Raw genomic sequence first — 115,343 nt, forward strand, 5'->3', positions numbered from 1 at the left:
TAAGTGTGATTCTTATCACTATTTTGGTACTAACCTTTATATCAAATTTCATCATTGCCGATAACCCAATTCCGGCCGAAGCGGTTAAGTTTGATACGGGAGATACAGCCTGGATGATCGTTGCCACTGCTTTTGTATTGTTAATGACACCGGGATTAGGATTTTTCTACGGAGGAATGGTAGGTAAGAAAAACGTAATTAGTACTATGCTGCAAAGTTTTATGGCAATGGTAATTGTTACAATTTTATGGGTTGTTGTTGCTTTCGGACTGGCTTTTGGACCTACAATTGGAGGAATCATCGGAAATCCGTCAACTAATTTATTCTTTGAAGGTGTTGGAACCAGTACAGCATGGAGCCTTGCCCCAACAATTCCTTTTATGTTATTCGCATTATTTCAGGCCAAATTTGCCATCATTACGCCTGCCCTAATCACAGGTGCTTTTGCAGAACGCGTACGTTTCTGGGCTTATTTGTTATTCATGGTTTTATTTATATTATTGATATATGCTCCACTTGCTCACATGACATGGCATCCTGACGGAGTTTTCTTTAAAATGGGAGTATTAGACTTCGCCGGAGGAACAGTGGTACACATGAGTGCCGGATGGGCTGCATTAGCAGGAGCTATCTTCTTAGGAAAAAGAAAAGTACAAAAAGTTAACCCTGCCAGAATCACTTATGTATTATTAGGTACAGGTTTACTTTGGTTTGGATGGTTTGGTTTCAACGCAGGTTCTGCTTTAGGAGCTAACGGTCTTGCTGTTCAGGCTTTAGGAACAACTACAGTTGCTGCTGCCGCTGCTGCAATGGCATGGGTATTCCTTGACAAAATTTTAGGACATAAATTATCTGCTCTTGGAGCTTGTATCGGAGCTGTTGTAGGTCTTGTTGCTATTACACCTGCTGCCGGTTTCGTAAGCATCCCTCACGCTATCTTTATCGGTTTATTCTCTGCTATTGTAAGTAACTTAGTAGTAAGCAAATTCCCTAAAGGAAAAATCGACGATGCTCTTGATGTATTTGCCTGTCACGGTGTTGGTGGTATGGTAGGTATGTTGTTAACAGGAGTTTTTGCTTCAAAAGCAATCAACCCTGCTGTAGGTGATAACCAAGGTTTAATCTTCGGAACACCAACTTTGTTCATCAATCAATTGACTGCTTTGGTAGTGGTATCTATCTTCGCTTTCGTTGCTTCTTATGTATTGTTCTTCATCGTGAACAAAATCACTCCTCTAAGAGTTACTGAAGAAAAAGAAGAATTAGGATTAGACATCTCTCAGCACGGAGAATTCTTATAAGACATTAATTTTCACTTTCGTTACTTGATAAAAAAAGCACTCTAAGTTATCTTAGAGTGCTTTTTGTTTTGAATTAAATTCAACCGTTTAAATAAATATTTTAGATATGGATTTTAGACTTCAGATATATTCAAGAAAATCAAAAGTCTTTAAAGCAACTCCTAACTCTCAACTCTTAACTCTCAACTCCTAACTCTCAACTCTTAACTCTCAACTCTTAACTCTCAACCCCTAACTCTTAAGCGACTATTTAAAATTAGAAATCCCCTGTTTCAGCCATTTTAAATATTCATCAGCACTTACATAGCTGATCGTTGGTTTAGAAGCATTTAGATTATTTCCTTCTAAATCTGTAATTACATATAATGGCTGTGTATTGGTTTTATATTTTGAGATCATAAAATCAGTCCATTTATCTCCCGCTGTAATAATTCTATCACCTGCCTCGGTAACAAACTGCTCTTCTTTTGGCAGCTCGCGTTTATCATCAACATAAAGTGAAATCAAAACCACGTCATTTTTCAAAATTGGTAATATTTCAGGTTCAGACCATACATTATTCTCCATTTTTCTGCAGTTTACACAGGCATAACCTGTAAAATCAAGCATAATAGGTTTCTTGATTTCTTTGGCATAAGCCAGACCATCCTCGTAATCATGGAAAACCATAATGCCGTGAGGTCCTAATTCTGCCCCTATTGGCATGCCTTTAATATCAGTATTTATATTTGACTGACCAGATCCTCCTACTCCAAACGGGCTTTCACTGTAATGCGGCGGCGGCGGAAATGCACTGATCAGTTTTAAAGGTGCTCCCCAAAGTCCCGGAATTAAATATAATGTAAATACCAGTGTAAGAAGTCCTAAATATAATCTTCCTACTGAAATATGATTCGTTGGGCTATCATGCGGTAGTGTAATTTTCCCGAATAAATACAGCGCCAAAGCTCCAAAAATTGCGATCCAGATCGCGATAAAAACTTCTCTTTCCAGAAAATGTAATTGTAAAACCAAATCGGCATTTGATAAAAACTTGAAAGCCAGTGCTAATTCTAAAAACCCTAAAACCACTTTCACCGTATTTAACCAGCCTCCTGATCTTGGCAGTGAATTTAAAAAGCCCGGGAACATAGCAAAAAACATAAATGGCAATGCTAATGCAGAAGAGAATCCTAACATTCCAACGATTGGTGCAATACCTCCGTTTGAAGCTGCTTCAACCAATAACGTCCCAACAATTGGTCCGGTACACGAAAAAGATACAATTGCTAAGGCTAAAGCCATAAACAGTATTCCGATTATTCCGCCTTTGTCTGCCTGCTGATCGGCTTTATTTGCCCAGGAATTAGGCAACATAATTTCAAAAGCTCCCAGGAATGAAGTAGCAAAAATGATTAAAATCACAAAGAAAATCAGATTAAACCAAACATCTGTAGACAAAGCATTTAAAGCATCGGCACCGAATATTTTAGTCACGATAAGTCCTAAAATTACATAAATTGCGATAATAGAAAGACCGTAAAAAATAGCATTTCTAATTCCTTTTGCCCTGCTTTTACTCTGCTTGGTAAAGAAACTTACCGTCATTGGAATCATTGGAAACACACAAGGCGTTAACAAGGCGGCAAAACCTGATAAAAAAGCAATAAAAAAGATCGACCATAAGCTTCTTGAAGGTGCCGGAGCCGGAATTTCTGCTTTAGCTGCAGTGTCATCTGCTTTTACCGTCTGTTCTTTAGCCGTTTCTAAAGCCGCTTCTTTTTTAATAGTATCAACTGCAAGCCCCACTCTTTTGGTTTCATCCAGCTTAGCTTCTGCTACCACCGGAACTTCGTCCATTTTAAAAGTAGAAGGCACTGCAACAGAGAACTTTTTACTCGAATTGATACAAACTTCTTTACAAACCTGAAAATCAAAATCTACATCAACTGTTTTTAAATTAGGATTAATGATTTTTATTTCCTGTTCTACATGTGCTTTCCCTTCAAAATAGGTTTCATCTACACCAAATACATCATTAAAGGATGTTTTTGTTTTTCCTTCTTTTGCTTTTCCAACCAGTTCGTAATTTCCTTTTTGGTTTTTAAATGTTATTTCCAGTGCCAGCGGACCGCCTTCAGGTGTGAACTGCGAATACATATGCCAGTCTTTTTCAATCACGGCATCAAAAATCAATAAGGCGTTGTTTCCTTTTTTTTCAATTTTAGAAGTCCATTTAACTGGTTCCAGAATTTGAGCATTGCCTGCCAGAGTAAAAAAGAATAACAGTAAAAGGGCGGTTATTTTATTCCAGATACTTACCGAAAGTATCGCTCGATGGTTTTGATTGATGTTCATTATTGCAATTCTATTTTAAGTATTTTACGGGTTGTGTTTTCAACTTTAAAACGTTCGTCCTGTCTGATTCCAACTACCCAGACTATCTGGCCGTTTGAATCTAAAATCCATGTTTTTTCCTTTTCGATAAGGGATAACTTTTCATCTTTAAAAAGCTTGCTCACTTTTTTAGATTTTCCGTTCATCCCAAAAGGCTGAAAAACATCTCCTTCATTCCATTTACGCAGGGTTAAAGGAAAGCGGATTTTTTCAGTGTCCACAAATATAACTTTATTTGAACCTATAGTTATGTGACCTGTGTTACAAAGTATTATTTTTAAGGGAAAATTAACTACTGTATCGTTTTCCTGAATTTGATATTCTTCTTTTTCTGGCGGTTCTGAAACTGGACTCAAAATCAGGGTTTCTCGATTTTTCAATAGTCTGAATTCCTCGCAAAGAACCTGTTTTCCTGACTGTCCGTCCACTAAATCATAAATATCATTCCAGGCCGAAAAACCAAATTCATTCAGCCATTGGTATAAATATGATCTATAATTAGGAAGCTTTTTTAATTGATTCAAATCAAAATGAATGTCCTCTCCGGCTTCTTTTGCCACCTGCTGATACACCATAATCGAAGCATCTTCGACCATTTCTTTGGATTCCTGAAGAAAAGACTGTGTTTTCTGAAAGGCATTTAAAAAATTCGGATTAAGCTCTTTTAAAACCGGAACGAGATCATGGCGGATTTTATTACGCAGGTATTTATTAGAAGCATTACTGCTGTCTTCCCTCCAGCTGATATTATTTTCTTCCGCATATTGTTCAATTTCTTCTCTTGAAAAAGGCAGCAGTGGCCGAATAATTTTATCGTTCTGCTCCGGAATCCCGGTTAATCCGTCTAATCCTGTTCCTCGGGTCAGGTTGATCATAAAAGTTTCGAGATTGTCGTCGGCATGATGTGCTGTCAGAATATAATCGAAGTTTTTTTCTTCCAGAAGTTCGTAAAACCAGCTGTAACGAAGTTCTCTTGCTGCAACCTGTGTCGACAGCTTGTAATCTTTTGCAAAAGCCTCTGTATCAAACTGGGTTACAAAAACCGGAATAGCATTTTGATCACAATACTGCTGAATAAACTCCTGATCTCCAAAACTTTCCAATCCCCGAAGCTGAAAATTACAATGCAAAACGGCAATTTCACAGGAAAGCCGCTGTAACAAATGCAGTAAAACCATACTGTCTATCCCGCCGCTGACCGCCAGAAAAAGCTTCTTTTGAGTCAGGAAAGGAAACCTGGATTCGATATGGTTTTGAAATTTTGAAAACATCCGATAAAAGTAAAAAATTAAATTCTATCTATTTTTAAATGAAATGTTAAGCGGGTATTTTTTCTGCCGTTAATTTCGAAGCTAAAAAATTACTGCAGGACTTCGTGCATTGCCTTAGCTTTCAACAGGCATTCTTCGTACTCTTTTTCGGGAATCGAAAGTGATGTAATGGCACTTCCTACTGAAAATGAAACATATTGCTTTTCCTGATTATACAATATGCTGCGAATTACAACATTAAAATCAAAATCGCCCTCAGGAGAAAAGTAACCAACAGCACCACTGTAAAGTCCTCTTTTGGTTTCTTCAAGGTTTTCGATAATCTTCATTACCGAAATTTTAGGAGCTCCCGTCATACTTCCCATTGGAAAAGTAGTTTTTAAAACATCAACAGCCGAGTATTGCGGATCTAATTTTGAAGTGATTGTCGAAATCATCTGATGAACCTGCAGAAAAGAATAGATTTTACAAAGCTCGGCAACTTTCACAGTACCTTTTTGAGCGGTATGCGACAAATCATTTCGAACCAAGTCCGTAATCATGATATTCTCGGCGCGTTCTTTCGCATCTGATTCTAAAAACTCCTTTGATTTTTGATCTTCGGCCGGGTCTGCAAATCGTTTGGAAGTTCCTTTAATAGGTTGTGAAATAACCGTATCTCCTTCTTTTTTCAGATACCGTTCCGGTGAAGCCGAAAGTAAAAACTGTTTGTGATTTTTAAAGAAAACTGAAAACGGCGCTTTTGAAATTTCATTTAATTTCCAAAACTTTTCGAGTGGATCAATCACCACATTTTCAGCAAAAAACTCCATACAAAAATTCGCTTCATACATATCCCCTTTATGAATATGTTCCAGCATGGTATTTACTTTTTCAACGTATACATTTTTAGGAATACGCTGCTGAATTATAATCTCACTTATTGTTTCAAATGCTTTAAAATCGCTCTGAATAATCTCATTGAAATCATCTTCAACTTCATCATCACAAAGAAACAAATACTGCATTTCAAGCTGATTTCCTTTTAACGTCAATATCTTTTTAGGCTGAAAGAAAAACAAATCCGGAAATTCCAGTCCATCGTAATTATCAGACTCTAACTCTTCAGTATCGTTTTTGAGATCGTACGACAAATACCCGAAAAGCCAGTCTTTTGTGGTTTGCTGATACTGTTTTAAATCTTCAAAAGCATTCTCATAATCGGTTTTTAAAGACGTAAAAGCGTCTGCCGCCAGTATACAGTCAAAACTCGAATAAGGTTCCGGATAAGAATTACTGTCTAAAAAAGCGACTTCCCGAAATTGCTGTGCCCAGTTTAAAAGCTGCTGTTTAAACTGCTCCGGGTTGGATATAGGTTTAGTAACGGATACTCTCAAAAATGAATGGATTTTTAAATTTCAAAATTACAACAAAAAAATCCTTCGATAAATGAATGCTTAAAAATTATTGGCACACTTTTTAGTATATCGAATTTGTATTAATTCACGTGCATTTTAACAATACAGCCATTTTATTCAAATCAAAAAATCAATTTATTAATCAATTTTCTAAATCTTTATGAAAACATTTGCCAAATTAGGTTTGACCGCCCTGGTCCTTATTACTCTTTTATTTTCCTGCAAAAAAGCGGATTATGATGCTGCCGAGAGTGCCGATATGAAAATGGCAGCCGACAGTACTGCGATTTCTTCTTCGGCAGCCGTAGAACCACAGGGAAGCAAACAGAAATTTATCCGGACTGCGGACATTAAATTCAAAGTCAAAAATGTTGTGAAATCGACTTACGCCATCGAAAATGCGGTTCAGAGATTCGGCGGTTTTGTTACGTATACGAATCTGCAAAGCAATATCCATGAACAAATTAAAACCAAAATAAGTCTGGACAGCACGCTTGAAACCACCAAATATTCTGTCGAAAATAATATCACCATTCGTGTTCCCAACACCAGACTTGATACCGTAATTAAAACCATTGCCAAACAAATTGATTTCTTGGATTACCGAATTATAAAAGCCGATGATGTGTCTTTAAAAATGCTGGCCAATCAGCTTTCGCAAAAGAGAGCAGCTGTAAATCAAAAAAGAGTTGAACAGGCTATTGATTCCAAGGGCAAAAAAATAAATGATATTATGGAAGCCGAAAATACACTGGCGAACCAGAAAGAAGAAAATGACAACCGAACTATTGAAAATTTATCTATTGAAGACCAGGTCAATTTTAGTACGGTAACTTTACAGCTTTATCAAAATGAAACGATCAGACAGGAAGTAGCAGCAGGAGAAAAAGATCGCTCTTCTTATCAGCCCAATTTAGGAATTCAGGTTATCGATGCTTTAAAAAACGGCTGGTACATTTTACAGGCCATTCTAGTTTTCATACTGAATTTATGGCCCGTTATTTTATTAGCAGCCGGAGGATGGTTTCTTTACAAAAAATACATTAAGAAATAAGAAAACTGTTAACAAAACAGCAATTTTGTAATAAAAAAATCACTATATTTGATAGAGCTTTAAACTAATCCCAAAACAGAATACTATTGATTGTTGAATTCTCAATAAAATGATATTAAAAATAGTTTTTCATTTTATCAGAGCATTATAGATTTTGCATTTTCACCCATTAATTATATTGTTTTAACCTATTAAAATTCTAAGTATTATGAAAATTGCTACTATTATTGTCCGCGTTTTGATTGGTCTTTTGTTACTCTTTGCTTCTATTTCTTTTTTCTTCAAATTAGCCCCGGAACCAGAAACAACAGGAAATTTTAAGGCTTTTAATATGGGGTTAGTTGCTTCAACTTACTTGCTGCCGTTAGCCAAAACAGTTGAATTACTTTGTGGAGTTTCTTTTATTACGGGTCGTTTTGTAACCTTAGCTAACATTTTAATTTTACCAATTACAATCAACATCCTGTTCATTAATTACTTTTTACAACCAGAAGGTCTGCCTATTGCAGGATTACTTTTTCTTGGTAATTTGTTTTTAATTTACAGATATTGGGATAACTATAAAACCGTTTTCACTCCGTGATAACCTTTTTAGTCAAAAAAAAGAAACCCGGCACATATTCATGCCGGGTTTCTTTTTAACTTACTTTATCATGTTTTACCCAGATCAGGTCTGATACCTCATAACCTATTTCACGGGCTTTGATAAGAAAATCTGCTTTTACACTCTCCGGCATAGTAGTTTCTCTGGAAAGGATCCACAGATATTTTAAACTTTCACCGGCAACGAGTGCATATTTATAATCGCTGTCTACTGCTATCACATTATATCCGGAATAAAAAGGACCAAAAAATGAGACCTTAAGCATACCAACATTGTCTTTTTTGACAAATCTGGCTTTCCCGATGCTCTCTTCCCACTTGTCTTTTTTGACATCATAGCCCTTATTATCGACTTTTATGGTTCCATTCCCGTTAAGGGAATATTCAGCAGTAACATTATCTAAGTTTTTCTCCCATTTGTAATCTAACCTGGCAATCTCATACCATTTTCCTAAATATTTTTCTTTTTGAAAGTTGGCAACAGCTGCTGCTTTTTTGGGAATAGCAGAACGACTGCGGGAATAAAGAACAAATGCAATTCCTGTTCCTAACAAAACAGGCGCTATATATTTATTTTTCATAACGTATCTTTTTTATAATCATAAAGATAGCATCAGAATCATACATCTAATTTACAAAATTTTTCTTCAGGTTTATATTTTTCGGCTATTAAATTTAATCCCAAATAAAAAACCCGCCAGAATCGGATTCTAACGGGTTTTCAAAATTATTGTTTAACGTAAATTATACGTGTAAAGCTCTGTTTTCTGTTGCTGCCAATGCTGCTTCTTTTACCGCTTCAGCAAAAGTTGGGTGTGCATGGCTCATTCTTGAAATATCTTCAGCAGAAGCTTTGAATTCCATTGCTGTCACCGCTTCAGCAATTAAATCTGCTGTACGGGCTCCAATCATGTGAACTCCTAAAACCTCATCGGTTTTCTCATCAGCCAGGATTTTTACAAATCCGTCTAAGTCAGCACTTGCTCTTGCACGTCCTAATGCTTTGAATGGAAAACTTCCTGATTTGTATTTCACTCCGGCTGCTTTCAACTGCTCTTCCGTTTGTCCAACTGCTGCTACTTCCGGCCAGGTATACACTACACCAGGAATTAAATTATAATCGATATGTGGTTTTTGACCTGCTAAAATTTCAGCAACCATAACTCCTTCTTCCTCTGCTTTGTGTGCCAACATCGCTCCACGAACAACGTCTCCAATAGCATAGATATTTGGAACATTAGTTTGTAAATGATCATTTACTTCAACTTGTCCTCTGTCAGAGATTTTAACTCCAGCTTTGTCAGCGTTTAATCCGTCTGTGTATGGACGACGACCAACAGAAACTAATGAATAATCTCCCTCAAGAGTGATTGTTTCTCCTTTGGCATTTTCAGCCTGAACTACAACAACATCACCGTTTCTTTCAACTGATTTTACTTTGTGAGAAACGTAGAATTTCATTCCTTGTTTTTTCAATACTTTAGTCAATTCTTTAGAAAGAGCTCCGTCCATTCCTGGAATGATTCTATCCATGAATTCAACTACAGAAACCTGAGCACCAAGACGAAGGTAAACTTGTCCAAGCTCGATTCCGATAACTCCACCACCAATGATTACTAAGTGTTTTGGAACTTCTTTTAAAGCCAAAGCTTCAGTAGAAGTGATGATTCTTTCTTTATCAATTTTGATGAATGGTAAAGAAGATGGTTTTGATCCTGTAGCAATTACAGTATATTTTGCTTCGATAGTTTCTGATGTTCCGTCAGCTTTTGCAACCGCGATGTGAGTAGCATCAACAAATGAACCTAAACCATTGAAAACCGTGATTTTGTTTTTATCCATTAAATAATTGATTCCGCCTACAGTCTGATCAACAACAGCTTGTTTACGGGCAATCATTTTCTCTAAATTAATTTTTACATCACCGGAAACTTCGATTCCGTGATCTGCAAAATGAGCGATTTCTGAATAATGATGTGAAGAAGATAATAATGCTTTTGAAGGAATACAACCTACGTTAAGGCAGGTTCCGCCTAATGAATTATATTTTTCTACAATGGCAGTTTTGAAACCTAATTGTGCGCAACGAATTGCTGATACATATCCTCCGGGACCTGAACCTATAATGACTACGTCAAATGAACTCATAGTATTTTGTTTTTATTTTAGCGGTTACAAAATTAAGCAATAAAGTTTTGTTTAAAGTTTAATTTTCAATGTTTTTTGCGTGAAATTTTGGGTTGGGATTTTCTGCCACGAAGGCTCTAAGACGCAAAGTTTTTTTTGATTTTTTAATCTCGCAATCCCGATAGTAATCGGGAGCAGAGTCGCAAAGTATTCTCTCAAAGTATGTCATTTTTATTGAAAGGAGACTCAAACGATAACGAAATGACAAACATTGTGTTAGACGCACTGCAGTGCGTCTCTACAGAAAACCTTTGTCCCTTTGCATCTTTATCTCTTTGTACCTCTTAAAAAGAAATCACCGTCGAATTCTTAACTTCACTAATCATAAACATACTTTGCGTACTGCCGATGTGCTGCAATGAAGTCAGTTTGGTTACTAAGAACTCTCTATAGGCTTCCATATCTTTTACTAAAACTTTCAGAATATAATCATAATCACCACTTACGTGATGACATTCCAGAACTTCATTAAGTTTGATGACTTCGCTTTCGAATTTGGTTAGAAATTCTTTGGTATGCTGAATGAGTTTTAAATGACAGAAAACCACAAATCCTTTTTCGATTTTGGATTTGTCAACCAAAGCTGCGTAGTTTTTTATTATGCCTTCTCGTTCGAGTTTTTTGATTCGTTCGTAAACTGCTGTCACGGACAAATTGAGTTTCAAAGACAATTCTTTGTTTGTCTTTTTACTGTCGGTTTGAAGCAGAACCAGAAGTTTTTTATCTATTTCGTCAAGAATCATTTTGTTGATGGTTTTTAGTTGATTGTTGGTAGTTTCTTTTCAGATGAAAGAAAATCTATTTCGTTATACTTTTTGAATCAAATTTAGATTAAAAATCAAAACAAACACATTTTTATAGTTTTAAAATCTAAATTACAAACTAATAATTGATTATTTTTCTGATTCATTCTTACTTTGAATAAAATTTATTTTGAAAATGACTGCCCTAGCCCTGATAGAAGCGACATCCTTTTATGGTCTCGTTTTTTTCTAACGAGACCATAAAAGATATAGCGGATAGCAGGAAACAGCTTCTAAAAATTTATATGAAAACACAGGTTCATGGTCAAACAACTTGAAACCTGAAACTTGAAACAAAAAAACTAACTACTATGAAAAATTTCAACCCAGCAGACAAAATTCAGGATTTACAATACTTTGGCGAATTTGGCGGTGTGAATCCGTCGATCTCTGATTCTTCGACCTATACTTTTCTTTCGGCGAAAACCATGTTTGACACTTTTGAGGGCAATATGGAAGGCTGTTATTTGTATTCCCGTCATTCTTCGCCTAGTAATTTGTATTTAGATCAGGCTTTGGCGGCGATGGAAGGAACAGAAACAGCAAATGTTTCGGCTTCAGGGATGGGCGCGATTACACCTACTCTATTGCAATTGTGCGGTGCGGGAGATCATATTGTTTCGAGCAGAACTATTTACGGCGGCACTTATGCATTCCTGAAAAATTTCACACCAAGATTCGGTATTGAAACGACTTTTGTAGATATTACAAAACTGGATATTGTGGAGTCTGCAATTACGCCTAAAACAAAAGTTTTGTATTGCGAAACGGTTAGTAATCCACTTTTAGAAGTAGCTGATATTGCCGGCCTGGCTAAAATTGCTAAAAAGCATAATTTGAAACTGGTTGTCGACAATACTTTTTCGCCTCTGTCGGTTTCTCCAGCAAAACTGGGCGCTGATATTGTAATCCACAGTTTGACGAAATACATTAACGGGAGCAGCGATACTGTTGGCGGTGTGACTTGTGCTTCGAAAGAATTTATTAATTCGCTAAAAAACGTCAATTCAGGCGCCAGCATGCTTTTAGGACCAACAATGGACAGTTTACGTTCTGCAAGCGTAATGAAAAACCTCAGAACACTTCATATCCGAATTAAACAACACAGTCATAATGCGCATTTTCTGGCGGATATGTTTGAACAGGACGGCTTAAAAACGGTTTATCCGGGATTAAAAAGTCACCCGAGTCACGAATTGTACAAAACGATGATTAATCCTGAATATGGTTTTGGAGGAATGCTGACAATTGATGTGGGTTCTTTGGAAAAAGCAAATGAATTAATGGAATTAATGCAGGAACGAAATCTGGGGTATCTGGCGGTAAGTTTAGGTTTTTATAAAACACTTTTCAGCGCACCGGGAACTTCGACTTCTAGTGAGATTCCGCTAGAAGAACAAAAAGAAATGGGACTGACTGATGGTTTGATTCGTTTTTCTATCGGACTGGACAATGATATCCAGCGAACTTATGAAATGATGAAACAGTGTATGATTGAAGTTGGTGTTTTAAATTCCACACAGATTCGTAAGGAAGTTTATACAGAGATACACTAAATTTTTGTTTGCCGCGAATTCACGAATTAAATAATAAAAATTCGTGAATTCGCGGCCTATAAAACTACCTCGGCTCAAAATGCCGGAACGTCTGCCAGTATTTGTCTTTGTAGATTTCGTAGCTTATATCAAAAACACCGCTGTATTTTTTTATTAATTCGTCAGCTGCTTTCGTTGGTTTTCTAAAATCTTTACAGGTAAAAAATAATTCTCTTTTATTATCTGCCGTTTCTCTCCCCAGATTTAAAAATCCTTCAAAGTCTGGTAAAACACTTATTAGTTCTTCTTCGATTTCATCGAGCAGTTTATACATTTTTTCATCCGGAAGCCCGCCATTATCACAGTCATCAAAAGGAATTGCTACAATAAAAACCCAGGGATGTGATGCTTTTTTATCCCAATTCAAAAGTGTAGTATTCATTAAAGATAAAACTAAAGCTCCATCTTTTCTTTTTCCCTCATAATTAGCATAACCATCGTTTTCGGTGTTATGCCTTGTACCTTCGTATTTCTCAACAAACTCTTTTTCTCTCCAGATTAAATAGTCTTTTAATTTTTCTATCGGAATTAATTCTTCTTCGTTATTTTCTTTTCCTGTAACGGTAAGGTTATCGATCAGGGTAACAGAATGAAGTTCTCCTAAATAGTTATCCAAAAAGATATAAACTCCATTTGTTATTAAAGCCTTTTTTTCTTCTGTAAAATCATCATAAACAATGGTCAGGTCAATTTCGTCAGGATAGCTTTTATGTATTTTAGAATAAAACGTTACATTGTCTTTATTAAAATCAAAGTTCTCATAGCTAATACTTACATCTTTAATATCTGAAGCCGGTTTAAGAGCAGTAAATTTCCAGCCGTTAATTTGAGGCGCTCCCTTCACCAATTCTTCTATCGCATAAATGTTTTTAATTACTCCGTCTGGTGTAAGAATTAATTCAGCAGTCTGATCATCAAACATTCCGGTTAGAAAATAAATTCCTTCATGAATTTCATCCAGTTTTGGTGCCAATTTATCGAAAAAATCTTTATGGATAGTATCTCCTGTCTGAACCGTTTTAAAAAACTCTTTTTCATGTTTTAGAAACCAATTCCAGAAATCATTACACGATTGTATTGGCGTCTCTTTTTTACCCAGTATTTTATCCAGAAAACTCATGTATTGTTTATTAATTTTAATTTATTACCGGGAGCAAACTTAAGGAAAATGATTTTAAAAATATAAGAATAATTTTATAAAAAAATCAAAAATACAAAAAGCCGTTCTGAGTACTTCAGAACGGCTTTTCGGTATCATTTATAGCTCTTAATTTATAACTAAACTACATTAAGCTTACTATTTTTTCTACTGTAAGTAAAATAAATTATCAATCCGATTATCAGCCAAATCGTAAAATAAATCCAGTTCCATACACTTAATTCGGCCATCATATACAAACAGCAGATTAATCCTAAAAGCGGAATTAAAGAAAGATTTTTTCTAAATGCCCAAACGGCTAATCCAACCAAAACGAATAAGAAAATCCACATAGGTATTTTGTGTTTAAATAAACCAAAACCCGACTCATATTTGGCAGATTCGGCAATTGGAAGGCCTTTTACAACCTCAGCATATTTGGCATCGTCGTCCTGATATTGTCCTAATAAATGTTCTAGATCTGAAGTTTCAGCAGTTTTATTATTTACTTCGATACTTTCTAAATACTTGAAAACTTTTTCAGATTCTGACTTATCTAAAGAAGTAACAATCGAAGTAGCATCATAAATCTGCGGTTCGTTATTGATAAATGCCATGGTAGCTTTACTGTTGAAGGCAAATGCATAATACAATCCGGCAATCATTAATACTGGCAGAATGAATTTTGAATTGATATAAGGTGTCTTGAATTTTCCTCTTGGAATTTCAGGTTTGTTCTGTAATACCAAAACTCCGGCGCAAACCAGGACAAAGGCAAATAAAGTTCCGATACTGCATAAATCAGTTACCATGGTCAGGTTCAGAAACAAAGCCGGAACTGCTACCACAAAACCGGTTACAATAGTGGCAAATGAAGGCGTTTTGAATTTTGGGTGTACGGTAGAGAATTTCTTTGGCAGTAAACCGTCACGGCTCATACTCATCCAGATACGAGGCTGTCCCATCTGGAAAACCAGTAAAACACTTGCCATTGCTACTACGGCACTCACAGCAATAATACCTGACATCCATTTTAAGTCTAATTTATCAAAAACAAAGGCAAGAGGATCTCCCACATTTAATTCGTGATATTGTACCATTCCGGTTAAAACCAACGCTATGGCGATATATAAAAGTGTACAGATAATAATCGCCCACATCATTCCTCTTGGTAAATCACGCTGCGGATTTTTACATTCTTCGGCTGTTGTCGAAATGGCGTCAAAACCAATATAAGCGAAGAAAACTGCAGAAACTCCTTTTAAAACGCCTCCTACTCCATTTGGCGCAAAAGGATTCCAGTTCGCTGTATCTACATAAAATATACCTACCGCAATTACCAAAAGCACCACACAAAGTTTTACCACTACCATTAAGTTACTGGCATTTCGGGATTCTTTCATTCCTCTGTATACCAAAGCTGTAATCAGGATAATAATAAACAATGCCGGTAAATCGGTTACAAAGTGAAAAGAACCAAAAGTAGGTGCTGTTGTCCAGGCCGTATGTGCCTGCTGTAAAGCCACACTTAGGTTTTCGAAAGATTTCCCTCCTCGCATTAAAGCTTCGGCATCTTTAAATCCGTTAGAAGCAGTTAAATAATCCATCTGAATCCATTGCGGTAAATGAATGCCGCCGCTCTGGAGCAGTCCGGTAAAATAATCACTCCACGATATGGCAACCGTTATGTTCCCTACGGCATATTCCATAATCAAAGCCCAGCCAATAATCCAGGCAATTAATTCTCCAAAAGCTACATACGAATACGTATACGCACTTCCCGAAACCGGAACCATCGACGCAAATTCAGCATAAGCAAAGGCTGCAAAACTACAGGCCAGAGCCGTAAATAAGAATAAGAAAATAACAGCGGGCCCTCCGTCTGCACTGGCTTTTCCAATCGTACTAAAGATCCCTGCCCCAACAATAGCTGCTATTCCGAAAGCCGTTAAATCTCTGGTCGTTAAATGTTTTCCTAATGCATTATGACCGTCTGTTTCGTTCTGTGCCACCTGCTTCAGGATATCCTGTACTGTTTTCTTTCGGAATAAACTTGAAAATGCCATATATGTTTTACTGTTATAAATTAATTTAATTCAGTTCTTTTTGTTTTATTTTGCAAATAATGCAAATTTTATCGTTAAATCAAATTTATAAAACGATTTTGTTTCTTCGATAATTTTTATCATCAAAAATTAGAGAATAAAGTATATCAAAACTGCAGTCAAATTCACTCTTTTTTTTAAGAGAACAGAATAAAAACTATAAAATAAAAGCAGTCAGTAATTCCAAAAAAAGATAATATACGTTTACTTCATGGTAATATAAACGCACCCAAAAACCTCCGTCTCTATTATTTTTATAAAATTCTATTTCGTCTTTGATGGCAAAAAACCTGTGTTTCAGGGATAAAATCTTTTACATATAAAAACAGCAATAAAATACAGATAATTCTTAGATTTACCATTCTAACCGCAATGCTTAATTATGATCAAAACCTTTATATTATGAAGAAACTCCTTTTACTATTTTTATTAATCTCTTCCAGCATTTTTGCCCAGGAAAGCATTGACATTACGCAGTTAAACTGGCTGCCGGACTCACATCTGTTTTGGGTTAATGATCAGGGCAGTATTGTGGTATATGATGCCGATAAACTAACTCAAAAAAATACTATCCTGACAGCAGATCAATTAAAAAATTCCGGTTTTTCAGGAGAAATAGAACAATTGGTCTGGAACGAAAATAAAACCAAAGTACTGGTTTATACCAATTCTAAAAAAGTATGGAGAGCCAATACTAAAGGAGATTACTGGTATTTCGATTTAAAAACCGGAAAAGGAAGACAATTAGGAAACAATCTCCAAAAATCATCTTTAATGTTTGCCAAGTTTTCAAACGATAATGAAAATGTGGCTTACGTTTCTAAACACAATATTTATCTGGAAAATCTAAATTCCGGAAAAATAACGCCTTTAACCACAGACGGGACCGATAAAATTATCAACGGAACTTTTGACTGGGTGTACGAAGAGGAACTTGCTGCACGTGACGGTTTCAGATGGAGCCCTGACGGGAAAAGCATTGCATTCTGGCGTGTAGATGCATCAAACACAAAATTCCATTTAATGATCAATAATACAGATGCACTTTATCCTTTTACTATTCCGGTTGAATATCCTAAAGCCGGAGAAAAACCTTCCTCTGTAAAAATCGGCGTAATTGATATTGCTTCCTTACAAACCAACTGGCTGAATATTCCGGGAGAACCAGACAATAATTATTTAGTCCGAATGCAATGGACTAACAATCAAAATGTGATGGTTGTGCAATTAAACAGAAACCAAAATCAGGTTTCCTTCTATAAATGCGACACCAAATCCGGAAAAGCCGATTTATTGTACCAGGAAAAATCAGATGCCTGGATCGATGTATTTGATATTTCCTCAGGAGAATATGATACTTTTCCCTGCCAGTTTGTAGATAACGGAAAAGCTTTTTTATGGAGTTCAGATGCTGATGGCTGGATGCACGTTTACAAAATCAGCAGTGATGGAAAAAAGAAAGAATTAATTACAACCGAAAATTTTGATGCTTATTACAAAGCTTATAATCCGGACACAAAATCGATTTATTTTATAGCAAGTCCAAAAGATGCAACACAGCGCTATTTGTACGAAACCAATCTGAATACCAAAAAAACAAAACGGGTTACCCCAAAAGAATTTGAAGGCACAAATGAATACCGTTTTTCTCCAGACGGAAAATATGCTATGCATACTAATTCTAATATCAATCGTGATTATAACAATCGTTTAGTCGCACTCTCAGGTCATAAAAAAATATACCCGGCTGCTCCCGATTCTTTTACTGCTCCAACACGTAATTATACCCTGGAGAAATTTAAAGTTAAAACGGTTGACGGCATAGAAGTAGACGGAATCATGGCTAAACCTTTGAATTTTGATCCTTCAAAAAAATATCCTGTCTTTTTTTATGTGTACGGAGAACCTGTTGCATCTGTAGCCAATGATGAGCCGGTTTTTCATCCTGTGATTACCGCACTTGTTCCAGAAGGTTACATTGGAATAGCCATGGATAATCGCGGAACTCCTCTAATGAAAGGTACAAAATGGAGAAAATCGATTTATAAAAACATCGGGATTATCAATACACATGATCAGGCTATGGCAGCTAAAGAGGTTTTAAAATGGAACTTTATAGATGCTGACAGAGTAGCTGTTCATGGCTGGAGCGGTGGAGGTGCTGTAACCTTAAATTTAATGTTTCAGCATCCGGAAATTTACAAAACCGGAATAGCGGTTGCCGCTGTTAGCGACCAGCATTTTTATGACAATATTTACACAGAAAGATACATGGGATTACCAGACGAAAACGAAGCTGCTTATGAAAAGGCTTCTCCGGTAACTCATGCCAAAAATCTGAAAGGGAATTTGTTATACATTCACGGAACCGGCGACGATAATGTACATTACAAAAACGCAGAAGTTTTAATTAATGAATTAGTCAAATACGATAAAATGTTTGATTTAATGATTTATCCAAATCGTTCTCACAGTATTTCTGAAGGCGAAGGAACCAGAAAACATCTTTTTGATACTTTTATCAAATACATAAAAGAGAAATCTCCTCCGGGAGCTAAATAATCGAGAGCCTTTATTCTGTAAGCCTTATTGTATAAAAACGATAAGGCTTACTTATTTTAGCCACAGATTAAAATGATTAACAGCTATTTTTTTATTTCTATCTAAAATTAAAATCTGCCTAAATCCGCAGAATCTGCGTAAAATAATAAATCTTGTTTATATGTTTCTCCCGCAGATTTGGCAGATTGAACAGATTCTTATTGCAGCCAAATGATTGACACAGATCTTTTATATTAAAATCTTAAAAATCTGCTGAATTTGGATAAAACAAAAAACATCTATTCTGCCACGGATTAAAATGATTAACACAGATTATTCAATATTTATTTCACGCCGATTTAAAAAGATTTAAGCAGATAAACGCAGATTTTTTTATTTCTAATCTAAAATAAAATCTGCCTAAATGTGCAAAATCTGCGTGAAATAATAAATCTTGTTTATATATTTCTCTCGCAGATTTGGCAGATCAGGCGGATTCTTACCGCACAAAAAAATTGACACAGATCTTTTATTAAAATCTTAAAAATATGCTCAATCTGTAGAATCTGCGAGAAACAAAAAGTATCTATTCTGCCACGGATTAAAATGATTAACACAGATTATTAAATATTTATTTCACGCTGATTTAAAAGATTTAAGCAGATAAGCGCAGATTTTTTTATTTCTAATCTAAAATAAAATCTGTCTAAATCTGCCAAATCTGCGTGAAATAATAAATCTTGTTTATATATTTCTCCCGCAGATTTGGCAGATTGAACAGATTCTTATTGCTGCCAAACGATTGAAGCAGATCTTTTATATTAAAATTTTAAAAATTTGCTGAATTTAGGAAAAACAAAAGACCTCTACTCTGCCACAGATTAACTGATTAACACAGATTAAAAAACGTAATACATTCTTCAAAAATCCTAATAATCCTTTTAATCTGCGGCAAACCTTTTTTTATCTTTGCGAACTTTGCGTAAACCTTTGTGAACTTTGCGGTTAAATCTTACTCCTGCCAGTTTCTAAAAATACTAAGCAAATGCACAACGTTAAATCACATCTTATTAAATTAGTGTAATCAGCGCAAAGTATAGTTCGTGTAATCCGTGTAATTCGCGGCTAACTTTTTAAACAGCTTCTCAAAATACTCACGGGATGCTGGGCTTCCCGTTTGGTTCCATCGTAAATCTGGTGGCGGCAGCTCGTTCCTGCTGCGGCAATTTTTACGTTTTGGGCGGTGTTTCGCACTTTTGGAAAAAGCGTGTCCTCTCCCATCTGCATACTCACTTTATAATGTTCTTTTTCATAACCAAAAGATCCTGCCATTCCGCAGCAGCCCGAATTGTAAATCGTAACCGTAGTATTTTTAGGAAGGTTCAGCATGGCAAAAGTTGCTTCAACAGAACTCAGTGATTTTTGATGACAGTGTCCGTGGATTTTAATTTCTTTGGTTTCTTCAGAGAATGAATCCGGTGTTATTTTTCCGTCGATGATTTCTTTTTTAAAGAATTCTTCAATCGTGAATGCATTTTGAGATAGTTTTTCTGCAGCTTCTTTATCATCGGCTAAACGAAGATATTCATCCCTGAAAGTCAGAATCGCCGAAGGTTCAATTCCAACTAATGGTGCATTCGCCAGGACCAAATCTTTAAAAACAGTTACGTTGTGATTCGCTATCTTTTTTGCTTCTTCCAAAAATCCTTTCGAAAGATAGGTTCTGCCGCTTTCTTCATGATCAACCACCAAAACCTGATAACCTAATTTAGTCAGTAATTCAAAAGCATCAATTCCGATATTTACATCATAATAATTCGTGAATTCATCTACAAACAAATACAATCTTCCATTTGGAAAATCTGTTTCAGCAGGTTTATGATGGGCATGCCATTTTCTAAACGTCTTTTTTGCCAGTAACGGAACCTGTCTTTCGGGAGCAATTCCCATTGATTTTTTAACCAGGGACTGATTCGAAATAAAATTCGTAACCGACGGGAATATACTTCCCATTTTATTCAGTCTGGCGTTATTGGCAAAAATCTTGTTTCGGGTCGAAAATCCGTTCGCTTTTTGGTATTGGTATAAAAATTCTGCTTTTAGAGTGGCAACGTCTACGTTACTGGGACATTCGCTCGCACAGGCTTTACAGCTTACGCACAACTCAAAAACTTCGTATAATTCTTTCTGGTCAAACTTGTTTTCTTTTTCAGAATACGTCAAATATTCCCGTAATGCATTCGCTCTCGCACGGGTCGTTTCTTTCTCATTTCTCGTTGCACGATAACTCGGACACATCGCTCCGCCTGCTGATGGCATTTTTCGGCAGTCACCGGAACCGTTGCATTTTTCGGCAGCGCGCAAAATGCCTAAACTATCTGAAAAATCCTGAAACGTTTTAATATCCGGTTCTATCCTTCCTGAAATTACACGATGGTTTTCGTCCATTTTCAGGGCATTGACAATCTTCCCGATATTGAGAACCGAATTAGGGTCAAATGCCAGTTTAATTCGTTTGAGCAGTTCATAATTTTTCTCACCAATCATAAACGGAATAAACTCGCCTCGTACAATTCCGTCACCGTGTTCACCACTTAACGACCCTCTGTATTTTTTTACCAGATGCGCTACTTCGGTCGCAATGGTCCTGAATAATTTTAAATCAGATGTTTTCTTCAGATTCAAAACCGGACGCAGGTGCAGCTCTCCCGCACCGGCATGTGCGTAATAAATCGCTTCCTGTCCGTGGCTTAACATCATGGCCGAAAATTCTGCAATGTAAGCCGGTAAATCGCTTAATTCAACTGCTGTATCTTCAATAGAATCAGCTGCTTTATCATCGCCTACAATACTTCCTAAAAGTCCCAGTCCGGCTTTTCGCAGTTCGTTGGCTTTATCAATATCCGGTCCGTAAATTTTAACGCTCGCATATCCAAAATGATGTTTTTCCAAATCGGCGATTAAAGCATCGGCTTGTTTTTCGGCATCTTCCAGTGTATGCGATGCGACTTCAAAAAGCATAATGGCTTTGGGTTCGCCCACCAGAAAGAAACGGTTTTTAATATGTTCCCTATTGGTTTTGGTACAATCCAAAATCGTGTCATCGATCATTTCACAGGTGTACAAATGGTGTTTCATCGCCACTACAACAGATTCCAGCGATTCCTGAATCGTATGATAATGTGCCACAACCATAATGTTATGTACCGGCGGTAAATCATCGACTTTTAAAGTAATCTCGGTTGTAAAAGCCAGGGTTCCTTCGCTTCCGCAAAGCAGTTTCCCAAGATTGATTGTGGGTTCTGTTCCGCCAAATAATTCTGATTTTAACAGAATATCAACGGCGTAACCCGTATTTCGTCTGTGAATTTCCGGTTTCGGAAACTCTTTTATAATTTCTTCCTGGTTTTCTTTTACCGAAAGTTCATCGTAAACGCTTTTGTAGATTTTATTTTCCAGCGAATCACCCTTTGTTTTTTCGATAAATTCTGCTGATGTGAGTTCGCCAAAAGCTACTTCGGTTCCGTCACTTAAAATCGCTTTTACTTCCACAATTTTATCACGGGTCACGCCATAACGAATCGAAGTCGTTCCGGATGAATTATTGCCCACCATTCCACCAATCATGGCACGATTTGAAGTCGATGTCACGGGAGAGAAAAATACGCCGTAAGGTTTTAAAAATAAATTCAGTTCGTCTCGAATCACACCCGGCTGAACTGTAACCGTTTTTTTCCCGGCATCATAACCTATTATTTTGGTAAAATGTTTGGAAACATCTACCACCAGTCCGTCGCCAACGGCTTGTCCGGCCAGCGAAGTTCCCGCTGTTCTGGGCGTAACCGAAATATGATGCTGAGCCGCAAAACGAATTAATCTGCTGATATCTTCCTTTGTTTTAGGCAAAGCGACTGCATTCGGACGAATCCGGTACACCGATGCATCTGTCGAATAAAGTGTTTTATGAAGATCATCATATAAAAGTGTGCCTTCTAATGATGCTGATAATTCCTGCAGCTCTTTGAGTATTGACATTCCAGACTAAATTTATTGCCTACAAAAATAGTTTTTTTTAAGCTACAGCCATTCAAAGAAACAAAGGTTCTGAGGTTTTCTTTTTGGGATCCGGGATTTAAAAAAACCGAAATTTTAATTGGGGCAATCTACTTCTATACCGTAATATCTTATACAATTCATTTCTTTTTCCTTCTTTTTTTGAAAAATAACTATTTATATTTAGCCTTAAATTCTTTTAAAAATATAAAATGGCTACAGACGGAGTAAAAATAATCGATGGCGATTTAGCACGTGACACTTACGGACAAATAATGGATTTGTATGATAGTGAAGCCAGTATCGAAACGATTCAAAAAGAACTGCCTTTTATAAAAGAAGATTACGGAGAAGAATCTGATTTCTATCACGAAATTTTTGTCACTGCCTACGCCCTTGCTTTTTGGGAAATTGGAGAAATGACAGAGAAAATTCTGGAAGAAGTAAAACGGGTTATCGATTTGAAGGCCGGAGTTAATCTCTGGACAAATGAATGCGATGTTAACGAAGGAAAGAAACGCCAGAAAGAACTTGATAAACTTTTAAAAAAAATAAGCCAGCCTAATTTAAAAATCAGAAAAAGAAAGAAATTCAGAATCATTAAAAATCTTTATTTCCAACCCGATGACTTACTGGCTTTTCAACTTTCAGACCAAAATTATTATGCTGTAATTTGTGCCAAAGTAACGCAGCAGCGCGGACAATGCACTTACGATCTGGTTGCTACAACTTATAAAGGAAAAGATAAACCAACGGTAGAAACCTTAAAGTCCTGTTTTATTGCCGGGCGAAAAATTGGATCAGGTTTTGACTGGAGAATAACTCTGGAACAGCAGCCCAATGTTGATGAAATATGGGAATATGTTAATCAGGATAATTTTTTCTTTGGGCTTCCCTATCATTTGGTTACACATAAAAATATTATTTCCTTTAAAGAAAAATTTGAAGTTGTGGGAAAACTAAAAATTAAAGAAAGTTTTAAAAAAGACGGAGGTTATGGCTATGAGTCTTCATTTGATCGATTTGAAAGCATCTTTAGTGACCTTGATAATCATTTTAATACATTTCGAGTGCAAAAATATCCTGTAACTTTACTTTGTGAATTTTAAAAACATATTATTTTTCTTATTTTAAAATCGTTATTTACTATATTTGTTTTTCTTAAACTACGACATTAAGGATTTTATAAAACTGCTTTTGTTATAAATAGCAAGGGCTTAATTCATCAAACTGTCTAGTTATGAGCACTAACAAACTCTCCAAAGAAGCCGAAAACAGGCTAATTACTTTCTTTAATCAAACCGTACCTCCGGAACAAATGGCAAAAGCCATACGACAGGTCAATTTTGTACTGGCTTTAAGTCTTATTCGGGAACACGAAACCCCGCAGCAGGAAATAACCAAATTAGAAAAAAGCTTTTACTGGCTCAATGAACTGGCTGAAATTTTAAATCCTTATTTGGAGTTGGAGTAGAATTTTAAAAGCAAACCCTTGGTTTTTGAAATCGAGGGTTCTCTTTTAGTAAATGATAAACTTTGTGGGCTATGAGTTTGATTTCTCGTTCCTCGAAAGGACAAACAGTACTAATAATTATCCACGTTCTTCTAAAAAACGTTCAAAACTTAATTCTTTATAAGGAGCTTCAATTTTAAACCAATGTAATTTCTCTTCGTTTTGTATCCATTCGTTAAAAACTTCATTTGCATTATCATCTCTATACCAATGAACTCCTTTTTTTAAAATAAAATCATCAAATAGTATTTCATCAATGCGATAAATATCACTATCAAAATTCATTAATTCGAGAATGTTTTTTTCAAAATTTAGAACTCTTTCATAATAAATCTTATGATTTAAAAATTGACTATATTTAATAGACAGCCAAATGAAATTAACTTTTCCTTCAAAATAAATTGTAATCCCTTCGTTTGCTATATTCCCTTCAAAAACGTTAAATTCAAATCCTTCATCTGAATCCATTTTATAAAAGATAGAACCCCTAAATTTTTCAATATTATGCTTAATAATATCATATAATTCAGAATCATTTCTATTTATTTTATACAATATTAAATGCATAATTCAGATTTAAAATAAGTTCCCATTCCTTTATTTTGAAAATAAATTAATAATGTACGGACAAACTATTGTTATTTCTCATAAAAATAAAAAACGCCACAATCAAAAGCACACAAAAAACAAGCGATCCGGATCGTAAAAGTTTGTTCATTTGGTTTGGAATTTCAAAAGTGAGTGCAAACAAATAGAAGAAAAGGCCAACAATAAAGAGGACAAAAGTGGTGACGATCATATAAATTTTGCCTTCGCCAATAAGACTTTGGTTAAGCCTGAAAATCTCATCAATCATGAAAAAGAAAAAAATAACAAACCAAAGCCAGTATAAAAACTGGAAAATATACGCTAATGTTGATTTCATACTTTATTTGAATAAGATTTAGGGAGAAAATCAGGAAATAATAGGCAATATTTACTCTACAATGATTTTGTCGATTTTAGCTCCAAAAACAGAATTTTTAATTATGGATAAAGATTCGTTTATATACTCTTTGGCTATTTGAACACTATTTTCAGAATGGGCCTGAAAATCAAGTACAATACTATTGTCTTTAAAGTCTGAAACATAAACGTTTTTGTCTCTTTTAAAAATGGTTAGTATTTCAGTTTCTTCTTCAGGATTCCATTTTTCTTTTCCTTCAAATGTAATGACCAGATCTGGAAAATTAGTGTAGTTAATTTCCAGTTCAAACGAATTATTTAAATTGTCCGTTTTTTTAGGCTTTTTATATTTTATGTACTGTTTTAATTCTTCAGTTGGAAAATCGGAGCAAAAATAAAAATCAATTTTTCCTTCGACATTCTGTTTATGCATTTCAAGCTTGTTTTCAAAAAAATCAGACTTCCAGCAAATGGTTATTTGTCTTGAACGGGAATCAGGACTGATAATTTCAGCATTACCAAAAACATAATTATCCTTTTCCCTAATTTCTATTTCCTGCATTCCCAGAAATAAATTGTAAAAATATTTATCAAAAAGATTCTCATATTCCAGTTTCTTTATAAGTCGTTCTCCTAATTGTTTCGCTAACTCTTTTTTAAAACTTTCTGAAAACCCATACTCCTCTTGATTATAATAAGAAACCCAATCTTCCATCCAATATTTTTTAAATTAATCTTTAAATCGTTACTTTTTTCCAAAAATCCTGGTATTCAAATCCTGTTCATTCACCATATCATTCATGAACTGAGTGATCAAAAGATCATCAGTAAATAAGTAATTGCATGGCAAATGGCTATGGTTCGAAATTTAATTCGGTCTGGAAACAAATATATAAAAACAGCGGTAAGTTTTATTGATAGTCTATTCTTTTGTTGAAACACCTGTAAACACAGTCTTTAAAGCCGAATTAAAACAAACAGGAACTATAGCTTTTAAAATGGAATAACGCTTAAAACAAAATCAAGATTTTACACACAGCATCTATTTGCTGAAACGAGTACACACCAAAAACGATACTTCTATACGTTTGGAACCACTTAAGCGTAAATAATTTTTAAGGTTTACTTATATTTACATACAAAATAATCCCATTTTAGCGTTAACAAAGCATTTTTTTAAGATCAGGATAATAAATGAATAAAAACATAAGCGCCCTTTACAAAATCGCTCAAAAAGACACCCGAAAAATACTGGGTTTAATGTCCGGTACTTCGCTGGACGGACTCGATTTGGCACTTTGTGAAATTACAGGCGAAGGCAGTGATACAGTTGTAAAAATCGAACAATTTGAAACGATCGATTATAACGACGATATTAAAACGGAAATACGAAAAGTGTTTGCACAGAAAACCATCGATTTTCAACATTTGGTTGTTTTAAACGAATGGATTGCAGATTTACATGCCGGAATGATAAACGATTGTCTTGCAAAATGGAATATTCCGGCTGCCGAAGTGGATTTAATCGCTTCGCATGGACAAACGGTTCTGCATGCACCCAAATTTTTACATCAGCAGGAAAAATTCCCAAATGCCACTTTACAGATTGGCGACGGCGATCATATTGCGGTAAAAACCGGAATTATCACTTTATCCGATTTCAGACAGAAACATGTTGCTGCCGGCGGCGAAGGCGCACCTTTGGCCGTTTATGGCGATTATTTATTGTTCAGTAAAAATGGCGAAAACCGAATCATGCTGAACATGGGCGGCATAGCCAATTTTACCTACTTACCTGCTTCACAAAACGCCGGCGACGTTTTTGTAACCGATACGGGAACTGCCAATACGCTGATTGATATTTTTACCAAACAGTTTTTCCCTGAAAAAAGCTTCGATAAAGATGCCGAAATCGCTAAAAAAGGAACTGTAAATCCAGCACTTTTAAACGAACTGAAAAGCAATCCCTTCTTTAAAAAAAGCTTCCCAAAAACGATTGGACAGGAATTGTTCAATCATGAATTTGTGAATTCGGCTTTGGTTAAATTGGGTTTACAGAACATTTCGGCACCAGATTTGCTGGCGACTTTAACACGCCTGAGCGCCGAAACGATTGCCGAAGCGGTTTTGTTTGTCGTAGAAAATACTAAAACGCCAATCGAAGAGTTTACAGTGTATATGTCCGGCGGCGGCGCACGAAACCCATTATTGGTGAACTGGTTACAGGAATTACTATCGTGTAAGTTTGAAAAAAGTGACGTTCTGGGAATATCAGGCGATGCAAAAGAAGCCGTTTTGTTTGCGGTTTTAGCCAATGAAACTGTAGCAGGAGGAAATTATAATTTTGGTTCCCAAAAAGGAATTCCGTCTGTAACCATGGGGAAAATTTCGTTTCCGGATTAAAAAATCAGCCACAAATTCACAAATTTATTGATAATCTCTGCGAATAATATAGTATTAAACGAATTATACGGATTGATTATGTTCAAACATTAAAAAAATAATTCGTGAATTCGTGGCAGAAAAAAAATTAAACCTATTTTTGGTTCTTGTTAAAATAAACATTTGAAATGCATAAAAATCAGCACTTACTATACTCTTTCATACTTTTATTCTGCTTTGGATGGAAATCTCTGTCACAGGAAAAAATAATGCATCCCAAAAATGAATTTAGAGGAGTGTGGATTGCGACCGTAGTAAATATCGACTGGCCAAAAACTGCCGCAGATATTGTCGAAAAAGAAAAAGCAGATTATTTAGAGATTTTAAATGCCTATAAAAAATTAAACTACAACGCGGTTATCGTTCAGATCAGAACTGCCGGTGATGCTTTTTATCCGTCAGAATTGGCGCCCTGGTCCCGTTTCCTGACAGGAAAAGAAGGCGTGGCCCCGAATCCGTATTACGATGCACTGGCCTGGATGATCGAAGAAGCCCATAACAGAGGTTTTGAATTTCATGCGTGGCTGAACCCATATCGCGCCACTTTTGATTTAAATAAAAACCTTTTAAATCCAAATCATGATATTTTCAAACATCCGGAATGGATGATTGAATACGGCGGCAAATATTATTATGATCCTGCCTTACCTGAGGTACAGTCCCATTTAACCAAAGTGGTAAAAGAAGTCGTTGATAAATATGATATTGATGCCATTCATTTTGATGATTATTTTTATCCCTATGCCGTTCCCGGAAAAGTATTTAACGACACGGCTTCTTACAGAAAATACGGAACAGGTTTAAGTCTTGCCGACTGGCGCCGGGCGAACGTAAGCAACTTTGTACACAAAATCTCAACTACTATAAAAGCCAGTAAACCCTGGGTACAGTTCGGAATTAGTCCGTTTGGGGTTTGGCGGAATAAATCGCAGGATTCGAGAGGTTCTGAAACACAATCGACTTCTAATTACGACGATTTATATGCCGATCCGGTTTTATGGATGGACCAAAAATGGATCGATTATATCCTGCCGCAATTGTACTGGAGTATGAACAATCCTAGAGCTTCTTATTCGAAACTGGTAAAATGGTGGTCAGAGAACTCTAACAATACTGCTATTTATATTGGTCATGCTTCTTATAAAATCAGGGGCGACGGCGATAAAAGCTGGAATTTTGCCATGGAAATCCCAAATCAGGTAGATTTTGCCAGAAGTTTCAAAAATGTTTCCGGAAGTGCTTATTTCAGCGCCAAATGGTTTATGGATAAAAATTTCGATGTGGTGCGCCTTTTACAGGATAATCAATATAAATATCCGGCCATTCCGGCAGCAGTTCCGAATTTAAAACGTATTATAATCGATAATCCGGTTTTTACTGAATTTGAAAAAGACAGTTTAAAATATACTTTTAGTATTAAAAGCCCGCTTAATACCAAAGTACGTTATATCGTGATTTACGGCGGCGAACATGTTTCAAAAGTGAATACGAATGATGCGACGAAAATAATTGACAAGGTAAGGGCTGTTGAAAAAGACGGTGTCATTTCATTTTCGATTCCGGCCGAAAAAATCAGAATGTACAAAGCTTGTGCTGTGACATTTATTGACTATTTTGCAAACGAAAGCACACCCGCTGCTGCCGATATAAAAAAGAATTTTAAAATCTATTCACCTGCCCAGCCTAATGAAGACAGATAACAAACCCTGGTTCTGGATCCCGCTTCTGAACTTTGCGTCCGGACTGCCATACGCCGTAATTATTTCCGTTTCGGTAATTATGTACAAAAATTTGGGGATCTCCAATGAAGATATCGGCGTTTACACCAGTTTGTTATATCTGCCGTGGGTAATCAAACCGCTTTGGAGTCCGTTTATAGAATTAACGGGAACCAAAAGAAAATGGTTTTTATCTATGCAGCTGCTCATTTCGATCGCCTTTTTATTAGTTGGATTTACAATCCCGACCAATGGCTTTTTTATGATGACACTGGCTATTTTTTGGGTTGCTGCTTTTGCTTCGGCATCCAATGATATTGCCAGCGACGGTTTTTATTTATTGGTTTTACCCGAAAATCAGCAGTCATTTTTCCTGGGGATCAGAAGCACTTTTTACCGCCTTTCCTTATTAGCAGGAAACGGGTTAATTGTGCTTTTTGCCGGTTATCTGGAACATAAATATGGTGATAATACCAAAGCCTGGTCCTATACCATGATTGCGGTAGGTTTATTAATGACTTTTATTACGATTTACAATTTCTTTTTTACACCAAAAAATGAAATCAATATAGCAAAAAACAATAAAGAGGTACATCATCAAAATTTCGGAACCATCTTTATCAGTTTCTTTAAGAAAAAACAAATTGGATTAGTTCTGGCTTTTATCCTGGTTTTCAGATTAGGAGAATCGCAATTGCTTAAAATGCTGAGCCCGTTTTTGCTGGACAAAAAAGAACTGGGCGGAATGGCTTTAGATACCGAAGCTGTTGGAATTATCTATGGAACCTGTGGTGTCGCTGCCTTAACAATTGGCGGAATTCTGGGCGGTATTGCTATCTCAAGACAAGGTCTTACCAAATGGATGTTTCCTATGTTTCTGGCGATGCACCTGCCTATTATTGGTTTTATTTTATTAGCATTTTTTCACCCCGCATCAATTTATTACATTTATGCCGTTGTAATTTTAGAACAATTTGGTTACGGATTTGGTTTTACGGCCTTTATGATGTATTTGATTCATGTGGCCGAGGGAGAATCCAAAACAGCACATTATGCACTGGCAACCGGATTTATGGCATTAGGAATGATGCTTCCGGGAATGTTAAGCGGTTATATACAGCAATATTTAGGCTATCAGAACTTCTTTATCTGGGTTTTAATAGCTACGATTCCAGGTCTTATTTTATCACGTTTTTTAATTTTCCCGAAAGATTTTGGGAAAAAATCCGAAGAAGTTTAACCCCAAATCAAACTCTTACATATGGAAATCAATGAAAATCTGCAGGTCGAACGCAACCTGAAAGGAGCTGAGTTCGAAAAAACCGGAAATCTTGAAAAAGCTATTGAGTTATATGAAGAAAATGTTGCAGAAGGCTTTAAAGGAAACCACCCTTATGACCGACTGGCTACGATTTACAAAAACCAAAACGATCTCGACAATGAAATCAGGGTTTTAGAAAAAGCGATCGTGGTCTATGAAGAAATCACTGTAGAAGACCGGCTCGAAGGACTTCCTAAACTTTTTCGCTTTAAAAACCGACTGGAAAAAGCTCTGGAAACCAAAAAGCAGCTTGCCAAACAAAAGAAAACAAAACTGAAATAAAAAAACTCAATTCTATTTTTAATCTCTTTGTAACCGCATGACACTAAAACTAAAGCTATTGTCAACAGCTGCGATTTTGCTGCTGGTATTTTCATGCGGCCAACCGAATAAAAAGAAAGGATCCGATCAGGAAAAACTGGTACAAACCGAAAAAGAGGAAGAAATTGAAGAAAAAACGGAAGATGACAGTTTAGAGCTTGAAAAAGTCTTATCTGATGCTTTAAAAATTGCTGAACAAAACAGCCACAAGAATACATTTCAAAAAAAAATTACCATTTCGTCCGGACTTGAAGTCGAACTAAATCTGGATCATCATTTCACAAAAGACTATCAGCATTTAATTATTCACAGATACGGCTCCTACGGAGTTTACATTGATATTTATTCAAAAGCCGATCGTAAATTTGAAAAGGTTATCTCCTATGAGATAGAGAACATTACCTATCGCAATGATACCATCAGGGATATTAACGGAGACGGATTAAAAGATTTTGTTGTAGAATGGTACGGTGCAATTGGCTGCTGTTTAAAAGCTTTCAGCGATGTTTATCTCTTAAAAAAGGATAAAAAAACATTTTCAAAACAATTTGAATTTATCAATCCTACCTTTTCTCCACAGGAAAAAATAATAAGAGGTGTCGCATACGGACACGCAGGGTACACTAATATGTACAAATACCAGTGGAATGGCGAAGCAGTAGATACCTTAGAGTCTGTAACGTATGAAATAATCAACGAAATTGAGAAAACGGGAAAAGTACTTGTCTCCAAAAACAATCCGGCTACGAATAAAGAAACAGTCGAAAAACGAAACACTGTACCTATTGAATATACTACAATTGAAGGTTATGACTGGTTTACCGGAAAAGGTTATCAATAATAAAACAAGAAAATGACTAACTTAAAACGAACTAATTCTGATGATCCGGATTTTATAAAGCTCGTAGCTTTGTTAGATCAGGAATTGGCCATTCGGGATGGAGACGATCATGCTTTTTACAATCAGTATAATAAAACTGATAAAATAAAACATACGATCGTTTATTACGAAAACGACATTCCTGCCGGCTGCGGTGCTTTTAGGGAAAAAGAAAGCGGTACAACCGAAATCAAAAGAATGTTCGTTCATCCTGACCATCGCAAAAAAGGAATTGCTTCTGCCATTTTAAAAGAACTTGAAATCTGGGCCAAAGAAGTTGGTTATACCTATACCATCTTGGAAACTGGAAAAAACCAGCCGGAAGCCATCAGCCTATATCAAAAATTACATTACACCATAATTCCCAATTATCCGCCTTATGAAGAGATGGATAATAGTGTCTGCATGAAAAAGACTTTATAATAATGAAAATTACAGCCGAAGCATTACGACAAAGAATAGGACAATTCTTTTTTCCAGCCGTATTTATTAACGATACAGAAGAAAATATTCAGGAAACCGAACGTTTAATCAAAGAACACAATATTGGCGGACTGACCTTTTTTCACAGTCGTGCAAGTGCGGCAACCAATTATGAAAGCAAGAAAAAAGTTGTTTTTAACGATGACAGCTACGAAAAAATTAAAGCTTTAATCGTTCGTTACCAAAAAGCCGCTTCTACTCCCCTTTTAATCAGTATTGATGCCGAATGGGGATTGGCTATGCGTATCGAAAAAACACCGCAATATCCGTATGCGATTACCCTTGGTGCTTTACCAGAAAACAAATCAAATCTGGTTTACAAAACTGGAAAACAAATTGGTTTAGATTTAAAAGCAGCCGGAATTCAGTATAATTTATCGCCTTTGGCAGACATCAATAACAATCCAAATAATCCCGTTATTGGGTATCGCTCCTTTGGTGAAAACAAACAAAAAGTAGCCGATTTTTCAGTTGAATATTTAAAAGGAATGTCAGAAGCTGGCGTTTTAGGATGCCTGAAACATTTTCCAGGGCATGGAAATACAAACGTCGATTCGCATTTGGGATTACCGGTTTTAAAGGAAACTTTAGAAGAATTAATGGAAAACGAATTATATCCTTTCGTTAAAGGAATTGAAAACAATGTCGATTCAATTATGATCGGGCATTTGGCAGTTCCGAGTTTAAATGAGGGAAAAGATACTTCTGCAACTTTATCAAAAGCCGTTATTCAGGATCTTTTGCGTGATAAATTAGGGTATGACGGTTTAGTAATTTCTGATGCATTGAACATGCACAGCGTTTCTAAACTGTATGAAACCAAAGGCCAATTAGAATGGGAAGCTTTCAACGCTGGAAATGATGTTTTATGTTTTGCCGAAAATGTTCCTGAAGGAATTGAAGCAATTTATAAAAATGCTTCACCGGACCGTATTTTCGAAAGTTACAACCGAATCATGAAAGCCAAAGAAAAAGCCGGAATTCTTTCCGGAAACACAGTGGCTTCAGGCGAATTAGATTTCGAAAAAACATCAAAAATAAATTTAGAAATTGCTCAAAATGCGATTACAACGATTATTGATAATTCAAGTTCAGAATTAGCATTTGAAGCTCAGAAAAACAACAAATTAGCCAAAATCAGCTTATATAAAAATACTGAAAACACATTCTTTAAAACTTTAAATTCCGAATTACCTTCTCCAGAATTTGCTTTTGAAAATTTAGAAGTTTCAGAGATTTCATCTATCAAAAAAGAATTAGAAAATTTTGAAACTATTTTAATTTCATTATTTGTTCCAAAGGCAAAACCGCTCAACAATTTTGAAATTGACAATGAAGTTTTAGAATTGCTTTCTGATTTACTTCAAACCAAAAAATGTATCGTTTACGTTTTCGGAAATCCATATTCTTTACCCTTAATTCCGAATCTGAACAAGGCTTCAGGACTAGTTCAGGCCTATCAGGATTTTGAAGAATTTCAAAAAACAGCAGGAATTTATTTTCTAGAAAAAATTCCTTTTAAGGGCACACTTCCAGTAAACATTGAAATTCAACAAGTTAAATACTAAAATAGTCAAAATTTATTAACTTATAAGTTTTTATAATCACATCTTATTGTAAGAACATATAGTTATACCCTACTTTTGCACCAAATAAATTTTTAACGTAAAACGAATATTATGTCTTTAGTAGGAAAAAAATTCCCAAGTATTGCAGTAGATGCTATCTCAGAAATGGGTGACAATTTAAAAATCAACATTTTTGAAGAAGCAGTAAACAACAATAAAAAAGTACTTTTATTTTGGTACCCAAAAGATTTTACTTTTGTATGTCCAACTGAATTACACGCCTTTCAAGCTGCATTACCAGAATTTGAAAAAAGAAATACTATCGTAATTGGTGCTTCTTGTGATACAAACGAAGTTCACTTTGCCTGGTTAAACACGCCAAAAAACAATGGTGGAATTGAAGGTGTTACTTACCCAATCTTAGCAGATACAAACCGTAACTTAGCTAACATTTTAGGTATTCTTGATATCGAATCTACAAGCTACAGCGAAGATACTGATTCAGTTATCATTGAAGGTTCAAACGTAACTTACAGAGCTACTTACCTAATTGACGAAACTGGAAAAATCTTCCACGAAAGCGTAAACGATATGCCATTAGGACGTAATGTAAACGAATACTTAAGAATGGTTGACGCTTACACTCATATCCAGACTAAAGGTGAAGTTTGTCCTGCAAACTGGGAAGCTGGTAAAGAAGCTATGACAGCTGACAGAAACAGTACTGCTGAATACTTAAGCGCTAATTAAGCCGCTAAGATACTAAGGTTCTAAGATTCTAAGTTTTTTTCAGCTTAACTTTTGAATCTTAGATACAATTCTACAATAAAAGTCAAGAGATTCTAAGATTAAACTTAGATCTTAGAATCTCGATGACTTAAAAAATCTATCAAATAAATCCACACAAAGTTATTCGGTTCGAGAGCAAACTTAGCCTCTTAGAACCTTAGCAACTTAGTGCCTTAAAAATAAAAATTATGTTAATCGACTTAAACGAAGATACGTTAGCAGATTTAGTTGCTAAAAACGAAAAAGTAGTAGTGCAGTATTCAGCTTCATGGTGTGGAAACTGCCGTATTATGAAACCAAAATTCAAAAAACTAGCAGCAGAAAATGACGCTATCACTTTTGTTTTGGTTGATGCAGAAAATGCTCCTGAATCCAGAAAATTAGCTAATGTGAGCAACCTGCCAACATTTGCTACTTTCGTAAACGGACAATTAGTTGGTGAAACGCAAACTAACAAACAAGAAGTTTTAATCGATCTTGTAAACGCAATTGCTTAATTGATAATTGACTTTGTCAAAACTAAACATTTTGATAAAACACTTAAAACTCCACAACATGAAATTACCAGTAATAAAGCATTTAACACAATTCATCGAAGAAAACGATCAGGATTATATCATTGAAACAATTGAAGTTCTGGAAGCTATGACCGAAATCCCTTCTCTTAAAGACGAAGAACTGGATGTGATTGGCGAATTGATCTCCAATATGTACGGTGCCCTTGAAGTACAAAAATTAGTTGCTCAGGGAACTGATAAAAAAGAAGCATTAAATACGTTTATGAAACGTGTTTTGGGTTCCATTGATAAATAAGCAGGCCTCTTTTTTCAAACAAAAAATAAAAAAAACATGACTGAAGCGTTTCTGGATAAGAGACGCTTTTTTTATAATGGTAAATGATACACGGATGACACGGATTTGCTTACGCAAAAACACAGATTGAAACGGATTTTTTGATTTATGACTAAAGAAAAAAATCCGTTTCAATCCGCGACTTCACGAAGTGAATCTATGCCGTCTGCGTCCAATTTATACACAAACCTAAATACAAATCCAGCTTCTTAATCTCTCCTTAAAGCCTTAACAAATACTTTTAGATTCAAATATTAATCCTTACTTTTGAACCTCATTAATTTAAACAAAAATCATGGCTACAATCACATTAGGAGGAAATCCGGTTCATACATCAGGTGAATTACCAACAGTTGGATCTAAACTTGCTGACTTCAAATTAGTACAAAACGATTTATCGGTGGCTTCATTAAGCACTTTTGCCGGTAAAAAATTAGTTTTAAATATTTTCCCAAGCGTTGACACAGGAACTTGTGCCGCTTCTGTTAGAAAATTCAACGAAAGTGCCAGCGGATTAGAAAACACTACTGTTTTATGTATCTCAAGAGATTTACCTTTTGCACAAAAACGTTTCTGCGGTGCCGAAGGTTTAGAAAACGTAGTTAACTTATCTGATTTTCAGGAAGGTTCTTTTGGTAAAGCAAACGGTTTAGAAATCATTGACGGACCTTTGGCTGGTTTACACTCAAGAGTTATTATTGTAGTGGATGCTGATGGTACAATCAAACATACAGAACAAGTTGCTGAAATTGCAAACGAACCAAATTACGAAGCCGCTTTAGCAGCACTATAATATTTTCCGTTAAATGGAGTTTCAAAAAGATAATACCTTTGTTACAGGCCGGTTAAAAAGCATGACATATGCTTTTAACGGGGCTGTAAAATTAATTAAAACAGAACACAGCATTATGGTTCAATTCTCATTGGGAATTATCATGACCATTGCCGGGTTCTATTTTCATATTTCACAAACCGAATGGCTATGTCAGACCTTAGCCATTGGTTTGGTTTTAAGCATTGAAGGATTAAATACAGCGGTTGAAAAAATCGCCGATTTTATCCATCCTGATTACAGTAAACGAATCGGGTTCATTAAAGATATTGCTGCCGGAGCGGTATTTTTTGCCGCCATGACCGCAATAGCAATTGGTTTGATTATTTATATTCCAAAATTTATATAGGCAACAGGAAACGCAAGAATGGCAAAAACAAATAAAAAAGAAACTGCAGACAAAAAAACCGAATCAAAAGCCGCCAGTGTCAGATCCTGGAAGTTATCCAAACCCCAAAAATTTGTTCTGGGCTGTCTTTTGGTACTCTTTTCTATTGCTCTTTTAGTAGCATTTATTTCTTTTTATGTTAACGGACAATGGCAGACCGATCAAAGTGCGGTTAGTCAGCTCGGAGATCGTGACGAAGTGGTACAAAACTGGCTTGGAAAATTCGGAGCCTATCTTGCAGACTTAATCGTGTACCGTGGTTTCGGCCTGGCCTCTTTTCTGTTTGTGCGCCTGTTTTTCCTGACCGGATTGTTTCTGGCCTTAGAACTTTCTACCAAAAAACTAAAAAATACCTGGTTCTGGGATGTATTTGCCATTATCGTTGTTTCGATCCTGTTTGGTTTTTTTGCTACTTCGGCACCGGAACTGGGCGGAACCATTGGATATGAGCTTAATCTTTTCCTTCAGGACTATATCGGAAAAACCGGAACTTTATTAACCCTGCTTTTTGGACTGATCGTTTATCTGATTTTCAAAATAAAAGTATCTCCGGAAAAAATCCAGTCTTATTTTGATTCGACCAAAAATGAACTTAAATCGGAATTAAATTCCATCAAAAAGCCAGAAATACAGGAACAGGAACCTGAAAGTGCTTATAATTTAGAAGAGTTTGCTATTGAAGAAGAAGATCCGGAACTGGATAATATTCATATAAAAACTGTTGACACTCAATTTGAATTAAATAAGGAAGCATTAAAACCAACCATTTCCCATTCCTCAGAAATTGAATTAAATCCGGTTTTAAAGCCTATACAGCCTGTACAGCAGATTACCGCTACACCAGACGAAGCTTTTGTAATTGAAAAATCCGAAGAAGAAGATATTATCGAAGAAAACCTGGCTTCAAGGCTTGTAGCCGATTTTGGTTTATTTGACCCTACCCTTGATTTATCCAACTACAAATTCCCAACTATCGATTTATTAAAAGAATATTCGACAGGAGGAATTACGATCAACCAGGAAGAATTAGAAGAAAACAAAAACAGAATTGTAGATACGCTTCGTAACTACAAAATTGAAATTGCCCAGATAAAAGCAACCGTAGGACCATCGGTTACTTTATACGAAATTGTACCGGAAGCCGGGATCAGAATTTCAAAAATCAAGAGTCTGGAAGACGACATTGCTTTATCATTATCGGCATTAGGAATTCGTATTATTGCTCCAATCCCCGGAAAAGGAACAATTGGTATCGAGGTTCCGAACAAGAACCCAACTATGGTTTCAATGAAAAGCGTTATTGGCGCCGCTAAATTTCAGGAAGCTGAAATGGAACTGCCAATTGCTTTAGGAAAAACCATTTCTAATGAAACCTTTGTAGTCGATCTTGCCAAAATGCCGCACTTATTGATGGCGGGTGCTACCGGACAAGGAAAATCAGTTGGATTAAATGCCGTACTGACTTCACTTTTATACAAAAAACATCCGGCAGAAGTAAAGTTCGTTCTGGTCGATCCAAAAAAAGTGGAGCTTACGCTTTTCAATAAAATAGAAAGACATTATTTAGCGAAACTTCCGGATACCGAAGACGCCATTATTACCGATAACGCTAAAGTAGTCAACACTTTAAATTCACTTTGTACCGAAATGGACAACCGTTATTCTTTATTAAAAGATGCCATGGTTCGTAATATTAAAGAGTACAACGAAAAATTCAAATCGAGAAAATTAAACCCGGAAGCCGGACACCGTTTCTTACCTTATATCGTATTGGTAGTCGATGAGTTTGCCGATTTAATTATGACTGCAGGGAAAGAAGTTGAAGTCCCTATTGCACGTCTGGCTCAGCTGGCCCGTGCCATTGGTATCCACCTCATCATTGCTACTCAAAGACCGTCGGTTAACGTAATTACCGGTTTAATTAAAGCGAATTTCCCGGCTAGAATCGCCTTCAGGGTAACTTCTAAAATTGACTCCAGAACGATTCTGGACACTCAGGGAGCCGACCAGTTAATTGGACGCGGAGATTTACTATATACCAATGGAAACGATGTTATCCGTGTACAGTGTGCTTTCATTGATACGCCTGAAGTCGAAAAAATCACAGATTTTATTGGTTCGCAAAAAGCATACTCTACCGCTTATTTACTTCCGGAGTTTGTTGGAGAAGAAACTGGCATTAATCTTGATATGGATATTTCCGAAAGAGATACCTTATTTAGAGAAGCCGCAGAGATTATTGTTAATGCGCAGCAAGGTTCTGCTTCATTACTGCAAAGAAAATTAAAATTAGGTTACAACAGAGCCGGTCGTTTAATCGATCAGCTGGAAGCAGCTGGAATTGTTGGGCCTTTCGAAGGCAGTAAAGCACGAACTGTAAACATTTTAGATTTAAGTGCTCTTGATCAATTTTTTAATAATGAACAAAATTAATCCAATCATGAGAACAAAAATTCAGGAAATCACAAACAATTCTATCACTAACATGACTAAAAAGTGTTTTCAAACAGCCGTTATTCTGCTTTTGAGCTTCACTTCTGTTCAGGCTCAGGATAAAAAAGCGAAAGATTTATTGAACGAAGTAACTACCAAAATAAAAAGCTACGATAATATCGTTATCGATTTTAAATACTCCTTAAACAACGCTAAAGAAAACATAAATCAGGACAGCAAAGGGAATGTAACCATGAAAGGCAATCAGTACGTACTGAATTTTATGGGCGTTACTAAAATTTTTGACGGACAAAAAACCTATACTATCGTTCCTGAAGACGAAGAAGTTACTATTTCTAAAGTAAACGAGAAAGACGACAATGCCGTTACACCTTCTAAAATGCTGACTTTCTTTAATTCCGGATACAAATACACGATGGATATTGTGCAAAATGTAAAAGGAAGAAAAATCCAGTACATCAAATTAGTACCAACTACCGGAAAAGACCAGAGAAAAGAAATTCTTTTAGGGGTCGACGTTCAGACAAAACACATTTATAATTTGATTGAAACCGGAAAAAACGGAACAAAAACAACTTTAACCGTTAATTCTTTTAAAACCAATCAGCCATTATCAAAAAATCAATTTACCTTTGTAGCGAGTAAATACCCAAAATACTACATCAATAAATTAGATTAAACAGAAGGTTGAAAATACTAGACAAATACTTATTAAAAACATTCTTATTTACATTTACCACGGTATTTGTAATCCTATTTTTTATATTCATATTACAGACCGTATGGCTGTTTATATCGGAACTGGCAGGTAAAGATCTCGACTTAATTTTGGTCGTGAAATTCCTGCTTTTTTCTATGCCCAGAATTATCCCACTAGTTCTGCCGTTATCTGTACTTCTGGCTTCGATCATGACTTTTGGAAACCTGGCGGAGAACTATGAGTTTGCTGCCATGAAATCATCCGGAATCTCACTGCAGAGAGCCATGCGGGTACTGATTATATTTATATTCGTCCTGAGTATTGTAGCGTTTTGGTTTGCCAATAATGTGATTCCGTATGCCGAATATAAATTTGTGAACTTCCGAAAAAACATTGCCCAGGCGAAACCAGCCATGGCGATTGCTGAAGGACAGTTTAACGATGTTGGGACTTACAATATTAAAGTCAACAAAAAATCCGGAGAAAACGGGAATATCCTGACTGGCGTGACTATTCACGAAAAAGCCAATAATTACGGTGAAAACAAAACCGTAATCAAAGCCAAAGACGGTGAATTAATCAGTAATGAAAAATCAAGTATCTTAAAACTTGTTTTAAACGATGGCTACTACTATCAGGATGTTACCCCTAAAAAGTACGAAGACCGTGCTAAACTTCCGTTTATAAAAGGGGCCTTCAAAAAACACATCATCAACATCGATTTATCTGAATTAAACAAGGTCGATGACAGTAAAGAAAGTATTGCCGGCACCAATGCCATGCTGAATGTTAACGAATTACGCTACACACTGGATTCGTTAAACAAAAACCTCGACAATGAGATTATTTCCTTTTCAGAGAATATCAATCAGCGCGTAGGAATCCGAAAACCTGCTTTTATACCTAAAACAGATTCACTTAAAAAGAAAAAGGCTTTACCAAATGACCTTTTATCTTTATATACCAACAAACAAAAAGTAGACATAATCAAAATGGCAGCAAGCAATGTGACCAGTAACGTCTACTCTATCGAATCGACTGAAAAAGATTTAAAAGACAAACAACGTGAAATCAACAAACACCTGACTGCTCTTTATGAAAAGTTTGTTATTGCTTTTGCGTGTTTTTTAATGTTCTTTATCGGGGCGCCGCTGGGTGCGATTATCCGAAAAGGCGGACTCGGTTTACCGATCGTTTTTGCGGTTTTGATTTTTATTACTTTTCATTTCATCAATACATTTGGAAAAAGATTATCGCAAGAAGGCGGAATGACACCGTTTATGGGATCATGGATGTCATCGTTTATACTTTCACCCTTAGCCATATTATTAACCTATCGTGCCACAAACGACAATGGATTAATTAATTTTGATGCGATAACTACTCCAATTTCACAACTGTTTCAAAAAATTTTAGAGCGGTTTTCACCAGCTCAAAACAAGCAATAATTATGTCAACAAAAATCCAACTGAATACCATTGAGGAAGCTATAGAAGATATTCGTCAGGGCAAGGTAATCATTGTAGTCGACGATGAAGATCGTGAAAACGAAGGTGATTTTCTGGCTGCTGCCGAAAAAGTAACACCTGAAATGATCAATTTCATGGCGACTCACGGACGCGGATTAATCTGTACGCCGCTTACAGAAAGCCGCTGCAAGGAACTTGATTTACGTGCCATGGTAACTAATAATACGGATCATATGGAAACGGCTTTTACGGTTTCCGTAGATTTAAAAGGAAACGGAGTTACTACAGGAATCTCTGCTTCTGACCGCTCCAAAACGGTTCAGTCTTTAGTTGATCCTAATACGAAACCACACGATCTGGCCCGTCCGGGACATATTTTCCCTTTAATCGCTAAACAGGGCGGTGTTTTAAGAAGAACGGGACATACCGAAGCGGCTATTGATTTTGCCAGACTGGCCGGATTTAAACCTGCCGGGGTTATCTGCGAAATTTTAAATGAAGACGGTACAATGTCACGTCTGCCGGAATTAATTAAAGTGGCTAAAAAATTCGATTTAAAACTAGTTTCTATCGAAGATTTAGTAGCTTATCGTATGCAGCACGACAGTCTGATTGTAAAAAAAGAAGATTTTGATATCGAAACCCGTTTTGGTACTTTTAGATTAAGAGCTTACGAACAAACAACGAATAAACAAATCCATATTGCGTTAACCAAAGGAACCTGGAACCTGGGCGAACCTATTTTAACGAGAATCCACTCTTCTCAGGTAAACAATGACTTATTAGGAACTTTAACCAATAATGCCGAACAGCAGTTAGACGATATGTTTAAGGTGATTAATGAAAACGGTAAAGGTGCCGTAATCTTCATTAATCAGGACATGACGGCCGTAAATTTACTGAACCGAATTTCGGAACTTAAATCCCTACAGTCTCAGGGAACCTTAAAAGCACCAAAAGTAATCATCGACAGTAAAGATTACGGAATTGGCGCACAAATCCTTCACGACATTGATATTTCTAAGATCAGACTGGTTTCGAATACAGAACAAACCAAACGTGTCGGAATGATTGGATATGGTCTTGAAATTACAGAATACGTTAACTACTAATATGGGAACAATAGAAGAAAGAATCCAGAAGTCGGAAACCCGAATTTTCAAAGCTGTTTTTCCAAGTACTACCAATCATTATGACACTTTGTTTGGAGGAACAGCACTTCATTTAATGGACGAAGTGGCTTTTATCTGCGCTACCCGTTTCAGCCGTAAAAAAGTAGTCACGATCTCTACAGGTCAGATTGACTTTAAAAAGGCCATTCCCGCCGGAACTTTAATCGAACTGGTTGCCAAAGTGGACAGTGTAGGAAGAACAAGCTGTAAAATTCACGTGGATATTTTTATGGAACAAATGTATTCCGAACTTCGGGAGACGGTAGTTTCAGGAACTTTTTCGTTTGTAGCGGTAGACGAACACAAGAAACCAACGCCTATTTTAGACGATTTAGATTAATATCTCCAAAAAACTCTTTCCACGAAACATTGATAACTAGACACTTGCAAATTATTTCAAAAAAGTTTCGAAAAAAGTCTAAAAAAAGTTTTGAGAACCAAAAAACCGTCTTATATTTGCACCCGCAATCAGACAATGAGAGCGACATACTGGAGAAATGGCAGAGCGGTCGAATGCGGCAGTCTTGAAAACTGTTGACTGTAACAGGTCCGGGGGTTCGAATCCCTCTTTCTCCGCTGAAATTCAAAACCCTTAGCTTTGTTAAGGGTTTTCTTTTTTTACCACAATATCCTCATAGAAACATTCCTTCTATTCTAAAATAAAATCGTTCAAAAAAAACCAGATAAGTAAAAAATCAATTATCTGTTTCGCATTGCCTTTATTAATTTCGCATTACGTCTGTCGGCTCTCGAATTCTGCAGTGATACAACAGCCCATATTGCAGCAGGCAGCCAACCTATTAAAGTAAGCTGTAAAATTAAACAAAGTAAAGACGTCAAAATTTTACCTCTCAAAAGAAAGGAGATACACGGAAAAAATATTGCTACAAGTGTCATCATTTTTATTTGCTTTTGGTTATATGTCGCAAATTTTCTAATTTGTTACTTAAAATCTCATTGTAAAGAGTAATTGTATGAATCTTGGAAAAAATTAAAATGCTTCACAAAATAAACTAAGACTTCCTAATTTAGCTCTTTCTGTTTTCACCTCTCTTTTAAACCTTTAGCGCTATCAGAGATTTTCTTTTGCATTCACCAATCATTTTCTCTGCAAATAGTTCCAAAAAAATTTTCACAATTCAAAAAACAACTTATCTTTGCACTCGCAATCAGAAAATGAGAGCAACATACTGGAGAAATGGCAGAGCGGTCGAATGCGGCAGTCTTGAAAACTGTTGACTGTAACAGGTCCGGGGGTTCGAATCCCTCTTTCTCCGCTTGATGAGATTTCGAAAGAAATTTTCAAAAAACAAAAACCTTTAGATCTTACGATTTAAAGGTTTTTCTGCTTTTACAAAAAACTCTGCCTATAGGTGCAGTTAACACTTAATACAAGTTCATACTACAACCTGTATTCTAAATAAAAAATACTTGTATTGCTAAATCATTGTCAAATTACTTAATAACAATTATTTTATCTTCCCTAATCCAACTTGTTGTTTCATTATAGGTTTTAATTTCAACCCAGCCTTTATATTTCTTAATCACCTCTACTAAATGCCCTTCAAATAAATTATTATTTATTGCTGCAGATGAACTTGGTCCAGAGTATACCGCAGCGGATTTCATTACAACAGCAAAATTTTGCAATGAATTTTTATATTGCCAAATTACCACTAAACTAAGCAGCATAATTATTACTGTAATCTGGCAGGTTCTTTGAAAAAACATTTTTGATTTCCTAAACTTAAAAAAAATGTAAAAAATTAAAGTAACAATAGTAATAAAAGCTATAAACCGAATCGCATAATCAACTACTCTTAAATCAAGCTCTCTTTTTGATTCCATACATAGATTATTAATCATAACGGCTTTATTGAGTTGTTTTAATATCTTATTGTGATTATCTTTAACTTCCTTACTACCCGGTGAAAGTAACAGTGCTTTTTCGAAATATAATACTGCCATACCAGATTGACCTGTTTTAAAGAACAAATACCCCATATTAGAATATAGGTTTTTCGATTTTATATTTTCGGCCTCAAGCATTGTATACCCTTTTAATGCTCCTGTATAGTTTTTTGCAATCAACATTTCATTACTGGAACTAAACAGAACTTTCGTCTCTATAGTGTTTGATTTAGCAGTTGAAAACGTAAAAAATAAAATAACCGAAATAGTCCTGATGATTCTTATTTTATCTTTAGAAAGGTTTCTAATAATCATTGTAAGTTCTAAACACTGCTTTTCTAAATTCATCAATGCAGTGTCTGCAGGTCCGAAACGTAATTGGTACTGCTTATTTAGAAATTTCTGTATTTGTGATAAAGAAGCTGGAGGTAAATTCATTATCAATTTTTCAATTTCAAAGGAGGTATACCTTTCTCCATTAGCTGTATTATTAATATACTTATATAGTATCGTATTTAATTCTCTGCAGGGTTCAGGATTGTTTAAAAATGCTGTCTTTTTTTTGAAGGATTTAATATCTGTAAAAGCGATTTGCTTCGCCTTTTGTAACTTATAAAACAAACGGATCTTTTTTAAATAGTTACTTATAAATTTTGAATTAAAAATCGCCTCTAAAAGAAAAAGCAGCCCAATTCCGAAAACAATAAAATATAATGGAGGAAATTTACACTTGGAGGTATTATCATCCAGTTTATGGAAAATCGTAACCAGATTCTTTTCATCTGAAGTATCTTTTAACAATGGCATAACAGCCCCGTCTTTGCTTTCAAATATAAAGGGATTCGAAACAAAATACTGGTATTGATTGACCCTGGTATTAAAATAAACCAAACGAAATGGAGGAACATTATATTTTCCTTTATAATCTCCTGCTAACTGAAAACTATACTTTACTGATGAATGAATACCTCCTGCAGTTAATTTATCTGAACTTATCGTTTTTACATTATAACTATTTAGTCCGAAAGGAAGTTTTGGAACACTAAACAATGCCATTTTTGTATTTCCCAGCCCTTCAACAGACATTCTAAATAAAAGTAAGTCGGGAGTCTTTGGTGCATTTATATACGCTCCCTTAATGGAAAAATCTCCAACAATACCGGAGAAAATATCTTCACCAGAATAAGGAGGCAATTGATTAATTTTTATTGATTCCTCATCACTATAAATTGTCTTGGTTCTTAATTCTTCCTGTTCAAAAAAATCATCCCGAACCCTTTCATTTGTTTTTATTTGAATATTAATACCTGGTAATATTAATTTTCCAGAGTTTTTTGCAATGACAAGATATTCAGAAAGGATAATCACATTATACATTTTACCTCCAATTATTTCTTTTTTTTGAGATAAATCCTTTGTACAAAGTTCCTGATAACAATTTTCAAATTTTATCTTAATTTCTGTCTGAGGATCAATAACCGGCACAGAATAACACAAAACATATTTCACCGTAAAAGCTTCTCCTACATAAACTTCTGATTTAGATTTTACTATATCGATGAAAATATCTCCTCTATTTTTTACATAATTTTCATACCTGAAATTACTCAGGGCCAATGCAGACTCGTGAATGCAGAATATTAAAAAAAATAAAAAAAAGTGACTGTTTTTGCACATATTCTTAAATAAAATTAATTAATAATCTGGTCCGTTTGAGTTATTTTTTTTATCTGAAGCACTTCCTGCTGCTTGCGGAACCCTGATTTTTTCTTTTGATAAATTCAATAATTGCTGTATTTCATTGTTCGACAATTGATATGGCCCATCTGATTTATCCTGATCACTTAATTTATCCGTATCTTTATCTATGGTGTTTTTTTCTATTTTTTCATTACCATCTTCATTCCTTTTTTTCTCCGTAAATTTCTGCTGTATTTTAGTCTTGCTCTTTATTATTCGAGAGACATATAGAAAATTCTGCCTGATAACATCATCGTTATTATTTTCAAGCAGTGCTTTTTTATAAGCTTTTTGACTTTCTGCGATAAGTCCCATCATATAATATGCATTTCCCAAATTATTCCAGATACAATCAAGATCTATATCTTCTCTGCTATATTTAGATAGTAAGTGACGGTACATTCTCGCAGCATCAGCATATCGTCCTTGACGGTAAAATGAGTTGCCCAGATTAAAACCCCATTCATATGTATCTGGATTATGTAACAACGCCTGTTTATAAAAAATTTCAGCCTCTCCATAATTTTTATCCTCAAAAGCATGAATTGCTTTAATAGCATAAATTTCACTTTGCAAAAAAGTTTTTATTCTAAAAAAATTGAGTTGATAAATAAAGGCTGTCAACGTAAGTACACCACTAATTGTGATTAAGGTATAGTACCTGACAAAGTTTCTATAAAACATATAATTAAATTCTTTTACTAATAGTTTATTCATTTCTTTTTTCTAAAACATTAGGTATAAAGATTTCTACCAATAGTAAAATTATAGCAGACAACATAAACAAATCAAACAATGGTTTATGAATGTTTGAGTAATTTATGTTTTCCAGCTCTTCCAAACGCTTATTAAATACAATTGAAACATTTGGCTGGCTGGCCGCTTCTATATAATTCAAACTATTATTACCTGTTATTTTAAGCAATTCTCTCTTGTGCAGACTTGAAATAATGGGACTGCCAGTTGCATCACTTTGTTTTATACCAGAATCTTCAAAATCAGCAGGAACCGGAGCACCTTTTATAGTTCCAATTCCCAAAGCAATAATTTTTACATCTGCTTTTCTTAGCTTATCCGCCAGAACGAATGCCTTTTTATCATGAAACTCACCGTCAGAGATTACACATAAAACCTTATTTCTTTTTGCAGTTTGATCAAATAGTAATCCTGATATCTTTAATGCTTCTTCAAGCGAAGTACCTCGCTGCCCGATTAACTTTCCTGAGACTGATGTTAGTGCACTGCGAAAATAGGCATAGTCTTCGGTTAAGGGAACATAAGCTCCAGCTTTACCTGCAAACACAACCATTCCAATTTGTTCTTTTGTGAACTCTTTTACAATTTCTTCAATCAGACGTTGTCCTCTATTCAAACGGTTTGGAACTATATCTTTTGCATACATACTTTTGGAAACATCAATTAAAAAAACTACATCCGTAGCTGAAGGGTCCTTTACTTTTACCAAATCAGAACTTAAATAAGGTTCACATAAAGCAACTATTAATAATAAAGAAGCTATTATTACCATAAAAAACTTAGTAACCTGAACATACAATGTTGTTCGTTTAGTAATGTTGTAAATTAATGTTTTGTCTCCTACAGAACTGTTTTTTTTTCTTTCGCTGTAAAGAAATGCAAACCATAGCACTATAAATAGCGGCACTAACAATGCCAGCAATACATAATTATCATTTTCAAAACTTATCATGATGGCCAACTTCTTAAAATAGTAAACTTAAGCAACAACTCAATTATAATAACAATTAACGCCCCATATACCAGCCATTTAAAGCAAGATGTGTAACTAATTTTTGTTGAATATTTAATTTTCCCGGTTTCTAGTTTGTTTATTGAAGTATAAATATTTAATAGTGCTTTCTCATCAGCTGCATTAAAATAAGCACCTCCTGTTGTAGTCGCAATGTTTTTTAATGCAGACTCATTTAGAGATACCTTAATTTTTTGATAATACTTTTCCCCTCCCAATCCTTTTAGCGGAATTTCTGCAAAACCATTTTTACCAATACCTACACAATAGACTTTTGTTTTTAAGTGTTTAGCTAATTTTGCTGCTACCAGAGGATCTATCATTCCGGCATTATTTTCGCCATCAGTAACGAGGATAACAACCTTGTTTTTAGCACTTTTTTCAAGCATCTTAACTGCAGACACTAATCCTGAGCCAATCGCAGTACCATCACTTAAAGTGTTGTTATGCATTGCATTTATACTACTAAGAATTAATGGTTGGTTTTTGGTCAATGGACACCACAAAATACTTTCACCTGCGTACAAAACCATACCAATTCTGCCCCCTGAACGCAATGCTGTAAATTGACTTAATACATCCTTTAGTGCCTCCATCCGGTTAGGCTTGATGTCTTCTATAAGCATGCTCTTTGATGCGTCAAGAGCAAAAACAATATCAGATTCTGCTGCTTTATTTACAATTCTTTTTGATGTTGAAAAACGTGGGTTTGCAAGACCTGCGATTATCAAACTTATACAGATCATACGTAGTATAAACAAATAATCTTTCGGCGAGAATAGTAATTTAGTTCTGCCCGGCAGCCCATTAACAAACATTACCGGAGAGGTATTTCGAATATATTTAACGTATAAAACAACTCCAAATGGCAATAATAAAAATAAGAAAAGCCATGAAGGTTGAGAAAAACTAATATGTTCTAATTTTGGCATCTCTCTTTTCCGCTCGTTAAATTCATGAAAACTCTCAAACTAGATATAAAACCAGGATATAACTCAATTGCTAAAGGTTTTGGTAAAAACTTAAGTCTTTTTGACAGCTCCAACAATTGATTCTTATTAGCGCTATAGGTTTCTGACTGCAAATAACATTTACGTTCCGGAGCAGACTCTAAAGTGAATATGTATTTCTCTATCAAGTCGGTCACAGTATTCATAGAAACCGTTGGGACTATGCCGGTATTCTCAGATTCTAATTCAAATCTTAAAAGATGTTCGCGATAATAGCATTCCTGTCTTCTAAAATTGAGAATTTCAATTCTATTTTTAAAAAAATGAAATAAAGCCCTAAGTGAAATAAAAATCAAAATAACCAAAAATAAAAACAGACCAATTGCAGCTGTTACTGAAGCCCAATTTTGCTTAATAACAGGTTTAATATCGTGCAGTTTTGACGGTAAATAAGCAGCTCTAAAATTTACCAAAACATCTTTTGTCTTATATCTTTTTTTGTCTACAAATACTGCAAGTCCTGAAATTTTTATTTTTTTTGCATCTGCAGATGTAAATGTAATTTCATGGTTATAAATTCCTTTTTTTTCAAAAGATTTTATTTCTAATAACACAATTTCTTTTGATGTCGAAAAAAAACGGTCATATTCTTTCCATGAGATATTAGAGCTGCTTTTTACATTGTTTACAGTCAGCATGATTTTTACTACTCCGCCAATTCTTGTTTCTTTGTTGCGTATTTTGTATACAACTGCAGGAAAAGAATGGGCTGTAATACTAATACTCAAAAAGAAAAACAGTACCGCTAAGAATATTTTTTTTGACTGCATACTAATTAAATAATGTTGACATTTTTTTTTGCACATCTTCATCAGTAGAAATTGACATATTCCGAATGGAGTATTTAAGCAAAAATTTGTTGTAATAATCTAAGTCTGATTCAGATTTATTACGATACAGTAAATCAAAACCTGCCCTTGAGGTATTTACCCACTGTTGGCTTCCACTTTCAAAGTCCCTCATTTTGACCCATCCAAGTTTTGGAAATTGTTTTTCAATTCTGTCATAAACCTGTATGGTAAAAAAGTCATTATGCTCCGCCAGAATTGCAGCACTACCCGCATATCCATCCGTCAAAAAATCAGAAATAATAAAAATCAGATTTCCAGAGCAATTATTTTTCATTAAAAAATCGAGAGAACTTTTTATATCAGTATTTCCGGGGCAAGGTTTACTCTCGACCATCGCCTTTGCTATCTGCCAAAATCCGGTCATTCCATTAATGGGTATAATCAGACGTTTAATAGTATCACTAAAGAAAATAACACCAACAGAGTCGTTTTGCTTTATTGCGCTGTAAGCAATGGTTATAGCAATCTCTAGTTCAAGGTCTATTTTTGTTTTATTTACAGTTCCCATTGCTGAGGAACCACTAATATCGATAATTATCCAGACCGTTTTAACTTTATCTTCATTATAGGTATTAACAAAAGTTTCTCTAAAACGAGCGGTTGCCTGCCAGTTTATATTTTTAATATCATCGCCTATTTCATATTTTCTGATTGAATTAAATGAAGATCCGCGACTTTTAAATATACTTAATGTTCCGCCAGATCGTTTTTGGCTTGATAATTTTCCCGACAATAAATCAATTTTCTGTACGGTTTTAATAAGATCCTCAAGTTTCATAAGTACTTTTATCAGGGTATAGGAATTCCTTTTAGTATTTCCTGAATAATAAAATCTGTCGTAATACCCTCTGCCATTGCAATATAGGTCAAACCAATTCTATGTCTTAAAACATCCGGAGCAACAGTATATACATCAGAAGGTATTACATAGGTTCTCTTTTGCATAAAAGCATAAGCCCGTGCAGTGTGCGTAAGATTAATACTTCCTCTGGGAGAAGCACCAAATTTTATGTATTTCGTGAAATCAGAAAGATTATAATCATCTGGAGAACGAGTGCTTAAAACAATATCAAGAATATAGTCTTCAATTTTTTCATCAACAAATATTGCATTTATAAGCTCCTGCATTTTAAGAACATGCTTAACATCGACCGTAATCATCTCCCGGGGACTTTTAACAGAAACTCTCCTGTTTATCAATCTTTCTTCTTCTTTGCTTGGGTACGTAATAATGACTTTCATCATAAATCTATCCATCTGCGCTTCGGGAAGCTCATAAGTTCCCGCCTGATCAATCGGATTTTGTGTTGCAAGAACCATGAAAGGCATTTCAAGTTTATATGTAGAATTACCAATTGTAACCTGATGTTCCTGCATTACCTCAAGTAAAGCACTCTGAACCTTTTCCGGGGCACGATTAATTTCATCAGCAAGGAGAAAGTTTGAAAAAACCGGTCCTTTTTTAATTGTAAATTCATTTGCCTGAATATTATACATCGTAGTACCTAAAATATCAGCAGGCAAAATGTCCGGAGTAAACTGAATTCGGGAAAAGTGTGCGTTTACAGCCTGGGCAAGTGATTTAACGGCAAGAGTTTTCGCCAGTCCCGGCATACCCTCCAGTAATACATGACCATTGCAAAGTAATCCCAGTAAAAGTTTTTGAAGCAGCGCCTCTTGCCCAACAATATTTTGTTTCAATATCGAAAGCAGTAATTCAAGATTTTTGTTTTCCTCAAGTACTTCTGCCTCCAGATCTTTCCAATAATCAGTTTTTATTTCTTGCATGTTTTTTTGATAAAAGTTTTAGTTTCCCTGGCTGAAAAGCAGCAAATTCAATTAGTCAGACGAGACTAATCTTTAAGTATATAAGCAGTTTTCATCTGATTGTATTTTACTTTATTCGCTTTTACTTTATTAAACTCGTTAAAAAACATTTCTTCACTCTTTTTAATATCTGATTTTTTTAGTGTTTTTGCGAGAAAAGATTTTTCTATAAAGTCCAAAGCCAGGTCAAATTGTCCGGCTTTCATATTGGAGCATCCCATTCCAAAAAGCGCCAGCGCATTGCCTGACGAAATGTTTAGTGCATTGTTGAAATTATCTTCTCCCGGCGAATCTTGATTCAGATACAATTGGCACAATCCATAATTTGCATAAAATACGGCATCCTTATTAGCATCAGCTGTTGCATTATGTTTTTCAAAATCCAATACAGCCAAACTAAATTTTTCATTTTTAATGTGACTCATGGCACGTAAATAATACTTATCTACAAATACATTCTGAGTATCTAAAAGTACTACTTCATTAAAATCTTTGATTGCTTCATCATAATCTGATTTCTTATACTCTGCCTTTCCGCAAGCATAAAAATATAGTGCTTTTGGACTTAATTTATTAGCTTGTTCAAAATTACTGATCGCTTTTGAAGTTTCGTTTATAGAGAAATAAGTAAGCCCGCGATAATAATGCGCTTCATGGTTTTCTTTATGTAAATCTATTGCAGTATCTAATGACAACATCGCACCGGTGTAATCATTACCGTAATATTGAGATTCGCCTTTTAGCATATAGGCATTTGCCAAATCATCATTAAGTTTTTTTGGAAGTGATTTATCACTACTCTTTTTAGAAGCTTCAATTTGTGCCTGCAAAACAGGAATTACAAGATTATAACTTTCGACAGCCTCCGAGTATTTTTTACCAAACTGATAGGTATTACCCCGCTCAATGTAGGCTGAAACATTATTATTATCGCTTTCTATAGCCTGTGTAAAACTAGCTATTGCCAAAGATGATTCTCCAATTTTATTATGTGCTATTCCTTCTTTCAAATGAGCATCAGAAAACTTAGGATTGCATACAATTGCCTGTCTGTTTAATTCAATTGATTTATTAAAGTTTAAAGTGCCTTCTTGTTCATTCTTAGTCTGATCTCTAAGCTCTTCACCTGTTTTAAGCCATATTTCCGCCTTTCCGTGTAAGGCTTTTGTATTGCACTTTCTTATTTCAAGTGCATTATCATATGCTAAATGAGCATTTTGAAAATCATGTTTAGCAAATAAACCCTCCCCTTCTTTAAAATGCATTTCACTTATAGAATCAACTGCTTTAAGCTGTTCCGGATCAAATCCTAATTTTTCTGTCTGTGCAAAATCTACTCCCGCTTCATGAATCTTGTTTTGGCTGTGATAAGTAAGCCCACGGTAATAATAAGCCAATTTATAAACCGGATCTAATTTTATTGCGGTGCTGAAATTATTTTCTGCTGACGGATATTGTTTAAGACGATACTCCAGTTCACCTTTGTCAAAATATATCGCAGCTCCCGTTGGGTTTAATAGTAGAGCCTGGTTATAATCTTCAATAGCCCCGGCTGTATTTTTTAAGCGATCTTTGAGCTTTGCCTTTGCTACGAAAAATACTGGTTTATCCGGAGAATCATCCAACTCATTTGTAGCCAGAACATCATAATCAGTAATCGCATTTATCAAGTCCCGCTTTTGATTTACAAATAAGTTTGCCCGTGCAAGTCTTGCTTCTTTATAGTTTGGGAAAAACTGTAAGGCTGTGTTTAAATTTTCTAAAGCATCATCAAATTTGCGGGAATCCTTTGACTGGATTCCTAATTCTAAATAAGCCATTCCCTGAATATAATATAATTCCGGAAACTCATTTTTCTCTTTTTTGTGCTCCCGGAGCACTTTCTCACATTCTTCGATAGCTCCCTTAAAGTCGTTCGACTGAAGCTTATTTTTAGGAAAAGCAATAATTGCCAATTTTTGTGTCAGCAAACTTATTTTCTGTCCCAATTCTGCAGCTGCATCAGGTTTTAAGGTAATTGCTTGTTTATAAAACTGAATAGCATCATTAAATCGTCGCTCGCTTTTTGCTCTGTCGCCTTTGTTATTATAATTCTCGAAAGTGTTTTCTGCAATCAGTTTTTTGACATCTATAATTTTTTTGTCCAGTGAAGGGACCATTGGCTGCAATTCTTTTGCTTTTTCATAAATTTCAAGTGCTTCATTAAACATTTTATTTTTAAGATAAGAATTCCCCAAATTCAAATATTCATCAAAAATGGCGATCTTCCTTTTTTCCTCTTCTTGTCTCAGTTTAATAAAATCTTCTTTTTCCTTATCAAAATCTGCCTGTGAAACTACGCTTGCATTTGTGGTCAAATCTGTGGCAATCTGCATATTATTATCAGTACTCTCAATAGGATTAGCCGGGTTATAAAACGAAATAGACATTATAAAAGCTTCCCATTTGTTTGCTCCGCTTTTCTCTGCACGTACTAATGCGCTTCTTTGTCTTTTTTGATAAGTGGCTCCGTCGGGTTTATATTTACTGCCATAGTCTGCATCAAAAACCACATTTACAAAAATATAATCTTTCTTTTTAACGTTTGAAACTGCAATATTTGAAAAGCTTATCGAAGCATCTTCTGTCTTATCATACTGAATATCTATTTTGTTTAAATAATAGATTGCCGTGATATCTTTTGTATTTCCTAATCCCGATTGTGGGTTTATATCATCTTCAATTATAATACTACTATCGTAAAAAACACGATTTCGGGATTCTTTATAACTGTTCGTTATAACTTCAGCCAATTCACTTGGTGCATTGTCAGAAAAAGTAATATAATTCAATAAATTTTGAAAGTTTTCTACTGCTGCCTGCGCCTGATAACTTATCTCTTTTCCATCTTTCAGGGTTATAGTATTTTCTGCCGCTATTACAGGAATTGATGTGCTGTCTGTAACTGGTTTAAAATCCTGAGCATTAGTAACTATAGAAACTGAGCAAAAACATAATAAAATGATACCTCTTTTGATTATCTCATTTCTAGTTAACACAACTAAATTGGTAAAATTGGCCATAATTATTGTTTTATGATGATGTAACTTTTTTTAATTTACTAATCAGCCATCCGGAATTCCTGGTTTCTCTGTTGTATTGCTTAACTACTATCTCCCAGCCTTTGATTTGAAAGAAGCTGTAGGTAACCGAGTTAACCTGTAATATCTTGAGTTCTTTATTAAGACATTGATTAATAAACATACACATATTGGCATTATACTGATTCGACTGCGAAATATAATTGCCGATATTATTTGGATTCTCTGAAACCATATCAATATCCATAAAATCGTTTGTATTGCTGATAGGCGTCAAATAATTATTAGGATTAACAGCTTTTGGAATAATAGGCTGTTTTAATTCGGATGCCATGTTATTTCGAAGTTGATTTAAAAAAGCAGCTTCAAAATCAATGATTTCCCATTTACAACTTCCATCGGGCAGGTTTTTAATTTTTAATTTTAAAACTGCCTTCTGAGGTTTGCCTTTATACAAAACTGAGCAATTAACATCAGCCCGCCAATTATCATTATTAAAATCAAGATACTCAGGATCTTCAGGATTATCAACCTGTTTTATAAAACTGGATATTTCTTCAAAATTCCAGTCCTTCTGACTTGCATTGAAAAGACTTTTAATGAGTTTCTCCCGTGTTAACTTCGCGGATTGATGTTTTTCCTGATATTTTTTTATTAATGCCGAATCGCTGTCGTTAAACCTTTCGATAAATTCATCAATTTGCTTTACTTCCCATGCAAAGAGAGTTTCAAATTCTTTTTCATAGGTTTGAGAATAGATGAAGCCAGGTAAAAACAAAAAAATAAAAATTATGATTTTCTTTGTCATCCTGTTATATTTTTTTTGTTTCAACTACCCCTATATCATCAAGATAAACATCCCATCCTGATACATTTTCACCGTTAACCGCTTTTTCATAGTGCTTTAAAACGATTGTCATATTGCGTTTTGTCTGATCAGCATATACTAAATTACCATCTACAAAACCTTCAAATTTCTGTACAAAAGTTACCGAACCGTAGTAGTTACCATCTGGTCCTTTTTTAAACTTAGAAGCATAGTTAATATTAGCATACTCAATCTGCACTTTGTCATACTGACCACTTTTAATTAAAAGTCTATTCAAATAGTCCCTAATCTTATATTTATTTTTTCCTCCGGTTCTTACATTTGATACTTCTACTCTGGCCTCTTCGCTCAAAAACAAGCCGCAAGCCATATTAATACTCTTTACAGCAGCTTCACGATTTGTACTTACAGAAGTAATATTCTGCAGATATCTTCCAAATTCCTCTGTTTTATCTAAAGCTTTTTTTCCAAAAATCGCCATATCAGGAACAACCAGTTCATTCTCATCATGAGCAATAGTTACTTTTTGCTGAACTGATGATTCAGTTTTTACTGCTGTTACATCTACTACAGGTTGTGATTTTGACGCGGCCACAACTGCTAACGACTGCGAATTTGTTGCTGTTGCCGGCGCTGCAGTTAACGTTGGTTCTGTATTTGTCTTTGGAGCCGCTGCGGCAGCAGGAGTTTGTTCTGTCTCTGGATTTTTTTGCAGCTCATTAATTTTAGGTTTATCTATCGATAAATACGGAAGGGCTTGTTCTGGTGTCAAAAACATTTGATGTGTTCCATTCTTTTTGATTAGATAAGCAAGAGTTTTTTTAGAAAGAATTGCATCTTTACCATTACTGTTTACTACAATTTCCGTTTCATTTTCATCAATTACAGTAACTGGCATTACTGCACCGTTAGAATCTACCAAAACATCTACGGATCGTGGTTTTGTTGAAGGATTCAAAAAATCATTCCTTTCCTGATCGGAAGATGGTTTTGCTCCCGAAAATATCAAATAATCACCATTACTGTTAAAAGCAACCTGTACTCCGCTAAGATTTCGACTGTAAATTGGACCTGTTGGATTAGCAAGGTTTTTAAACTTGACTTTTTCAGCGGTAATTTCGGTTATCTTTCCAGGTGTTTTAGTTCCACCGGTAAAATAAATCATATCCTGAGCGCTCACTTTTGTGAAGACAATTATCAGTAATAAAACAGTGTAAAGTAATTTCATATAGTTAGGTAGTTGATTGATATTATTTTAAATTTATTTGCAATATTTGGTTATCCTCTTCCCAAAGTACATATAAGCTATTTCTGTATTTTCGTAAAACACCGTGTATCCCATAGGTAACAACTTCTGCGTCTGAAACATCTTCAGGTGACAAATAGTGAAGAATCCCATTTTCTGTTGACATATATAATGATCCGTCATTGGTAGCTGCCAGACCGTCAATATTTACATCAATCTTTAAAACTTCAACAGGAGCATAATAAAGACCTAATCTTATGAGTGAATTATCTGCCGCTAAAAGTATTTCGCTTTCATTTATAACAACAAGCTCCCGAATTGTTTTTTCGGTTTCAAAAACCGGAATAAGCTCTTTTAAATTATACAGCCAAACTTTCGAAACATTATTCTGGCGATTCCAAATATAGATTACATCCGATTTAAAGCACTTAAATCCGTATACACCTAAGGGCAGTTCAAGAACTTTTTCATAAGATTTCTTAGTACCACTATCAATTAACTTTACTAAAGATGATTTATTTGTACCTGCTCTCATAAAATACAATGTTGAATCTGCCTGCACATAATCAATTGCATACGTCGCAATGCCTTTTGCAGGAGGTATAAGCCATCTTTTCCAGCCTGCCATATGGACTCCTCCGCCAACAGGCAATAAAGCAATGCCCGGTTCCACAACCGTAAAGTTGAAAACTGTGAAATGATCTTGCGTTGAATAGTGGTTTTGCTGAAAACCATTTTTCAGCAAAATAAATTGACTAATATCAGATTTAATTTGTGCTCTGGTATTGAATAAAACACAAAGAGCAAGTAGTAAAGTAATTTTTTTTTTCATAAATTTTACTAATTATTAAATGCATCTTTATACTCCTGCACTGGCGGGCCAGATCTGAAATTTGTCAACCATTTGAAAGCAGTATATAGTACCTTTTTAGGGACATTATTCAATTCTTCTTCACTGTTTTTAAGAAAATCTGTATTATCTTCTTTATTTATTTCGAGGAATGCATCACTAATAATTTTTAAATTGTCCTTATTAAGATTTACCAGACTGCTGTTATTATATATGTCAACTTCTTTTTTATAACTATTCCATGCTTCATAACCCGTTTTACAATAACTGCAGATACCGGAAATTTTTTCTGCAGCCTTATGTATTTCCTCGTTCATCTTCTCTTTAATCACAGCTTTCCATCCTGCTCGCGGAATTTCTTCATAATCCATTTCCTTATTTTCGAAAACCCGGTCAACTAATTGATCTTTATATTCATTTAATGAATTTTGAGCAAATGTATTTAGCCTTTTAGAAAAACTCTCTTTTAAATCTGACCCAAAAATTTTGGCAGCCTCTTTTGCTTGTCTCAGCAAATCTCCTCCATCATTTCCAAAAGCGCCATCACCAATGTTTCTTGTATTATGAGAAGCCATTTGACTTTTTGCCTGATCTTTACTATTGTACCGATCATTTCCGTCTAAATTGGTATTCCTTTCATTATTTAAACGTTCTTCGGTATTACTGTTGTTCTGAGCTACTTTATCTCCAAAGGCTTCCCAATTTGCGTTAAACTGATCTTCTCTCCTTTGTTGCTCTGCCAAATATTCCTGTACTAACTGTTGGCGTCTTTGCTCTTCAACTTCAGCAGCTTTTCTTTCATTATCCCTTTGGCGTTGTTCTTCGGCAGCCTTATTATTGGCCGCAGTGGCAGCCGCCTGGTTCGCTTTCTCTATTTCTCTGTTTCGTTTTTCTTCGACTTCTTTAGCTGCCTGCTGATTGGCATTTTTGACTGCATTTGTATAATTCATTTGAATTCTTTCGCAGTCAAGTCTTTTACCATCAACGTTATTTTCAAGAGCACTTATTTTTCTGCTGAACTCGTCTTGATTAGCCTGAATATCTGCCGCTGATGCAGGAACTACTTCTCCTTTTACATCCTTTACATGAGTATAAAAATTTTCCCCCCTTTTTTCAAATTGACTTTTACTAGCTTTACATTTACTACAAAAAAAACCGGCCCGCAAATCCTGCAAAGCCATTTTTTTTTCTTCACGCAGTTGTTCAAGATCATTTTGCAATTTTCTATTTTGAGCCATACAATTGTTATAGCGGTTCTGATAATCACTTTGATCAGGCATCTGTCCATATGAATGACTCGCAATAAGTAAGCAGACAGAAATTAATTTTAGTATCTTAAATTTCTTCATATTAATTATCTGGTTAATAATTCAGCCGCTTTGTCTCTCAGTCTTCCAATCTCATTTTTTAGATTTGTATTTTCCTGTTTAAGCCTTTCGACTTTATCATCTTTTACAGAAGAAGCTACCTGCCCAAATAAACTGCCGAGGCCGCCTAACAATGCTGCCGTCTGATCACCTGTGACAAGAGCATCACTAAATACCTTATCCCCAACAGCTGAGACATTTTGCATATTTCCTGAACCTTCGATAAGACGCTCTATTTCACTCTTATTGAAATCATAAATTTTAACTAGATTATCAGCTATTTCATCAGTTATTACACTTAAACGTGCACAAGCTTTCTTTTTTGCCTGTTGTGCATACTCATCTTTTGGCCGTATATTGCTTATGGCAACATAAATTGCATACGATTTGTCATTTGCCGACGTATTGGTATAATCATTATAGTCTGAATATCTCTTACGTTTATATGGTGAAGAGTAAGGTTTCACATTATCAACGTCATCATAAATTTCTGCTATAGTAAGCATGCAGGCAAGTGATTTCCCTGTTCCGGCAAGCTCAGGATTATCAGAAACTGTCCTGAAAGCTTTAACAGCAAGGCCAAAATCATGATTGTCTTTAAAAAAGTTTCCAAGCTGATAATAAGCATTAGGGTCATTTTTGTCGGTAGCAGCAAATAACTTTGTAAAAGCCGGCAATAGGTTTGAAGGCAGTGCAGCACTGGTAAAATTTAAACCAAAATCAGAATCAAAATATTCGATCTGAGCTTTGGGCAGGTTCCTTCTTAATACTAAAATAGAATTAATATCCAAAGGAGAATTTTGAAGATTCAGGGTTTCTATTGGAGCCCATTGCTCCACAACAGATTTAGAAATCCTTTTTATTAGATTATTACTTAAATCAAGCACCTTTAGCGAAGGAAGAGAAAATAATTCTGCAGGGCATTCTGAAATACTGCAATTACTTAGATATACATTTTCAAGTCTTTTAAGTTTATTTATTTCAGCTGGTATGGAATTCAAATTTACTCCTGTAATATCAAGTATTTTTAGGCGGTGGCATCCAAGTATTACAGAAGGAAAACCATTAAATTTCGAAACATTACTGTTTCGGGATGTTAATGATGTATTATTATTGATATGAAGCTCCGACAATAGCTTCAACTCTCCAAAATCAGCGGGAAATTTATAAAATGAACCAGGGAGTACTAAGGATCTTAACTTTGTAAGTTTTGAGATCGAATCCGGCAAAGTAGTAATCAACGTTTTATTGAGATTGATGTTCTCAAGCGCACTCATATTATAAAAACTCTTATCAATACTTTTTAAAGGATTGTCGTGAAGTTTCAATGATTTGACTTTTGAATATCCGGAAAATGTCTTATCAATTGCACTGATATTGTTTTCTGCAAGATTGATTTCAATAAGATCTGGTGCTGAATTCAATTCCTCCGGTATTTCCGTTAGCTTATTTTTTTGAAAATCAATAATCTGAAGTTTTGAATTCTTTGCAGCGAAAGTTTTTTCTGCAGCTATACCAGTTATTCTGTTATTGGTTAGATGCAGCTCTTTTAGTCTTCTCAATTCTAGTAAAGAGGACGGAATTTTTGACAGCTTATTCTTTTTTAAACTAATAAAAGTGATATTAGATTTTCTTAGAGCAGTTAATTCTTTTATCTTAAAATTTCCCATCTCCTGCTCATCCAGATAAAGATATTGAAGTTCAGGAAGATTAAAAACCTCTAAAGGAAATTCTCTGATCTGATTTCCGCTTATATCAAGAAGGACAATATTCTTCATGTCAGAAATATCTTTAGGCAAAAGCTTAAGTTTTGGATTAACAGGAACCAAATCCAAATACCGCACCTTCAGAGGATCCTTGGCTGCCTCTGAAAGTAAAGAAAATTGTTGAATAGTTTGGAGTTCTTCAAACGTAATAGCCCTGAAATTTTCATCCAAAGGCTCAGGAATCTCTTCAACTTGTTCTTTTTTATCTTTCTTGGCTGTTTTTTTCTCAGCAATTTCCTTTTCAGTTTTGCTTTCGTTTTTGCTGTCTTTTTTATTATCCCGATTAATTTCAGACTCATCTTCCAGGGCAACTGCATTTTTATCTACTGTATATATTTCTTCATAACCATTAGAATAGGTTATTTTTAATATCTCAGATAAAGCAACTGCTGAAATAACACCATCGGCATTATCAGATGAAAGAAACTGCAGGTTAGTTTCAGAAATTTCAACAACTTTTCCTTTTAACTCTTTACCATTTCTTAACTTGACAATATCCCGACTCAAAACAGAATTAGTTGATACGTTTGTCGTATCATTTTGCTTTTGTGCAATAATTTCTTCTTTTAATTTTTCAGGTACAGAATAAAGTTCTTCATAACCATTACTGTATTTAATGCCTAAAACCTTCTGTAGTTCTATCTTATCGACTCCCTGACTTTCAACGCGCTGATAAGTAATACTTGTTTCATCAACCTCCTTTACAAACACCTTTAGTTTATCACCATCTACAGTGAAAATAATATCATAATTTACTTCTGCAGCACTTTGTGTCAAAGAAGTATCTCTCTCTTTGGGTATCTGATAATTCTCCTCTGTTCCGTTTTCAAATTTAATTTTAACTATTTTTTCTTTTAATAAGAATTTTTTTTGAGCTGCAACTGCCCCAAAATCATTGTATGAAATAAAGCTGGATGCAACCTTTTGAATTTTACAATTTAAGATAGTCCCATCCAGACAATAAACCGTATCCTGAGCATAAATCTTAAAAAAAGAAGTCAGTAGTGTTGTAATGAGTAAGATTAAGTATCGGTTATTTTTCATTAATTTTAGTTTAAAAGCAATACATATGTTGAAATAAAGAAAAAATGACCATGTCCTTTGAACAGGAAGTAACCTCTCAATTCAAAACAAACTAAGCTGTTTTCGGAAAAAATAATTACCAAAGACTACTCCGCTTTTTTGAAAAAAAACGTAGAATGTATCAGTCTTAAAATTGAGGTAACTTCTATTTTTTCAAAAATATAGAAAGTCTAAAGCAAAAAAAATACTCCCAAAGGAGTATTTTTTTTGCTTTAGAGAATTATATTATCCCCTGGCAAATACAATTTTTTATCAGCTCTGCAGTATTTTTAGAATCGGATTTAGTGAGTATATTATTTCTATGTTTCTTTACTGTCAAAGGGCTGATAAAAAGTTTCTCCGCTATTTGGGTATTATTTAAACCATTGCCAATTAACTTTATAATATCAATTTCTCTTTTTGAGAATTCTGTAAATTCTTTATTATTTTCATCGAGGCTTAAGTTCATAAATGAAGGTTCACCATTTAGGCCTATCAGAGATATTTTGTAATTGTTAAAAGAACTTAAATGATCTATTCGGGTATGAATGTTTAATGATTTTCCATATCCCCCGTTATCATCCAGAGTAAGCATTAGAGCCTGATGATTAAACAAAACATATTCCCCATTTCCCAACCTGCACCTATGACTGTAACTAATTTTATAATTTAAAAGTTTTTCACGCCCAATATTTTTATAGAAAAATTTAGTCAAAAATGCTTCTGCTTTTATTACAAAGTCAATATCCTCAGGATGAATTGCACCTAACACATCATTAAAAGTTAAAGTTTCGGGATCAAATCCATGCATTTCAAATAAAGAATTACTGATTTGGGAGAGTGACATATCAAAAAAATCAATAATATAAAAAGAAAATGGGCCAGTACTAATAATTGAATTAGTGAGATCATCAAACGATATTTGATTTGCCAAAGTGGCTTTGCTGGCTTTATTTGTTTTCCAAACATCATGTAGACTTTGTATTTCTGGAAGCATTTTCTTTTATGTTAATAAGTTGAACATTTGTTAATCAAATTAACATAAAAAAATGTTAAAACACAATATAAATTTTAAAAAACTAAAAACAAACTACCTCTATATTTAATTCTTGATTCTAGAAGAAAATATTACTTTTATCATTTTCTTATATTCTGTTTTGCTTTTAAAAAAAACATCCTTTTGTGTCAGAATTTTACGACTTTACTTCCAGCCATTGTAATTCGAATGATATAAAAATGATTAAAATCCTCACTTGAAACATCCAGTTGGGTTTTTCTAAAAAAATATCAGGTACAATATTATTTTCCTACCACATACATATCAAAAAGCATAGTATCGAAAAATATGCTGTATTCGCAACTGTAATCAAAATCTCAATGAGGCAGAACGTAGCAATACTACCCTTTTTGCAACTATTGACCACAATAATTCCGGAAAATCGACCTCTTATTAATCTCCAGAAATTTTAAAGAACCTTCATGTTTTGTTTAAGGTTTTACTATTTTCAGCTTTTTTCTCCAACAAAAAAGATCATTCCAAAAGTTGAATTTACAAACAGTAAAAAACAAACTTTTGTCATCAATGAACGCATTCTCTCATATAATTTTATACAGATCTAAAATTTAAAACCCAAAAAAGGCGGTAAAAAACCGCCCCTTTTTCTTCTTAACAGACTCTCCTAATCAAAATTAAAATCCGTAAACCCCGCCAGAAACAGTAATCTTATCTCCCGTAATCCAGGCAGAATCCTCAGAGGCCAGAAATACGGCAACTTTTGCAATGTCGTCCGGCTGTCCCGTACGACCTAATGGTGTTTTGGAAACAAAACCGGCTTCGGCTTCGCTGCCTATGAATCCGGCGCTGTGAGATCCTTCGGTTTCTACGATGCCCGGAAGGAGGGAATTGATTCGGATGTTTCTGCCGGCAAATTCTTTTGACAAGGCTACCGTAAGGGCATCTAAAGCAGTTTTCGTTGCCGAGTATACAGAACCTGTCGGCAATGGTGAATTACTGGCTCCGGAACTGATGTTAATGATATTACCTCCTTTTTCTCCAAAATGTTTTAAAGATTCCTGGATCGCATAGATGGTTCCCAAAACATTGGTGTTAAAAGATTTGTGGAAGGTTTCTGCCGATACCTGCTCGATAGGTTCGTACAAATAAACACCAGCATTGTTTACCAAAATATCCAGCGTACCAAATGCTTTTTGGGTTTCTTCAAATAGTCTTATTACATCGGCCTGATTGGAAACATCTCCCTGTACAGCGATTGCAGTACCTCCTTTTTCTGTGATTTCTCTTACTACTTTTTCTGCTCCTTCTTTGCTTGAAGCATAGTTCACAACCACTTTTGCTCCTTCGGCTGCAAAGTATTTTGCTATAGAAGCCCCTATTCCTTTTGATGCGCCTGTCACTACCGCTGTTTTATTTTGTAATCTGCTCATTGTATAATTGTTTTAAATGTGAGATACAAAGCTAGAGACATTCGATTTATTTTGGTAACTTTGTTACTAAAAGTAATAGTAACCTCTAAGTAACAAAGTAACATTTTATGGAATGCAGTATGCTTATAAAACAACAGCACAAAAAGGAAATGATGGCTGTTCAGGATTCAATGGATGTATTGAACGGGAAATGGAAAATCTCTATTTTGTCTTCTATCTGTTATTATAATAAAAGACGATTTTCGGATATACTGACAGATGTGGAAGGAATTTCGAATAAAATGCTGAGCAAAGAGCTGAAAGAACTTGAAATAAACCAATTAATTACCCGTACCGTTCTGAACACTCAGCCTATAACTGTGCAATATGAACTTACAGAACACGGTTTAACTTTAAAAACGTTAATACAGAACTTAACGGAATGGGGAATAGAACACCGTAAAAAAATTATCGGGGAGTAGTTTTGGGCATCTATTTGGTTTCAACATCATTATTCATACCAAGACAGGCTCTTAAAAAGTCATGTTATAGAACTACTTTAGGATTATTTGTCTATGTAAAAGATCTCTTAGACTGAGATTTCGAAAAAAAACCGAAAGAAAAAGAATAGGAATGATCTAAAGAAGATGTGGAAAAATATGGAGATCTTGCTATAATTCGAAGCAAAGTTATCGGTTAAGAATAATCAAATGATAAAAAATCCTCAATCAAAAGTCTGACTGAGGATTTTTTACTGTTTTATTTTGACAGCTAAAGCGAACTACTTCATTCCGACCTTTAAAACTGTTACCGAATAAGCAGGAAGACTCAATTGCTGCTTTCCTTTTGTCACTTTATATTCAGTTTGTTTTGGCGTAATTTTTTTAGGATCTGAAAAAGTATTTTCATCTTGTAAATTGGCACTTGCCAATCTGATCAGACTTCCTTTTGATCCCAGTTTTGCTCCTTTTAAATCAAGACTCACTTCTGACGTCGTTGCTGCTGTATTCACCAGTTTCACAATAATTTCTTTACTATTAGCATCTTTTACTGCCGATGCATATAAATTATTTTGACCGATTAAAGCTTTTCCATCCTGCGTAATATTCAACAAATCGGTTCCTTTATTGGTTGAGAATAACTGCTGTACATAATAGTTCGCAGAACCATACGACTGTAGATTATTGAACCAAATCATATCCGGAGTCCATTGCCAGGCATCTTCATGAGCCATTAAAGGTGCATAAGACGTTAAATGAACTACTTCAGCATTTCTTTCCAATCCGGTCATAAAAGCGGCTTCAGAGAAAGCACATTCCCAATTGTTTCTATTATTTGGGTTTGCACCCGAAACACTCTGCGCTGCATATTCTCCAGCAAATATTTTTGGTCCTTTTCGGTCATAATTATCGTAACGTCCAGCATTTTCTCTAAACCACTGCGGACTTTTGTAATAATGCTCGTCTACCAATTCTGCATTTAACTCTTTAAGTTCTTTCATCGCATAATCGAAATGCTCACCGTCCGGAGAAGGGCCGCTTCCAGATACGATAATAATATTTGGGTATTTTGCTTTGATGGCTTTTTCAAAAACCTTGTATCTTTCAATATAATCCACTCCCCATTGCTCGTTTCCAACTCCAATATATTTTAAGTTAAATGGTTTTGGATGTCCCATATCCGAACGGATTTTACCCCAAGTTGTCGTAACTGCTCCATTGGCAAATTCAATTAAATCTAAAGCATCTTGTACATAAGGATCTAATTCGCTCATTAAAGCTAATTCTCCTGTATTGTATTGACACGCCATTCCACAGCTCAAAATCGGAAGCGGTTCTGCTCCAATATCTTCCGAAAGCTGGAAATATTCAAAAAATCCTAAACCGAAACTTTGAAAATAATCTGGTGTTAATTTATGGTTGAATTCGACATTCCATCTGTTCATCATGGTTTTTCTATCCTCAACATTTCCAACCGATTTTTTCCATTGGTAACGATCGGATAAAGTTCTTCCTTCCACGATACAACCTCCCGGAAAACGTAAAAATCCCGGTTTTACATCGTACAAAAGCTGTACAAGATCTTTACGAAGTCCGTTCTTTCTATTCTTCCAAGTATCTTCCGGAAACAACGAAATCATATCCAAATCAATTGTTCCTGTTCCCTCAAAAGTAATTTTCAGCTTTGCTTTTGCCTCAGTTTCAGTTGCCGTAAATTGTGCTGTATAATTCGTCCAATCATCTGATTTTGGAACGATACTAGTTTCTCCCAATACTTTTTGATCTTTATTGATCAGCTGGAAAATAATCTTTTTAATCGCTCCGTTATGATTGGCTGCTTTAAACGAAAGATTGTATTTCGCATCTTTCTTTACTCCCATTCCTCTGAAACCTTCATTTAGTAAAGCATAACCTTTATCGTTGTTAATCTCAACTCTGCAAAAATTAGTATTATTGGCTGCTATGTTCATTGGCAACGCACTACCCGATTCTTTGTTTAAAGATGATCTTTGGGTATTAGGCTGTTCCCATCCCATTAAAGGTTTTTCAAATTCAAAAGATCTGTTTTTAATCATTTCCGCGTAAAGCCCACCATCTGCCGCAAAATTGATGTCTTCAAAAAACAAACCGAACATTGTTGGCTGAATTTTAGTTATTGTTTTGGAAGCATCAACTTCTAAAGTTGCTTTTTGAGCATTTCCATAAATACTGCTTAACAACAAACCTCCTACGAATAATGTTGAAATTACATTTCTTTTCATTGTATTATTTTTATATTGAGAATATACTTGCAATATATTAATTAATCTTTTTTAAGCCTATTATAAAGTATCACGCTATAAAGATTTATTGTGACTTTTACACTTGTAAATCTTATACAAAAATAAATTACTTCTTAACGGCCTCATACTTATTTGGAAAAGCCGCTTCTCCATCTAAATTGACTACTTTTAAAACATCTACATTTTTACTTTCCACTGCATATTTAAAGTATTCTGGTTTGTTTTTTCCCCATTGTACCGTGCAATTCTGAACTTTTATGCTTTCGGCAGTATCAAAATAAAATCCTGAAGTGCTTCCTTTTACAAAACCTTCAACATTTGCTGGTCGTCTGTCGTATAATCCACCAGGAAAAGAAGTTGTTTTGTCCATAAAAACACTCACGTTTTCAAAAACAATATTTTTGATTTTATCTTTTGATTCTCCACTTACAAAAACACCGTTCTCGCCTGTGCATTGAATATTAGTAAAATAAATGTTTTTGATTTCTCCTACTTTTCCTTCTGTTGCGCCTTTTGGAAAACGCCAGTTTGCATCTTTATGATTTCCTTTTGCTCTGCTGAAAGCCGTCACATAAATCGGTTCTGCTTTTCCCCACCAAGTATCAGTGTTTAATTTACTTTCGATAATGATGTTAGAGAAAATAACATCGCTTACTGTTCCTTCATCACGATTCTGAATTCCTAATGCACGATTGCTGTTTTTAATAATACAATTATTGAAAACGACTTGTCTGATAGCATCCATATTTTCTGAACCAATTTTAATCGCACAGCTGCTGCTGGTCATCGTGCAATTGGTAACCGTAATATTTTCGCAGGCTCCAAATTCTTCAAACTCCCTTCTGTTTTTCAGACAGATGCAATCGTCTCCGCTTTCGATATAACAGTCACTGATTCTGACATTTTTAGAATGATCCAAATCAATTCCATCACTGTTTCTGACTTTCAAACTATTCAATAAAGTAATACCGCTGATTACAACATCATTACACCCCACTAAATGCACTGTCCAATATGCGGAATTTCCGATATGAACATCTTTGATTCTAATATTTTTACCGCCAATGATTGTCAATACGTGAGGTCTTGGATCTAATACATCAAATGGCTTTAAAACATAAGCATCTTCCTCTTCTGCTCCCATAAAAGAAATTCCGTTTCCATCTATTTTTCCGCTTCCGCTAATGGTAAAATCTTCTATATTTTCTCCTCCAATCCAAATTGTTCCTTCTCCCGGATTGGTTCTGAAAGCGCTTTTGGTATATAACTTTTCGTCAGGACTCGCTAATAATTTAGCACCAGCTTCGATATGCAAATCTACTTTTGATTTTACATCAATTGGCCCGGCCAAAAAGGTAAACGGTGCCGGAATTAAAACTCTTCCACCTGTTTTACTACAGGCATCAATTGCTTTCTGAATGGCTGCAGCATCATTGGTTTTACCGTCTCCTTTTGCTCCGTATTTTTTAATATCGTAAATTTTCTGTGCGGAAACGGTTAACGAAAGACAGAAAATGATGAGCGCGATTATAGATTTCTTTTTCATATTTTTTAATTTTTTTTTATGCCACAAAGGCGCAAAGGCACTAAGTTTTTTTGTTTCACGCAGATTTAAAAAGATTTGAGCAGATTCTGCAGATTTTTTTTAAGAAATCAAATTAAATCTGCTAAAATCTGCAAGATCTGCGTGAAACAAAATTTATAATCTGTGGCAAAAAACTTTGCGTCTTTGCGTCTTAGTGGCTAACTACTAATGTGCTGGTAATTCAAATTTATTTTGCTCTGGTTCGATTTTTCTTTTTAGAGATTCGCTGTCCAAATTACTTGATGAAACATCTTTAAAAACAATTTGATTGATTTTATCTGACGGAACATCAATTCCTTTCATGGTCAGATTTTTTACATCATCAAAAACGAAAGCGGGACGAAAATCTTCTTTATCCAAAATCAGTTTTATGTTTTTCATTTCAATTCCGTTTACGTGACGAACGTAAAATCCCCATGAAGGCAATTCGCCAAACATGGTAAATTCAGGATATCCGTTGATGTTTTCTTTTATATCTTTTAATCGGCTTAAAGGATGATACGCCATTCCTTTTGAAGCTCTTCCCGGATAAACGATTTCAATGTTTTCTAAAGTCACATTTTCTATTGAATGTCCCGGTATTCCAGCAATAGAAGACGGGAACGGATTGTGGAAATAATCGACTTCCGGGCCTCTCATATCGTAATCAATATCAGGACGTCCAAACGGAATCTGTGCTTTTACATTTTTAACCGATACATTTTTGATGTAACCTGGTTTATCTCCATTCCTGTGACCTAAACGAATCAAGATTGCATTTCCTGTATTTACGGCAGTAATATCCGAAACTTTGATATTTTCAATCTCCGCTCCATCAACAGATTCAATAGCAACCGCCGATCGGAACGTATCAAAAACTTTAATGTTTTCTATAGTTACGTTTTTGAAACTGCCATAAGAACCCGTTCCAAATTTTACCGCATTCGCACTTGATCTAATCGTACAATTTCCAATGTAAATATTGTTATTGTGCAATCCCGGAATTTCCGATTTTAAACAGATTCCGTCATCGGCAGCGTTTACATTACAATTGGTAATTCGGGCATTTTCACAGCCGTCAAGGTCAATTCCGTCATTGTTCCAATACGCACGGCTTTCTACTTTCATAAAATCAATTACAATGTTTTTGCATGCTCTGAAACACATTGTCCAGCCTGGACTGTTCTTCAAAGTAATTTGCGTCATGGTGATTGAATCACATTTTACAAACGAAATCAGTTTTCCTCTTCCGTCTTCAGGACGCATTCTTCTGTAATTGTATTTTGGATCTATTCGAACTCCTGTATGATGTAGAGAATCTATTGCCAATGCCAGTTCTCTTCCCTGTCCGTCTATAATTCCTTTTCCGTTTACTGCTATATTTTTGGATTCATTGGCAATAATAAAAGCTCTGATTCCTTCGTATTTTGGATAATCATCTGGATTGGTACTTCCTAGCAAAACAGCTCCTTCTTCAAAAAATAATTCGACATCATTTTTTAAAATAATACTACCCGACAGAAAGGTTCCTTTCGAAAAAACAACTTTCCCTCCTTTACTTTTATTGGCTGCATCAATGGCTTTTTGGATTGCTTTTGTGTTCAACGTTTTTCCGTCTCCAACAGCGCCGTATTTTTTAACATCAAATACTTTCTGTGCTGAAACAGTTAAGGAAATACAAAAAACAAACAGTACAATTACAAAATTTCTTTTCATTTCTATTTTTTTTTATGCCACAAAGACACTAAGTCGCAAAGTTTTTTTAAGTCTCGTCTTTTAATAAACTTTGCGTTTTCGGGTCTTTGCGAGCAATTTTCAATTTAATCTTTTCAAATTAACTTTGAGCCTTTGTGCCTTCGTGGCAAATAAAATTTACCAGAAAACAGTGTACAAAGCCACCAATATTCCGCTGATAATAAAAGAACCAATAATAAACTCTGATGATACTTTGAACATCGATTTATCTACTTCAATTTTATGAATTTCAGACTCCTCTTCAGAAACTGGTTTTGCCAAACTAATTCCCACCATTATCAATACAATGATAAAGAAAACAATAGTCATACGATCTAAGAAAGGGTAGTCTGGGAAAGCGCCTTCTGTCCACATTGGAAGGAATTTTAAAATCGCAGCAAGTGGAACCGTTAATAACGCCCCTGCTAATCCAGCTGTTGGCGTTGTTTTTTTCCAGAACATTCCCAGCAAGAAAATCGCCAAAACTCCCGGTGAAAAGAATCCCACATATTCTTGTATAAACTGATAAGCCTGATCTAATGATTTTAATGCCGGCGCTACAAAAGCAGCAATGATCATACAAACCACCACACACCATCTTCCTGTACGGACCAATTTCTTTTCTGATGCCTGTGAATTGAAATATTTTTTATAAATATCTAAAGAAAAAATGGTTGAAATACTATTCGCTTTTCCTGCCAAAGAAGCCACAATTGCCGCCGTTAAAGCAGCCAAAGCCACACCTTTTAATCCTGCAGGCAATAAATTCATTAAAGTCGGGTACGCATGATCCGGTTTTAAAACTCCTGCTGCATCCACCATTTCCTGCTGAAACATTCCGTTTTCATGCATGACAAACATGGCAATGCCCGGTAAAACGGCAATAATTGGAACTAACAATTTTAAGAAAGCAGCAAACAAGATTCCTTTTCTGGCAGTCTTCAAATCGGCACCTAAAGCTCTTTGAACGATATACTGATTGCATCCCCAATACGCCAGATTATTGATCAACATACCGCCAACTAAAACTGACATTCCCGGCAATTCATTGTAATGCGGATTGGATTCTTCTAAAATCATATGCAAATGTCCTGGCGCTTCATCAGCAATAATGGTCAGTGCTTTTAAAATATCTTTCCCAAAACCAAACTGATCTGAAAGCAAGGTCAAAGCCAAATAAGTCGTCACTAATCCGCCCAGAATTAACACGATAACCTGAAACATATCGGTATATCCGATTACTTTCATCCCTCCTAAAGTTACGATAACAGAGAATAAACTCAGCGCTATAACACAAAACTGAAAACTTATTGGTGCAATAGACGAAATCGCCAAAGCACCCAGATATATAATTGAGGTAAGATTTACAAATACATAAATTAACAGCCAGATAATGGCCATAATCGTACTTACTGTGCCGCTGTATCTTTTGGCTAAAAACTGCGGCATTGTAAATATTTTATTCTTCAGATAAACGGGCAGAATAAACATGGCGACTATAATTAAAGTGGCAGCCGACATCCATTCATAAGAAGCTATAGCAAGTCCGATGGCAAAACCAGAACCGCTCATGCCGATAAAATGTTCTGCTGAAATATTAGAAGCAATTAAAGAAGCTCCAATAGCCCACCAGGTCAATGAGCCTTCGGCCAAAAAATATTCGTTGGAACTGGTTGCAGCCGTTTTTTTGCTTCTGTAAATATACATTCCATAGGCCGTGACTATGACAAAGTAAATAAAGAATACAATGTAATCTGCGGTTTGTAATACATTCATAATTGTGTGGTTATTGTGTGGTTAGATAGTAAAATGTATTTTTAAAAATAGAGCTTAATAATTTTAAACACATAGAAACATAGCTTTAGAAACTCCATAAAGGCATTTCATTTGAAATAAATTCACATAGCTATGTTAGAAACTAGTTTCTTATTATTCTCTTTTTGATTTCAATATGTCATAAATCTCTATGTTTCTATGTGTTTCAAAAAATATTAGTTTTCTAAATCTTGAGAAACCATTTCTTTTTATATAAAAAATAGAGTAACAAAAGCTGTACGACGGTTACTGACAAAGCTGTAAAAAAAGGTTGCCAAACAATCGATGTATATTGTATCAATCCGCCAAAAACATAATCTGCGGTATGTTTAAAATCTACAGAACCTTCTGCAGCGATATAGATCAAAATAGAATTGGAACCGATTAAAATCAATGGAAATGCCCATTTTTTAAAGCCCAATAAATCAATTATTACATAGAAAAAAACAAAAAATAAAATACTGAATCCGCCAACAAAACAAGCAAAAGAACTCGTCCATAAATGTTTGTTGATTGGAAAACTAATATCCCAGATTAAACCTGTAATAATTAAAAGTACTGCTGCCAATGTCATTAAAAGCAATTTTACTTTTATGGAAAAAGGACATTTTGCTTTTAAAAATGTTCCAATAAAAACGCCTAATAAAGCGGTTGCAATAGCAGGAATAGTCGAAAATATTCCTTCGGGATCATATACTGTACTATGCAATCTTCCTGGCAAAAACAGACGATCAATGTAGCCTTCCAGTGAACCTTCTTTGGTTAAAACTCCTGCTCCAAAATCGGGAACAGGGATCCATTTCATGGCAATGTAATAGCCAATCAAAATTCCGAAGAACCAAATCAGTTGTTTTTTAAAATCAAAATTCAAATAGATGATCCCGGCAAAAAACCAAGCCAATCCGATTCGGCCTAAAACGCTTGCAAAACGAGTATGATCAAAACCATCAAATCGAAGCAATCCGTTTACTATAAATCCTAAAACCAGTAAAATACAGGTTCTTTTCAACATGGATAAATAGATTTTACGTTTCTCGGTTGAAGGCAAATCCTGTGGTGTTTTTACTCCTGCCAAACTCATTTTCTTTTCGAAAGAGAAAGGCATAGAAACTCCGGCAACAAATAGAAAGACAGGAAAAATCATGTCATAAAATGTAATTCCATTCCATTCCGCATGATGCAGTTGCGAAGACATCCAGATAAAAACAGGAATTGGCGCTGCTTTGGCCAGAGCATGAATAATATGCTCACCGCTCATAATCCAAAACATAACAAATCCGCGAAGCACATCTAAAGAGATTAGTCTTCCATTTGTAGGGTTACTCATTTTTTTAATATTCAGTGGTCGGTTGATAGTTTTTTTTTGTTTTCAGCCTCATTCTCAGTTTTCAGTTTTAATTGTTACTGAAAACCGAGACTGGAAACTGAACTTATTTAAGTTAAAGTGGTTTAATGACAAATCCGTAGTTGTATTCGCTTTTTGTTAATACATATTGTTCGTGTGGTGGTAATCCCCAACTGTTGTCTCCCCCTAATCCGCGTTGGGTTAAATCGACACAAACTACTACTTCGTTTCTTGGAGTGATGTCGCTGGAATGGATGTTCTTTTTAGAAATTCCTCCGTCAAAATCACTCGGATAATTATTCAAAGTACTTATACCTAAAGGTTGCAGACCTTTTATTTCCAAGCCATTTCCTGAATTGCTTGACAATTTAAACCAGCGTATATCCGTCTTGTATCCATTTTCTTGTGGGCGTGTATAAGGCACATATTGGTCTGCAACTTTACTAGTATAAATTCCTTTGAAAGATGCTGTTTTTCTATCCGGATAATTTTCTAAAGGGCCTCTTCCGTAATAATCCAGATTTTCTAAGCTATTTTTTAAAGTAAAAATCATTCCGAAACGCGGTAACTCTGGAACTGGATTTGCTCCTTTTTTATAAGCAACCTGTATTTCTAAATCTCCATTATTTCCCAGTGCATATTTGATGGTATAATCAGAAGCAACATCATTTAGTTTTAATTTCGCAACGATATATTTTTTGCCGTTTTCTTCTGTCTGCTGGATGCTTTCCAGAGAAGTATTTTTTCCAGCCGTTCTCCAAACATTAGTTCTAATCTGCATTTTATTTCCGATATCATTATCGGTTGGTGCTCTCCAGAAATTCGGTTCCGGATATTGTTTGAAATATTCTTCGCCTTTCAAACTATAATACGAAATCAATCCCGTTGACTTGCTGATTTTAACTGTAACATTATCTGAAGTCAGTACAAACTGGTCTTTTTCATCCTGAACTTTTGCAGCATTTACTTTTTCAGATTTTTCGAAATATTTACTGTCTTCAATTACAAATTGTTCTTTGGCAATTTCAAAGTTTTTAGGCAATAATTCTGAACCTTCTTTTGTGTTAGCAAAAACATTCAGTAAATATTCTGTTCCTTCTTTCGATTCCAATTTTGGTAAATCAAGCTTAAACTGTTTTTTTGTTTTTGGATCCAAAGCAACATTGATTGTTCCTTCTTTGATTACTTTACCATTTTCCAGAACTTCATATCTAAAGTTGTATTTATTCAGGTTTGTGAATCCGAAATCATTATTAATTTCGATTACACCATTTTTGATATCTACTGCTTTGAATAAAATATTCTGATATACTTTTTTCACTTCAAATGCTCCAGGATGCGGTGTTCTGTCTGGATAAACTAATCCGTTATGACAGAAATTTTCATCGTTCAGGTAATTCTGGCTTCCCATATCGCCTCCGTAAGTCCAGTATTTACGACCCGCTTCATCAACTCCGTAAAATCCCTGATCTACCCAATCCCAAATAAAACCACCCTGCATATTTTTGCTTCCGCGAATAATATCCCAATATTCCTGAAAATTACCGCTGCTGTTTCCCATTGCATGCGAATACTCACACATGATATACGGACGACTCACTTCTTTTCTTGCCGCATATTCTTTCATGTATTCAATTGTTGGATACATTGGACAAACAATATCTGTGTTTTCGTTTTCTTTAGCTTGTTCAAACTGAACCAAACGAGAATTGTCTCTCTTTTTGATCCATTTGTATGCTTCGTGGAAAACAGGGCCGTTAGCGCTTTCATTTCCTAATGACCAAATAATGACCGATGGCATATTTTTATCTCTCTCTACCAAACTGTAAATTCGGTCTAAATGTGCCTCTCTCCATTCTGGAAGATGTCCTGGATTTGTTTTTGGATTCATCCAGATTAGAGGTTGCCCTTCTACTCCCATTCCATGGCTTTCGATATTGGCTTCATCAACCAAAAACAAACCGTATTTATTACATAGTTTTACCCATAAAATATTGTTCGGATAATGACTGCAGCGAACGGAATTAATATTCAGCTGTTTCATCATTTTGATGTCTTTCATCATCGTAGCCTCATCCTGATAATGTCCGGTTACAGGATTATGTTCGTGAATATTTACGCCATGAACCATCAATCGGACACCATTTACCAATAATTTTCCGCCTTTTAATTCGACTTTTCTGAATCCGATTTGTGTTGAAACGGTTTCTACAATTTCTCCTTTTTGATTCTTTAAAGTCAGTAATAAAGTATATAAATTCGGTGTTTCACTGCTCCATAATTTCGGACTTGAAACAGCCTGAGAAAAAGTAACATTCTGAATTTTTGAAGCTTCAAAATTGACATTAAACTCTTTACTGAAAACGTTTTTACCAGAAGCATCAACCAATTTTGCCACCAGCTTTTGATTATTTATTGCTTTTGAAGTCAGATTTTTCAAACTCACATCAACATTTAAACTTCCGTTTTTATACTTCGCATCTAAATCCGGTTTTGCAAAGAAATCTGAAATACGAACATCTTCCGTGCTGTACAAATACACATTTCTGTCAATTCCGGAAAGCCTCCACATATCCTGATCTTCCAAATACGAACCGTCGCTCCATCTGTACACTTCTACAGCCAGGTTGTTTTTTCCCGGTTTTAAATATTTAGAAATATCAAATTCAGCCGGACTTTTGGTATTTTCAGTATACCCTACTTTTTCTCCGTTTACCCAAATGTACATCGCTGATGTTCCTGCTTCAAAATGAAGAAAAACATGTCGGTTTTTCCAGTTTTCAGGCAGTACAAAATCTCTTTTATAAGACCCGACAGGATTATCCCAATGATTAATGAAAGGCGGATTTTTCTCAAATGGATATGTAATATTGGTATAAATTGGCACACCATATCCGTTTAATTCCCAATTGGAAGGCACTTGAAGGTCTTTCCAATGCAACGTACTGAAATCTGTCTTGTAAAAATCTTTTGGGCGCTCATCTGGCGTTGGCGACCAGGAAAATTTCCACGTTCCGTTTAAAGAAAAATACCATGGAGAATTTTCATATTTATCCATTATGGCAGAAGTTTCATCTGCATAAGGAAGAAAAGCGGCGCGTGCCGGTTCTCTGTTAATTTGAAATACCTGAGGATTTTCCCAATCGTTGCGGTCTTTTTCCTGAGCCAAAATACCCGCCGTGAAAAGCAGTAAAAGGCTTATAAAAAATATTTTGGTTTTCTGCATTATTTTGGTTTTAGATAGCTAGATGATATTTTTTTTAAACACATAGAAACATAGTTTTTGTAACTGTTGAAAGGCATTTCATTTACATCAATACACATAGTAAACTATGTGTTAGAAACTAGTTTCTTTTTGTTTTCTTTTTTTAGATAAACAAAATCTATGTTTCTATGTGTTTAAATAAACTTTTAAAACTTCAATTTTTCTGGCAAATATTTAGCAACTAATTCTTTATAATAAGGAAGCAATGCTTTTACATCTGGTTTAACTGGCGCTTTGGTGTACAAATCATACGGATTAAACTTTCTTACCCAGTCAAACATTTCGATGTCTTTTTCATTCATTAAATGGGCATACGCATTTTCTTTATGCTGAGAGTAAAAAGAATGGTAACGAATCATATACAAAGCCGGATCTGGCAGATAATCTTTCATAATCTGATACAAATATTCGTCATGTCCCCAACTCATTTTTACCTTATCCAGTCCGCAGTTTTGGGTGTAGATTCCTAGTTTGGTATTAAATCTCTCATCGGTATAATCCGGATTTTCTTTAAAAAATTCTGAATACACAATTTTATCCGAATACGCACATCCAACCGGAAATGTATCTCCAACCACAGCCCATTGCGGTTCTCCAAACAAACATAAAACTTTACCTAAATCGTGAATAAAACCTGTCAGTACAAACCAATCCGGATGACCGTCTGCGCGAATGGCTTCTGAAGTCTGTAAAAGGTGCTGTGTCTGATCTAAGTCAATATCTGGGTCACTGTCGTCTACAAGTGTGTTCAAAAACTCAACAGCTTCCCAGATTGACATTTCTTTTCTATTAAATTGCAGAAATTCTTGTTCTTTACTGCATACAAAGTCATAAGTTTGATAGGTGTGGTTGATCCTGTAAAACTCTTTAACCGTTTCTACTCTTTCCGAATCGACATAATTTCTGAATTCTTCTTTCTGCTTTTCTTTTACCTCTTCATTTTCTTCAGAAGGATCAGGATAGCGCATTAACAAATCATCTTCCCACTCATCTAAATTTTTCAACGGATTGTCTGTGTCTATATGCTTTTTCATAATGGTTAATAGTTAAAAGTTACAACACAAAAATAGAATTACATACTCTGTTCAAAATGGATTAATACATCAAAAACATGGATAAATTTGATTATTGTAGGATTTTTACATGTAAAACCAAAAGAAATGGCTAAACTTTAAATTGGACTGAAAGTCCAAAAACACCAAAGTAGTGCAACGCACTACGCATTATGATGATAATGAATAACACCCTGAAAGGGTGAAAGCGCAACTGTGCGTATATAACAACTCAATACTGAGAATATGCTTTCGCCCTTTCAGGGCTGAATTGCATGTCGTGTATTCTATTCTTCCGTAGTGCGGTGCACTACTTTGATGCTTTTGGCTCTTTCAGAGCTGGATTGTAAAATTTTGTGAATTGTTGTGCCTGACAATGATAAATATAGCCTGTGGTTTCAACCACAGGGAGACATTGCCAGAAAAAATAGATTATGGATATGCATTGTCAATATACGTTGCGTTCCCGTGGTTGAAACCACGGGCTATATTCTAATGGTGACTGCAGAAACGATAAGATTATAAATTTGTATTTCAAATATAGCCTGTGGTTTCAACCACAGGGACATCGCGGAACATCCTGAGAAAAATTAGATTTATGAATATACATTGTCGATATACGTTGTGTTCCCGTGGTTGAAACCACGGGCTATGTTTATCAAAATAATTCGCGAAAATTGGCGTAATTAGTGGCGAAAAAAAATCTTTTATGATCTCCTTAATCTGTGGGGAAAAAAACTAATTAATAATTTTACTAGGTGGAAAACCAAACTGCTTTTTAAAACATCTACTAAAATACAGCGGATCATTAAACCCAACCAAATTTGTTACTTCCGAAACATTGTATTTCTTGGTTTTAAGCAGTTCTGCTGATTTTTTCAATCGAATTGTTCTGATGAATTCGTTTGGAGCCAAATCCGTTAATTCTTTGATTTTTCTGTATAATTTCGAGGAACTCACTCCCAGTTTATCACACAGAAAATCAGTTGAAAGATCCACTTCACTTAGATTATCGTTGATTAGATTAGTCACTTTTTCCATAAACTCTTCATCGATTGGAGAATGTGTCAGCATGCTAACTTTGCTTTCTACTTCTCCTGAGAATTTCTGTTTCAGTTCTAATCTCGATTTGATCATATTTTCAATAACCGTTTTAAGCAATAAAGGCTCAAAAGGTTTTACCAAATAACCGTCAGCTCCTGTGTCGTAGCCTTTTACTTTGTCCATGTTTTCAGAAAGAGCCGTCAGCATGACAACCGGAATATGACTGATGAATTCATCATTTTTAAGTTCACGGCAAAATTCCAGTCCGTCCATAACCGGCATCATGACATCGGTAACGCATAAGATTGGTTTAATTTGTCGGCAGATTTTTAGACCTTCCATTCCATTTTCTGCCTCATACACTTTGTAATAATCAGACAAATAATCCACCAGATATTTTCTAAGTTCATTATTGTCTTCAATTACTAATATTTTCTCTTTAAGATCCGTATTCTGAATGATTTTCTTAGCCTGCTTTTCAGGAATCAGCATACTCAAATTATCATTTTTAAGCGCATATTCGAATACCTCTTTATGCTCGTAAGAATCACGGTCAATAGGAATTTCGACTCTAAACGTACTTCCTTTTCCTGGCGTACTTTCTACAGCAATAGTTCCTTTATGAATCGCCACCAAAGATTTTACCAAAGACAAACCAATTCCCGATCCCGTATTATTCGCTTTACTGTTGGTCGCCTGATAGAATCGTTTAAAAATTTTCTCCTGACTTTTTAACGGAATTCCGATTCCGTCATCGGTCACTTCGATTACCAGAATATCTTCAACAGTATCTTTCAGCCTTACATACAAATCAACGTTTCCGTTTTTGTTGGTAAACTTTAAGGCATTCGATAACAAATTGTACAAAATCTTATCGTATTTATCATTGTCCAGCCAGCCGTTTATTTCATCATCTTCGGTAATAAAATTGAGCTTAATCTTTTTATTATATGCCATTTCTTTAAACGAATCGAAAATGTTTTTAGAATAAGGCAGAATATCCGTTTTGGTCACTTTCAGTTTCAGTTCCCCTGATTGTGCTTTTCTAAAATCCAAAACCTGATTCACCAGATTCAGCAATCTGCTGGCATTTTGATAGATTAAATTGTAACGGCTTTTTTCATAATCGGTTGCATTGCTGTTTTCGTCTAAAAGCTGTTTGGCAGGTCCTAAAATCAAAGTTAAAGGCGTTCTTAATTCATGTGAAATATTCGTAAAAAAACGGAGTTTTTCATTGTTCAGTTTCACATCGTGTTCTCTATTTACTTTCTCCGTAAGCAGTTCTTGTTTTAAACGAATACGGTTTTTGATTTCTTTTCTGATGAAATAGAAAATTCCAAACAAAATGGCAAAAAACATCAAAAAGGAAGTCGGTGTTAACCAAAATGGAGGTTGTATTTTTATTTTATAAGAAACCGTTTTACTCCAATAGCCATCGCTGTTGCTGGATCTGATTTTAAAAGTATAATTCCCAGGATAAAGGTTGGTATATTGTATAATTCTGGAAGTACTGTTGGCCGTAATCCAATTTTTATCAAAACCTTCCAGCATGTACTGAAACTTATTCAGTTTTTCATTGGCAAAAGACGGAGCCGAAAACTGAAGAGAAAAATTACGGTTTTTATAAGACAGTTCTATTTCTTTACCGTAATTCAGATCTTTTGAAAGCGGAATTTCTCCATTAATTTCCATTTCCGGAAATACCTCTTCGTTCTGAATCTTAAACTCAGAAATCACAGGCAACGGCGACCAATTGTTTCTTTTCATTGCCGGTGGCGAAAAAGAAATAATTCCGTTTTTACCTCCTAGAAAAATATTAGAATTGTTGAAATAAAAGAAACCACTTGAACTAAAAACGTCCAGCCTGTTTCCACTGTTTACATGGTAAATACTAATATCTTTTAGATTAGATTTTACAAAAGCAATATTATTGTTGTTGATATTCAGCCAAAGATTTCCGTTTGCATCAGATAAAATATCAGTAATCCATTTTCCTGAAAGTTCTTTCAGATTTTTTACAGGCTCAAATTCGTTCTTTTTCGGATTAAACAAACACAATCCGAAACGCGTTGAAGCCCAGATTTTGCCTTTTACATCTACCAAAACATCACTTACATTCTCGTCATGAGGCACTCCTTTTTCTTTGATAAAAAGCGACGAATAGGTTTCTATTTTTCCTGAACTGATATTGTATTTCACCACTCCCGTTTCGGTTGCAAACCAAACGTTATTTTTAGCGTCTCTTTCTATCGCATTGATCTGAAAACTAGGTAAAAGTTTACTTGAATTTTCTACCTGAAGTGTTTTAGTATTCAAAATTACGGCTCCTTCTCCAAATGAACCTACAATCATTTTATCGTCTGAAATTTTTCTGAAAGCAAAAACAGGCGATTTTTCGAATCCAGCTTTAATTTCCCTTGAAGAATTTGTAGCGTAATTGTACACCAAAATATTCCCGTCCCAAAGACCGCAGTAAAAAATCTTTCCATCATCAGAATAAATACTCGCAATGTCTTTTCCTGTATTATGCAAAGGCGTTGAACCTTTTGTATTCGAAATAAAAAGTCCGTTGTGGTAAGTGGCTACAATTACTTTTTCATCATACGTTTTAGCAAAACCTCTAATTCTAGGAGCTTGATTGCCTATTGAACGCGAAATATCTTTGTTTAAAGTAAACTGATTTTCGTAAGGATCGTATTTGTCCAAACCGTCTTCAGTTCCAATCCATAATACGCCGGATTTATCAAAATAAAGTGCCGAAATTAAATTATCGACAAGCGAAGTATCATCGGATAAAATCGAATAATACCATTTGTAATTTCCGTTTTGAATGTCTTCTAGTTTATCACAGACCAATAATCCGCCTATAGTCCCAACCCAGTATTTTCCGTCAGGAGCTTGTGCGACTGAGAGAAAATAAGGCCCTAAAGCACCTCTAACTTGTTTGTTTTCAATATACAGATTAACAAATTGATTGCTGGCTTTGTCGAGTTTATATAGTCCTTCACGAGTTCCAAGAAAAATATCCGATTTTGCATCTTCATAAATAAAATTCAGATAGGGATTTTTTATATTCGAATTGGGAACAGAAAGCGTGTAATTGTTAATTCTGACAATCGCTCCTTTTGCATCCAGAGTGATTTTGGCAACACCCGATTTTTCATAACTTCCAACCCAGATATTGCCTTTTTTATCTTCAAAAATTTCTTTTACATAATCGAAACCTTTTAGATCTACTTTTTCAAATCGGTTTTCCTGCAAAAAGAAAAGATACATTCCTTTTGTTTTGGTTCCTACCCAAACTCTTTTGAATTTATCGACATAAACCGATCTTACTTCATCATCAGGAAGGCTGTTTGGATCGTCTTTTTTATGGAAAAAAGTAGTAAAAACATGCGTATCCATCTGGAAAAGTGTCAGTCCTTTTCGGGTTCCAATCCATAACTGATTCGCTTTTTCGTCCAGTTCCAAAGCTGTAATGTCGTCGTTGTACAATCTATTTTTTCCAGGCGTAGAACTCATGTAGTTTTTGAACTGATAACCGTCAAAACGATTCAATCCCGAAAACGTTCCAAACCACATGAAACCCTTTTTATCCTGCACAATATGGCGTACCGAATTATGAGACAATCCGTTATTATCGTTATAATGCGCAAATTTTATATTCTGTGCGTTAGAATAATAAAAAAGGGCAGAAAACAAGAATAATAAAAGGGATTTTAGTCTCATGGAAATAAATTATAAATGCAATTTAATCTTTTTGATTTAATAAATATCAAAATTATTTAACAGATAAATTATCAATCCTGTTATTTTTCAAATCAATTTTAAAATGATCGGAAGGCTCACCGTTCATGGTCTTCAGGAATATTTCAGCCCATAAAACCATTTTTGGATTATTTGTTTTTTTTAACTGACTGCATATCAGTTCGTATTGTTTTAATCTTTTCTTTCCAATTTTTGAAAAAGCCAGTTCATCGGCACTTTTTAAGCGATAAAAATCGAAAATCATATCAAATCCTATCCACAAATCGAAATCGGAAATCGTGAAAGAATTGGATTTCAAAACAGAATCAATTTCAGTTTTATTCGTATTCAGCAACAATAAATCCTTTCCTGAAAGATTCTCAATTGAGTTTAAAAAATCAACTGGAAAATCTTCCGGTAAAAAACGCAAACGCACTAATTCTTTTAAATGCCAATTGGTAAACTCTTCATAATCTTTGGCTTTCAGGATTTCTTTATTCCAAATGTCTTTGCTTTTAATTTCTTTTAAATGAGCATATTCTTCTTCATAAAAAGGAAATAAACTATTGAATTTATTGACTTTACCAATCACAACTGTTTCCACTTCAAAATCAGAATCAGAATGAACGGTCAATATTTTATAAGCCGGTATATATGCGGCAAGCGAAGGCGCCTGGATATTAAACAGCGTATTTCCTTTTGCCGACGTTCTAACGCCTGTATCGTTGATGTGCATGTGTCCGCCAAAATGAATTTGAATTCCGGCATCTGCAAATTGTTTTGCCACTTCTTCATCGGGCACTCTTTGCAATTGCATTTTATTGGCGCCGAAAAGCTGTTTTAATTCAGGCGAAGCATCATCATTAAAATCAACCATCGGATAATGACTGAAAGCAATGAGTACTTTTCCTTTTTGTTTCGCTTCCGCGGAAACCTTTTTTATCCAATTTAAAAGATGTTTTTTATAAATCAGAACGTTATTATAACCGGTGTTCGCTCCTGAAAAATCATGTGGATTATTGGCTTCTCCTGATAATTTTTCATTCGGAACATACGCATTTGCATCTATCGCCAAAAGCCAGATTCCTTTGATGGGTTCCACCAAATAACTGGCATCAGGCAGATGCAAATTAGTATTTTTTATTAGATACGTTCTTTTTTCTAAAACTGATTCTTTTTGAGCTTCTTCGAAATTATAATTATCATAATTGTAATTCGAAAAAGGCGTTTCCCAATACAAATCGGTTTTCTTTGGAAAAAAACCAAAATCACGCATTTCGTTTATGGTTTCTTTGTAACCCCAGTTTTTTATATCAGCAGTAATTATCGGTTCTAGTTCGCTTTTATTTTTGTTGAAGTTGTTTGCAGAACTACTGATAATCTGCTCTTTTCCGTCTTTTCCGAGAAAATCGGTTTTAATGGCATCTTGTGCAAAGGGTCTTACCACGTCATGATTTCCTGTAGTGACATAAAATGAAAGTCCGTATTTTTGAGAATATTCATTGAGTATTTTTCGCAATCCTCGTACGTGAACAGGCTGTCCATCGTCGCTGAAATCGCCTGGAAGCACTACTTGTTTAATGCCTCTTTTAACAATATCATTTAAGGCTTCTAAAAAGGCAAAATAATTTTCATTGAAAATTCGGGTCGAATGCAACTGCGAATTCATGGTTCGTATATTGGCATATTCACCCGTTACCGGATTTGGAATTCCTTTATAATCGCTGTCTTCAAATTTGGCAAAAATGTCTTGTAAATGAGCATCGGCTATAAAAGCAATCTGAACTTCTTTTTTCGTAGTCTGCTGTGATTTACAGGAATATAAAGAAAGTAGTAGTACTAATATAGCCGATATTCTAAACATGTATTTTGTTTTTATTTTTATGATTATCCGTTATTTGTCCTTTTTTTGAAAATAGAAAACCTGTAAAATCAGACGCGGATTAAACAGATTCGCTAACGCGAAGACGCAGATAAAAACGGATTTTTATTAATCTTTTTAAAAATATAAATAGATTATCCGTTTTTATCCGCGTCTTTACGAAGTATATCTGTTCAATCCGCGTCCTTTCTTAAAGGATAATTCAATTATTTTTTAATGTATGCTTCCAATTTATCTAAAGTGTTTAATTCTGTTTCTCTTGCACATGAAGATAAAATGGTTGTCTCGATATTTTTTGCTGGTTTTGAGATTAATAAATACTGCGTTCCGTCGTCTGTATTTTTCTCAAAATCTTTTGGATTGTATTTAATCGCTCCTCCTACTTCAACAATTTCTGCGGCAACGTCTTCCGGATGTTTTCCCCAAACTGCAATGTAATTTGCTCCTTTTTTCGTTGCACAATCTTTAAAGTAGTTCACTCCCGTTGCAAATTGTACTTTTTCTCCAGTTAAAGAAACCGCTTCTACTTTTGCTTCTCTTTTACCAGAAAATACCGTTACGCGAACTAAAATATCTACTTTTTTTCCTTTGTAAGGCACACCTCTTGAAATCATTTCCATCCAGGAAGTCGTATCTGTTTTTCCAACTCTTGCCAAACGATTGGTTACCGGATTTAAAGGCACTAATTTATCTCCGTCCCAAAGTTTTACTCCTCCCAAACCAACAGTTGATGCCACTTTATAATAATCCGCTCCCCAGCCTTCTTTTTGCTGTTCTGGTGTTGGATACCAATTGGCTTTTCTTAATTCTAAACCTGGTTTTGCTTTAGAATAAACGTCGATTGCTACTTTATCACTGAAATAAATTCGCAATGCCATCCATTCGTTTTCAACCGCCGGGCCGTGATGTCCGATTGTTTTATATAAATCCCCTGAATCTGAGCCAATATCTGACAAATAAGTTATTTTATCCGACTTCATATACAGACTGTTATCTGTATTATTCTGTCCAAAACAAACACAGCAAAAAAGAAAAGAGGTTACGATAGATAGTTTCATAATTTAAAATAGTATAAGTTATAAGTGTAATTCCTGTAAATTTAAAAACAACTTTTTATAATCTACCACGAATTCTATCTATTCTTTGGAAATTATCAATTTATGCTGAAAATGTGAAATTTCTTTAATTTACGATTCTTTCTCTTCTTTATTTGTGAATGCTTTGAGTTCAATTATTTTAAACACATAGAGACATAGTTTTTGATTGTCTAAAAAAGAAAACAAAAAAGAAACTAGTTTCTAACACATAGACTATGTGAATTTATGCAAGTGAAACGCCTTTAACAAGCATTGTAATCTATGTTTCTATGTGTTTAAAAATCTAACCTGATTGATTAATCCACTACTTTTACCAGGGTCGGATTAATTCCCAGCGGGTTTTTGATGATTTTACAGATTAAAGGAAACTCGGGATTTTTTGCAATCCACATTTCGGTTTCGTCTATTTGCGCCTTTATATGGAATGTTTCGATTGTTTTTCCATCAATAGAAACACCGTTTTTATCTTCACTTTTATCCAGAACATAAGTCGTGTTATTATACGCAAAGGAATTGTTTTTAACCAAATCCTGATAAGCCGACTGCGAAATCATAAAAAACGTTTCGGTTGGTTTTAAATTTAAAACTGGTGCATATTCTCCCTGATTAAAACTTAATTCCGTTCCGTTTTTTACGGCTTCAGGAAGCATTACGATTTTACTTTTCACTCCTCTGGTTTCTAGTTTAAAAGCCAATGCATTGTTTGACGTTTCGGCCGTAAGCTGTAAAGTTCTTGTTTGTCCGTGCAGTTTGCAGACATAATGCAATTGGGTATTATTTTTTAATGTCGGAATGTAATTCTGTGCTATTGTGGTTTGATAAAAGGCGCAGAAAAGAATAACTAAAAATATATTTTTCATCTTACTCATCATTTTTATTTTGCCGGTGGTAAAATTGTGGTTCCCCAAGCTGAAGGTTTCGAATCCATTTCTAAAATCAGTTCTCCTCCGTTAGTAATATCTTCGTGTAAAATCCATGCTTTATTATATGGTTTTCCGTTTAACAAAGCGGTTTTAATGTATTTGTTTTTATCACTCATCTTTTTGGTAGTGATTTTAAAACTTTTACCATTTTCTAATTTTACCACGGTTTCCTTAATCAAAGGTGTATTGATAAGATAATAAGGCTGTCCGGCATTTGGATACAATCCCATCATGTGGAAAGCCAGCCACGAAGACATTGCTCCTGAATCGTCGTTACCCGGAAGTCCTTCTCTCGATGTATTGAAATTATTCTTAATAATCGTTCTGATTCTGTCACTGCTTAAATATGGTTTTCCGATCCAGTGATACAAACAAGGCGTCAGGAACGAAGGTTCGTTGGCCACATTAAATAAATCATTGTCAAAGAAAATATCCAATCGGTTTTCGAATGCTTTTTCTCCGCCAGATTTTTTTACCAGTTCCGGAATATCGTGTGGTAAACTAAATGAATATTCCCAGGAAGTTCCTTCGTAGAAAAACACGCACCAATGGCAGACATACCAAGGCGATTCGATAATAACCGGCGTATATTTGAAAGTTGGTTTCTGAATTTTGGATTCGCCAAAAACGACATCATCCAGCCAGTTTCCGTCTTTGTCTTTTGGCATAATGAAACCTTTTGCTCCATTATTTTCATAATCTGGACGCCATAAGTTTTGCCAGTTTTCGGCCTGTTTCATGTATTGATTGTACAAATCTGTTTTACCTAAACCTTTTGCTACAGTCGCAATATTATAATCGTTATATGAATAATCAATAGTTCGGTTTCCAGCGCGGTCTGTGCCGTAAGGAACGTAACCTAATTTCAGATAATCTAAAAGTCCGCCTCTTCCTTCTCTTTCTTCATTTCCTCCCGGAGGTACTGTAGCATCTTTAATCATGGCTTGTAAAGCCAATTCATAATCGATTCCTTTTAAATTTTTCACAAAAGCATCGGCAATTACAACCTCAGCGTTAGATCCGCCCTGCGTTCTTCCGTTATCGTTTCCGCTTCTGCCTTCAGGCATGTATCCTTCGCGTTTGTAGATATTCAGCATGGCGTTGATAATATCTACTTTTCGTTTACTGTCAATCAATGTAATTAACGGACTTGACGTTCTAAAGGTGTCCCAAATCGTATAAAAATCATCATAATACGGTTCGTCATTTGTCCATAACGGATTTTCTCCTGTTCTGTCAACCGGCATAATCATCGTGTGGTACAAACCAGTGTAGAACATTTTTCTGTATTCTACTGAAGTATCATCTGATAATTTGATTCGGCTTAATAAATCTTCCCATTTATTTTCTAAAGTGGCTAAAACGGTGTTGAAATTCCAATGCGGGATTTCGATTTCTATATTATTCTTCGCTTTTAATTCACTTAAAAAGGAAATTCCAATTTTGACATTTAATTCTTCTTTTCCGGAGTTTCCAAAAGAAAGCAACGCTCCAGTTTTCTTTCCCGAATCAAATTGTGCTTTTTGATTGTTGTAAAATTTTCCGTCTTTAAAAGTGACATACTTTGCAATCGGCTGATCGAAAACGGCCCAGAAATAAACGGTATAAGCACGTCCGTTATTCCATCCTCCTCTGATTCGGCTGTAACCTCTTACTTCTGTATCTGAAACAATTTCGATTTGAGAACCTACAAACTGCTGGGCTTCTCTGGCATCAGGAATTTTTTCTTCTCCAAGGAAAAATCCTGGATCAATTTTTAATTCTTTTGATTTATTTTTTGGATAGGTTATTCTGTAAAATGAAACTTTTTCTCCTGTTGTGATTTCGGTTTTAATGTTGTTTTCTTTGAAAACCGTTTCATAATAGCCCAGTTTTACATTTTCTTCTGCTCTGAAAGAAGTTTGATCCATTTTGTCTAAAGCTCCAGAAAAAGGCATAATGGAGATGTTTCCATATTTTGGGCCTCCGCCGGTTCCGCTCACGTGTACCTGACTGAATCCTGTTACTTCTTTAGGCATTGGAAGCCATCCACTGTTTGGGCTAACGGTACAATCCGGACTTGGTTTTACCATTCCGTAAGGACAAGAAGGGCCAATAAAAACCCTGCCTACTCCTTCTGAACCAATCATTGGGTCAACATATTGATGCACTTTTTGCTGTGCGCTACTTGTAATCGAAAGAAATGAAATTCCTAAATAAAAGATAAACTTGGATGCTATTTTCATTGTGGTTACTTCTTTGTTTTTTGTTGGCATGTATAATTATTTTTAATATTTCTCAAATAACTATAATCATTTATTCTTTTACGTTAATAAGGCGTTAACCCAACGTTATATTACTATTTTTAAGGATTTGGCTGAGCCGACATTTGTAAAATCAATTCGCCTCCATTGGTAATCTCCCGATGTGAAAGTGTAAAATCTTTCACTGGATTAGTATTGTATTTGATGTCTTTGATATACACCTTTTCAGGACTGTTATTCTGAGCATTAATCACGAATGTTTTACCTGAATAATATTTAGGGTTTAACGTTATTGTGATTTTATTGAATATCGGACTTCCAATTTCGTAAACGGCATCTTTGTCTGTTCCTCCGTTTATTTGAAATAAACCTAATTTCAATAATACATTCAGACTTCCCATTAATCCCTGATCTTCGTCTCCATTATATCCGGTTGCAGGCGATAATCCGCTGAAGGTTGCTTTTACAACGTTTCTTGTCCAGTACTGCGTTAAATCAGGTCTTCCTAAAACGGTAAAAATATTAGAAGTCTGCATAGACGGCTGATTTCCAAAATTTACCGGAATTCGGCTAAACTCCGGGTGTAATTCTGCGTCGTGCGATGTACCGGAAGTATAATTTTGTTTTTTAGCCGTTTCAAATTGTGCGTTTAATTTTTCTACTGCTTTCTCTTTTCCTCCCATTAAATTCGCTAAACCTTCAATATCATGCGGTACAAACCAGGTAGATTGTGCTCCGTTGGATTCTATAAATCCATTTTCATATTGATACGGATCGTAATTTTCACGCCATTTTCCTTCTACATTTTTCGGACACATCCAGCCTATTTTAGTATCAAAAACATTTTTATAGTTTTCGGCTCTTTTCATGAAATATTGATAATCATCTTCATGATTCAACTTTTTAGCCAATTGAGCCAAAGTCCAATCCTGATATGCATATTCTAAAGTCTGGCTCGCACCGTCTTCGTGGCTTCCGAAATTTCCATCGGGAAGCGGATACGGCACATATCCTTTTTCTAAATAATATTTTAAACCTCCGCCAATATTGGTGTTGTGTTCATATCCGGCTTTTTCCATAATACCGCCCGGCATATGATTTTTTTTGAGTGCAATATAAATCTCTTCCAGATTGTCTTTTACAATTCCTTTTTGAATAGCGCTGACAATAAATGGCGTTGTTGAAGCTCCGGTCATTACATACGTATCATTTCCACCGGAAGGCCCACGCGGGATTATTCCTCCATCTTTGTAATACTGCATTAATGAATACACAAATTCTTCCATAATCTCCGGATATACCAATCCCCAGAGGTTATTGATGGTCCATTGTGCGCCCCAAAAAGCATCAGAATTGTAGTGGTTGAATTTTGGTTTTCCGTTTGCATTTAATGGCAAATGCCCCACCCTGAATTTGTCCCCTGTATTATCAGGATAGGATCCATTTGCGTCACTAATCATTTTTCTCCCTTGCAGGGCATGCCATAAATCAGTGTAAAATCTTCTTTGGTCGGTTTCAGTTCCGCCTTCTACTTTTATTCTTCCTAATAAACTGCTCCATACTTTTCTGGAATCTTCAACTGTTTTATTAAAATCCCAATGGGTTAATTCGGTCTGAATATTATTATCGGCATTTTCAATTGAAGTATAAGAAATACCGACTTTCATTAACACTTGTTCTTTGGTTTTACCAAAATGAATCAAATAATTTCCCGTTGCATTATCTCTTTCAACAGAAGAAACTGGCTCATTTGTTTTCACTTTAAAAAATACCGTTAACGGTTTTGGACGTCTGAAATTGGTACTTAAAACCAAAGATCCGGATAGTTCAAAATCATTATTTTTTTCCAATGTTCCGTTGGTATTGTCACAAGGGCCTAAAACAGTATTTAAATTAAAAAGAACTGCTTTTTGTGCCTCTTTCGGAAATGTATATTGATGAAAACCAACTCTTGGCGTGCTGGTTAATTCTGTTTTGATTTGATATCGATCTAATTGTAACGAATGATATCCCGGTGTTATAATTTCGGTCTGATGACTAAATCTGGAATAAAAATCTTTAAAAATCGTCTTTTTATTTTCTTCTGAAATGGTCACGGGCATCACGGATACGCCTGACATCTGCCATTCGTGCACATGACTAAAACCTTTAACTGTATCTGTAGTATATTTATAACCACCTCCCCAATCGCCTTTAATTTCGGTGTCTGGATTTAAGTTGACCATACCAAACGGACGACTTGCTGATGAAAAGTAAAACCATCTTGAGTTTTCAGTGTCCAGCAACGGATATACCCTATCGGAAAGCTGTTTTTTCTGTAAAGAAACTTCTTTCTGACTTTTGCATGACACTAAAAAGACCAAGGCTAAACTTACTGTGACGCGTCCTATTTTATAGAGTTGATTTAGTTCCATTTATTCTGTTTGTATTGATGAAGGGCTATTGGTTTATACAGGATTTTTGTATCGGATTGAAAAGAATGTTTACAAAGCTTAATCTTTCGTCGGGGTCTCAGGAATTACATTCGATCAAGCTTTGTATTCATTCAAAAAATGAAAATGAAACTGAACTGGTTATCATGAGCAACTAGACTTACCAGTTTTCTTTTTAGTAAAAAAGGAGAAGAATTTTTACGCTCTTCTCCTTTCACAATTAAAATTGAATTACAATGCGTACTTAACTAAATTCTTATTTTTAATATCCATCATTTTGTGTTAATGCCGGATTTAAAACCATTGCATTTGTTGGGATTGGGAATACACGACGGTAAGTATCTGTATTGGTTTTGTATCCCCAGGATCCTTCATATTTTCCATAACGGATCATATCGTTTCTATGCCATGCTTCCCACGCAAATTCACGGCTTCTTTCTTTGTAAAGTTCTTCCAGAGTCACTCCGCTTAAGGCTGCAGAAGTTGTACGGTTAGAACGAACCATATTTACCAATGCGTCTGCACTTTGTCCTAAAGTTACCGCACCTCCGCGCAGAATTGATTCTGCTTTCATTAAAAGCACATCTGAATAACGTAAGAAAGGAACGTCGTTCTTTTGATTACGGTTTGTTGAAGTGGCATCCGGATAGAATTTAATATTTCTGTATCCCATGTTCCATGCAATTTCATCATTTCCAAGATCAAACAAAGCGAGACTTTGACGAGGAACAATATTTGGCGTTAAATTAACCTGATAGGTATAAGTTTCTCCTCCATCAGATCCTGTGTAAAACTGGTCATATCCTTTTTTAGTAGTGGTAACCATTACCGGCGTAACTCCGTCGTTCATATACTGAAGTCCTGTAAGCCATTGTCCGTTACGAATATCATTTGGATCATTGAAATAAGCATAGAATTCAGGTAATGTACTTCTTGGTGCACTTGGTGTAAAAGGAAGTCCGAATTTTGCTCTTTCAGAACGAGGAACGTCATAACGAGCGTGGTACATTTGTCCGTTATACCCAACTGTAACTGCTGCAGGATCGTAAGGAACTGCAAAAATGAATTCTTTCATTGTTGGTCCGTTAGTCGGATAAAACATCTGCAGGTATGTCGCTCTTGGCTCAACAGCATATAAACCGGAATTGATTACCTGATCGCAGGCTGCTATACAATCTGTATAACGAGCTGTTCCTGTATATACCTCAGCATTTAAGTACAATTTAGCCAGCATTGCATTGGCAGTTTGTCTGTTTGGTCTTCCGTAGGTTGTAACTCCTGATGCCGGATTTAAATTTGGAACGGCATTTTTTAATTCGCTTTCAATAAAATTAAAAACTTCTTTTCTCGATGTTTTAGCATGAGACGTAAAATCTCCGTATAAAGTATCCAAAGGTACATCTCCATAACTGTCCATCAACATGAAGTAGGAAATAGCACGCATTGTTTTCAGCTCAGAAATCAACGTATTTTTGTCAGCACCTTCCGGCATTGTCTGTCTTAAAATAGAAATAGCCTGATTGCTGGTTCCAATCACTTTAGAGGACCAGTCCCAAAGACTTCCCACAATACCGTTGTCTGCATTCCAGTCATGAAAATGCATGGCAATATAGTTTCGGTTATCAAACCAGTTTCCTCCTCTTGCCGGAAGAATCGCTTCATCTGTAGTTAAAGACTGCGACCACCACCAGGCAAATGAAAACTCACCGCGGAAAGCTGCATAAACAGGTCCTGTTGTCTGAATATATTGTGTTGAATTTTGTGGAAATACTTCAGGTGTCAACTGCGTTGTAATAGGCACATCAAGATCACTGCAAGACCATACTAAACCAGCCATCAATACTGGAAGACCTAAATATTTTAATATCTTTTTCATAATTTTTAGCATTTAAATTTTAGAAGATCACATTTAAACCAAACATGTATGTTCTGGTTTTTGGATAGAAGTTATTGGAATCTACACCCGGAGCGGTTCCTCCTTGTTCAACTTCCGGATCAATTCCTCTGTATTTGGTAATAACAAATACGTTGTTTACAGTTTGATAAATACGCACATTGCTGATATATCTGCCTACTTTACCAAAATTATATCCTAAAGTCATGTTGTCTAATCTCACGTAACTGCCGTCTTCTATAAAACGATCTGAATATTTGTATGAGTTTAAGTCATTTGGAGACTCGTTTCCGGCATCCACCAAAATATTATTGGTCATTGCGGTACTCGGTCTAAATAAATCGGCACGCGTTGCATTGAAAATTTTGTTACCAAATACTCCTCTGAAGAAAATACTTAAATCAAATTTTTTGTACTGGAAAGTATTTGCCCATCCCATTAATAATTTTGGCTGTGCGCTTCCTGCGTAGTGATAATCTACTCCAATTTGAGGTGTTGTAGTTAAATCACCGTTTTTGTCATAATACTGAGAAACTCCGTCAGCATTTTTTCCTGCGTATTTAAGTGTAAAGAATTGTCCTAATGGTTTTCCTTCTTTAAAAATCTGTAAAGTACTTCCTGTTTGTCCACCTCCGTCTGGCTGTACACGACGGATAGAATCTCCACCAACAAAGAACGGACTAGTTAATTTCACGATCTCATTCTTGTTGTGCGCCAGGTTTAAGTTAGTTGTCCAGCTGAAATCTGCTGTTTTAACCGGAGTTGTGCTTACACTCACCTCAATACCTTTGTTAGACATGGTTCCTCCGTTTGCTACAATTGTTCCTACTGGTACTAACACCGGATTTACATTGTAGTTAAAAATCATGTCTGTTGTTTTCTTGTCGTAAACATCAACAGAACCTGTTACTTTTCCTTTTAAGATAGAGAAATCAAGACCAATATTTGCTGTAGCTGTTTTTTCCCATTTCAAATCCGGATTTGCTGCCTGGTTTGGTCCGTAAGCACCAATTTGCTGTCCGTTGTAATAAAAAGTACCTAAACTTCCTGAGATAAATTGTGCTGTGTAAGCGTTAAATCCGGAAGAGTTTCCTGTTACCCCCCAGCTTCCGCGAAGTTTCAAATCACTAAAGAAGTTTTGATTCTTCATGAAGTTTTCTTTGTCTAATCTCCACGCACCACCTACAGAAGGGAAATATCCCCATTGGTTATTTTCTCCAAACATAGAACCACCATCTCGTCTGATTGATCCCTGTAAAAGATATTTGTCTTTATAATTGTAGTTTAAACGAGCGAAATAAGCAATAAGACGTGTTTTTTGATAGGCTTTGCTATCTCCAAAGTTTACAACATAACCATTAACTGAAGTATAATTACTTAAAGCTAAATTGTTGTAGCCAACATTGTCAACTGGAAAGTTTGTTGTTGTAGCCTGAAAACCGTCTCCTAATGTATTTTCCTGCCATGAATACCCCGCAACCGCTTTGATTTTATGATCACCAAATGTTTTATCCCAGGTAAAGAAACTCTCTATAATATTGTTTCTGGTTTCATAAGAGTTTCTCAAAGCAGAACCATTTATACCAAAATTCACTAACGATTTTGTCAAAGGCGGATCTGGATTGTTGTAGAAGTTGGCACTATTGTATTGTGAATAATAGCTGTCATAAAACTCTCCGTGAGATGCCGTAAGTCTTTGATGCGCTAAATTTAAATTATAAGTAATTCCAAACGGTAATTTTACTTCTGCTGTTAAATTACCAATAAGGTTTTCTGTTTTTGTTTCATCAGTTCCATGCTGAATTAAAGCTACCGGGTTAAAATACCCCGGACTAACAAAGTTTTCAAAATAACTTCCATCATCATTTTTTACAGGCGAAACCGGAAGATAACTCGCTGCTTGTAAAAGAACCGTATTACGCTGTGGTACATTTTGATATTTTGTAGAAGAGTTCGTCACATTTAAACCAAATTTAACTTTATCATCAAAAGCGTATTGTTCAACAGATAAACGGGCAATAATACGAGAGAAATCACTTTTCTGCATTACCCCTTCTTTATTGAATGAAGTAATACTTGCTGTATAGTTTCCATGATCTCCACCGCCGCTCATAGACAAGTTATGGCTGCTTGATGCTGCACGTCCCGGTCTTAAAATTTCTTTCTGCCAGTTCGTGTTAGCTCCTTTGTCATTTTCCGGAGTAAAATTCAAATTGTTTTTAGTTGTAAAAGCTCTTAACTGATCTGCGTTCATCATATCCAGATTATTAGAAACTTCTTCCCAGCCCACATAACCGTTGTAAGCAATCTGTGTTCTTCCTTTACTTCCTTTTTTAGTAGTAACCATGATAACCCCGTTTGCAGCACGGTTACCATAGATAGCTGTTGCAGCTGCATCTTTTAAAACGTCGATTGTAGCGATATCATCCGGAGCAATAACAGAGATATCTACTCCCGGAATACCATCAATTACATAAAATGGCCCTTGAGAACTATTTAACGTCGATGCTCCACGTAATACTACAGAAGCCGTTTTTGTAGGGTCACCACTTGATGAAATATTTAAACCGGAAACTTTACCTTGTAAAAGCTGTCCAACGTCGCTGATCGCACCTCTGTTTAAATCTTCAGCTTTAACCGAAGTTACAGAAGTCGTTAAGTTTTTACGGGATCCTTTTCCGTAACCTACTACCACTACCTGCTCCAAACTTGTTGTGGTTGGCTGTAATTTAATTGAATAAGTTGTTTTTGTTCCATCTAATTTTACAGGCTGATCTTCAAATCCCATAAAAGAAAATATAAGTGTGGCGTTTTTGTTTGAAGCCGAAATTTTAAATTTCCCATCAAAATCTGTAGATGCTGTATTGGTTGTACCTTTCTCTAGTACATTGGCTGCTGGCAGTGGAACGCCTTTGTCATCTAAAACTACACCGGACACTTCTGTTTTTTGTGCCCATGTATTCATTGAGAAGCCAAAGCAAAAGGCTAATAATAAAAGTTTAAGTTTTTCCATCGTTTTCTTGGTTAATTGGTTAAATAGTACTGACGAAATTAGTGCTAATGAAATGTTAACAAATGGACAAGTTATTCATAAACATGGATAATTTCTATAAAGTCAGTGATAGTAAGGCTTAGCGAAGTATTTTTTCTTTTTTTATATCATTAAATACTTACTAATAAATCGTTTTCGTGGAGATTTCATTTCATATTTTAGCTGTTATTTAGGTTTTAGTTATTAAGAATTAGGTGTTTTTTTCATTATATACGGATTAATCGCAATTAAGTATTGTTTTAATTATTCTCCGTCCATTTTATTTCCCAATTTTTAATCGATTCTCTTTCTTTCGTTTCGTCAAAATGAGTATTATTTACGACTGATTTTTTTAAAGCTTCTAAAAACATTTTCCATCTTGGCCAATAGAATCCTTTGTACATTCCCTGCCATGATCTTGAAGCATAATCATTCAAATGCCCTTCTCCTCCCCAAAGGGTAATTAAGGTTTTAGCATTCTTGGCATATAATTTAGAAACCGAAGGTGTGCTTCCATAATCAGAAGCCGATTTTACCCATTGATCCAAATTATTTAAAGCTTGTCCTGACATAACTTTATCAGTTTCTAAAACTTGTTTTTCGATCTGTTTAAACAACTGATCTCCTTTTGCAATGTCTTTCTGCTGATATGCTTTGACACACGCCATCAATTCTTCATCAATAGAAAGTGAATTGTAATGTCTTGAAACATCAATCAAATCATATTGAATCAAATTCGTTTTATTGTACTTTTTGGCTTCTTTACTTAAAATATCCAAAGCTTCTTTTAATTTGTTTTTATCTCCCGGATTACCTTTAAATTCTGTAATTTTTACAGTTGGACGCTTAAATAACAAATACGCTCCAGCCCAGTCATTCCACCAGCGTGTTTCCCAATATTTGACATTATAAACAGATTCCAGTAATAATTCCCAAGCTTGAAAAACAGGTTTTGACGGAGCCTGACCGTATCTTGCATTTAGATATTTAGTCAGCCAGTCGTTTACAGGCTGTTCTCCTTTTGTCCACGGAAGATCATAAATGTATTCGTAAACAATAGAATTATTATTTAATCCTTCCGGCATGGCGCCATAACCTACAACATTCCCTTTATGCGGATTTTTCAATAAACTCGTTAATTCATCTTTGTAAAAATTCAGATCTCCATAAACCGGATTTGATCCGCCATAATTATGTACATATCCATACGTCCATTGTTTGCCATAAAAAGCTTCCTGATTATCCCATACCTTATATCTGTCGTTGGCATAATCCTGAACCATCACTTTATCATTTGGGACTTTGCTTAAAAAAGCACTTGTTGCTTCTTTTGTCCAGAATTGTTTATTGTCGCCAAAAAGCCATCCCTGCATCACCCAGGTTGCACCAGGAGCCGCCTCATTTATAGTTTCATAAACAGCACTTCCATAATTAGATAGTTCTTCGTATTTATTATGTTCTGTAACAGGGGGTTCAATTTCGTTGAAAGAATCTGCTAAATAGAAATTAGATTTCCCGTACATTTTGGTGTAGATTTCGATAAAACGTTTTCCAATTTGTTTGAATAAAGGATCTTTGGAATCTAACAGAAAAGTACTTGCAAAACCGCCGCCTGACCAGGATTTTAATTCGGTTATTTTGGCTTCGGGATGTTTTTCGGCGAAAGCCTTTGGCACATAACCGCTAAAAGACGGCACAACAGGATGCATGTCCAAAGCTCTCATTCTTTCTAAAATTTTCTTTTGAAGCGCTTCTTTTTTAACAAACCATTCCTGCGGTAACGGCCCTTCGAGACTATTGATATTTCCCATTCGCTGCCACGGCAGATAAGCCGGTCCCGCAAAGTGAGCTTCTAACTGAGAATTGGTCAAACCATATTCTTTCCATAATTCCTGCCATACGGCTTCCTGACCTTCCATTGCTGTGGGAAGATTGATTCCATGTAACGCCATCCAGTCAATTTCCTGTTCCCAGCGTTTCCAGTCCCACCACGGTGTTGTGTAGCCAAAAGTACAGGCATTTAAATATTCTCTGTATTCAAATGGTGTGTCTCCTTTTTTGGAATACTTCGGCCAGGTTTTAGGCAGATTAACTCTGTTTCCTTCCCAGCTTACTAAAACAGCTCCAATATCTTTAAGGAAATTATAGGCAGCATAACACAGTGCTGTATTGGTTCCGGCTTTTATTTTTACCTTATTCCCAACAGTTTCCGTTTCAAACCATTCTGAACGAGCTGGTTCTTTATCCTTAACTATCGTTAATTCAAAATCTCCTGCCCTTGTACCCAAAAGTCTTTCGAGTACTGCTTTAGCATTTTGTGTTTTCCCTTCGTTCTGCGCATAAAGCGTACAGGTAAAAAACAGCAGTATAAAAAACGGAATTCCCATCTTAAATAAACCGCCTTTCTTAATTTTAAGAGCGTCACTTTTCATATAGTCATGTATTTATAAATTGTCAATCCTTTTTGCGACAGATAAAAAAATAAGGGAGATTAAAAGGTTTTCTTAATCTCCCCATCTAACAAACCAAACAAATAATCTAATGCTTATAAATAATCTTTATCTTCTGTCCTGTAGTTTTTCAGGCTGGTGTTTTCTGTTTTACAACCTCAGCTTTTTTTATGCCTTAGAAGAAATAAACCCTGTTCCTGAACTGAGTATAAAATTATAGAGAAGGACTGCTTTTGAGATGGACGTATCCGCCAAAACCATAGACAGATTATCCAAATCTGATGTTTTGGTCAATTCTGTTTGTCTAGTTCGTTTTTAAGGAATAAAAATTGGTGGCAGCTTAAAGGTAAAAAGTAGTTTTAAGAATATTCTGACATTCCCTTTTTACGGCTTTTAATCGATTCTGTTTTCCGGAATTGTAAAATCAGATTAATTTATGTCTGATTTCTTTGTATTTAGAACGGCCCACAGGCAGCAGTTCTCCGTTTTTGAGCTGCATATTATAACGGCCTCCGGCTTCTACTACCAGTTTCTCTGCTTCGTTCCAGCAGAGAATATAGGATTTGTGTATGCGTTCGAATGATTCCGGAAGGAGTTTTTCCAGAGATTCCAGAGATTTGTCATGGAGTTCTACACGTCCGTCTGATAAATGCAGTTCTGTATAAATTCCGGCGCCTTTTATATATCTGATTTCTTTAATGGTGATTAGTTTTATTGTTTTTGCTTTTTTTACGGCCAAAAACTGAATGTCCTGACTCCCTTTTTTCTCCGGAGCTGTAAAACGCATAAAAGCCTGATGAAGTCTGTTTTCATCAAATGGTTTGGGTACAAAATCCAGAACTCCGTAATGAAATGCCGTTATCGCTTTATCTGTATAGGCCGAAATAATAATGGTCTGAAAAGATCGTGCTACCACAGTCTGCAGTACATCAAAGCCGTCTTCACCATTCAGGTTCAGGTCAAGCAGCAGCAGATCAATAGTATGCTGGTCAATGGTAAGTAATCCGTTTTCAACCGAATCCGAAAGGAAAATATGAGCTTCTTTATCAAAAAAATCCCGGGTCATTCGTTCGATTCTTTTGGCGATTCGCGCCTCGTCTTCAATAATCAGGATTTTCATTTTTTATCAAAAATTTTAATAGTGCTAAGCCAGCCTTCTTCTACAGCCATGGATTCAAAGTGCCAATTGTTTCCGTAACTTTCATTTAATCGGGCTTTGATATATTTAAATCCGGTTCCGCTGCTGGCAGCTTTCTTTTTATTCCGGTTTTGGGCTAAGGTCCGGAGCGTATATTGTTTACTGTTTTTTTCCTTTGAAAAGCTCAAAACAAAAGTAATACAGCCTTCTTTGGGCGGTAAACTATGTGTGATTCCGTTTTCAATAAGGGTATGAATAATCGCTGGCGGAATTGTTTCATTTGCGTCAATATTATTCTGCTCCCAATTATAACATATTTCTTTTCGGAAAGACATTACTTCTAAATGTTTCCGGCATAACTCAATTTCCTGCTGAACGGGAATCAGTGTTTCTTCAGAAATAGCATTCATAATATCAAACTCATCGGCAAGTGCACGGATAAAAACCACACCCTGCTGTGGTGATTCTTCGATCCAGTCAATGAGCGAAGTCAGGGTATTACGAAGGAAATGGGGCTGAATGTTTTTCTTAATGAGTTCTAACTGCAATCGGGAAGAAAGCAGCAACGAGGCGTTATGAGCCTCTTCGAGAGCTTTGGCCCGTATGGTATGCAGATAAAGCATACAGAATACTAAAATCGTAAACGCAATAAACAATCCGAAATCATAAAAGGTAAAGTAATTGACCACAAATCCGGCCAGTAAACCGGCAGCTACCATAATTCCTCCTTTTACTTTTCTAAAAGCGGCCTCAAAAGCAATAATCGTAGAAAAAATACGGGCATCCAGCGTAAAATAAGCTGCCGAAATATCATAGTGCCCATAATAACCAATGTAAATAGTCATAAGACTTACGAATAAAAGAAATAAAAACAATTTCTTTTTTCTGAAATCAAACTGCAGCATAAAATACCAGGGAACGAGTATCGAAATAACAAAAGTAAGCCAGCCGACGATCTCTAACCGGGTGTAAAATCGGGTATATGGAATGCTGATATAAAATTTTACGTATTCTACAATCAGCAGGAAAAAGAAAAGCAGGCAGATTATTCCAAAAAACAACACTGCCGGTTCTTTACGGGTACTGTTTATAAAAAGAAAAAAGTAGTAGATAGCCGCAATAAGAAACGCCCCTGCCATAAGGTTCATAAAAGACATAACCACCAGCGGTGCCCGATGAAGCCTTAAATAACTTTCGAGTTTTACATCGATTCCTCTTTTTACCTCTTGTAATTGTGTCTGCGTTCCGGTTACCGTGACCGTATGTTTCCCTAAACCGGCTAGTTTTTCGGGGATCTGGTAATAGGACATTTCTGTTCCCGGCACTTCGAGACGGCCAGGTTTTGCCATCTGACCATTGCTGCCTACCAGAACTCCGTCCCAATACACCTCAAAAGCACCAAAAGCATTTACCTGTAATCCCAGCGGAGAAGAAGGATTTTCTCTTGTAAGCAGGTCAACAGGAATATCAACTTTAAATACAGAATTGGGAGACTGCCCCAGATAATCATGTGGCGTATCCTCATTAACATAATAGGTTACATCAGATTTAACGTACTCGGTATACTGCTTACATGACGTAAACAGCAGAGATAAAAAAGCTAAAAAGAGATATCGATACATAAGATAAAGATAAAAGAAATATCGGATATGAAAATGCAGTTGAAAAGCTCACAGAGCCGTTTGCATGTTTTAAAAGGCAGGATTTTACTTTATAAACTAATCTTGCATCATAAAACCAATCTAATATGAAAAACCTAATAATCAGTATTTTATTTTTCCTTATTCCATTTTTTTGTAAGGCTCAGCAGGCTTCCGTTTCGGGTAAAGTTCAGGACAATACAACCAAAGAAACCCTGCCTTACGTAACAGTTTCGATACAGGATAACACATCAAAAACAATTGCAGTAACTGTAACAGATAATCATGGTGTGTTTAATCTGGAAGGGCTTCCAACGGGACATATGACACTGCTTTTGAGCTATATTGGCTATCAAAATTATTCGCAAAATCTGGAAATCATTTCAGGAAAATCCAAAACAGAACTGGGAACTATTGCGATGCATAATGATGCTGTGCAGTTAAACGCTGTTGAAATTAACGGTGAAAAGAAATCCAGTGTGAGCCTGAAACTGGACAAAAAGGTTTTTGAAGTGGGTAAAGATGTTCTTTCGCAAAATGGTTCTGCACATGACGTTCTTAACGGTGTGCCTTCTGTAACAGTAAGCCCAACGGGATCCATAAGCCTGCGGGGAAACAGTAATGTATTGGTCTTAATCAACGGACGCCAGTCGGGTTTAACACAAAGCAACGCCCTGGATCAGATTGCTGCCGATCAGATTGAACGTATCGAGGTTATCACCAACCCTTCGTCCCGATACGATGCTTCGGGTTCTGCCGGAATTATCAATATTGTATTAAAAAGAAACAAAAAAAGCGGTTTCAACGGTCAGGTACGGGTGGTTGCCGGTTCGCCAAATGACAGCCGCCTGAATCCCAGTATCAATTTTAAATCAGATAAAATCAATATTTTTTCGAATTTCGGAATCCGTTCTTCTGACTATGTTGGTTTATACACTACTAATCAGTCTGCTATGAATAACGGAGTTCCCGGTTATCTGAACCAGAGACAGAATGAGAACCGTCATGATGATGGTAAATTACTGTACCTCGGAGCTGATTATTATATTGATGAACACCGTACAGTTACAGCTGCTTTTTTAAAAAATGCCACTACAGACGATGATAAAACCCGTTTATTGTACGATTATACAAATGCCGGCCATACGCAGGACAGTGTTTTAACCCGGGAAGGAAAATCTCTGGAAAAAAGAGATTATAATCAGTTAGAATTTAATTATACGCAGACCTTTAAAGAACCGGCCAAAAAATGGACTATTGACCTTCAGTACGACTGGTGGAACAGCGATAAAGACTGGAATCTTTTGACACAACGTCAATATCCGTCTTCTTTATATTATCCCGGTATCCGGACTAACTCTGTAGGTAATAGTAAAGATTTGGTTATTCAGAGTGATTTTATTGAGCCTGTCGATAGTACTTCTGTATTTGAATTTGGGGTTAAAACAGAACTTCGTAAAGTATCCAGTCGTTTTTTGGCGGAACAGGAACAGGGAAACAACTGGGCCGTTTATCAAAACATCGACAATGACCTCAACTATACTGAAACCATTGAAAGTGCTTATGTACAATACAGCAATAAAGCCCGAAAGTTTAATTATATGCTGGGACTGCGTGCCGAATTCACTAAAATTTCGATTACAGATGTTAAGAATACTTACAATGATGACAAGAAATACAACCGCTTATTCCCTACCGTTAATTTAAGCTATAAGTTTACGGATGCTGCAGCATTACAGCTCAATTACAGCAAACGTATCAACCGTCCGTCTTTATACGCCTTATACCCTTTTAATGAACTAACGGATTTAAATGCACAATATATTGGTAATCCAGATCTTAATCCTTCTTACTCTGATGTATTGGAACTGGCTTTTCTTAAAACCTGGAAAAAGTTTACACTGAATCCTTCTGTTTATTATCAATGGGAAAGCGATTATATTCAGAATTATACCTATCGTGAAAACGATATCTTTTTTACAACACCTATAAACATTCAGCATGAAATACGCAGCGGGGTTGAACTTTCTACTTTGTATAATCCGTTAAAATGGCTTCAGGTAAACCTTGAAATGAATTTTTATCATTTTACACAAAAGGGAAATTATCAGGGAGAAGATCTTGACTATGAAGGAAAAACGTTTACCGGACGCTTGAATACACAGGTTAAACTTCCTGCAAAGTTTAGTTTTCAGGGACGTTATAATTTCAGGGGAGCACAACAGAATGCACAGACCAGAAATGATGCACTGCAGTCGCTTGATTTTGGCTTAAGCAAAACACTGCTGAAAGATAAAGCTACTTTAGTATTTGATGTTTCCAATGCTTTTGATTTACGCCAGAATAAAAGCACAACAACAGGTACTGATTATTATGTAACGCAGAACAATATCCCAAATGCCGCCCGGTACAGACTAAGTTTTGTTTACCGTTTTAATTTAACGGATCCTAAAGGAATCAGACAGGCGAATAGTGCTAACCGTGACTAATTCAGGATTTGTCAGCGGTTACAAATTAGTTAAAAAATGGTGCCGGCAGCAATATCAGCCGGCATCGTTATTTTTTACCAAGTCTTTTCAAAATCAAAGAAGAAAAAAATTTTACTTCGGATTTCATACAATCTTCATCAACCTTAATATTAGGGACATGGTTCATTGCAATATGTCCTTTTTCAATAGATATAAATCCCTTCTTACCTCAACCCGTTTCTTAAAAACACTGTAGGTTTGAAGCTGTATAAGATCGCGTAATTGGGATTCTTTCACCACTTGCTTACTGAATGTTCCGGGAGGACAGACCGCAAAAATCAGTATTACTTACAGAAAATGTTTTTCTTTTTTCTAAGATTTTGATTGTCGTTTATAGTGTGTTCCAATTATTCTTTAAAAATTTAAAATCTTCCTAATCGTTCTTTCATCAGTTTCAGATATTTTTCTTTCATTCCTTCAGATAAAAAAGAAATTTCAATTAACTCATTCCATTTATCAACATTCGAGAACATTTTTTTTAACTGCAGATCAATAGTTCTATCACTTAATCCCAATCTTTCTTTAGCAAAATAACCTATTAGATCATCTGTCTTAAAATTACTTTTTTTTCCTTTTAAGGTTAAAGCCATTTCTTCTTGTGGATTTTTAATGGCAATGGTAGAATTTAAAAAATCATAAGCCGGAGCCAGGATCACTTTACCGGATTTTGTAATCACAGAAAAGTTTTTGAGATGCATGTCTTCATTGCCCGTAATAAAACAAAACAATATCCTTTTAAAAAATTCAGCTTTTTCGATGGCAGGAAAAGTACAAAAGTCGTCTATCGTTTTTACCATTTTTTCCAAAGTGAAATTGTATTTGGTATCTCTAGAACTTCCGGTCAGCTGGGCAAAATCTTCCACAGCATATTTTCTTCCTTTACTATAACGATCAAATCTTTTTATAAAATAAGATTTCGAATGGTCTTTGGAATATACCAATCCATGAAACGGAACATCAATTCCGTAAATTTTTGCCATCCGCATTGTGAGATCTTCATTCTCGGGTAATTCCGGAAAAATATCGCTTTGAGGTTTGATAATAAAATTACCATACTGATCAACAATTTCAAACTGCTGGTTTTTAACTGACACGATCGCACTTAATTTGGGCTGGACACCCTGAATAGATAATTTAGCTGCCCTGGCGGCTGCTTCCTGTCTTTGCTCTAAAGCAGAAAAAGGCAGATTTTTAAAAGCTGTCAGTTTAGGAGACAGTAATTTCAATCCTGCAGTGCTGTATAAATTATCTCCGCACAATTCATAAGTAACAGGACACCTATTCATGATCTGAAGCTTTTACTGTTACCGCCCCTATCAAATCATTTCCTACGGCAATAAGCTGCGAAAAATAATCCTTTTTATCTAATTTGTTTATCCGTAAAAGCCCTTCCAGCATTATACCTTCTGGAAGCAGTCCTTCAAAAAACGGAGGAAAATGTAAAAAGAAATATTGTTTAGCCGTAATGGGCATAGTAAGCGAAACAGGCTCTAAAGAATAGTCCTGATCATATGTAAATATATAATTTCCCTTTTCATCTTCTACAAATTCTCCAGCCCTGATACTATGTACATACACAATCGCTTTTCTCATGTTTTACTTTTTTAAAGGACTTACAAACTGAACTTCGATATTTAAAACATCAAGAATTGCTTTTAAACTATCCCATCTAACAGTTTCTTTGTTTTTTTCAACATCAAACACCGTTGTTTTTCCTATACCCGCTAAATTTGCCAGTTCCAGCTGTGTCAGTCCGGCTGTTTTGCGATGCTCTCTAACTAACAGCCCTAAATTAAATTCATCCATAAATTACTGTTTTAACAGTAAATATAAAGTTTTTTTGCATTCGAAAAACGCAGTCATAGCTTTTTAAACAAATTTTACCGCTATAACAGTAAAAACACTTAATCCGTTCTGTTTTTATTTAAATTTAAGCTCCATTTACCAAAATTTACTGTCGTAACAGTAAAAAATTCCATTATCATTTCTGACTCTGAAGGTTTCCTGCTTTATCTATAGCTCGTTTATTTGTATTCTTCTTCTTTCTGGGCATACCAGTCTTTCATGACATAAAAAGCTTTCTTTTTAATTCCGTTACTTGAAATTAAACCTTTACGGTTAAAGAAATCCTGAATGTTGGGCAGCTGCCGTCTTGGTGATCTGAAATCAACCAGAATCCATGGTGAAACTCCGGCCAGACCTTCAATGCGATTGAACATCCGGGTATTCTGAATGTATAATTCTTCCTGATATTCTTCGTTCCAGCGTTCTTTTTTGTCACCATGCAGACCTTGTAAAGCTTCGCCTCCAAACTCGCTGACAATAACCGGTTTATTGTACGGAATCACCCACTGCATGTCTTTACAGGATTCATTGGTTCCTCTGTACCAGCCCAGATATTGGTTGAAACTTACAATATCTACATATTCATTCATATTATCCTGAAGGGTATTGATATTGTTTGAACTGGATGTAACTTCCATGGCCATACTAATCAAACGGGAATTGTCCTGTGTACGGGCATATTTAGCGAGTTTACTCAGGAAAATATCACGGTCAGCGCCATGCGGAGTTTCATTGGCAATAGACCAGATCACGATACCGCAGCGGTTTTTATCTCTGTAAATCATGTCGTGCAGCTGCTGTTCGGCATTGGTATAGGTATCCGGATTTGTCCATGAAATGGTCCAGTATACCGGAACTTCAGACCAGACCATTAATCCCATTTTCTCAGCCTGCCGTACCATATTTTCGTTATGCGGATAATGGGCCAGACGAACATAATTGCAGCCTAACTCTTTTGCCCAGGTCAGTAAGGTAACCGCATCTTCTTCAGACCAAGCCCTGCCCGATCTGAAAGGGGCTTCTTCGTGAATACTGATTCCTCTCAGGAAGACTTTTTTTCCGTTTAACAGAATTTCTTTTCCTTTGGTTTCGATGGTTCTAAAACCAATTTGATCGGCAATATTTTCATCAGCTTTGGCAATGGTTACCTCATATAATTTTGGTTTTTCGGGTGTCCATAAAACCGGACTGGCTTTTATTTCAAAATAAGCCAGTCCTTTGGCATCAGTGGTGATGTTTTTTTTGATTCTTAACTCGGGAACAGAAACCGTAACAGACTGGCCTGCTGTTTCGCTGTTTAATTTTACCCAGCCGGAAATTTTTGTTTTGTCTTTTTTATCCAGCTGAACCAGATAATCTTCGATGTAGGTATTAGGAACCTGAGCAAGGGTTACATCTCTTGTGATTCCGCCGTAATTCCACCAGTCCATGTTTACGGTGGGTACATTATCTTTATGACGTTTGTTATCTGCTTTTACTACTACAAAATTGTTTCCGTCAATCAGGAGATCAGTTACATCAAAATTAAAGGGGGTATAACCGCCAATATGGCTTCCTGCCAGTTTTCCGTTTACATAAACTTTGGCATCGTAATTGACTGCTCCAAAATGAAGAATTCCTTTGGTTTTAGCGTCTTTTTTATAATTAAAATCTTTTTGAAACCAGACTGTTCCTTCGTAAAAAAACAGCCTTTCGTCTTTACTGTTCCAGTCAGACGGAATATCCATAACGGCCGAAGTGGCAAAATTATATTCGCTTAAATCGGTAGTGTTGAATTTTTTGTTTTCGAAAAATCCGTTGTTTTTAAAGGGCATTAAACGGTAATCATAATATCCGTTTTCGAGCGGGTCTACAATATAACTCCATTTTCCGTTTAAGGTAATATTGTTACGGGCTGCAATATTAGATACTAAGGGAATTTCCTGCGCTGCTGTTTTTCCAACAGACAGAAAAATACAACACAGCATTACAATTTTTTTCATAGCTAAACTGATTTCGTTTTTCAACTTTTTGTTTTTATAAAATTAAAATTTTTAGCTATTGTACTTTCGGTTACAGCAGTTCAACAGCTATAAAAATACCCATCAAATACTTATCAATACTATGTTGAAACATCCTTTTTCAACATTTAATATCAGATCCTCTTTTTTTCTAAATTTTCGTAAAAACTTTTTCATCTGAATTCAGATCCGATTTCAGAATCAATTCGTTCGTTTTTTTGATTTCAAACAGGAGTTCCCTGCTGATATTCATGTCGGTCACTTCCCATTTTTTGTTTCCTTTTTTTAAGGCTTCTTCAGTAGATTTAACAGGAGGCTGCACCGGATTTTCTAAAATATCAGCAGCCTTCAGATTTATATATATTTTTAATACGTTATCTTCTAAGGTTTCGGCCTGAACATTCACAACAAAAAAACCAGGACTATATCCTTCTCTGACTTCATCGAACAAATCGGTATTGCCATAAAATGTCCCTGTCAGGCAAACCTCAACTATCTCCCCTTTTTCATTCTTTTCTTCCCAGGAAGATCCTTCAAAATTGGGAATATTTTTAATCTCTGTTTTTTCGAGTACTAAAAACAGGTTTTCGGCTGGATTAGCTGTATCTCTATATTCATAGTTTCCTTGTAAATCATCTGTATCATAATCCGCTTCTTCTGCTGTTTTATTTTCCTCAATAACGGGTTTTACAGGACTTTCTTCTTGTTTTTGCTCTTTACAGGCACACAGGAAAAGTATGAAAAAGGAAAAAAGTATATTTATTGGTTTCATATTAAAAAGTTTACCAGGCTATTCACATTCTTTTGTCTATATCACTATGCTTAATCTGCATAATAATAAATTCCTCTTGTAACAGCATCTTTGTGTTTTTCAAGGATCAGTTCTGTTACTCCTCCGGCATAATTCATTATAATTTCTATTTTAGCAGGTTTAACTTTAAACTCAACATCAATCAGTCCGTTGTCGTTGCCCGCTACAAGACTGTCCGCTGCCGGTATTTTTTTAGGTAAAATAGATGCATTTTCGACCAAATCCTCAGCAATAATCTTATTATATTCTGTATTAAAATCAGAATTTTTGAAAGTACAGATTCTACCAGCTCCCATTTGTATTTCGAGATCTTTGCAGTCACCTTCTTCTTTTTTTACGGGAGTCTTTTTACTTTCTGAAACTTTAACTTTTACAGGGGCCGGAGCTTCTTTTTTTTGTTCCTGACAGGCAAATAATGTTAGGGACAGCAAACACAAAACTATTTTACTTTTTTTCATTGATACTCTTTTTGACACAATTAATTGGTTACACACATTAAATTCTTTAAAACTAACTATTTTTATTCCAGTTCATCATTTAAAAAACCATATTTAGAAGGCTTTGTAGAAATACTGTTTTTCAAATCAAAAACCTCGCTGCTGACATAGTATTTATCCTTTACTTTTACAATTTTCACTTCCGGAATCTGTTTATTTTCGAGGTATTTTGAACCTTCAAGAAGACATTTCTTATGATATAAAAATAAGGTATCAGCATCCTGAAAAGGTATTAATAAATCCTTTAAAGGGCGTTCTGCAATATAAGATGAATCTTTTGACACTTTTACATAATAGGTATAATTATAACTCGGTTCATACGAATCAAGCATCAGGATATAATCTCTGTACCAGGATTCGTCGATCTTTGATTGAGCCGCAGTAGAAAAAAATGCCGTTTGCAGATCCTTTGATTTTTTATCGATAAAATTAGTTCTCCATTCTATTTCTTCCCTTTCTTTTTCATCAGAATCTACAACAAAAGATTCGATTTTTACCCATGCATTGTTTTTGTACTGATACAAATGGGTCTGGTATTTTTCTGTGGTATTATAGGGACTATCCAGCTGGGGAGTTGCCACAAGGTACTTTTTGTCAATAAAAAAAACATAAACATCAAATGCTTTTTTATATTCCTCAATACTTAGATTATTGATATAAGATTCCAGCTTTCCGTAATCATCTTCTTCTTTATCGATGTATTTGGAATGCTTTTGAAAAAAAAGAAAATCTGTAGGAATTAAATACGTCACTAAATTCCCTAAATCATTTCCGTTTTTAGGATCATAGAGAATCCCGTAATCATACGATGTGGTAAAAAAACCACCATGATCGGAAATATTATAGACATAGTCATTTATCTTTAAGACCTTATCAAAGCTGGATATAGTATTTTCTTTCTCCTGATTGGCATTGTTTGTTTTTTTTTCTGAATTGCTGTCTTTACAGCTCAGAAATAAAAGAGTCAAAATTAGTATGGCTATTCTCATTTTTTACATTGAATGTTTAAGCTAAAATAAGATTCTTTTTAAAAAGAAAGTGCTTAATTAAAATTTACAGCAGAAAAATTGAAGAGACTTATTATAATGAGCTGTAGAGATTCTAAAAGATAAAATGATGACCTAACAATGGTCATCCAACTCTTAAATCACCGGAAGATTTTGATGATAGGAAATCTTCTTTTTCATAAGACTGTGTAAATTTTAAAATTAAACAAAAAATAATGGGGTTTTAAAACCCCATTATTTTTAATTACACAGTTAGTGAGACACTACCTATTGAAAATTCTCTGAAAGACAGATATAGTTTTACTCTTTCTTTGTTTTATGAGCTAGCAACAAATCATTATAAAGTGAAAGTCCCTGTCCACCAATTTTACTGGTCAAGAGTTTTTTTATAAAAATCCATTTGTTATTTTCATAAATATAAAAATACGTATAAGCGTCTTCTTTTAAATCAAATTCTACCGATCCATCGTTATAATATTTTGAAATTGCTTCTTTAGGTAAGAAATCGGCAATGATATAATAATCATTTGGTTTATTCTTTAAAACTGCCTTTACCATATCGCTTATTTTTTTGGAATCATCCATTGCACGATCACTGTTCTCAAATTGTCCAAAGAATCCTGTCCTGTTATAAACATTCCAATAATCCTGAATCAGCTTAGACTTTCCGATGTAATTGACACCAAAACCACCCAAACTTTTATCAAAAAAATTATATTGAGGATACGGTGGAGTTGGTGAAAGATCATCAGGAAGAACAAAACCATTCTTCTTATATTTTTCCTCTAAAAAGTCGACAGGAGGTACAGGATACTCTATATTCAAATCTTCCGGAGTTTCAATTTTAACTGAGTCTTGTTTTCTCTCCTCTTTTACAACAGCTTGATTTGTAGTTTCTGATTTCACGTCCGATTTGCAACCAGCTGCTAATAAAAGAAATAAAAGTTTAATACAATTCTTCATATTCTCTATTTAAATTTGTTTTACTTGTCTGCTCAGAATTTTGTTTTCATCACTTAAAGAATTTTTATAAAATGTCCTGTCTTTTTCATTTTTTTTTGGCAGGATAATCCAATTGTTAACCGCTGGTCCCTTTATCAAATTGTACTTTTTCACATCTACAAAATCCGTAGTATTTTAATTTTTCTCCGGGCTGTTATACTTACAGCCCAGAAAAAAAACACAAAGTTAATTTATCATTCTTTTTTTAAATTTTACATGCATATCCTGACTAAAATACTAATCTTTTCTATTCATTTCCTGCTTTCGGGAAAACATTTAATCTTCCCGTTTTTCAAATCTGTAATAACCATTTTTTAGACTTCCGGTCTAAAATATCCTTTAAACCCTTTATGAGCAAACAGAGCCCCTCCTGTTGCTTTGTAAACAGAAGTTCTTGTACAATCAGCCCGGCCATAACCTCCATTTTTTATATTGGTATTATTATCAGCACTTCCTGATTTTCCAAGGGCTTCAAGTATTGTAACAAGATCCTTGGCAGCATCGTATTTATATACAATTCCTGTATGTCCATCGGTTGGACTTCTGCTCCAAACGAAAATGTCTCCCGCCTGAGGTTTGAAATCTTTAGAATTGCCGACAAATTTTATTTTATCTGTTCCTAAAGCTTTTCGAAATGAAGCTTGCGTAGTCATACTGCCTGTCGTTACCGATTTTACTTCTTTTGTGATACCCAGTTTATGTAAATATCTACAGACTAATTCTGAACAATCCATTCTGCTTAAGGCTTCATCACTTGAGGATGTTCTGAATCCTTTTGAATTGTCTTCCATTGCATATTGCAGATGTTTGTCTGCAATGGCCTTCATTTCCTTAAGGGCCGCAGCCATAGATTTTGATACAGCAGTATTTTTGCTTTCTTTAATTTCTTTAGTTTCTTTAGTTTCTTTAGTTTTAATTATTCTCACATCTTTAACCAGGTCTCTGGCATCAGCTGCAATTTCATTTCTTCGGTCTTTTCCGTTAATTACCCTTCTGGCATTTACATAATCTATCTGGGAATCATTTATATATTTATTAATACTTACACCGGTAAAAATTCCATTGTCCATTCCCCAGATCATAATTTTAGCGGCCAGCTTAGGTTCTAATGCTTTTTCAGGGTAATTGACTACATCTACTCCAAATTTATCTTTTATTTTTTTATAGTTATTTTTCCATGTCAATTGTACATACCCTCTTCCACAATACTTTACTCCGTCTCCTTCTTTTGTATTCCCGTTTTTAACAGCCGCTTTTCTTCTTTTTTCCGTATTGGCCAGTACCGGATCATATCTGTGATAGGTTCGTTCTCTTGATGTTTTATTCTTAATCCAGAAACTTTCTATTACAGGTTTAAAGGTTTTAAATGTTTCCGTATAAGCTGTAGCAAGCATATAGGCAACCTGTTCTTTTTGCGGCGTTATTTTTTCTGCCGCATAATATTCATTCATATCATTCAGCAGAACCTTAAGGCTCTCTTCGCTTTTTCCTTTATATTTCATTAAGAAATAAGGAATATCTATGCCGTATTTATTTTCACCTGTTTTAGTATCAGATGATGTGATCGTATTCAGAATAGCATTTAGACCATTTTGTAATGAGAATTTAGAATTCATTCCTTCCATCCCAAGATAAAACATATCGGCCATTGCAGTCAAAGGATTTAAAGCATACCATTTTTTATCTAAAATAAAATCAATTGCAGCAACACCTTCGTTAGTCACAATAGTTTTATCTGTATGTTTAATATCTCCGGCATTTTTATAAATATGTAATGAAACCGGCTTACCCACCATATTTAAAGTTCTGACAACCCCTTTTACTTTTGCTCCGTAAGGCACCTCTGTAAATGGGTTTACACGTTTGTCCTCGTATTTAAAATAAATATCAGTGATCTCGGTCTTCGCCGTAACATTTAAAATAGCCTGATCGTAGGCAGCTGCCTTTTTGGCAAATGGTAAAAAAGCTTCATTTTCTTTTCTGTCGAGCTCAAATTTAAGGGCGCTTGTTTTTCCATTCTGAATTCCAAAATGTTTCTGTAAAGTGGTATTAAATCTTATTTCCTTATTTACTTCTCCCTTTTTATCTGTTTTAGTATGTACGAAATAATGTACCTCTCTCTTATCATCTAAGAATATTTTAATCCTTACAGGCTGATCATTATAACCCGGAATAGCAGCTTTGATATAATTTACTTCTCCTGAAAAACCAGATCTGTCTTTTTTGTTTCCGTTACTCCATGCCCAGTATGCTGTAGTAACCTGTGGATATTTGAAATGTATTTTTTTCGCCGATACTGATTTTGCTCCTTCTTTACTGTAATTATACGCTTCGATGACAAAATCTCCTTCTTTTTGAGGAAAAGGAAAAACAAAAGATGTTCCTTTAGACAAATAGGGCTTTTGAACATCATTGTCTTCATTTTGTATTTTCATACCATCGGGTATGCAGATTTTACCCTTTTTATCATAAACCAGCCATTTTACATTATTCTTTTCCTGTAAAACTGCCGGCTCAATTTTAAAAGATTTAACATTAAATGTTACCGTTTTACTGCCTTGATTCAATAGATAAATAGTATCGTTCTGAATATTTTTATCCATAACAGCAATACTTGCAGCATAATTCCTGATCACAGAGGTTTCAAATTTCCCAAGAAGATTATATTGGTCCTTACTGATTACTGTAATTTTATAAGTTCCCAAATCAGGCATAGCCAGTTTAACAATACCTGAAGCATCCAATTCCCGTTCTTCTACAATTTTAGTTACCGTGCTGCCTTTACTAATTTCAATCTGGTAATATAATTTTAACGGATTAATTGTTTGAACTCCTTCCTTTTTTAAGGATACTTTAAAAGCTCTCTCTTCGGCAAAAGGTCTTGTCATTTTACCAACATTTGCAGGAGGCATAATTACAAGATCCTGCGCCACTATTTTTAATTCTAAGAAAGTCGCAGCAGCTGAATTTTTTTTCAGTTTTATTGTATGATTTTGTCCGTATGCATCAATTCTGTAGGTTCCGGGAGTATCAAAATTGTAACTAAAAGATGTTCCTTCGTTTCTAAAAATATGCTCCTTGCCTGTATCACTATTATAAACTACCCAGTTAATATTTTCTTTCTGATGTATCTTTTGATTTATAAAAGCTTCATCTACAAAAAATTCCAGACTTTCACCCATAATAAATGAAGTGGTATTGGCATTTTTAATCTTCACCGCACCTTTTCTTACTGCACTTCCATTCTTTTTTTCTTTGATTATCTGTTTTAACGAGACATAAACATTTTCTTTTCCAATGTCTGCATAAAGTCTGTCAGCGCTCAGATTAGGATATATTTTTGTTTTCGTTGTTATTGTTATAGAACCCGGCAGTGTATCTAATCCTTCGACTTCTCTAAGCAATAGAAATAATTCATCATATTGCTCAAAAAGATTCGCAATATTGGTTTTAGCATCAAGCAATTGCTTTATAATTATTTCCCAGCGTTGTTTATTTTCTTTTGAAATAGATCCGTCTATTATATTCGCATTAATTGCCTTAATCATTTTTTCACGGACAATTTCCCAACTAAAATTATGAACTGAAATAACAGATGAATTGATCTGTTTTAAATCAGCATACAATTTTGTAAAACGTTCATGTTCAGGTTTTCCTTCAAAAGTACTGACTGAAACTCCTTCTTTAAGAGCTTTCAGAACAGTTGTCCAGTAATGTACAGCTTCAAAATCATTTGCTGCAGCGGCAATATCCTGTTTCTTTTTAACCGCTTCTTTTACTACTTCTATTGATGGCCCAGCCAGATTAGCCGGCAGATTTAGGTTTTGTTGTGCATTTATTTCAGGATAAATCTGAGAAATTACTCCGTTATTCAAAACAATACTTCCTGCTCCCGAAATCGAAGGAGTAGTGCTTACTGATGCAGAAGAATCCATTATGATCTTCTCTGTGGTATCAGCAGCGCCCCCTTCGAATGGAGCTGTTATTGAAGTAGTAAATAATGTAGAAGCATCTAAATTATATCGTGTTTCCTCCGGCAGCGAAGAAGTAGTGTCATCGGATCCCGCCGGATTTTTCATTGTCCTGTTTAACGTTCCCAAAACGCCTTCTTCGGCTGAGGAATCAGCATTGTTTAAAATGACCGTATTTTCATTTTTATATTCCAGCCATAACTGTTCTATATCTTTTTGCCCGTTCATTTCTTTTGAAACTTTGGCAAGCTCTTTTAAGAAATCATTTTTTAAATCTTCCGGGCTTTTGACCGCCGTACTATTTTGTATTATAATGTCGAAATTGTGAATTGTATTTTTACTCATCGCTAGGTGTTTTTTCCGGGTGTAAAAATAGTGCCGCTATTTGTCATTATAAAATTTCAAACCCCTTGAATTCAGTAGTTTCAGCAACTTTCATTTCTACTGAAGCTACTGAAAAACCCGCTCTTTTTTTTGCATTTTTTGTATCCTTCTAAACTACTTTTACATCCTCAAATTTTATAGAACACTCTGCTGTAAAATACCCTCAATAGCTTTTTCGCTATCAGCCGTCACCACACAACCTATTAATTAAATTAAAG

81 protein-coding genes and 2 tRNA genes (1 of these 83 only partly in view) are annotated in these 115,343 nt (G+C 35.3%); 28 read left to right on the plus strand and 55 right to left on the minus strand.

What is annotated here, in order from left to right; genetic code table 11:
* Positions 1-1,301, plus strand: partial view of an ammonium transporter gene (locus ACODST_RS07025; protein ID WP_488931410.1) — the 3' portion only. The gene continues 16 nt to the left of window position 1, outside the view; the window shows 1,301 of its 1,317 coding nt (coding positions 17-1,317); the start codon falls outside the window, past its left edge; the stop codon is at positions 1,299-1,301.
* A 246-nt stretch (positions 1,302-1,547) separates the two neighbouring features.
* Here ACODST_RS07025 and ACODST_RS07030 read toward each other — a convergent pair whose 3' ends face one another.
* The 3 genes from ACODST_RS07030 to ACODST_RS07040 form a co-directional block, all read right to left on the minus strand.
* Positions 1,548-3,638, minus strand: a complete 2,091-nt coding sequence (locus ACODST_RS07030; protein WP_488931411.1) for a protein-disulfide reductase DsbD family protein — start codon at positions 3,636-3,638, stop codon at positions 1,548-1,550.
* The gene (tilS, locus tag ACODST_RS07035; RefSeq protein WP_488931412.1) at positions 3,638-4,948 is read right to left on the minus strand and encodes a tRNA lysidine(34) synthetase TilS; all 1,311 of its coding nucleotides are present in this window, start codon (positions 4,946-4,948) and stop codon (positions 3,638-3,640) included. Before tilS ends, ACODST_RS07030 begins: the two co-directional genes overlap by 1 nt.
* 89 nt (positions 4,949-5,037) lie before the next feature.
* Positions 5,038-6,324, minus strand: coding sequence for an anthranilate synthase component I family protein (locus ACODST_RS07040; RefSeq protein ID WP_488931413.1), 1,287 nt, complete (start codon positions 6,322-6,324; stop codon positions 5,038-5,040).
* Between the two features lie 181 nt (positions 6,325-6,505).
* Between ACODST_RS07040 and ACODST_RS07045 the strand changes: the two genes are divergently transcribed.
* The gene (locus ACODST_RS07045; protein ID WP_488931414.1) at positions 6,506-7,399 is read left to right on the plus strand and encodes a DUF4349 domain-containing protein; all 894 of its coding nucleotides are present in this window, start codon (positions 6,506-6,508) and stop codon (positions 7,397-7,399) included.
* 208 nt (positions 7,400-7,607) lie between these two features.
* Entirely contained in the window at positions 7,608-7,982 is a 375-nt protein-coding gene (locus tag ACODST_RS07050) for a DoxX family membrane protein (protein WP_488931415.1), read from the plus strand.
* Positions 7,983-8,037: 55 nt separating this feature from the next.
* Here ACODST_RS07050 and ACODST_RS07055 read toward each other — a convergent pair whose 3' ends face one another.
* From ACODST_RS07055 to ACODST_RS07065, 3 genes are all read right to left on the minus strand, one after another.
* Positions 8,038-8,583, minus strand: a complete 546-nt coding sequence (locus tag ACODST_RS07055; RefSeq protein ID WP_488931416.1) for a lipocalin family protein — start codon at positions 8,581-8,583, stop codon at positions 8,038-8,040.
* Positions 8,584-8,746: 163 nt separating this feature from the next.
* Positions 8,747-10,150, minus strand: a complete 1,404-nt coding sequence (gene lpdA, locus ACODST_RS07060; protein ID WP_488931417.1) for a dihydrolipoyl dehydrogenase — start codon at positions 10,148-10,150, stop codon at positions 8,747-8,749.
* A gap of 323 nt (positions 10,151-10,473) precedes the next feature.
* Positions 10,474-10,932, minus strand: coding sequence for an Lrp/AsnC family transcriptional regulator (locus ACODST_RS07065; protein ID WP_343539305.1), 459 nt, complete (start codon positions 10,930-10,932; stop codon positions 10,474-10,476).
* Between the two features lie 371 nt (positions 10,933-11,303).
* Between ACODST_RS07065 and ACODST_RS07070 the strand changes: the two genes are divergently transcribed.
* The gene (locus tag ACODST_RS07070) at positions 11,304-12,548 is read left to right on the plus strand and encodes an aminotransferase class I/II-fold pyridoxal phosphate-dependent enzyme (RefSeq protein WP_488931418.1); all 1,245 of its coding nucleotides are present in this window, start codon (positions 11,304-11,306) and stop codon (positions 12,546-12,548) included.
* 64 nt (positions 12,549-12,612) lie between these two features.
* Here ACODST_RS07070 and ACODST_RS07075 read toward each other — a convergent pair whose 3' ends face one another.
* Together ACODST_RS07075 and ACODST_RS07080 are read right to left on the minus strand one after the other, a co-directional pair.
* Positions 12,613-13,707, minus strand: a complete 1,095-nt coding sequence (locus ACODST_RS07075) for a DUF695 domain-containing protein (protein WP_488931419.1) — start codon at positions 13,705-13,707, stop codon at positions 12,613-12,615.
* 158 nt (positions 13,708-13,865) lie between these two features.
* Entirely contained in the window at positions 13,866-15,791 is a 1,926-nt protein-coding gene (locus ACODST_RS07080) for an amino acid permease (protein WP_488931420.1), read from the minus strand.
* Between the two features lie 441 nt (positions 15,792-16,232).
* On the opposite strand from ACODST_RS07080, the gene ACODST_RS07085 reads away from it, so the two are divergent.
* A complete protein-coding gene (locus tag ACODST_RS07085; RefSeq protein WP_488931421.1) occupies positions 16,233-18,392 on the plus strand; it encodes a S9 family peptidase in 2,160 nt (719 codons plus the stop codon).
* A gap of 1,104 nt (positions 18,393-19,496) precedes the next feature.
* On the opposite strand, the gene ACODST_RS07090 is transcribed toward ACODST_RS07085, so the two are convergent.
* Positions 19,497-22,406, minus strand: a complete 2,910-nt coding sequence (locus tag ACODST_RS07090) for an FAD-binding and (Fe-S)-binding domain-containing protein (protein ID WP_488931422.1) — start codon at positions 22,404-22,406, stop codon at positions 19,497-19,499.
* A 230-nt stretch (positions 22,407-22,636) separates the two neighbouring features.
* On the opposite strand from ACODST_RS07090, the gene ACODST_RS07095 reads away from it, so the two are divergent.
* Together ACODST_RS07095 and ACODST_RS07100 are read left to right on the plus strand one after the other, a co-directional pair.
* Positions 22,637-23,533: a hypothetical protein gene (locus ACODST_RS07095; protein ID WP_488931423.1), complete on the plus strand. Its 897-nt coding sequence runs from the start codon at positions 22,637-22,639 to the stop codon at positions 23,531-23,533.
* Between the two features lie 131 nt (positions 23,534-23,664).
* Complete coding sequence (locus ACODST_RS07100; protein ID WP_488931424.1) at positions 23,665-23,898, plus strand: hypothetical protein; 234 nt, start codon at positions 23,665-23,667, stop codon at positions 23,896-23,898.
* A 117-nt stretch (positions 23,899-24,015) separates the two neighbouring features.
* Here the strand turns inward: ACODST_RS07100 and ACODST_RS07105 are convergent, their stop codons facing one another.
* The 3 genes from ACODST_RS07105 to ACODST_RS07115 are packed head-to-tail and all read right to left on the minus strand — an operon-like array spanning position 24,016 to position 25,597.
* Positions 24,016-24,504, minus strand: a complete 489-nt coding sequence (locus ACODST_RS07105; RefSeq protein WP_488931425.1) for a hypothetical protein — start codon at positions 24,502-24,504, stop codon at positions 24,016-24,018.
* A 46-nt stretch (positions 24,505-24,550) separates the two neighbouring features.
* The gene (locus tag ACODST_RS07110) at positions 24,551-24,862 is read right to left on the minus strand and encodes a hypothetical protein (protein ID WP_488931426.1); all 312 of its coding nucleotides are present in this window, start codon (positions 24,860-24,862) and stop codon (positions 24,551-24,553) included.
* 51 nt (positions 24,863-24,913) lie between these two features.
* Positions 24,914-25,597, minus strand: a complete 684-nt coding sequence (locus ACODST_RS07115) for a hypothetical protein (RefSeq protein WP_488931427.1) — start codon at positions 25,595-25,597, stop codon at positions 24,914-24,916.
* 479 nt (positions 25,598-26,076) lie between these two features.
* Here ACODST_RS07115 and ACODST_RS07120 point away from each other — a divergent pair, with 479 nt between their 5' ends.
* From ACODST_RS07120 to ACODST_RS07205, 18 genes are all read left to right on the plus strand, one after another.
* Positions 26,077-27,285, plus strand: a complete 1,209-nt coding sequence (locus ACODST_RS07120; protein WP_488931428.1) for an anhydro-N-acetylmuramic acid kinase — start codon at positions 26,077-26,079, stop codon at positions 27,283-27,285.
* A 248-nt stretch (positions 27,286-27,533) separates the two neighbouring features.
* Positions 27,534-29,024: a glycoside hydrolase family 10-like protein gene (locus tag ACODST_RS07125; protein WP_488931429.1), complete on the plus strand. Its 1,491-nt coding sequence runs from the start codon at positions 27,534-27,536 to the stop codon at positions 29,022-29,024.
* Positions 29,011-30,282 (plus strand): MFS transporter, encoded by a 1,272-nt coding sequence (locus ACODST_RS07130; RefSeq protein ID WP_488931430.1) that lies wholly within the window; start codon positions 29,011-29,013, stop codon positions 30,280-30,282. Before ACODST_RS07125 ends, ACODST_RS07130 begins: the two co-directional genes overlap by 14 nt.
* Before the next feature lie 21 nt (positions 30,283-30,303).
* A complete protein-coding gene (locus tag ACODST_RS07135; protein WP_488931431.1) occupies positions 30,304-30,645 on the plus strand; it encodes a hypothetical protein in 342 nt (113 codons plus the stop codon).
* A 37-nt stretch (positions 30,646-30,682) separates the two neighbouring features.
* Positions 30,683-31,525 (plus strand): XAC2610-related protein, encoded by an 843-nt coding sequence (locus ACODST_RS07140; RefSeq protein ID WP_488931432.1) that lies wholly within the window; start codon positions 30,683-30,685, stop codon positions 31,523-31,525.
* Between the two features lie 12 nt (positions 31,526-31,537).
* Positions 31,538-31,987 carry a GNAT family N-acetyltransferase gene (locus ACODST_RS07145; protein ID WP_488931433.1) on the plus strand — a complete coding sequence of 150 codons (450 nt, stop codon included), beginning with the start codon at positions 31,538-31,540 and terminating at the stop codon, positions 31,985-31,987.
* 2 nt (positions 31,988-31,989) lie between these two features.
* On the plus strand, positions 31,990-33,615 hold the full coding sequence (locus ACODST_RS07150) for a glycoside hydrolase family 3 protein (RefSeq protein WP_488931434.1): 1,626 nt from the start codon (positions 31,990-31,992) through the stop codon (positions 33,613-33,615).
* A 111-nt stretch (positions 33,616-33,726) separates the two neighbouring features.
* Positions 33,727-34,365: a peroxiredoxin gene (locus ACODST_RS07155; RefSeq protein WP_073416931.1), complete on the plus strand. Its 639-nt coding sequence runs from the start codon at positions 33,727-33,729 to the stop codon at positions 34,363-34,365.
* A gap of 227 nt (positions 34,366-34,592) precedes the next feature.
* Entirely contained in the window at positions 34,593-34,901 is a 309-nt protein-coding gene (locus tag ACODST_RS07160; RefSeq protein WP_488931435.1) for a thioredoxin family protein, read from the plus strand.
* A 58-nt stretch (positions 34,902-34,959) separates the two neighbouring features.
* Entirely contained in the window at positions 34,960-35,217 is a 258-nt protein-coding gene (locus ACODST_RS07165; RefSeq protein WP_008462029.1) for a DUF6952 family protein, read from the plus strand.
* A 334-nt stretch (positions 35,218-35,551) separates the two neighbouring features.
* Complete coding sequence (gene tpx, locus ACODST_RS07170; protein ID WP_488931436.1) at positions 35,552-36,049, plus strand: thiol peroxidase; 498 nt, start codon at positions 35,552-35,554, stop codon at positions 36,047-36,049.
* Positions 36,050-36,062: 13 nt separating this feature from the next.
* Entirely contained in the window at positions 36,063-36,437 is a 375-nt protein-coding gene (locus ACODST_RS07175; RefSeq protein WP_095931756.1) for a diacylglycerol kinase family protein, read from the plus strand.
* A gap of 18 nt (positions 36,438-36,455) precedes the next feature.
* A complete protein-coding gene (locus tag ACODST_RS07180) occupies positions 36,456-38,909 on the plus strand; it encodes a DNA translocase FtsK (RefSeq protein WP_488931437.1) in 2,454 nt (817 codons plus the stop codon).
* A 52-nt stretch (positions 38,910-38,961) separates the two neighbouring features.
* Positions 38,962-39,609: an outer membrane lipoprotein periplasmic chaperone LolA1 gene (gene lolA1 / locus ACODST_RS07185; protein WP_488931536.1), complete on the plus strand. Its 648-nt coding sequence runs from the start codon at positions 38,962-38,964 to the stop codon at positions 39,607-39,609.
* Positions 39,610-39,617: 8 nt separating this feature from the next.
* Positions 39,618-41,078, plus strand: a complete 1,461-nt coding sequence (locus tag ACODST_RS07190; protein WP_488931438.1) for an LptF/LptG family permease — start codon at positions 39,618-39,620, stop codon at positions 41,076-41,078.
* Positions 41,079-41,080: 2 nt separating this feature from the next.
* Positions 41,081-42,211, plus strand: a complete 1,131-nt coding sequence (gene ribB, locus ACODST_RS07195) for a 3,4-dihydroxy-2-butanone-4-phosphate synthase (RefSeq protein WP_488931439.1) — start codon at positions 41,081-41,083, stop codon at positions 42,209-42,211.
* 1 nt (position 42,212) lies between these two features.
* Positions 42,213-42,611, plus strand: coding sequence for an acyl-CoA thioesterase (locus tag ACODST_RS07200; protein WP_320495669.1), 399 nt, complete (start codon positions 42,213-42,215; stop codon positions 42,609-42,611).
* A 151-nt stretch (positions 42,612-42,762) separates the two neighbouring features.
* Positions 42,763-42,847: transfer RNA gene (locus ACODST_RS07205), tRNA-Ser, on the plus strand.
* 123 nt (positions 42,848-42,970) lie between these two features.
* Here ACODST_RS07205 and ACODST_RS07210 read toward each other — a convergent pair.
* Entirely contained in the window at positions 42,971-43,171 is a 201-nt protein-coding gene (locus tag ACODST_RS07210; protein WP_488931440.1) for a YqaE/Pmp3 family membrane protein, read from the minus strand.
* Between the two features lie 292 nt (positions 43,172-43,463).
* Between ACODST_RS07210 and ACODST_RS07215 the strand changes: the two genes are divergently transcribed.
* Positions 43,464-43,548, plus strand: a tRNA-Ser gene (locus tag ACODST_RS07215).
* Between the two features lie 178 nt (positions 43,549-43,726).
* Here the strand turns inward: ACODST_RS07215 and ACODST_RS07220 are convergent.
* The 15 genes from ACODST_RS07220 to ACODST_RS07290 form a co-directional block, all read right to left on the minus strand.
* Positions 43,727-45,691, minus strand: a complete 1,965-nt coding sequence (locus ACODST_RS07220) for an SH3 domain-containing protein (protein ID WP_488931441.1) — start codon at positions 45,689-45,691, stop codon at positions 43,727-43,729.
* A 186-nt stretch (positions 45,692-45,877) separates the two neighbouring features.
* Entirely contained in the window at positions 45,878-46,639 is a 762-nt protein-coding gene (locus tag ACODST_RS07225; protein ID WP_488931442.1) for a tetratricopeptide repeat protein, read from the minus strand.
* Complete coding sequence (locus ACODST_RS07230) at positions 46,632-47,630, minus strand: VWA domain-containing protein (RefSeq protein ID WP_488931443.1); 999 nt, start codon at positions 47,628-47,630, stop codon at positions 46,632-46,634. The genes ACODST_RS07225 and ACODST_RS07230 overlap by 8 nt, the downstream gene beginning before the upstream one ends.
* Positions 47,627-48,622, minus strand: a complete 996-nt coding sequence (locus tag ACODST_RS07235) for a VWA domain-containing protein (protein WP_488931444.1) — start codon at positions 48,620-48,622, stop codon at positions 47,627-47,629. Before ACODST_RS07235 ends, ACODST_RS07230 begins: the two co-directional genes overlap by 4 nt.
* Positions 48,610-49,254 carry a hypothetical protein gene (locus ACODST_RS07240; RefSeq protein ID WP_488931445.1) on the minus strand — a complete coding sequence of 215 codons (645 nt, stop codon included), beginning with the start codon at positions 49,252-49,254 and terminating at the stop codon, positions 48,610-48,612. Before ACODST_RS07240 ends, ACODST_RS07235 begins: the two co-directional genes overlap by 13 nt.
* A gap of 217 nt (positions 49,255-49,471) precedes the next feature.
* On the minus strand, positions 49,472-50,329 hold the full coding sequence (locus ACODST_RS07245; protein ID WP_488931446.1) for a DUF58 domain-containing protein: 858 nt from the start codon (positions 50,327-50,329) through the stop codon (positions 49,472-49,474).
* 11 nt (positions 50,330-50,340) lie between these two features.
* Positions 50,341-51,339 carry an AAA family ATPase gene (locus ACODST_RS07250; protein ID WP_488931447.1) on the minus strand — a complete coding sequence of 333 codons (999 nt, stop codon included), beginning with the start codon at positions 51,337-51,339 and terminating at the stop codon, positions 50,341-50,343.
* 65 nt (positions 51,340-51,404) lie between these two features.
* Positions 51,405-54,440, minus strand: a complete 3,036-nt coding sequence (locus ACODST_RS07255) for a tetratricopeptide repeat protein (protein WP_488931448.1) — start codon at positions 54,438-54,440, stop codon at positions 51,405-51,407.
* A 10-nt stretch (positions 54,441-54,450) separates the two neighbouring features.
* Entirely contained in the window at positions 54,451-55,266 is an 816-nt protein-coding gene (locus tag ACODST_RS07260) for a hypothetical protein (protein ID WP_488931449.1), read from the minus strand.
* Between the two features lie 4 nt (positions 55,267-55,270).
* Positions 55,271-56,515: a hypothetical protein gene (locus ACODST_RS07265; protein ID WP_488931450.1), complete on the minus strand. Its 1,245-nt coding sequence runs from the start codon at positions 56,513-56,515 to the stop codon at positions 55,271-55,273.
* Between the two features lie 22 nt (positions 56,516-56,537).
* On the minus strand, positions 56,538-57,365 hold the full coding sequence (locus ACODST_RS07270; RefSeq protein WP_488931451.1) for a hypothetical protein: 828 nt from the start codon (positions 57,363-57,365) through the stop codon (positions 56,538-56,540).
* 8 nt (positions 57,366-57,373) lie between these two features.
* Positions 57,374-58,732: a hypothetical protein gene (locus tag ACODST_RS07275; protein WP_488931452.1), complete on the minus strand. Its 1,359-nt coding sequence runs from the start codon at positions 58,730-58,732 to the stop codon at positions 57,374-57,376.
* 5 nt (positions 58,733-58,737) lie between these two features.
* A complete protein-coding gene (locus ACODST_RS07280) occupies positions 58,738-61,560 on the minus strand; it encodes a leucine-rich repeat domain-containing protein (protein ID WP_488931453.1) in 2,823 nt (940 codons plus the stop codon).
* Between the two features lie 259 nt (positions 61,561-61,819).
* Complete coding sequence (locus ACODST_RS07285) at positions 61,820-62,575, minus strand: LuxR C-terminal-related transcriptional regulator (protein ID WP_488931454.1); 756 nt, start codon at positions 62,573-62,575, stop codon at positions 61,820-61,822.
* Between the two features lie 692 nt (positions 62,576-63,267).
* Positions 63,268-64,023 carry an SDR family NAD(P)-dependent oxidoreductase gene (locus ACODST_RS07290; protein ID WP_488931455.1) on the minus strand — a complete coding sequence of 252 codons (756 nt, stop codon included), beginning with the start codon at positions 64,021-64,023 and terminating at the stop codon, positions 63,268-63,270.
* A 119-nt stretch (positions 64,024-64,142) separates the two neighbouring features.
* Here ACODST_RS07290 and ACODST_RS07295 point away from each other — a divergent pair, with 119 nt between their 5' ends.
* Positions 64,143-64,484 carry a winged helix-turn-helix transcriptional regulator gene (locus ACODST_RS07295; RefSeq protein WP_488931456.1) on the plus strand — a complete coding sequence of 114 codons (342 nt, stop codon included), beginning with the start codon at positions 64,143-64,145 and terminating at the stop codon, positions 64,482-64,484.
* 299 nt (positions 64,485-64,783) lie between these two features.
* On the opposite strand, the gene ACODST_RS07300 is transcribed toward ACODST_RS07295, so the two are convergent.
* The 18 genes from ACODST_RS07300 to ACODST_RS07385 all read right to left on the minus strand — a co-directional run bounded on the left by ACODST_RS07300 (position 64,784) and on the right by ACODST_RS07385 (position 101,062).
* Entirely contained in the window at positions 64,784-66,763 is a 1,980-nt protein-coding gene (locus tag ACODST_RS07300; RefSeq protein ID WP_488931457.1) for an alpha-L-arabinofuranosidase C-terminal domain-containing protein, read from the minus strand.
* 127 nt (positions 66,764-66,890) lie between these two features.
* Positions 66,891-68,330, minus strand: a complete 1,440-nt coding sequence (locus tag ACODST_RS07305) for a glycoside hydrolase family 28 protein (RefSeq protein WP_488931458.1) — start codon at positions 68,328-68,330, stop codon at positions 66,891-66,893.
* 204 nt (positions 68,331-68,534) lie between these two features.
* On the minus strand, positions 68,535-70,064 hold the full coding sequence (locus tag ACODST_RS07310) for a glycoside hydrolase family 28 protein (RefSeq protein ID WP_488931459.1): 1,530 nt from the start codon (positions 70,062-70,064) through the stop codon (positions 68,535-68,537).
* Between the two features lie 156 nt (positions 70,065-70,220).
* Positions 70,221-71,858: a sodium:solute symporter family transporter gene (locus ACODST_RS07315; protein WP_488931460.1), complete on the minus strand. Its 1,638-nt coding sequence runs from the start codon at positions 71,856-71,858 to the stop codon at positions 70,221-70,223.
* Positions 71,859-72,081: 223 nt separating this feature from the next.
* On the minus strand, positions 72,082-73,224 hold the full coding sequence (locus ACODST_RS07320) for an acyltransferase family protein (RefSeq protein WP_488931461.1): 1,143 nt from the start codon (positions 73,222-73,224) through the stop codon (positions 72,082-72,084).
* A gap of 112 nt (positions 73,225-73,336) precedes the next feature.
* Positions 73,337-76,468, minus strand: coding sequence for a beta-galactosidase, LacZ type (lacZ, locus tag ACODST_RS07325; RefSeq protein ID WP_488931462.1), 3,132 nt, complete (start codon positions 76,466-76,468; stop codon positions 73,337-73,339).
* Positions 76,469-76,653: 185 nt separating this feature from the next.
* Positions 76,654-77,541, minus strand: coding sequence for an inositol oxygenase family protein (locus tag ACODST_RS07330; RefSeq protein WP_091493158.1), 888 nt, complete (start codon positions 77,539-77,541; stop codon positions 76,654-76,656).
* Between the two features lie 756 nt (positions 77,542-78,297).
* Positions 78,298-82,332 (minus strand): hybrid sensor histidine kinase/response regulator transcription factor, encoded by a 4,035-nt coding sequence (locus ACODST_RS07335; RefSeq protein ID WP_488931463.1) that lies wholly within the window; start codon positions 82,330-82,332, stop codon positions 78,298-78,300.
* A gap of 52 nt (positions 82,333-82,384) precedes the next feature.
* Positions 82,385-84,214: a metallophosphoesterase gene (locus tag ACODST_RS07340; protein WP_488931464.1), complete on the minus strand. Its 1,830-nt coding sequence runs from the start codon at positions 84,212-84,214 to the stop codon at positions 82,385-82,387.
* Between the two features lie 224 nt (positions 84,215-84,438).
* Positions 84,439-85,290, minus strand: coding sequence for a DUF4861 family protein (locus ACODST_RS07345; RefSeq protein WP_488931465.1), 852 nt, complete (start codon positions 85,288-85,290; stop codon positions 84,439-84,441).
* 335 nt (positions 85,291-85,625) lie between these two features.
* Positions 85,626-86,189: a hypothetical protein gene (locus tag ACODST_RS07350; protein WP_488931466.1), complete on the minus strand. Its 564-nt coding sequence runs from the start codon at positions 86,187-86,189 to the stop codon at positions 85,626-85,628.
* 14 nt (positions 86,190-86,203) lie between these two features.
* The gene (locus ACODST_RS07355) at positions 86,204-88,507 is read right to left on the minus strand and encodes a GH92 family glycosyl hydrolase (protein WP_488931467.1); all 2,304 of its coding nucleotides are present in this window, start codon (positions 88,505-88,507) and stop codon (positions 86,204-86,206) included.
* An 89-nt stretch (positions 88,508-88,596) separates the two neighbouring features.
* Positions 88,597-90,909 carry a GH92 family glycosyl hydrolase gene (locus ACODST_RS07360; RefSeq protein ID WP_488931468.1) on the minus strand — a complete coding sequence of 771 codons (2,313 nt, stop codon included), beginning with the start codon at positions 90,907-90,909 and terminating at the stop codon, positions 88,597-88,599.
* A gap of 280 nt (positions 90,910-91,189) precedes the next feature.
* Complete coding sequence (locus ACODST_RS07365; RefSeq protein WP_488931469.1) at positions 91,190-92,803, minus strand: RagB/SusD family nutrient uptake outer membrane protein; 1,614 nt, start codon at positions 92,801-92,803, stop codon at positions 91,190-91,192.
* Between the two features lie 19 nt (positions 92,804-92,822).
* Positions 92,823-95,834 carry a SusC/RagA family TonB-linked outer membrane protein gene (locus tag ACODST_RS07370; protein ID WP_488931470.1) on the minus strand — a complete coding sequence of 1,004 codons (3,012 nt, stop codon included), beginning with the start codon at positions 95,832-95,834 and terminating at the stop codon, positions 92,823-92,825.
* 278 nt (positions 95,835-96,112) lie between these two features.
* Positions 96,113-98,284 carry an alpha-N-acetylglucosaminidase gene (locus ACODST_RS07375; protein ID WP_488931471.1) on the minus strand — a complete coding sequence of 724 codons (2,172 nt, stop codon included), beginning with the start codon at positions 98,282-98,284 and terminating at the stop codon, positions 96,113-96,115.
* A 442-nt stretch (positions 98,285-98,726) separates the two neighbouring features.
* On the minus strand, positions 98,727-99,422 hold the full coding sequence (locus ACODST_RS07380) for a LytR/AlgR family response regulator transcription factor (protein ID WP_488931472.1): 696 nt from the start codon (positions 99,420-99,422) through the stop codon (positions 98,727-98,729).
* Positions 99,419-101,062: a histidine kinase gene (locus ACODST_RS07385; RefSeq protein WP_488931473.1), complete on the minus strand. Its 1,644-nt coding sequence runs from the start codon at positions 101,060-101,062 to the stop codon at positions 99,419-99,421. The genes ACODST_RS07380 and ACODST_RS07385 overlap by 4 nt, the downstream gene beginning before the upstream one ends.
* 125 nt (positions 101,063-101,187) lie before the next feature.
* Here ACODST_RS07385 and ACODST_RS07390 point away from each other — a divergent pair, with 125 nt between their 5' ends.
* Positions 101,188-103,569: a TonB-dependent receptor gene (locus ACODST_RS07390; protein WP_488931474.1), complete on the plus strand. Its 2,382-nt coding sequence runs from the start codon at positions 101,188-101,190 to the stop codon at positions 103,567-103,569.
* A gap of 401 nt (positions 103,570-103,970) precedes the next feature.
* On the opposite strand, the gene ACODST_RS07395 is transcribed toward ACODST_RS07390, so the two are convergent.
* The 9 genes from ACODST_RS07395 to ACODST_RS07435 form a co-directional block, all read right to left on the minus strand.
* Complete coding sequence (locus ACODST_RS07395) at positions 103,971-104,894, minus strand: HipA domain-containing protein (protein WP_488931475.1); 924 nt, start codon at positions 104,892-104,894, stop codon at positions 103,971-103,973.
* Complete coding sequence (locus tag ACODST_RS07400; protein ID WP_488931476.1) at positions 104,887-105,201, minus strand: HipA N-terminal domain-containing protein; 315 nt, start codon at positions 105,199-105,201, stop codon at positions 104,887-104,889. Before ACODST_RS07400 ends, ACODST_RS07395 begins: the two co-directional genes overlap by 8 nt.
* 3 nt (positions 105,202-105,204) lie before the next feature.
* The gene (locus ACODST_RS07405) at positions 105,205-105,414 is read right to left on the minus strand and encodes a helix-turn-helix domain-containing protein (protein ID WP_488931477.1); all 210 of its coding nucleotides are present in this window, start codon (positions 105,412-105,414) and stop codon (positions 105,205-105,207) included.
* A 218-nt stretch (positions 105,415-105,632) separates the two neighbouring features.
* A complete protein-coding gene (locus tag ACODST_RS07410; RefSeq protein ID WP_488931478.1) occupies positions 105,633-107,435 on the minus strand; it encodes a glycoside hydrolase family 2 protein in 1,803 nt (600 codons plus the stop codon).
* 169 nt (positions 107,436-107,604) lie between these two features.
* The gene (locus tag ACODST_RS07415) at positions 107,605-108,225 is read right to left on the minus strand and encodes a hypothetical protein (RefSeq protein ID WP_488931479.1); all 621 of its coding nucleotides are present in this window, start codon (positions 108,223-108,225) and stop codon (positions 107,605-107,607) included.
* A 50-nt stretch (positions 108,226-108,275) separates the two neighbouring features.
* On the minus strand, positions 108,276-108,722 hold the full coding sequence (locus tag ACODST_RS07420) for a hypothetical protein (RefSeq protein WP_488931480.1): 447 nt from the start codon (positions 108,720-108,722) through the stop codon (positions 108,276-108,278).
* A 62-nt stretch (positions 108,723-108,784) separates the two neighbouring features.
* Entirely contained in the window at positions 108,785-109,750 is a 966-nt protein-coding gene (locus ACODST_RS07425) for a hypothetical protein (protein WP_488931481.1), read from the minus strand.
* A gap of 318 nt (positions 109,751-110,068) precedes the next feature.
* A complete protein-coding gene (locus ACODST_RS07430) occupies positions 110,069-110,674 on the minus strand; it encodes a hypothetical protein (protein ID WP_488931482.1) in 606 nt (201 codons plus the stop codon).
* 410 nt (positions 110,675-111,084) lie between these two features.
* A complete protein-coding gene (locus ACODST_RS07435; RefSeq protein ID WP_488931483.1) occupies positions 111,085-115,086 on the minus strand; it encodes a hypothetical protein in 4,002 nt (1,333 codons plus the stop codon).
* Between the last annotated feature and the right edge of the window lie 257 nt (positions 115,087-115,343).

Source organism: Flavobacterium sp. FG19 (genome assembly GCF_057809475.1).

Coding starts and splice junctions, on each gene's coding strand:
- ACODST_RS07030 (WP_488931411.1), bottom strand. CDS start 3,638: ATGAACATCAATCAAAACCATCGAGCGATACTTTCGGTAAGTATCTGG.
- tilS (WP_488931412.1), bottom strand. CDS start 4,948: ATGTTTTCAAAATTTCAAAACCATATCGAATCCAGGTTTCCTTTCCTG.
- ACODST_RS07045 (WP_488931414.1), top strand. CDS start 6,506: ATGAAAACATTTGCCAAATTAGGTTTGACCGCCCTGGTCCTTATTACT.
- ACODST_RS07050 (WP_488931415.1), top strand. CDS start 7,608: ATGAAAATTGCTACTATTATTGTCCGCGTTTTGATTGGTCTTTTGTTA.
- ACODST_RS07055 (WP_488931416.1), bottom strand. CDS start 8,583: ATGAAAAATAAATATATAGCGCCTGTTTTGTTAGGAACAGGAATTGCA.
- lpdA (WP_488931417.1), bottom strand. CDS start 10,150: ATGAGTTCATTTGACGTAGTCATTATAGGTTCAGGTCCCGGAGGATAT.
- ACODST_RS07065 (WP_343539305.1), bottom strand. CDS start 10,932: ATGATTCTTGACGAAATAGATAAAAAACTTCTGGTTCTGCTTCAAACC.
- ACODST_RS07070 (WP_488931418.1), top strand. CDS start 11,304: ATGAAAAATTTCAACCCAGCAGACAAAATTCAGGATTTACAATACTTT.
- ACODST_RS07075 (WP_488931419.1), bottom strand. CDS start 13,707: ATGAGTTTTCTGGATAAAATACTGGGTAAAAAAGAGACGCCAATACAA.
- ACODST_RS07080 (WP_488931420.1), bottom strand. CDS start 15,791: ATGGCATTTTCAAGTTTATTCCGAAAGAAAACAGTACAGGATATCCTG.
- ACODST_RS07085 (WP_488931421.1), top strand. CDS start 16,233: ATGAAGAAACTCCTTTTACTATTTTTATTAATCTCTTCCAGCATTTTT.
- ACODST_RS07090 (WP_488931422.1), bottom strand. CDS start 22,406: ATGTCAATACTCAAAGAGCTGCAGGAATTATCAGCATCATTAGAAGGC.
- ACODST_RS07095 (WP_488931423.1), top strand. CDS start 22,637: ATGGCTACAGACGGAGTAAAAATAATCGATGGCGATTTAGCACGTGAC.
- ACODST_RS07100 (WP_488931424.1), top strand. CDS start 23,665: ATGAGCACTAACAAACTCTCCAAAGAAGCCGAAAACAGGCTAATTACT.
- ACODST_RS07105 (WP_488931425.1), bottom strand. CDS start 24,504: ATGCATTTAATATTGTATAAAATAAATAGAAATGATTCTGAATTATAT.
- ACODST_RS07110 (WP_488931426.1), bottom strand. CDS start 24,862: ATGAAATCAACATTAGCGTATATTTTCCAGTTTTTATACTGGCTTTGG.
- ACODST_RS07115 (WP_488931427.1), bottom strand. CDS start 25,597: ATGGAAGATTGGGTTTCTTATTATAATCAAGAGGAGTATGGGTTTTCA.
- ACODST_RS07120 (WP_488931428.1), top strand. CDS start 26,077: ATGAATAAAAACATAAGCGCCCTTTACAAAATCGCTCAAAAAGACACC.
- ACODST_RS07125 (WP_488931429.1), top strand. CDS start 27,534: ATGCATCCCAAAAATGAATTTAGAGGAGTGTGGATTGCGACCGTAGTA.
- ACODST_RS07130 (WP_488931430.1), top strand. CDS start 29,011: ATGAAGACAGATAACAAACCCTGGTTCTGGATCCCGCTTCTGAACTTT.
- ACODST_RS07135 (WP_488931431.1), top strand. CDS start 30,304: ATGGAAATCAATGAAAATCTGCAGGTCGAACGCAACCTGAAAGGAGCT.
- ACODST_RS07140 (WP_488931432.1), top strand. CDS start 30,683: ATGACACTAAAACTAAAGCTATTGTCAACAGCTGCGATTTTGCTGCTG.
- ACODST_RS07145 (WP_488931433.1), top strand. CDS start 31,538: ATGACTAACTTAAAACGAACTAATTCTGATGATCCGGATTTTATAAAG.
- ACODST_RS07150 (WP_488931434.1), top strand. CDS start 31,990: ATGAAAATTACAGCCGAAGCATTACGACAAAGAATAGGACAATTCTTT.
- ACODST_RS07155 (WP_073416931.1), top strand. CDS start 33,727: ATGTCTTTAGTAGGAAAAAAATTCCCAAGTATTGCAGTAGATGCTATC.
- ACODST_RS07160 (WP_488931435.1), top strand. CDS start 34,593: ATGTTAATCGACTTAAACGAAGATACGTTAGCAGATTTAGTTGCTAAA.
- ACODST_RS07165 (WP_008462029.1), top strand. CDS start 34,960: ATGAAATTACCAGTAATAAAGCATTTAACACAATTCATCGAAGAAAAC.
- tpx (WP_488931436.1), top strand. CDS start 35,552: ATGGCTACAATCACATTAGGAGGAAATCCGGTTCATACATCAGGTGAA.
- ACODST_RS07175 (WP_095931756.1), top strand. CDS start 36,063: ATGGAGTTTCAAAAAGATAATACCTTTGTTACAGGCCGGTTAAAAAGC.
- ACODST_RS07180 (WP_488931437.1), top strand. CDS start 36,456: ATGGCAAAAACAAATAAAAAAGAAACTGCAGACAAAAAAACCGAATCA.
- lolA1 (WP_488931536.1), top strand. CDS start 38,962: ATGACTAAAAAGTGTTTTCAAACAGCCGTTATTCTGCTTTTGAGCTTC.
- ribB (WP_488931439.1), top strand. CDS start 41,081: ATGTCAACAAAAATCCAACTGAATACCATTGAGGAAGCTATAGAAGAT.
- ACODST_RS07200 (WP_320495669.1), top strand. CDS start 42,213: ATGGGAACAATAGAAGAAAGAATCCAGAAGTCGGAAACCCGAATTTTC.
- ACODST_RS07210 (WP_488931440.1), bottom strand. CDS start 43,171: ATGATGACACTTGTAGCAATATTTTTTCCGTGTATCTCCTTTCTTTTG.
- ACODST_RS07225 (WP_488931442.1), bottom strand. CDS start 46,639: ATGAATAAACTATTAGTAAAAGAATTTAATTATATGTTTTATAGAAAC.
- ACODST_RS07230 (WP_488931443.1), bottom strand. CDS start 47,630: ATGATAAGTTTTGAAAATGATAATTATGTATTGCTGGCATTGTTAGTG.
- ACODST_RS07235 (WP_488931444.1), bottom strand. CDS start 48,622: ATGCCAAAATTAGAACATATTAGTTTTTCTCAACCTTCATGGCTTTTC.
- ACODST_RS07245 (WP_488931446.1), bottom strand. CDS start 50,329: ATGAAACTTGAGGATCTTATTAAAACCGTACAGAAAATTGATTTATTG.
- ACODST_RS07250 (WP_488931447.1), bottom strand. CDS start 51,339: ATGCAAGAAATAAAAACTGATTATTGGAAAGATCTGGAGGCAGAAGTA.
- ACODST_RS07255 (WP_488931448.1), bottom strand. CDS start 54,440: ATGGCCAATTTTACCAATTTAGTTGTGTTAACTAGAAATGAGATAATC.
- ACODST_RS07260 (WP_488931449.1), bottom strand. CDS start 55,266: ATGACAAAGAAAATCATAATTTTTATTTTTTTGTTTTTACCTGGCTTC.
- ACODST_RS07265 (WP_488931450.1), bottom strand. CDS start 56,515: ATGAAATTACTTTACACTGTTTTATTACTGATAATTGTCTTCACAAAA.
- ACODST_RS07270 (WP_488931451.1), bottom strand. CDS start 57,365: ATGAAAAAAAAAATTACTTTACTACTTGCTCTTTGTGTTTTATTCAAT.
- ACODST_RS07275 (WP_488931452.1), bottom strand. CDS start 58,732: ATGAAGAAATTTAAGATACTAAAATTAATTTCTGTCTGCTTACTTATT.
- ACODST_RS07280 (WP_488931453.1), bottom strand. CDS start 61,560: ATGAAAAATAACCGATACTTAATCTTACTCATTACAACACTACTGACT.
- ACODST_RS07285 (WP_488931454.1), bottom strand. CDS start 62,575: ATGCTTCCAGAAATACAAAGTCTACATGATGTTTGGAAAACAAATAAA.
- ACODST_RS07290 (WP_488931455.1), bottom strand. CDS start 64,023: ATGAGCAGATTACAAAATAAAACAGCGGTAGTGACAGGCGCATCAAAA.
- ACODST_RS07295 (WP_488931456.1), top strand. CDS start 64,143: ATGCTTATAAAACAACAGCACAAAAAGGAAATGATGGCTGTTCAGGAT.
- ACODST_RS07300 (WP_488931457.1), bottom strand. CDS start 66,763: ATGAAAAGAAATGTAATTTCAACATTATTCGTAGGAGGTTTGTTGTTA.
- ACODST_RS07305 (WP_488931458.1), bottom strand. CDS start 68,330: ATGAAAAAGAAATCTATAATCGCGCTCATCATTTTCTGTCTTTCGTTA.
- ACODST_RS07310 (WP_488931459.1), bottom strand. CDS start 70,064: ATGAAAAGAAATTTTGTAATTGTACTGTTTGTTTTTTGTATTTCCTTA.
- ACODST_RS07315 (WP_488931460.1), bottom strand. CDS start 71,858: ATGAATGTATTACAAACCGCAGATTACATTGTATTCTTTATTTACTTT.
- ACODST_RS07320 (WP_488931461.1), bottom strand. CDS start 73,224: ATGAGTAACCCTACAAATGGAAGACTAATCTCTTTAGATGTGCTTCGC.
- lacZ (WP_488931462.1), bottom strand. CDS start 76,468: ATGCAGAAAACCAAAATATTTTTTATAAGCCTTTTACTGCTTTTCACG.
- ACODST_RS07330 (WP_091493158.1), bottom strand. CDS start 77,541: ATGAAAAAGCATATAGACACAGACAATCCGTTGAAAAATTTAGATGAG.
- ACODST_RS07335 (WP_488931463.1), bottom strand. CDS start 82,332: ATGAGACTAAAATCCCTTTTATTATTCTTGTTTTCTGCCCTTTTTTAT.
- ACODST_RS07340 (WP_488931464.1), bottom strand. CDS start 84,214: ATGTTTAGAATATCGGCTATATTAGTACTACTACTTTCTTTATATTCC.
- ACODST_RS07345 (WP_488931465.1), bottom strand. CDS start 85,290: ATGAAACTATCTATCGTAACCTCTTTTCTTTTTTGCTGTGTTTGTTTT.
- ACODST_RS07350 (WP_488931466.1), bottom strand. CDS start 86,189: ATGAAAAATATATTTTTAGTTATTCTTTTCTGCGCCTTTTATCAAACC.
- ACODST_RS07355 (WP_488931467.1), bottom strand. CDS start 88,507: ATGCCAACAAAAAACAAAGAAGTAACCACAATGAAAATAGCATCCAAG.
- ACODST_RS07360 (WP_488931468.1), bottom strand. CDS start 90,909: ATGGAACTAAATCAACTCTATAAAATAGGACGCGTCACAGTAAGTTTA.
- ACODST_RS07365 (WP_488931469.1), bottom strand. CDS start 92,803: ATGAAAAAGATATTAAAATATTTAGGTCTTCCAGTATTGATGGCTGGT.
- ACODST_RS07370 (WP_488931470.1), bottom strand. CDS start 95,834: ATGGAAAAACTTAAACTTTTATTATTAGCCTTTTGCTTTGGCTTCTCA.
- ACODST_RS07375 (WP_488931471.1), bottom strand. CDS start 98,284: ATGAAAAGTGACGCTCTTAAAATTAAGAAAGGCGGTTTATTTAAGATG.
- ACODST_RS07380 (WP_488931472.1), bottom strand. CDS start 99,422: ATGAAAATCCTGATTATTGAAGACGAGGCGCGAATCGCCAAAAGAATC.
- ACODST_RS07385 (WP_488931473.1), bottom strand. CDS start 101,062: ATGTATCGATATCTCTTTTTAGCTTTTTTATCTCTGCTGTTTACGTCA.
- ACODST_RS07390 (WP_488931474.1), top strand. CDS start 101,188: ATGAAAAACCTAATAATCAGTATTTTATTTTTCCTTATTCCATTTTTT.
- ACODST_RS07395 (WP_488931475.1), bottom strand. CDS start 104,894: ATGAATAGGTGTCCTGTTACTTATGAATTGTGCGGAGATAATTTATAC.
- ACODST_RS07400 (WP_488931476.1), bottom strand. CDS start 105,201: ATGAGAAAAGCGATTGTGTATGTACATAGTATCAGGGCTGGAGAATTT.
- ACODST_RS07405 (WP_488931477.1), bottom strand. CDS start 105,414: ATGGATGAATTTAATTTAGGGCTGTTAGTTAGAGAGCATCGCAAAACA.
- ACODST_RS07410 (WP_488931478.1), bottom strand. CDS start 107,435: ATGAAAAAAATTGTAATGCTGTGTTGTATTTTTCTGTCTGTTGGAAAA.
- ACODST_RS07415 (WP_488931479.1), bottom strand. CDS start 108,225: ATGAAACCAATAAATATACTTTTTTCCTTTTTCATACTTTTCCTGTGT.
- ACODST_RS07420 (WP_488931480.1), bottom strand. CDS start 108,722: ATGAAAAAAAGTAAAATAGTTTTGTGTTTGCTGTCCCTAACATTATTT.
- ACODST_RS07425 (WP_488931481.1), bottom strand. CDS start 109,750: ATGAGAATAGCCATACTAATTTTGACTCTTTTATTTCTGAGCTGTAAA.
- ACODST_RS07435 (WP_488931483.1), bottom strand. CDS start 115,086: ATGAGTAAAAATACAATTCACAATTTCGACATTATAATACAAAATAGT.